Genomic DNA, 93,210 nt, shown 5'->3' with positions numbered 1-93,210 from the left:
CGCTCCTGGCTGGTGGAAACGCAGTTCACCGACCAGAAATCGAGGAACTCCACAGGCTGGCATGGGAAAGGAGCCCCCAAGGCGCATACGAAACGTTCGGCATACCCAACCGATACGGAACCGGCATCGACTGGAACGAATTCCACACCAGCACCAGATACCCAAACGCCACCGAATAAAACCACCACCAGACACACAATTTGGCCTATAACCCCCGCATTAGACACACATTTTGTCCGTTAACCCTCAAACCACAAACCCCGACTGTGAACGATGTCGCGAAACAGGAGTGAATGATGTCCTGAAACACCACCACAGGAAAACAAAAATGCCCCACGACTTAGTGAATTATGTCGTGGGACATCACAAAGTCGGGCCGGCGGGATTTGAACCCGCGACCCCTTGACCCCCAGTCAAGTGCGCTACCAAACTGCGCTACGGCCCGAACAGTGCAGAAGCACCAAGGGAATAACCTACCATAAGATTTAATTTCCGGCTAGTCGACATGCCGAGCAACTTGGATTCATGACACATATGCAATCCAAAGACATGGGCATCCATCAACTTTGCTTTTCTAGATGCGCATATTCCTCAGCGATAACACAATGAGTGGGGCATATATGGTAACCCATATATGCCCCACTCACCTATATTAAATCGGCCGGAGGGCTTACCAACCCGTGCACACGAAATGCACAACCAGCTCTACTTCCGCCTCTTCTTCTCGCGAATCTTCACCGAGATCTGAATAGGCGTACCTTCGAATCCGAACTCCTCGCGCAAGGAACGCTCGATGAATCGGCGGTAACCATGCTCCAGGAATCCTGTCGCAAATATCGCGAAACGTGGAGGGCGAGTCGATGCCTGCGTAGCAAACAGAATCCTCGGCTGCTTTCCACCGCGCAACGGATGCGGATGCGCTGCCTGAATCTTGCCAAGGAATGCATTGAGCTTACCGGTTGGAATGCGCTTATCCCACGATTCCAAAGCACCTCTCATGGCACGAGACAAACGGTTCGTGTGCCATCCAGTCTTTGCGGAGAGGTTCACACGCTGTGCCCAGGTCACCCGCTCGAATTCAGTGGCCCACAAGCGTTCCATGCGTTGACGGCCGAATTCGTCCATCAAATCCCACTTGTTGAACACCAAAACGATTGCTCGTCCGGCGTCCACAGCCTGGCTCATAACCTTCAAATCCTGATCGGCGATCGGCTGAGAAGCATCGAAGAGTACCAAAGCCAATTCCGAACGCTCAATGGCGGCCTGAGTGCGCAATGAGGAATAGTATTCCGCACCCGAAAGCTTGTGTGCTCTGCGCTTGATACCAGCGGTATCGATGAACAGCCAGTCCTCGCCGTCAACGCGCACGACCTCATCCACAGGATCACGGGTGGTTCCAGCCAGATCATTCACAACAGAACGCTCTTCATGAGCCAACTGATTCAGCAAAGAAGACTTGCCCACATTCGGTCGACCGACCAATGCCACACGACGCAGATGCGAAGGTGTCAAGAATCCAGAAGTCTTCTCTGCTTTGCGCAGGGACTCCATGGCGACATCGAGCAGATCGCCCACTCCCCTGCCGTGCATTGCGGAAACACCGTGGGGCTCACCCAAACCAAGCTTCCAGAACTCAGCGGAAAGGTATTCACTGGCGTGGTCATCGGCCTTGTTCACGGCAACCGTCACCGGCTTGCCAGAAGCCCTCAGCATGGAAACAATGCGCTCATCGGAAGCGGTCAACCCGACCTGACCGTCAACCACCAGAATCACCGCATCAGCCAAAGACACCGCAACCTGTGCCTGCGAAGCGATAGCGGACTCAATGCCCTCAACATCAGCTTCCCAACCACCGGTATCAACCAGCTTGAAATCAGTGCCGGCCCATTCAGCGTCATAACTCACTCGGTCTCGAGTCACTCCAGGAGTATCTTCCACAACCGCAGCGCGACGTCCGAGGATACGGTTCACCAGCGTGGACTTGCCGACATTCGGTCGCCCGACCACAGCCAAAACGCCGACTGCACGAGCCGCGGTCTCATATGACTGTTCACCGCCATCGGATGCCAGCAAAGCCTGATCCTCATCATCCAGCTCATAGCCTTCAAGATTGGCCAGATACTGACGATATTCCTGCTCTTCCAAGGCATTTTCAACGAGCTCGATAAGTGTATCCAAGGATTCCTCGAATGTCATATCCGAGTTATCAACGGTTACCACACCATCGGCAGCGGTCTGGAAGTTCGTGACTTTGGAATCGGCGGCATCGCGTGCGGAAACGCTGTCCGCTCCCACTCCCTTGTGTCTTTGACCGCTGCGACGAGCCTGACGAACCTCTTCACGGGCGGTCAGCAGAATGCGCACCTGCGCATCAGGCGCAACAACCGTGGTGATATCGCGTCCCTCAGCCACAATGCCGGCGCCTTCTGAGAAGGAGTCTTCAGCAGCCTCACGGGCAATATATGCTCGTTGTGCCGCAATGAGCAAGTGGCGGACAGGAATGATATTGGACACTTTGGAGACGTGACTGGAAACCTCGGCACTGCGAATCTCCTCACTGATATCCCGACCATCGATAACCACACGAGGGTTGTCCGGATCCACGCCGATTTCAATATGATCCTCAGTGAAGAGAGCGCCGACGGCTTCGGTAACCGCCTGCTCATCAACCTGTTCAGCATCCAAATCAATGCCCTGGTTCATAACCCACCAGGCGCTTGCACGATACATCGCGCCGGTATCGAGGTATGCCAAACCGAAATACTTGGCCAAAGCCTTGGAGCTTGACGATTTGCCGACTCCAGCAGGCCCATCGATTGCTACTTGAATCACAGTCCCACCGCCTTGGACAGGGAACGAACCTCGGTTTGCGAAAGGATACGGTAGGAACCGGCCTTCAAATCACCCAGCTTGATAGGTCCGATTTGGGTGCGGACCAGTCGACGAACCGGGAAGCCGATAGCCCCGAAAATGCGGCGCACAATGCGGTTCTTGCCCGAATGCAGCACCACCTTGACCAAGGTGACATCTCGGTGGGAATCGATTATTGCGCAATGGTCCAGCTTGATCCAGCCATCGTCCAATTGCACGCCTTGCGTAACCAGTCGGCGGCAGATGGTGCCGCTGATCTTGCCGTCAAGCGTTGCGATATAGGTCTTTTCGACCTCGTACTTTGGATGCATGACATGCTGGCTCAATTCACCATCATTGGTCATCAGAATAAGACCCTCGGAATCGTAATCCAAGCGTCCCATATGGAAAATACGTTCATATTTGTCACCGACGATGTCACGCAAAGTGAAACGGCCCTTGGGGTCGTCCATGGTGCTGAGCACCTTCTTGGGCTTGTTCAAAGCCAGGGTCACATGATTCGGGTTCAAGCGGACTCGTGAACCATCCACGCGAATCTGCTGACGTGAAGGATCGACACGGGTACCCAACTCGGTTACCAATGCGCCGTCAACTTCCACGCGGCCGTCAGTGATTATTTCCTCGCACTTACGGCGAGATCCGAATCCAGCCTGGGCAAGAAGCTTCTGCAGGCGAATTCCTTCGTTATTGGTGTCATGCGCTTTGGCAGCGCGAGAATAAGCGTTTGGCATCGTTCTCCCAACGTGGCCGTGCAACGGTAACTTCCGTTGTCAAATTGCTATATCTGAAATCAGATGCGCCATTCCTAGCATGATGCTGATCTGAAGCACATCTCATTAGGAAATTGTAACAGGTGGCTCAGATTCTGCTGGTAGTATGGCAGTCGTTTGGCAGGTGCTCCTGACGACAACAACACAAAAAAAGGAAAATTATGAGTGAATCACAGTCCCGCCAAGGGGCGATAGCGTCTCAGCAACCATTGGCGGTACGCGTTGGAGCCGAATTCGCAGGAAGCTTCTTCGTCTGCTTTGCAATCTATATGATGTATTCGATCTCAGCGATCTTGTTCGGCGTGAATATGCCATTCTATGTTCTGGCCACGGCCTTGGCATATGCCGCCGTTACGGCCATGTTCAGCAAGATCTCGGGCGGCCAGATCAACCCTGCGGTCACCATCGCTTCCATGCTGACCAATGCCACCGCAGTGCTCGACGGCATTCTCTACATCATCGCTCAGGTATTGGGCGCAACCGCAGCAGCAGCGGTTCTGCGCTTTATCCTGCCTACCAATGACACAGTCACCTTGAAGACCTGGTTCTCCACCGCGGTCAACGGTTTTGATTCTGCCTCGCCGACCTATTCCATCCTGTCCAGCGCCAATATCAACTTCGGCGTCACCATGGCGATTGTCGCCGAATTGATTGCAGGCTTGATCATTGTCGGCACGGCACTGCGCACTTCCGGCGCTCATTGCCACGGTGCGGGTTCACATGCACGCGCATGGTCAATCGGCGCAGCTTACGGCGTTGCCACCACCATCACCTATCCAATTACTGGCGCAGCGCTGAATCCAGCCCGTTCTACCGGTATCGCCTTGCTTGGCATGAACGCGGACCTCACCCAGAATCCTGTGGAGCAACTGTGGGTGTTCTGGATTTGCCCGGTTCTGGCCGCAGCCATTGTGTCATTGGTCGTCATCGTCGCACGCATGATTGCTTCCAATGCAACTCGTCCAACCAATGCGGTTGCAGTTGACGCATCGCAATCCGTTGAAGCGGCAGATGAAACTGCAAGCGAAGAAACCGAAATAGCAGATTCGGAAGATGCCGGTACTGATAACGGAAACGAAACGACAAACCAGGCTGAGTCCCCTGTTGCCGAAGACAATGACGGCGCTCAGGCTGATGATGCGGATGCTACGAAATAATCCGTGAATACATTTGGTTTATCCGATACGCATTTGGCGGTGTGCTCACCAGTAGCACACCGCCAAATTGTTTGTAATTCACAGATATCACCAAGCTTCATGTAAAGAAGCATTTCGATATTGGAACCTGTGAAGCTTTATCTAGAGCAACGATTCGATGCTGAATCCTGTAAAGCCTTAACTACAGCAGCAATCGAATACTGAAATACGTAATCAAAAGTCCGATACCCAGGCATATGCAGATAAAAGCATCGAATGCCGCAGAACGCACCTTCCAAGGACTGCGTTCACGAAGGATAACCCTCATCACACCTAGCGCAATGGCCGTCACAGAAATGATAATCGTGGCGGCCATTCCCTGCCTCAAAAATGCCAGCAACGCGCTTGCAACCACAATTGCGGCGACAGCCCATTCAACAACCGGCTTACCTTCATGCGCCTCAGACACCAACGGCTTATCGTTCTCGTTCACCAGCTCCATATGCCTTTCTGCATTCCCCAAAACGATGCGATGCCGCCAGTCTTCCCAGACCTATCACTGAGCTCCGGTAATGACCTAGACTTCCGGCATCGCCCGTAGTACGGTGCTTGTATCGTACTCGCCGCGAATGACGAAGTAGGAACCCCTGATCGTTCCTGCCAACTTCGAACGCTGACGTGCGAATTTGAATTTCCCTTCCAATGATGCCGGAACATCCATTCCGTCACTCAGTTTGAAACCAACCGCACGCTTGCCATCGGATTCCAAGGAGTACAACACATTTATGGATAACCCGCTCTTGTAGAAGACATAGGCACACACCACGCCTTCCACTTCAAAGGCGCTGACTTCCAAGGGCTCATCGGTGATCTCCAAATCACGTTCTTGGAGGATCGCATTGACCCACTGCACGATCTGAGGCGCTTCCTGTGCCGGAACGGTGACAACTGTGTGCTTGAACTTATTAAAGAAGTACCGAGACTCATTGGCCCGCAGACCTGCCAAAGCCTGCGCAACCGGAGAGCTTTCCAATCCTTCAGCGCTCACGGTCTTGAAATCCACGACCCGTATGGCCATCTCGACTCCCTTAATACCAGCTATATTCCTCTGAACAGTCTAGTGCCTGAGTGTCTGCTGAATATGCTGCGGCACAGTGAGATATCACACACGACATACGCGATTCTCGACTATGCAAAACCCATCGGATATGCATGCACTACGAACTCGTGGGCTTTCTCCGAGGATGGTTGTTGTCATAAAGGATATAGAGCAAGAAAAAGTTGAGAAATATCAAAGCCCCTGACTTGCAATGTACTGAACCGCACTCCGTTTGCCGGTCTGAACAAATTCAGATCCGCTAATCGGGGTTGCGGTTCAGTACCAAGTCAGGGGCTTTGAGGGAGGAATGATCAGAGGAGGCATAAAAGGCATAAGAGGCAGCACGGCAAGCATAGCCAGAACAATAGGCTTAGCCAGAACATCCAGAACAACAGGTTTAGCCAGAACAATAGTCTGCATAACAGAACATCCAGATATTCATATGCATTGCATGTCTGCTGAATAAGGGGCTCGGTCTGTTCATGACTGCATCTCTTACTCAGCAGACTCCTCAGTCCTTGAGTCCTCAGTGCTCAATCCTGAGTCCTGAGTGCAGACTTCTCAGTCCTCCTCAGTCCTCCGCGCTCAGTCCTCGGCGGTCAGTGGAAGAAGTGGCGAGTACCAGTGACATACATGGTGACATCCGCCTTGCGTGCCGCATCAAATACCTCTTCGTCACGGATGGAACCACCTGGCTGAACGATAGCGGAAACACCTGCATCGATCAGGATCTGGGCGCCGTCGGCGAACGGGAAGAATGCGTCAGATGCCGCGACTGCACCCTTGGTTCGGTTTGCACCATCAGCCAAAGTGTTCGCACGTTCGACCGAAAGGTTGCACGAATCCACACGGTTGACCTGGCCCATGCCAATGCCAACGGTCGCCTGATCGTGAGCCAGCAGAATGGCATTGGACTTTACGCAGCGAATTGCACGCCATGCGAATTCCAAGTCACGCAGAGTGGCATCATCCGCGGCCTTGCCGGAAACCAGTGTCCAATTCTTTGGATCATCCCCGGCAGCATCGATCTTGTCTTCGGACTGCACCAAAAGGCCGCCATCGATTTCACGGAATTGTGCGGTTGTCTGCGGCTGCTTGGCCACTTTGAGAATACGCAGATTCTTCTTCTTGGTTTGCAGCAATTCCAAAGCTTCAGGCTCATAATCGGGAGCCACGATGACTTCGGTGAAGATCGGACGAACACTCTGCGCCATTTCCAAGGTCACCATAGTATTTGCAGCGATCACACCGCCGTAAGCGCTCATCGGATCGCATGCATGTGCCTTGGCATGTGCCTCGGCCGCGGTGGCACCGATTGCCAGGCCGCATGGATTATTGTGCTTCACCACTGCGACTGCGATTTGAGGGGCGAAATCCCAAACTGCACGCCAAGCGGCATCGGCATCAACGTAATTGTTATAGCTCATTGGCTTGCCACCCAGCTGCTGAGCATGGGCGAAACCGTCACGATTCAGTGGATCGAGATACAAAGCCGCTTTCTGATGAGGATTCTCGCCATATCGCAGCACATGCGCACGGTCCCAGGTACGGGTGAACGCTGCAGGGAATAGCGGAGACTCGGTCCTGCCCTCTTCTGCGGTGTCGGTTGATTCAGCGCCATTGGGCTTGCTGTCGATGCTGTCAGGGCGCGGCCAGTGCTTGGCAGTCCATTCACTGATCGTGGCATCATATGCGGCGGTATGCGCATAGGCCTTTGCTGCCAGCCAACGACGCTCTTCCAAGGTGAATCCCTCACCGTCGGCAACGCGTTGCGCAACCAGTGCGTAATCCTTTGGATCGGTCACGATCGCAACCGTCGCGCTGTTCTTTGCAGCACCACGAACCATTGAAGGACCACCGATATCGATCTTTTCAATGACATCCGCTTCCCCTGCGCCAGAACGGACGGTGTCGGCGAAGGGATACAAATTGACGACGACCAAGTCAAATGGCTTGATTCCCAGTTCTTTCAATTGGGCAGCATGCTCGTCATTGGTCATATCGGCAAGGATGCCGGCATGAATATGCGGATCCAAGGTCTTGACTCGTCCATCCAGGCTTTCCGGGAAACCGGTGACTTCACTGACCTCGGTAACATTGACACCGAGCTCTGCCAACTTCTTGGCCGTCGATCCGGTGGATACGACCTCGGTTCCCGCATTAATGAAGGCCTGAGCAAGTACCTCAATACCCTCCTTGTGGAAGACAGATACCAGTGCGCGTCGAAGTGGACGCTGTGTATTCGTCATTCTGCTGAATCCTCCTTGGAATGCGGCGCCGAATTCACGACGCGCGGTGTTATTCGAGCATCTTCGGAATCGATGCCGGAACGTTGATCGGGGTTGGTGGATCGGATCGAGGCACTACTCCTCGATGTTCTTGGAACTGCCTTAACCGGAGTATTGTTTCGCTCATGCGCCTTGCCCTGGCGAATTCTCGCCACCGCCCAGCGTACAGCGAATACGAGTGCCACCGCAATGACGGAAATAAGCCATGCGGCCAGCAATCCTCCTATTGTGGGGCGTCCCAAAACTTGAGTTGATGCCACGACGTCCACACCGACGTGTGCCAATCTTCCTGTGCCCAAAGCGCCGTTGGACAAGGAGAAAATCAGAGAAGAAAGAACCGCAACAATGCCTCCGGCAAGGCAGAACGCGCCTACAGGATAGGCGAAATCCGAGATGAGTTCGGTCAACAGCTGCACATATGCAGGTTGTTGCGCAACAGATTCATCAGTTCGGCTGCTGTCGTCGGTTCGATCGGCATGGGCCGCAAATCCGGTCTGAACTCCGGTGACACTGCGCGCGGACTCATCGCTTCGGCTGGTTTTCTCGGATGGCAATGCTGTGTCATCTTCCGAAAAGTGTTTCCGCTGCTTGGACAAGCGACTCTTGGTTTTCGTTGACGCTACTCGCCCGCGGGATTCACGGGATTGATGAACCGCGTCGGCGGTCTGACCCGCGGACCTGCGCACTGCAAATCCACGCTTGAACCAAAGTGCCGCCAGTCCCGCAAGGATGCAGATAACCAACGGGGCAACTAGCAATGCCATGCGCATGACATCGTTATTCACTGCCTGCGGGAACAATCCAAAGATGGGTATTGGAGGCATGGACGAGCCTTGGCCTGTCCATAATGTGAAGGATGCCAGCTCTCCTATTGCGAAGCCGCCACCAAAAACCCAGGAAACCGCCCAGATGATGATGTTGGGCAGCCACACCAGCGTACTGATCGTTGTGAGAATGCGCGATCCCGTACCCATATTCAGCAGGCCGAAGAGATTGCCCATGGCTCTGTAATTGAGTATCGTCCAAACGATGAGGGCAATCACTCCGGCCAGCAGATACAAGGCTTCGATGCTCATACCAAGCACAATACCAATGCGCAGCGTTCGCCGAAGCTGTTCCGAAATGCGACTTCTCACCAAAGCAACGATCTTGCCCACTAGTTCGGAGGAAGGCAGTGCCGCGCAGGCAAAGCCAATGGTGTACACCACGGCTGTCTTGAGGAGCACAAGCCATGTGCTGTCGTTGAGCACAACTGGCACTCCTTGAATAAAGGCCCAATTCAACAGTGACCACGTAACCAAACCAGAGACATATGCAACCACACTGGTTGACATGCGTTTCGCAAGCGAGGCGATCAACGCAATCAACAGCATCGTGAGCATCAATGGGGTTATGGTCAGGGAGAAGGAATCCGTATGAAAACCACTACCCTGACTGAGCAAAACCACTGCTTGTGTCAATAGCAAAGCCGATTGTGACATGCTATCGACACCGACTTCCATAGTGATCACCAGCAGGGTGAGCGCCAGGAAAAATCCCAATGCGACTGCATACACCAACATAACCACCGCTGCAGTGGCTATGCCTTTGAAGAGGTGCGTGATCCTATTGTTCATAGCTGTGGCAGAGTGTCCAGCACCTTACGCATCAAAGCTGCAGCCTGTCCTGGTGTGCGTCCCACTGGGATTCCGGCTGCTTCCAATGCTTCCTTCTTGTCTTGTGCTGTGCCTTTTCCTGCAGAAACTATGGCACCGGCATGTCCCATTTGCTTGCCTTCAGGAGCGGTGAAACCAGCGATATAAGCCACAACCGGCTTGGTCATATGCTCATGAGCCATTGCGCAGCCTCTTGCTCGGCATTGCCCGCCGATTTCGCCGATCATCACGACTGCCTTGGTGCTCTCGTCCTGTTCAAAAGCCTCCAATGCCTCGGTAAGCGTCGTGCCCACAATCGGATCGCCACCTGCGCCAAGGCACGCCGTGAAGCCGATATCGGCAAGTTCCCCCATCAATTGGTAGGTAAGGGTTCCCGATTTGGAGACCAGTCCCAATGGACCGCGCGAGACGATACCGTCCGGAATGATGCCAAGATTGACGCCCTTGGCATCGGAGTTCGCAGACAACGTCATCAGGCCTGGGCAGTTCGGTCCGACTATGCGCACTCCTTCGCGCATTGCCAACTCAACCACATAAGCGGTGTCTGCAACAGGAATGCCTTCGGTGATGACGACGATCAAGCCGATTCCCGCTTCGATTGCCTCCACAATGGCACCTTTGGCGAAACGAGGAGGGACGAAGACCACGCTGGCCTTGGCTCCGGTGTGTTCCTTGGCTTCAGTGCAATCGGCGTACACAGGAATCTGCTTGCCGTCGAAATCGACTGTTGTGCCGGATTTTCGTGGATTGACCCCGCCGACGATATTCGTTCCGGCAGCCAACATGCGTGCGGTATGGGTCATGCCTTGGTGACCGGTCATGCCTTGAACGATTACTGGTGCACCGTCTTCAATAAACAGTGTCATCGACGTGCCTCCTTCGCGGTTGCAGCGAGACGTACCGCTTCCTGTGCTGCTTCTTCCATGGTGTCGCATACATGCAGCTCGAACGCCGTGAATCATTGAGAATGCGCAGACCCTCCTGCGACGCATTGCCATCGAAACGAACAATGATGGGCTTGGACTCCCCAAGTTCGTCAAGAGCCGCCAAGATGCCATTGGCCACCTGCTCGCATGAAGTGATGCCGCCATAGACATTGACGAATACTGATTCGACTTGCGGATCCGACATAACGATACTCAGGCTGTGACGCATAACATCCACCGATGCACCACCGCCGATATCAAGGAAGTTCGCAGGCGCGATATCATTGCCCTGATCCTTTCCGGCATCGGACACGGCATCAAGCGAGCTCATCACCAATCCAGCACCATTGCCAATGACACCGACTTCACCGGTCAGATGTACATAGTGCAATCCATGCTGGCGTGCCTGAGCCTCGAACGGGTCGCTATGGACAGGATCAGCGAAACGTTGCCAACCATCATGTCTGAAGGCGGCATTGTCATCCAAAGAGATCTTCGCATCCAACGCACACAGGGATTTGGATGATTCGTCATCCGGATCGCCAATCTTCGCCAACGGATTGATTTCAACCAAAGTCGCGTCATTGTCTTTGAAGCATTGCCACATATTGAGCAATATCTGTGCAGCTTGATCCACATCAGCGTGATAAAAACCGATATTTCGCGCCATGGTCGTGGCCGCCTCAAGATCAAAATCCTCCAGAGCGCCGATATGGAGTCTCTTCACGGATTCAGGATGTTCTTTGGCGATCACTTCGACCTCAGTGCCGCCATTGGCCGTTGCCAATACGTCAAAATCCCTTGATGATCGATCCACCGATATCGAAACATAATATTCGTGGATGATATTCTTTGCTTCGGCAACCAGTAATCCACTCACTTTGTGGCCATGAATGGTCATGGGGAAAATTTCTTCAGAAGTCAAAATCGCATCATCACGATCCTTGACCACCTTGACGCCACCTGCCTGACCGCGGTGGCCGATTTTCACCTGCGCCTTCAGTACACAGGGGAAACCCAGTTGCTCAGCCGCCTGATCGACCTCATGCGAATTCTGAGCGAAAATCGCCTTGGGTGTCGGAATGCCATGCTCTTCAAGCAGCTCTCTGGCCTGGTACTCATATAAATCCATAACACCCTCCCTTTCGGGTTATTCAATTCTTTCCATCATCACGCCGGCATAATCATCAATGCACTGCAAGGATATTGGCTCAGGTTTTCTACACCTTCCAGACCTGACAGTTCCATGACAAAGCTAAATCCTGCCACTGTCCCTTGGCAGCGTTCAATAAGGTCTGCTGCTGCCTTTGCAGTTCCGCCGGTTGCAATGAGATCGTCGACAATAAGCACGCGATCTCCGGACTTGATGGCTGTTGTTTCCACTTCGACAGCAGCCTTGCCGTATTCCAGAGTATATTCCTCGGAAACGGTCTCAGGTGGCAGTTTGCCCGCTTTGCGGACTGCCAAGAAACCTTTTCCTAGACGAGCGGCTAGGGCTGGACCGATAAGAAAACCACGAGCTTCCAACCCCGCCACAACATCAAATTCATCGGCTGCCACAGGAAGAGCGGCAATCAATGCATCGATCAGCAACTTCAATCCACGCGCATCAGCCAGCACTGGCATAAAATCCCTGAACAAAATACCGGCTTTGGGGAAATCAGGTATGGACCGAACCAAGGAAATCAAGTAATCTGCATCTTCACTATCGATGTGCTTCAATGCCTTCACACTGATATCCGATGTTGCCATTTATCTACCTTGTCTCAATCAAGTACTGCCGTCGAATGAAGTGTTTATGCCTATGCGTTCAGAACTGCTCTGAAGGGGACTTTGCCTCTTCTTCGACAGTTCCCTCTTCGGCATCTTCAGAAGAAGCCTCGATTGCCACCTGATCCGCAACATTGTCCTCATCGATCGATTCCTGAGGGGAATCGTTGTCATCGGTCAATGGGTTGCCATCCTCGTCCACTTCGTCATCGCTGACATATGCCGGACGGGTGTACGCCTTGTTGACTGCACGGAAAGCAAATCGAAGCAGCGAACCCTCCGAGTCGATAACGATCTCTTCGTACTGAGTATCGACGGAAACGACCTTGCCGATGATGCCACCAATGGTGATGACCTCGGTGCCCGGTTCCAATGACTCGCGGAAATCACGCAAATCGCTCTCCTGCTTACGGGCATTGCGAGACTGCCAGATCATCAAGCCCACCATGGCGACCATGACAACAATAAGAATGACTTCCACAAGAACTCCTAACGATTGCAGGCACAGATTTGTGCCACAGTGATCCAGAGCAAAATACTAGAATAGCTTGCTGACATCATCCTGAGGTTCAATGCCCAGATGCTGCCAAGCTTTCATGGTGGCCACACGTCCTTTCGGCGTACGGACCAGGAATCCTTCACGCACGAGATATGGCTCGCTCACCGTCTCCACCGTTTCGGATTCTTCGCCAACCATGGCTGACAGATTATTCAACCCGACAGGACCACCGTTGAAATTATTGACTATTGCCTTGAGCACGGCAATATCAAGTCGATCCAAGCCCTCTGAATCAATCTGATACAACGACAGTGCATCACTGACCGCCTGCGGATCCACCGATTCGAGATCGTGCACAATCGCCCAGTCGCGCACGCGACGCAATAATCTATTGGCGATTCGTGGTGTTCCACGCGAACGAAGAGAAAGTTGCTGTGCCGAGCCATCTTCCAGCTTGACGCCGAGAACAGCCGCCGACCGTTCGATCAGCTTCTCAAGCTCTTCATGCGGATAATAGTCAAGATGTGCCGTGAAGCCGAACCTCGCACGCAAAGGAGACGGAAGCATTCCCTCCCTCGTGGTCGCACCGATGACCGTGAAACGCGGCAAAGTCAAAGGGATCGAGGACGCACCCGGCCCCTTGCCCACCATGACGTCCACACGGAAATCCTCCATGGCGATGTACAGCAGTTCCTCCGCCGCTCGGGGCAAACGATGAATCTCATCGATGAAAAGTACTTCTCCGGCATCGAGCGAACTCAGGATCGAAGCAAGGTCGCCCGCATGCTGAATCGCAGGCCCTGAGGTAACTCGAATTGAAACGCCTAGTTCGTTGGCCACGATCATGGCCAATGTGGTCTTACCCAGTCCAGGAGGGCCCGCCAGCAAAATATGATCCGGAGGCACTTCCCTTTTGCGGGCGGCGTCCAAAAACAGCTGCAGTTGAGCCTTCAACTGAGGCTGGCCGATGAAGCCTTCCAGAGCCTGCGGTCGGAGTTCCTCATCGCTGAGGCTTTCACCGCCCAAGGGCTGGGAAGACACCATCCTCAATGATTCTTCATTGGCACCGGTATTGGCATTATTCATGCCGAACGCTCCAGGTTCCATAGGAGAATGTTCACCTTCCTCGATCAAGTGAAGTCAATGCCAATTTCAGCGCCTTGGGAATATCCGAATCGGCAAGAGGCAGTTCGATACCCGCTGATTCGCAAACCGACAACACGGCATGTTCGGCATCGTGTTCACGCCATCCCAACGATACCAAACCTTCCACAACTTGCTTTAGACCCTGATCAACGATGCGATTCTCGGTGGAGCCGCCTTCAACCTGCGAAAAGTCAATACTACCCTTGAGCTCAAGAATGATTTTTTGTGCACCTTTTTTGCCGATTCCCTGCGCCCGGGTCAATGCAGTCGTGTCACCGTCAGACACTGCCCGTGCAAGTTGTTCAGGACTGAGTGCCGACAACAACGACAATGCCGCCTTGGGTCCGACCCCACTGACCTTTTGCAATCGTGCAAACATGCGTTTGGAAGGGAGTGTAAGGAAACCGTACAGCGTCATGGCATCCTGTGAAACACTCAACGAAGTGTGCACACGCACTTCTTGGCCCGCATGCATTGCGGAAAGATCGGAAGAAGGCATGCGCACTTCAAAGCCCACGCCGGACACTTCGATCAAAGCCATCGCGGTGTCAACCGCCTCGACATGGCCGTTCAGCGTTCCTATCATAGCCATCCTAACTATTCGAACATCTGTTCGATATGTTACATGCCTCTGTTGACACCGTGCCGGCGATTGGCTTTCTGCGAGGCTTCAGCCCACTGCCTCTGAGCAGGAGTCAGATGCTGTTCGCGCTCACCGCCTTGCAATGCGCCTGCAGGCCTGAGCGCATGACATATCGCCTGTGCCAAAGCATCAGCCGCATCAGCTGGAGTCGGCATGGTATTGAGATTGAGCAATCGCATAACCATACGCTCGACCTGTATCTTCTGCGCCTGTCCGTTACCTGTGATGGCCAATTTCGCCTCGGTAGGCGTATGCAGCGCCACTGGAATACCGCGCTGAGCTGCGGCGAGCATTGCCATTCCGGCCGCCTGTGCCGTACCAAGCACGGTATTGCGGTTCTCCTGTGCAAACACACGTTCGATAGAAACCGTATCCGGTACGAATCTGTCGAGTTTTTCGCATATTCCGTCATAAATGCGCAACAAGCGCAGGTCTTGCGAGGTATGCGGATCAGATCGAATCACATCAACGTGAATAAACGAAAGCCGGCGGGATACGCCGGCTTCCACCACTCCGATCCCGCACCGTGTCAGTCCGGGGTCGACGCCGAGAATAAGCATTGGCTACTCGGCATCCAACTGTTCCATGACTTCATCCGAAGCCGTCCAGTTGCTGTAGATATTCTGCACATCGTCCAGATCGTCGAGGTTGTCGATCAAACGGGACACCTTCTGTGCATCTTCGAGGCTGAGTTCGACCTCATTCTTCGGAATCATGACCAAATCGGCAGAATCATAGTCGATATTGGCTTCCTGAAGAGCCTTGCGAACGGTGATCATATCGCTTGGATCGGTGATGACGGAGAACACCTCACCATCGTCGGTCACGTCTTCTGCACCTGCTTCGGCTGCCAATTCGAACAGCTTGTCGAAATCCACACCTTCTGAAGGAACGACGATCTGACCCTTGCGCTCGAAGTTGAAGCTCACGGATCCGGTGGTTGCCAAGGAGCCGTTTCCCTTGGTCAAGGTGGAACGCACCTCAGCGGCGGCGCGGTTACGGTTATCGGTCAAGCATTCGATGATGAGACCGATTCCAGCGGGAGCGTAGCCCTCATAGACGATTTCTTCATAGTTCGCGGCGCCAGCCTCTTCTCCGGAGCCACGCTTGACAGCACGCTTGATGTTATCGGCCGGCATAGAAGCCTTCTTTGCCTTGACGATTGCATCGTACAGCGTCGGATTGCCATCCGGATCGCCGCCACCGGTACGCGCTGCAATTTCAATGTTCTTGATCAGCTTGGCAAACAGCTTGCCACGCTTGGCGTCAATGGCGGCCTTCTTATGCTTGGTGGTCGCCCACTTGGAATGCCCTGACATAATGCTCCTAGCACGTATACGAATTAATAAACGTGATGATTTTAATGCGCTTTGGCGACAAGACATTGTATATGTATTGGATGTTCGCCATAAGCGCTGTGGCTTGTCCGACTACTGCAGCTGACTGCGCACCACCATGATGCGCTGAATGACGGTAATCGTTCCCAGAGCGCATAGCAGGATCAAGGCCGCCGATAGCCACAGATCCTGACCGGACCAGTCGGCTATTGCCATGCCCAAGAGGATGATCAGCAATCTGTCCGCGCGCGCGGCAATCCCCTCTTTTGCCTCACAGCCCAGTGATTCCGCCCTCGCTCTGGCATACGAAGTGACAACGGAGGTCATAATGCCATAGAGTGCGGCAAACATGCCGATATAGGTGACCACTACGCCGGAGGTCCCCCACATATTGCCTGCGGCGTCGTGTCCCAGATCACCATGCATCACGAAATATATTTCCAAGCCAGCCAGCAGTGCCCAGTCCGCAATCCTGTCAAGCGTGGAATCAAGGAACGCCCCGAATCGAGTGCCCCCTGTTGTCAGAGCGGCGATGGAACCGTCCAAGGAATCAAAGAGCACCAGGAAGGTGAGGATCAGTGCGCCTGGAAACAGCCTGCCCGTTATGCCGGTAAGCAGTGCCACTACTATGGTGCCAATCGAACCGATAACCGTTACCGCATCGGCGGTCAATCCGATGGAAATCAATGCCTTCGCAATCGGTTCAATAAGACGCTTCAATGGTGCACGCAGATGTTCCAGCATGCCAGTCCTTTCGATGTATAGCACAGCATTGCCGATATCGAGTGTAGACCCAAACTTGGCGATTCAGGACATCCCAATGGCTTCATGGACGCTCAGACCTCTTCCGACCGTGCATGGCCCCCTGGAAATGTTGCATAAGGAAAGACAAGAAAAGGCGGCTGCCCGAATTTACCGGATAGTAAATTCAGACAACCGCCCGATGTCTTGCCGCCACGCATTGATCGCAATCAATAGCGCGTCCGTGCGTACTTCGACTACTTGGTAGCCTCAGTGAATTCATCGGCGGAATTCACCTGAACGCGCTTGTTGATAACCTCCAAGATCCATGCCTTGGCTTGATCAACAGGAACGCCGTTCAGTTGGCTACCGTCGCGGAAGCGGAAGCTCACTGCATTATTGTTGACATCCTCTTCGCCAGCGATAAGGGTGAATGGCACCTTGGACTTGGAAGCGTTGCGAATCTTCTTGCCGAAGCGATCATCTGAACGATCGATTTCGCAGCGCACCATATGGTCGCGCAGATCCTCCACGAAGGATTCCAGATGCGGGGCAAATTCATCCGCAACCGGAATCGCGGTCAGCTGTACAGGTGCAAGCCAAGCCGGGAACGCACCTGCATAATGCTCCAGCAAAATCGCGAAGAATCGTTCGATTGAACCGAAGAGCGCACGGTGAATCATCACAGGACGCTTGTGAGTGCCATCAGCTGCAATGTATTCCAACTGGAAACGCTCAGGAAGGTTGAAATCAAGCTGAATCGTGGAAACCTGCCAGGTGCGTCCAATGGCATCGCGTGCCTGCACGGAAATCTTAGGACCGTAGAACGCAGCTCCGCCCGGATCCGCAACCAGTTCAAGGCCGGAGTCCTTGGCAACCTCTGCCAGGGTGTTGGTCGCTTCCTCCCAGACTTCATCCGATCCGACGAACTTGTGTTCATCCTTGGTGGAAAGCTCAAGATAGAAGTCGTTGAGACCGAAGTCCTTGAGCAGTCCGAGCACGAAGTTGAGCAAGCTCTTGAGCTCATCCTTCATCTGCTCGCGCGTGCAATAGATATGGGAATCGTCCTGGGTCAAGCCACGCACACGGGTAAGGCCGTGCACCACACCGGACTTCTCATAGCGATACACAGTGCCGAACTCGAACAAACGCAAGGGCAGCTCACGATAGGAACGCTGACGGGACTTGAAAATCAGGTTATGCATCGGGCAGTTCATTGGCTTCAGGTAGTAATCGAAGCCCTGCTTGGTCACATTGCCATTCTCGTCACGCTCTTCATCCATGCGCATTGGCGGATACATGCCATCCTTGTACCACTGCAAATGGCCTGAAATCTCATACAGATTGCCCTTGGTGATATGAGGGGTCTGCACAAAGCTGTAGTGATGCTTGCGATGCGCTTCGCGGGAATAATCCTCCATCGCATTGATGATTGCGGCACCCTTTGGATGGAAGACAGCAAGTCCTGGTCCGATTTCCTCGGGGAAGGAGAAGAGATCCATTTCCTGACCCAGCTTGCGATGATCGCGCTTTGCAGCCTCTTCCATGCGCTGCACATATGCCTTGAGATCATCCTTGGTAGCGAAAGCAACGCCATAAATGCGCTGCAGCATGGGATTCGCCTCAGAACCGCGCCAGTACGCAGCGGCAGTTCGCTCCAACTTAAAGGCCTTGATGAATCTGGTGTTCGGCAGATGAGGTCCGCGGCACAGATCCTTCCACACCACATTGCCGTCACGATCCACATTGTCGTACATGCTCAATTCGCCCGTGGACACTTCTGTGGCCGCATCGGCATCGATCTCAGCTTCCTTCACGCCGATGAGCTCGAGCTTATAAGGCTGCTCGGCTTCCTCTGCACGCGCCTCGTCCTCGGTCACCACACGGCGGCGGAAGGACTGGGAGGACTTGATGATGCGCTGCATGCGCTTTTCAATATCCTTCAGATCCTCTGGAGTAAATGGCTCGGCGACGTCGAAGTCGTAGTAGAAGCCGTTATCAATAACCGGGCCGATGCCCAACTTGGCATCAGGACGGATTTCCTGAACCGCCTGAGCCATGACATGGGTTGCTGAATGGCGCATGATTGCAACGCCGTCTTCGCTATCCAATGCGATCGGTTCCACCGTGTCACCGTCGTGCAACGGTGTGTACAGATCACGGGGTTCACCGTTCAGTCGCACTGCGATGATGTTCTTGTCTTGTGCGAAGAGCTGCACGCCGGTTTGGCTGGCTTCCACCTCCTTCCGCTGTCCGTCGAGGATTATGGAGATGAGCTGTTCAGCCATGAGGTGTCCTTTGCTATCGGGGCCCGCGGTACCAATGTGCAGGCCTGGACGTTACGGATTATCGGTTTTCGGGGCAAGCCAAAACAGTTCGACTTGTTCTTTCCAACCAATGCATACCTTATGCGTGGATGGTGACAACACTCACATCCCGGGGCTTCCCTTTCGCCGATACGGATCTACCATGAAAATAGCTCGAACGCATCGATCCAAGGACAGGCTTATGACAGCACATGAACTTCGTATCAAACGCATATATGAAGAACCCGCAGACGATGACGGGACACGCATACTGGTGGACCGAGTATGGCCCCGTGGTGTTTCCAAGGAGCGAGCCGCCTTGGACCGATGGGCGAAGACGGAAATAACGCCGACACCTGAATTGCGCAAATGGTTCGGTCATAAACCTGAGCGTTTCGACGAGTTCCGTTCACGCTATGTGGAGGAACTCGATGCCAGACCCGAGGCTCAACAATTCGTTGAGGACGTGCGGGCGTTGTTGGCAACCCACAATGTGACCCTGTTATATGCGGCTAAGGATCCCCAATGCAACCATGCAATCATCTTGCTTGAGTGGATCAATGAGCGATTGAACCGCGATTGACACGCTCGCTTTGGCATGCTTTCTGGTTGCGGGTGTTGTGATATCTAGCAAACTCACAGGCAATCCACAAGAAACGGCTGTACGGATAGAATGGACGAAGGATATTGCTAAGGAATCCAATAATCCTCCGAAAGAAAGACGACCGAAATGATTGCACCAACAAATGACCCAATCGCCCTCGAGGATATGCCACCCATCTCCGCATGGATGACCGATATGGATGGCGTGCTTGTGAAGGAAAACCGAGCACTTCCAGGCTCCCAGGAGTTTTTGAGCGCACTGCGCGTACACGGTTGCCCATTCCTGGTTCTTACCAATAACTCAATCTTCACGAACCGTGATCTTTCTGCACGTCTTGCACGTTCGGGACTCGATGTTCCTGAGGATCATATCTGGACGAGTGCCAACGCGACGGCCGCTTTCCTGAAGCAACAATCACCACGCTCATCTGCGTATGTGATCGGTGAGGCCGGCCTGACCACTGCATTGCATGGAGCCGGATACATTATGACTGATGTCGATCCTGAATATGTGGTTTTGGGAGAAGTGCGGTCCTATGATTTTGCGGCGTTGACCCATGCCATTCGTTTGATCGAGAAGGGTGCGAAGTTCATCGCCACCAATCCCGATGTTTCCGGTCCTTCGGATCAGGGAACCTTGCCCGCCACAGGAGCCATCGCAGCGATGATTACCGCGGCAACCGGCAAGAAGCCATATTTCGTGGGCAAGCCGAATCCTGTGATGATCCGCGCAGGTTTGAATAAGATCGGGGTCCACTCAGAGAATGCGGCCATGATTGGTGACCGCATGGATACCGACGTACAAGCCGGTGTTGAAGCTGGTCTGCGCACATATTTGGTGCTTTCCGGTTCCACTTCGCGTGAACAAATCGCCAATTACCCATTCCGTCCATTCGACGTATTCGATGGTGTCGGCGATGCTGTCTCTCTCGTGCATGGTGCGCAGGAATACAATCAGAATAAGTAGGTCTAGGCCGAAAGTTCAACAATAATCAGTATTGGCTGAATCAGTTTAGAACAAACCGATCGAGGCCCCGGTGGATTGCCGCAATAACACGGATATTCACCGGGGTTTCATGTTCTTGCTGCGATTATCCTCGGCTGACTTAGCCAATGGCGAACGGGCAAAAACTCGGTAATCAGCTGTGACAACATCGCAAGCATGACACAAGCAACACAACAGAGAATGACTACCCTAGCAGCCGAGTCTGCTGAAGCTTCTGCTCACTCCTCCGCACTCTCCAATCCCGCGCACCCCCAAGGCGACCATGTCGATGAAGTATTTGATGTTGTTGTTATCGGCGGAGGTCCTGCCGGCGAAAATGCCGCACAATATGCCGTTCAAGGCACCGATATGACCGCAGCCATTATCGAAGGCGAAAAAATGGGCGGCGAATGCTCGTATTACGCATGCATGCCATCAAAGGCTTTGCTCCGACCCCTTGAGGTCGCAAATACTGCACGCCATTTGCCTGGGCTGACAGGGGCGGAAATTGATCGAGACGCTCTCCTCGCACGCAGGGATGATTGGGTTTCTCACTACGATGATGCAGGCCAAGTGAAATGGGCCGAAAGTGTCGATCTCGCGGTAATCCGCGGCTGGGCACAAATTATCGGCGAACGTCTTCTCGCTGTCGATGGCCCCGACGGCAGGAAAATCATCGAAGCACGCAAAGCTGTTATCATCGCCACCGGCTCACGGCCATCCATACCGGCAGTATTGCAGAACGTTGAACCTTGGGATTCACGCGATGTCACAGCCGTGACCGAGGTACCGGAACGTCTTGTGATTGTCGGCGGGGGCGTTGTGGCTTGCGAGGCGGCCACCTGGATGACCGCCTTGGGAAGCGATGTGACCATGTTGGTTCGCGGTGCTGAGCTACTCAAAGGACAGGAACCTTTCGCATCTGAAATAGTTTTGGATGCCCTGACAAAGCTTGGCGTACGCGTACTCACCAATACTCAGGCGAAATCAGCAACCCGCAAAGATGTTGAAACAACACCGGAACTTGGTAAGTTGCATGGCGGCACTGTGCATATCGAACTTGATGGCGATTCGATTGACGCCGATGAAATATTAGTCGCCACAGGACGCAAGCCTCTGCTGGAAAAGCTGAATCTTGAATCCATCGGTTTGACACCTGAAGACATCCTTCACGAGAACATGCCGGAATGGCTCTATGCCGTTGGAGATGCCAACGGAAAGGCACTCTTGACGCATATGGGCAAATATCAGGCACGCGTCATCGGCGAACGTATTGCCGATATCGCCGCAGGTCGGACGCCTGATGAAACCCCTGAGTTTGTTCCGGTTCCGCATGTTATCTTCACAGACCCACAGGTCGCATCCACGGGCTTTACAGAAGCTGCGGCTCGCAAATCCGGCATCGATGTGGTGACAACGGAGGTTCCATACACTGCTGCCGCAGGCGCCTCATTATTGCGCGATGGAGTACAGGGACGCGCCAAATTGGTCATCAACCGTGCCACAAACGCCATAGTGGGAGCCACATTCGTCGGCCCTGAGGCAGGTGAACTGATCCATTCGGCCACAATCGCCATAATTGGCGAAGTGCCGATCGAGCGTTTGCGCCATGCAGTGCCCTCATACCCCACCGCCAGTGAGATCTGGCTGAGGCTCATCGAAGCATTGCCACAGGAGGTCCTTCGCCCTCATCGTGCCTGATGCCGAAGAATCAAGTGAGGACACATGAATCGCCCCGTTGAGAAACGATATGAGATCGGTCACTCAACGGGGCGATTCATAGGAACGCGCTCAGCATTGATGTAATATCGAGAGGATCCGATTCGACTTGAAGCAGTCGGAATAACCTGCATTATGAGAATATGGCTACGACTATTCCCAGTAATTGGCATGAACATCACCGCGAAGACGGCGAACTACTCGGCTGGATATGCGAAGAACATGATGCATTCGCCCCCGTTGATCTTCTGGGCAGGATTGGACAGTTCGGTGATTGGCTCGCTGCTGAGCAAGCATTGGATTTACTGGGAATTGGGTGTTTGTCAGACTTGTATGCCTTGGAAACTTAATCCGGTGAATGGGTACGCGTCCGTATAGTAGAGGTGAGTTCGGCTTGCATCAAGGTCAAGGAAGATGATTTTGGCGATGCCACCGTGTCAACACCTGTCCACGAGCTGCCCTTCCCCGCTGGTTCACGACTTGTGCCATTTGATGAGGCCCCTGGGCAAGTGCTCAGCTCGAGCAGTGTGCTGGATGGATGAGATGTTTCGGCTCATGCAGGCGTTGTCGTAATGCGAAGAGCCTTTATTGCTAACACAAGAAGTATGAACCGTCCTCACTCTTTTTCCACTCACACCCCGCCACAATGTGAAGAGCCCCGTAACGCGACTGGTTCGCGCCAGAAATCATGGTCAGATAACAAAAGAGGTTCCCATCACCTGATGGAAACCCTCGGAATGTGGGTGATATAGGAATCGAACCTATGACCCCTTCCGTGTGAAGGAAGTGCGCTAGCCGCTGCGCCAATCACCCATATTCAGTTGTTGTGCGGAGAACTCCGCGAGTGGGCGATACAAGATTCGAACTTGTGACCCCTTCCGTGTCAGGGAAGTGCGCTACCTCTGCGCCAACCGCCCGGGTCTTCATAATGGAAACGAAACAAATCATCTCCATCACGAGGTGGGTACGAGAGTCGAACTCGTCTATACGGCTTTGCAGGCCGCTGCCTAACCGCTTGGCTAACCCACCGTAAGGTCGTCAACTCCTCGGACCTTAGAGCGGACAACGGGACTCGAACCCGCGCTCTCAACCTTGGCAAGGTCGCGCTTTACCAACTAAGCTATGTCCGCGTGTTTTCAGCTGCGTAACCGCTGCCGAAGCACGAGTAACTACTATAACGACATCCGCGCAATTTGCAAAATCAGCGTGTCGTACTGCAATACCTCGATTCCTGCTTGCATATCCCTAACTTGCCAACATTACTGTGCACAAACAGCCGATGCCGTGACACTGACGGTTGACAACACATAGCGTAAATATCGCAACAAGGCATCTGATATCGCAGCTGGCTCAACGATTCACCAAAAGGCATAAGTCCTGCTGAATTCTCCAACTCCCAGCTACATTGGAGATATGGAAACAGCAGGAAACGCACGGCGCACCTTCTTGATAGCCGCCTTTGAGGGATGGAATGACGCCTGTCAGGCTTCGACAGGAGTCATTCGTCATTTGATGTCGCACTACGAATCCCGCGAAGTGCGCCATATTCGATGTGACGGCTTCTATGACTATCAAAGCACCAGGCCCATGGTGTGCCACGTCACAGGTCGCCGCCGCATTCTGTGGCCTCAAACCACATTTTTTGCCATTGACATCAATCCTGAAACCCGCATTTATGCGCAAATCGCTCCCGAACCCAATTACCGTTGGATAGATTATTGCCGCACAAGCCTCCGCATAGCGGAGGAATTCGAAGTCACCGATATCGTCACACTGGGCTCCATGTTCGCGGAATGCCCTCATACCCGTCCGCTGCCGTTGGACGTATCTGATTCACATAAACAATGCGAGATGGACCGTGAATTTGACGGCCCCGTTGGTATTCCCACCGTTTTGGATGCCATCGCTCAAGAAGAAAACTTCTCCACTGCATCCATTTGGTCTTCGATCCCGCAATATTTAGGCGGTGATGATTGCGCACAGGCCACTCTGCAAATGCTTGACAGGCTCGCATTCATCCTCGGCACAGAACTTGACAAAGGCAACCTTCCTGTCAAGGCGGCTCAATGGAAGCATCAGGCCGAAGATATCACTGACAGCAGTGAAGACTTGGGCGAATATGTTCGCCATCTAGAGCATGAATACGATTTGAAAGCCCAGGCAAAGGCTATCGCCGGCGAAGGCGCCCCGAGAGCCGAGCAGCTCGTCAAAGAGGCGGAAGAATTCCTCAAGGATATGGGCAACTGCATGTAGAACGCATAGCAGGCCTGTTCGGGACGTTCATTCACGACTAGTGATGGACGTCCCGAATTGTTTTGAAACCACAACACATTGTGCATCACAAGATGTATTATTTCGTGCCTCCCCGCAGCCGCCCGTAACATCAATATCCATGTCCCAACCATTGAGTAACTTACCTCCGGAACATATTGGATTATCCGGCATACAGAGCGTGGTAGCTCTGCTAACACCGAGATCACGACCTCACCATGTCCAAACCTGTTAGAGCGGCATTGGCGAGATGTATGTACTCGGTGTCCGGATGGGAGAAATAGGAGGAATGCGATGAGCGAATCCGAAAATAAGACGGCAGAATCACAAAACACGCAACCCAAAAGCAAACTTAAGCTGATCATTGCTGTATGCGTGGTCGTAATCGTCATCGCAGTCGCTGCAGCATGGGGCTGGAACGCTTATCAGGCCAATGCGCTGAACACCGCTGAGGCGAACTGCGCCGAAGCATCCGAAACGACACGTGTCGCCCAAAACCAGTACAACGCATTGGTAAACGGCGACGCAGCAGACGCCAGCGAAATCACTGCCGATGAGGTCAAGGATGCCAGCACGGTTGAAAATCTCGCCAATCTCCTCAATGAGGAACCACCCACCTCGGGCACTTGCGCAGTCGATGGCGTTGATGCACTGAACGAGCAGGTCGGAGTGTACGAAACCTCCACCAAGTGGTACGGTGACCAGCTCAAGGCCTTGGAGCAGGCAGTTCAGGCAGTGAATGATTCAAAGATCTCTAAGTAATGGATCAACGACACATTCACCATCCATCTTCTGAGATTCAGTGATTTCAACGATTTTAAGGATGTGGCAGATATCGACACACCGCATTTGCGAGAGTCGGTATCTGCCACTACTCTTATCCAAGGTTCGTGAAGCTCATCACAGGTTGAACAGCATCACGTTCGCGGACATAGCTTAGTTGGTAAAGCGCGACCTTGCCAAGGTTGAGAGCGCGGGTTCGAGTCCCGTTGTCCGCTCCCTTCCCTCGTTTATCTTTCTCTCATGAATAGTCCTGGCTCACACATTCCCATTCCGGAAAGTCTGCTCGTTCAACCCTGAGTTCATTTCGTACAGGGAATCGAAATCGAAGTTTCGACTGTGCAAATATCACTTATGTGCGGCAATAGCAAATTGCAGAGGGATATGATTTTGCCCCTCCTTCAAGCGATATCGCCCACTGCCAACCTCTTCCATGAGATCCGGCCACGGACACCACGCGGAATACGTCGACTCTTCAAGATCATCAATGGTCAAACCAGCCTGAATAAGCGCTGAAACTATTTCTCCCAAGGAATGATTCCACTGGTGGTTACGCGTATGCTTGATTTTCGGCGAATCAGCGTAGGAGACATAGCTCTCCTCGTCATCCCAGGTCAAAGGCGATTCGGTCTGGAAATACGGATATGCCACCTTGAGCCCATTCGAGACGTCGTCATCTATGGTCATCATCATCGGGTGGTCATCACGAATGAAGAATGTGCTACCGCGTTTCATAAGCGAAGCGACCACTTTCGCCCATCCTGCGATATCAGGCAACCAACACAGCACTCCGAGCGACGTGTAAACGAGGTCAAATTCACCATCCACAGCTTGCCTGGCTTCATATACATTCGCATGGATGAATTCGATATCTTCCTGTGCTCGAGTCGCAATATAACGGGCATATTCCAAAGATTTCTCAGACAGATCCAATCCCACGACCCTATGCGCACCGCGCCTTGCAAAGCCAATCGTATCCACTCCCACGTGGCATTGAAGGTGCAAGACGTCTTTACCTCGTAAATCACCGAATCGTTCGATATCCTGAGCCAATTGCATACTGATGGCCTGAGGATCGGCGAGAAGCTCATTGACACCGCCATAATCCCCTGACATATGCGCTTGTGCACGGTCATCCCAATTGGCCTCGTTATCCTTGAAATATTGATCAGAAGACGCTGTTGTCATATCTGTTTCCCTATCGTCCCGTTTTGCAACGAACTGTGGTCAATACTAATGATGTCGAGTCTCAAATCACAATCGCATTGTTGAGAGGCGGTATTGCCACAAGTCAAAAAACGCCTCACACTTTATGACTACTGTGACGTATCACCGAGTAGCCCTAAAGTGCTTGGCGGTTCCTGTCTTTTCTTGCAAGTCACAATCCGAAGACTGTGACTCAATCCAAGGACTTGATACTTTCTGTAGGCTATGCCTCAGTCAGTGATTCTGGCCCGAATATTCCGATGACGGATTCAGGCCCGAGTACTCCGACGACGCAACATCACGCCACTGGCTGCCGCAAGTACCGCGAAGGCAAGTACCAGTCCTACCTCCGCACCGGTATTGGCCAATTGCTTATGACGCTTTTTGACAACCAATACCTTGTCATTAGCATCATTCGTGGTGTCGCCATTTTGATTCAAATCCTGGCCATCACCACTGCCATCACCATGACCGTTATTCGATCCTTGGCTGCCATCGGATCCGCCTTGCTGGTTGCCATCACCGGTTCCGGATCCCGGATCGGTTTCCGTTTGCTGCTCCACCACAGTGATATGAGCAACGACGTCATAGGTAACCAACGATTCGTCCGCCGCACAGGTGTTTGTCGCAGAATCAGCAGTGACACTCAGTGACTTGCTAGAAACTGTGACGACTCCCTTCACGTCGAAGGCGCCTGGCTTGGACAACAGTTGAGAGTCAAAATCATCCCATGACACGAGCTCATCGGTGACGGTATCGTCACTCCAACGTACCTTCAAGGTCTGGGAAGATTCAGCTTCTCCCCATATTGATCCTGAAATTCAGATCAGCATCATCGGCCTCAACACCCTTTGGCGTGACTTCAGTTTCGCCTTCGCCAGGTGTTGGACCCGTGGGATCGGTCGAGTCTGTGGGATCGGTTGGATCGGTTGGATCCGTGGGTTCGGTGTCACTGGCCTTGACCGTCACCACAGACAACGCAGCAACACTCACACCCGCTGTTCGAGCTGTTCCCGAGACCACACCCGTAGGATCAACAGAACCCTCCACTGCAATCGTCGCCTCACCTTCAGGCAAATCAGCAGGGATGGTTGCCATAACACGAACAAGAGAATTCATGATACGACCAGTCGTCGCATTCTCGTCGGTGTAATGGAATGAACGGGCAAGGTCGTATTCCAAGGGTGGAACATGTTCTTTCCCTGCGGAATCGGTGAGCTTTGCCGTCAATTTGATCTTGTTCAGTTCTTCTTGGGTCAATCCCTGGGCCGCCAGCAGTACAACTTCCTGAACGCTTGCAGACGAATCAAGCTCCTCCACAACCGTTGGGGCATATTCGCTTTTCCAACCACTCACTTCAGAAGCAAGATGGAAGGTGGCATCACGCATCATCAAATCGAGACCGCGCTACGGCAGACGTGAAGCGAAGTCAGCATAATTGCGCTGGCTCTGCGGAGTCCAACCGACTTCTGCGAGCGCATACAAACGCGGCAATGTCACGAATTGCATATCGTGTTCGGTGCGCAGGTGTTCGCTCCAGATGGCGCCTTCAACACCCAACATGCCCGATTCGGACACGCCCATTGCCGAGGTCGGATCCCAGTTGTAGAAGGTCTGCGTCGTGCATCCGCTGGGGAATGCCCAGTTCGGACCGCCAAGGTTCAGCACCTGGCTTCTGCGGGAAAACGCATTGCTGACCTTTGAAGCAATGATCTTGCCTCCACGCTCGTTCACCAGTTTTTACACGCCATCGAGATTGCCGTACCAGAACTGTCCAACGGTGCCTTCCGGCAAAGTCGACCACGCAGTGCTTGCAGCCTCGTTCCATACAATGGGGGTGAAATTCGCATCGGTGACGATCTTTGACACCTTTTGCATGTATTCCTGATAATCCGCACCGGTTACCGTTTCTGAATGCGCTTCGCTGCCGATATGCAGGTAGCTCTTCCCAACAGCGGGCAGTGCAGAATTTTGCGTACCGGTAATCACATCAACCGCCAGCTGATTCAATACCGTCCCCAAGAACTCATAGGTCACTTCGGAATTAGTGGCGAATGTGGTCTCGCTAATAGAGCGCGTCGGTCATTTCAGGAGCCGTGGTCTCCCTTTCCAATGGTTTTGGATTGGAGTTGCCGGTATTCACTGCGGTATGACACGCAAAGCGCTCAGAGAGTGTCCTGGACCATCGATTTCAAAGACCACTGCGATACCACGCGATGCCGCATAGCTCACCAAATCAACGAATTGTTGTCTGGTATAGAAACCGGTACGTCCATCAAGATGAGCCCACTTTGTGCGATCAGCCGACCATGAGGTATTGCCCGAGAAGCTGGTGAGTAGCGAATAGTCGATTCCGGAAGGGTTGTCTTCCGGAGTATCAATGGCGATGCGCCATCCTTCATCCTCCGAGAGATGCATATGCAGCACATTGAGCTTGGCAGAAGACATGATGTCAATGAGGTTCTTGACCTCGTCAACCTCATAGAAGGAACGTGCGGAATCGAGCAACAATCCACGCCATTCATACCGTAGCTTGTCCTGTATGGTCACTGCAGGAAGCGCAATCTACCCTGTAATCTGCTCAGGAGATTGCGCCCACGGTCCTGCAAGCTGAAGCAATGTCTGCACGCCCAGAGCACGCCCTGGCCGTTGCCTCCCACTATGGACACTGAGTCATTGCTCACAGTGAGTGCATATTCCTCACCGGCCAACGATGAGTCAGCAGATAAACCAGCCTTCCTCGCCTTCTTTCAGCGCCATACCGTATGAACGCGATAAGGCGGAAGGCAGTAATTCGGCTGTAGCGGTTTGACCACCAGAGGCAAGGCAGGTGTCTTGCCTCAACGTCAAGGCATCCACACCTTCGTTTTCGATCACAGATGCCGGCTTGGGAATAACCGTGGTTTCCACAGCAACGGGGATTTTCTCCGGCAGCACGCCATTGATGACTACTTCCCAAATGGAAAGCGACCACTGCTGAGATTTTGCGAATGTCTCGTTTTCATATATCGTCCCTGTGTCCCATCGGGAGGCTGGTGACTTACCGTGGACGCGCGTTCACCGGATAATCCGGTCAACACATTGGTCCACGATTGGCCGTCATTGGACACTTCGATGTTGTAATCGGCACCAAAGGTATTGCCCCATGCGATGTCAACCGACTTCAGGCTTGCACTGGCGCGAAGATCGTAGACAATCCGCACGTTATCCGCCCTGTTGGCGCTCCAACGCGAGGCGCCTATTGCGTTGTGCACGCTTGGCTGGCTTCCGTTCTCCGGCATGCCATTGCCGTCCGCAGTCAATTCCGGTCCCATTCGGTCGTCCACTTCGGTTCCCGAAGCAGTCACCACCGAATTCAATGCCAGATTTGATACCTGCGAAGAGTCCTCGTTGGTTTCAGATGCATTTTCCGCTTGCGCAGAAGCCACTATTCCTGAAATTGTCCCGAGACTCACCAGAAATGCAACAGCACATGCTGTCACTCTTCTCTTCCATATATTCTTCATCCTCATTGATGCCTTCACTCTAGATAGATATGATGCGTCACCAACCATTGAGGACGCCATAGTCCTCAAGATACGACAACACAGATTTACGATATCTAATTATGTTAGCTTTGTAAACAAATGGTGATGTTATGCAGTTCTTATATGCATTCGCCCGTTCACAGCTTTTATGTCCTAGTGAAATCTACGTATAAACGTTGCAATATAGCCACTCATTCATGACATGAATGGGTTTACATGGTCGAGTTTAAGACCTCATCCATTGCAGCGACATTATCGGCATCACTGAGCAAACACCGCCATAAATCGAAATAACCTGCAACAGTTAAGGCACTTATCAATTAGTGTTGCCTGCATTCATTGCGAATTTCTTGCCAGTATGAAAAACCTGCCATACTATAGAAAATCCCGCCAACCTGTGAAGGTGAGCGGGATAACATTGCATCTCAATAATTGCACGCCGATAGCCACGCGATCATGCAGCGTTTATGCCACTGCGGCAGTAGCAGGCAGAACCCCCGTAATAAGCAGCAATGCCACCACAACGGCCAATCCGATGCGATATACGGCAAATGCCTTGTATGAGAAAGTGGAAACGAATTTCAGGAAGCCGATGATCACGACATAACCCACAACGAAGCTCACCACCGTGGCCGCAATGGTTGCGCCCCAGCCTGGGAACATGGCATCTGCATTCACATCCTTCAACGCTTTGATCGCTTCCAGGATTCCTGCACCGAAAACAGCGGGGATCGCCATAAGGAAGCTCACGCGCACAGCGGACTCACGTGTATATCCCATGGCACGGCCAAAGGTGATCGTGCCTCCAGAGCGTGAAACACCTGGAATCAACGCCAGCATCTGTCCTACGCCAAACAATGCGGCATCCTTGACGTCCATCTCCTGGATCGTTTTGACCTGGCGAGAACGTGCGTCGACATACCACAGCAATACGCCGAATACCAGAAGGACGAAAACGGTAATCCACAGATTGCGCAGAGATGTTTCAATGGCATTTTGGAACAACAATCCGGCAATCACAATGGGCAGAGTGCCGACGATAATGTACCAGCCCAGAGCGGCATCCCTGTCCTTCGACCCCATGCGTTCCTGCCATGTCTTGCCATCCTTGCCGCCCAGGCAGCCGAACCAGTGAGTAAGAATGCGAATGATATCCTTGCGAAAATAGAGCAATACCGCAAGTTCGGTTCCCAACTGGATTATGGCAGTGAATGCCGCGCCTGGGTCAGAGCCAAGCATCAGATCGCCGATAATGCGTATATGTGCACTTGATGACACTGGGAGATATTCCGTAAGTGCCTGAACAAGGCCTAGCACTATTGCCTGGAAGAAATTCATAACCCCTCTTTATGGTTATTGTCCGAATATGACGTGTTAACAATATCGGATGCATAGATCATGCACATCCTGACAAAGCACATTGTCGCACAGCACACACACAATGAACTCAGGCCCATCCGTACAAGGAGGAAATATGGCTTCGTACCGCAAAAGCAGAGTGCATGCACCACAAGGTTTCTTTGCCTGTGAGGGTTTGGGACTTCGTTGGCTTGGCGAGGCTCATTCCCAGGGCGGTCCGCGGGTAGTCAAAGTGTTTGATTGGAGCGACGACTGGCTTGATATCGAACGCGTCAGCGCTGCCTCTCCGACTCCGAAAGCGGCATTTGAATTCGGGGCAGCTTTGGCTCATATGCACGATGCCGGCGCTCCATCGTTCGGCGCCGCTCCTGAAGGCTATGACGGAACCTGCTATTTCGGCCCTCTTCAGGATCCGGTTCCCATGGATACCGGCAACTGGTCCGACTGCATCACCTATCTGGCAGAAGGCCGGCTCCTTCCCATGGTAGACCTGGGCATTCGTCGCGGAACCCTGAATGCCGCCGATCTGGATCTAACCAATCGTGTGATTGACGCTCTGCCTCAATTATTGGGCAAAGCCAAGGATGACAAGCCTGCTCGCATTCACGGTGATTTGTGGAGCGGCAATGTGATGTGGACAGCGGATAGCGGCCAGGTGGAAGCGATTCTTATCGACCCGGCGGCGCACGGTGGACATCGCGAAGAGGATCTGGCAATGCTCCACCTCTTCGGCATGTCATATTTGACGCAGATTATCGAGGGATATCAAACCGTCCATCCATTGAAGGCAGGCTTTGAACAGCGAACCACGATATGGCAGCTGTATCCCATTGCGGGGCATTGCGTATTCTTCGGTGGCGGATATGTGAGCGAATACCGTTCAATGTGCCGTTCCCTGCTGGGATAGCCACGTTTGCGACATCGGCCCGCCGCGCTTGCGTCAATGCAGCGTATTCATTGCATCTGCTCGGTCATCGTGCCGCATATTAAGCCCTGAATTGCCGCACCGCAAGCACACACAGACACACTCAGACGCTTACGGTCGCTGTCGGATACTCATATCCACAGTAGGCACACGAATATCACGAAGGTTTCGGGTATCTCGCAATTCCCATATACGTTGCATTCAACTGAGATGCGGATGATCCTGAAAACTCAGCCGATTCATGTCGCCGGCAAAGGACCATAACAGTGTCGGCTGCCACACCGATGAAGGTCTGGCAGCCGACACTGATTGCAGATAATTAATCAATCCATTCGCGCAAACAGTGGCAAATGGCACGCACCCGGCTTAGCTCAAAGCATCCTTCAATTTGGAGAAGAAGCCTTTCTTCGCCCCGGTTGTCGGCTTGGAGCTCTGCGACACATGCTGCGCTTTGGCATCATGGCTTGCTGAGAATTGTTCCATCAAAGAACGTTCTTCATCGCTGAGCTTGGTTGGAATATGAATTCCCACATGGGCGATCAAATCACCGCGTTCGCCATTGGAACCGCGGAGCAATGTGACACCGAGCCCTTTCATGGGAATGGTATCCTCGGGCTGAGTTCCTGCGGGAATGCTCACCGTTTGTTTGCCATCAAAAGTGTCGATATCCAAATCGTGCCCGAGCACGGCCCAGCTCATAGGCACCTGGATCCAGCAATGCAGATTATTGCCTTCGCGCGTGAACTGCTTGTCCGGCTTTACGCGCACGTCAATATACAGGTCTCCAGCGGCACCGCCGCCTTCACCCACCTCACCTTGACTGGCCAAGCGCAAACGAGTGCCGTCATTGATTCCAGCCGGAATCGTGACACCGACCTCACGCTTCGTACGCACACGGCCATGCCCCATGCATGAAGGGCAAGGGTTGTTGATAATCGTGCCGTGACCTTCGCAGCGCTCGCATGGCGCGGAAGTCATCATCTGCCCCAACATGGTGCGCACGACCTTCTGCCTGAACCCTTGACCTTGGCAGTCAGGGCAGGTTACGGGTTTCTCTCCATTGGCGGAGCCGGATCCGGAACACTGCTGACACAATCCGAAAGTCGCAATATTCACGTTGGCGGTTCCACCGAATACTGCCGTTTTGAGATCGATGCTCGCGCTGGCCAGAGAATCACGACCAGGCTGGGTTCGAGGGGTCGGTCCTTGACCGCCGCCACCGAAAGCTCCACCAAAGAACTGTCCGAAGATATCGCCCATATCTCCCATATCGAATCCACCGGCGCCGAATCCGCCTGCTGAACGCGGATCGTTGGGATCTACACCGGAATCATACATTCGTCGTTTTTCTGCGTCCGACAGAACCTCGTATGCAGTATTGACTTCCTTGAACTTATCTTCATACTCGGCACCCGCAATATCTGGATGGTATTTGCGGCTCATCTTGCGGTAAGCCTTCTTGATTTCATCCTCGCTGGCCGATCGGTCAACGCCGAGCACTTCGTAATAATCTGCCACTGTGGTGTTTCCTTTATATTGTTGTTCGCGAGTTATTGTGCCATAAGGCTGGGTCAGCCGACCTTGTGTTGCATTATGAATTCACCGTTGCCACACAGCCGCGCAGAAACGACATTCGTCCTTGTTGAGCACCGTTATGCCTCGGATCCGCCGTCTTCATACGACATGAATGCCGTCAGATACCGAGCCACGGCCCGAACGGCAGCCATAGTAGCCGCATAATCCATATGCGTAGGCCCTATGGATCCCACAAAAGCCACCGGATGGCTGGCAGGAGTTTGCTTGCCGCCACTCTTCGGGCTCGTGTCTGCATCATCTGATGCATGGAATATCTGCGCGTCTCTGCTGCCAACCATGCCCTGTCCATCCTTCACAGGCGATTTATCAGAGCCGTCGAGATGTGCGGTCTTACTGTGCAAAGAAGCAGAATCATATTGATCCGCTGCGGCATTTTTTGAATGATGCATCTTTCGAGAGTCATCATCGATATCGTTTGCGATACGATCAACGCCCTCATTGGATGCATTGCCATATCCGCTGGTCACCACCGCCGCATTCAACAGGCCGGGCGTATGCGTTTCCGAGCCAATCGCAACTCCAACGCCTCTTGCATCCGTTCCTTCGCTTAAGGAGCTCATAAGACGCATGATCACCACTTGCTCCTCAAGCGCATCGAACAGCGGTGCCAAATCGGTGACAGGACGCTGATGCGCCAAGCGAGAGGTTCCTGCCATATACAGGTCACTGCTGCGTTCATCATCGGCCATACGCTCGAAAGCCCGTGCCACACCTTCAAATAACGGTTCTGTGACGGCATCGCCATGAATTCCCTGCATGCCACGCAACCGTCTGGCAGCCGTCATCAAGGACAAGCCATAGCAACGGGAGTTGATGACCGCGCCACACCGAGTCACCAGATCTTCATCCAAACCAGGACCGACCTCAATCATATGTTGGGCAACGCTTCCCGTATCAGTGATCACCACCACCAAAACCGTCACAGAGGAAACCGGGACGATCTCGATATGACGAATTGTGGAACGAGACAGCGCCGGGGAAGCGACGACGGCAACCTGTCCTGTAATGCTTGCCAATAGCCGTGCAGATCGCTGCAAAGTGTCTTGCAGACTTACCGCACCTTCAAGGAAACTCTTGATACCACGTCTTTGCGCAGGCGTAAGTGGGATCACGGTTGCCAAGCGATCCACAAAATAGCGGTAGCCCTTCTCTGTCGGAATGCGGCCAGCTGAAGTATGTGGCTGTTCGAGATACCCTTCGTCTTCCAATGCCGCCATGTCATTGCGAATGGTTGCAGAGCTCACGCCCAGACTGTGATCCTTGGCCAAAGCAGCGGATCCTACGGGTTCCTGCGACCGGATGTAGTCCTCCACCACCGCTCGCAAAACCAGCATTCGTCTCGACTGAGTCATGCCGACCTCCTTTGACTCTGTGGACCTTGGATGTGCTCATCGCAATCAGTGCTGCGATTGCATATTCCAGTTATGTATGGAATCTGTTCCTTAGCGTATGGGCATTCAGCACAATCGTCTGACCGATAGCATGTATGACCTACCCATTAACAACTGTGACTCCACGGCTCGCAAAATATGTTACACACCGGTTTAGCACTCCATGACGTTGAGTGCTAATCGCTTTCGTTCTCAGAATATATTGCCGTAACTGTGCCTGTCTATACGGCGGATATTCATGCAATTACTCCCCTGTGCGCGGAAGACTTGATCGCATACCGCAAGGATTTCATCCCTGTGAGCGCTAACATCACAGAAAGTCACAGAACACGCCAAATCCGAAAGCCTTAGTCGGTTGACCCAGTTACTATGTAAGAGCAATGTGAGGGCATAGACCGCCGAAGCAGATGCCGAAGGCGGTTGCCCGAATTATTGGAAGGAAAATACACCAATGACCGAATTCAAGGAAACCGAACTGGACGCACGCGCCATTACCATGGCCAAGGTCCTTTCGGCTGATGCGGTTGAAAAGGCGGGCAGCGGACACCCCGGATCCCCCGTCTCCTCTGGCACCGATCGCCTACACCCTCTATCAGCACTTCATCAAGCACGATCCGAACGATCCCAACTGGGAAGGTCGCGATCGTTTTATTCTTTCCGGCGGTCATGCCTCCCTTACCCAGTATGTCCAGCTGTATCTGTCCGGCTATGGCCTGACCATGGACGATCTGAAGAACTTCCGCGGTGGCGCTGAGACCCGCACTCCGGGCCATCCTGAGTTCGGCCTGACCCCTGGCATTGAAATGACCACCGGTCCTCTGGGACAGGGCTTTGCCTCCGCAATCGGTTTCGCTTATGGTGAGCGCTTCCAGCGTGGCCTGCTCGACCCTGAGGCTCCTAAGGGCGATTCCCCATTCGACCACAAGATCTGGGTCATCTGCGGCGAAGGCGATATCGAAGAAGGTATCTCCGGCGAAGCAGCATCCTTGGCAGCAAACCAGGAACTTGGCAACCTGACCGTAATCTTCGACGCAAACCGCATCCAAATCGAAGGCGACACCAATCTGGTGCTTGCTGAGGATGTGCTTAAGCGCTTCCAGGCATACGGCTGGTACACCGATGAGTTCAGCTTCATCCAGCCTGACGGCTCCTACAAGGAAGACGTTGACGGATTCGCAGCCGTCGTAGAGAAGGCACAGAAGGAAGCTCCGAACCAGCCAAAGCTGATCAAGGTCGATACCCTGATCGCATGGCCGACCCCAGGCAAGACCAACGATCCTTCCGCTCACGGTTCCAAGCTCGGCGCAGAAGCCGTTGCTGGCCTGAAGAAGGTCCTGGGCTACGATCCTGAAGAGAACTTCCACGTTGACGAAGAGGCTCTTGCACATGCACGCAAGGTCGCCGAGCGCGGTCTGGAAGCTCATAAGGAATGGGACGAAAAGTTCGACGCTTGGCGCAAGGCCAACCCGGACAAGGCTGCTCTGTACGATCGCATCAAGACCGGCGATTTGCCTGAAGGCTTCGACGAGGCCATCGACAAGGCAGTAGAAGGCTTCGAGGTCGGCAAGGGCATCGCAACCCGCGGCGCTTCCGGCACCATCCTCAATGCAATCGCAGCCGTTATGCCTGAGCTCTGGGGTGGTTCCGCTGATTTGGGCGGTTCCAACAAGACCGATCTCAAGGGTGCTGCAACCTTCGCTCCAAAGGGCAACGAAACCGCACAGTGGCCTGTATGCGACGAATACGGTCGTCAGCTGCACTTCGGCGTGCGCGAGTTCTCCATGGGCGCCATCACCAACGGCATCCTGCTGGGCTCCCACACTCGCCCATTCGGCGGCACCTTCTTCATGTTCTCCGATTACGAGCGTCCGGCTGTGCGTCTGGCTGCTCTTATGGAGATCCCGAACCTGTATATCTGGTCCCACGACTCCGTCGCCGTCGGCGAGGATGGTCCGACCCACCAGCCGATTGAGCACCTGGCAGCATTCCGCGCAATGCCTCAGCTCGAAGTGGTTCGCCCGGCTGATGCCTTCGAAACCGCAGAAGCCTACCGTGCATTCTTCGAGAAGTCGAACTCTCTGCCGACCGCAATGGTGCTCACCCGTCAGGGCGTGCCTGCTTTGGCAGAAACCGCACAGAAGGCTCGCGAGGGCGTGAAGAAGGGCGCATATGTGCTCGTCGAAACCGAAGGAACCCCTGATGTCATCCTCATGGCTTCAGGTTCCGAGGTCCAGTGGGCAGTTGCTGCAGCAAAGACCCTTGCCGATGAAGGCGTGAAGGCTCGCGTCGTTTCCGTTCCTTCGCTGGAATGGTTCGAGGAGCAGGACGCGGAATACAAGGAAGCCGTGCTTCCTGCCGCTGTCAAGGCTCGTGTCTCCGTCGAAGCCGGTGTGGCAATGCCTTGGTACAAGTACCTCGGTAGCTACGGCAAGCCTGTTTCCATCGAGCAGTTCGGTCTGCAGGGTGACGGCGCACAGAATATGATCGACCTCGGCATCACCGCCGAGCATGTGGTGGAAGCCGCCAAGGCATCCATCGCTGAAGTCGAAGCCGCCAAGTGATGATTCGTGGGCCGCACACCTCATGTGCGGCCCACATGCACAATTAAAGATTTGTTCCATAGCGGAATATAAGGAGAAATAACAAATGACTGAAGCAACTCAGCGCACGTCCGATTCCGGCGTTTCCATCTGGCTGGACGATCTGTCCCGCACCCGCATCGAGTCGGGCAACCTGCAGGAGCTCATCGCTGACAAGAACGTCGTCGGCGTCACCACCAACCCCTCCATCTTCCAGAAGGCATTGAGCCAGGTCGGCCCATATGATGCCCAGCTCAAGGAACTCGGCAAGGTGGATGTGGAAACCGCTATTCGCGAGCTGACCACCACCGATGTGCGCAACGCCACCGATATCTTCCGTGAAGTTGCAGAGAAGACCGATTTCGTTGACGGCCGCGTCTCCATCGAGGTGGATCCTCGTCTGGCCCACGAGACCGAAGCAACCGCAGTCCAGGCAGTGGAACTGTGGGAGAAGGTTGACCGTCCGAACGCGATGATCAAGATTCCTGCAACCCTCGAAGGTCTGCCAGCAATCACCGCAACCCTGGCCAAGGGCATTTCCGTGAACGTCACCCTGATCTTCTCGCTCGAGCGCTACGAGCAGGTCATCGATGCCTTCATCGAGGGCATCGCACAGGCTGCCGCCAACGGTCATGACCTCAAGCACATCGGTTCCGTGGCTTCCTTCTTCGTCTCCCGCGTGGATTCCGCTGTGGACAAGCTGCTCGAAGAGAACGGTTCCGAAGAAGCCAAGGCCCTCGAAGGCAAGGCTGCTGTGGCCAACGCTCGTCTGGCCTATGAGCTCTTCGAGAAGAAGTTCGCCGAGGATCCTCGTTGGGCCGATCTCGAGGCCAAGGGCGCCAAGAAGCAGCGTCCTCTGTGGGCTTCCACCGGCACCAAGAACGCCGCATACTCCGATTGCAAGTATGTCGACGAACTGGTCGCTCCATTCGTGGTGAACACCATGCCTGAGAAGACTCTGAACGCTCTTGCTGATCACGGCAATGGCGCTCCAAGCATCAAGGGCACTTATGAAGATGCACACGCTGTGATGGACAAGCTGGCTGAGCTCGGCATCGACTTCAAGGCTGTCACCGACAAGCTTGAGGCTGACGGCGTTGCAGCATTCATCAAGTCCTGGGATACCGTTCTGGCTGATGTTCAGGCTGGTATCGACCGCGTGAATGCCTGATTCACTTACAGGAATGATTCTTCGATAATCAATCCCAACCGTCACACTTCGGCGTGACGTGAAAATGGGTCCGCTCCTTATGGAGTCGGGCCCATTTTCATATCTGTGCATCTGAATCCGTGCATCTGAATCCGTGCATCTGAATCCGTGCATCTGAAATCTAGTATCCGTATTCAGTATCTAAATCCCGGAGCCTTATCTTGCAGCGATAGCCTGTGGCTAAACCCTCTCCTCATGTCCTCTGGCTATATGTCCTCTGGCCATATTCCCATCACCATATTCTGCAACCATTTCCATCGCTTTATACTTCAGCCATGTTTCTGCAACCTCATTCCGGAGTCTCACTCCTGAGCCATATCCGCAGCGCATTCCTATCAACATATGCTTACTCGTGATTCAACGCAGAAAAAACATATGCCTCCACACACAAGTGCAGAAGGCATATATGACCGTGACTTCGCAAACCGGAACTACTTCTTGGTAATGCTCCTATGAATGCGGGAAAGCACTGCCGTGGTCAACTGAGCGGCACGGGTATCACCCTGATCATGAGTCATAATGGCGACGGATACCGTCACACCTTTGTCTTTGACAATGAGGAAATAGTTCACACTGTTTTGAATGCCTGAACCTCGATGGGCTGCAACCGTCATGCCTTCTGGGATGGTAACCCCGCTTGATGCCACATCGACACTCATCAATGACACTGCTGAGGTCTTGGCAACGGCATTCAGCATAGCCACAGCATCCTGTGCACTGGTGTAATTCTCTTTGCCTTCATTCGACGCAGCAACATCACCGTAATTTCTTTGCAATTCGGTGGAAGCATAGCCATGGGATGACAACCATGCATTCACGCCTTGAGTTCCACCAAGATCAGCAATCAGCTGGTTGGCGGCATCATTGTTCATGCTGCTCATCATGTCACTGGCTGTCGCATTTGAGGTCTCACCATTATTCGTAGCCGCCAAATACACCGGCAGATACAACCCTGCTGCAACGAGCCTCTGGTTTGACTGCTTGGAATCATAGGTCGTTGCTTCGGCTCCGACTGTTGAAATCGAGACTGCGACATCGGTGGTCGAGTATGCATCGATTATGGAATCGAAATCAGCACTGGAAAAACTCACGGCAGCATCCGCGCTGGAACTATCCGGCGATGCCGAGGTAGTGCTCGAACTATCACTGCTTGCAGATGAAGAAGGGCTGGCAGCGGATGCAGATGTGTTGGAAGCCGTCGAAGCCGCTCGCTCTGAGGCAAGTTGATGCCCCAGAATCACAGTGGTCACGATGGCAATGACCGCAATCACCGAAATAATGGCTACGATAATTCCCATACGGCGAGTAGAAGAACTGCTTGTGGCGCTTCCAGAAGAATTGGCATTCGATGTTGCTGCCATAGGCACCGTGGGATCTGCAAGCACCGGACTTTGGGCAGCACTCCCAGTGGCGCATTCTTGTTCTCCTTCATCATATTGCGCCATGAAGGTGTCAAAATCATTGCCGACAACAGGCTGACTCTGTATGGGCTGCTCTTGTCCGATGCCCTGATCGTGGACACTCTGAAAACCACTGCCCTGCGCTGCCATGCCTTGTTCATAGTTCTGCCCAAGGTTGCTGGACACAAAGCCTTGTGTTCCTTGGGTCGGAGATTGCGTATCAGAGCCGGTGCCTTCGCCTCCAGGAAATGCAGAGGGCTGCCTAGCCGCATTCGATGAGGCTCCAACACCGGAATACGACAGTTGATCGCCTATTGCAGGAATTGCAGTTTGGGATTGCGTCTTCTGAGGCATGGCTGGCATCGTCAGTTCAGGAACTGTCGGAACCTGGTTGGCCTGCCCGGATACGACATCCTGCACATCGGGGCTCGATTTGATTTGCTCCCCCGGCTGTGCACCCGGCTGAACGGATCCTACCGGCGTCCCGCAGTTTTGGCAAAACCTGTCATCCGCCGAAAGCGGAGACCCGCAATGCATACAAAATGACATCAGAACTCGCTCCCTCTCATCTCTTCGCAATCCTGTGGCCTTAGGCCATATTCTATAGCAGATGTTCCTCTATCCAATGGGCAACGCCATCCAGATTATTTGAAGGACAGACCTCATCGGCAATATGCAGCACATCGGTATGCGCATTCGCAACCGCAACTCCTATTCCTGAACGCTGAAGCATGGCGATGTCAATCGTATCGTCGCCGAAACTCACGGTTTTGCGAGGAGAAATGCCAAAGCGCTTGCATATGGTCATCAAGGATTGTTCCTTATTTGCCATAGGATTCATGAGCATCCACATCACGCCTTCGGAAATATTGACCGCAAGATCCTCAGGAACCAATTGTTCAAGCAATGCAGACTGCCCTGCCTTGGGGAAGATAATGATCTTATCGGCAACACCCTCAGGGACATCGTGAAAATCGGTTATGGTGAACGATTGCGTAGTCCAATACTCCCTGACATCGAAATTGGTATACCGCATATCATCCATCACAATGCCGATGCGCAGATCAGGGATTTCGCTGAGTAGTTGAAGGCATACCTCACACGCCCTGCGCGAGGGAAAACCGACCTTGACCACATGCTGCTGAGAAGCATTCACCGGATTCGTCAAGCTGTCGAAATCGGACTGCAATGGCTGAAAATCAATCAAAGCGCCATTGAGATACGAGCATGCATCCGTCGGTAGTTTCTGAACGAAGGAAAGGCCTGTGCTCACCGGACGAGCCGTGGACACCGCACAGCGTATGCCGGAATCATGGAGTCGTTGCAAAACCCAGATGCTGTAATCGCTGACAAAACGTTCCTCAAAGGTTGGTGCATCATGCATCAACGTGCCGTCAAGGTCCACAACCACTAATTCAGGACGTTCAAGAGTTGAGAGGTGTGTCATATCCGCCTTAAGTCTTCTCCATATACAAGAATCCGGGTTCTCGCGCTTACGAAAAACCCGGATTCAGTACGTCTTGTGCAATCAGGCAACGCCGAACTTGGTCATCAGATCAAGAGCGATGATGATTCCCACCCACAACAGTGCAATGATCACCGTCCAGCGGTTCAAATTCTTCTCAGCAACGCCTGAGGAACCCGCGTTCTGGGTCAGACCACCGCCGAACATATCTGACAAACCGCCACCCTTGCCACGGTGCATAAGGATAAGCAGTGTCAGCAAAGCGCTGAAGATGACCAGGATGATCTGCAATACGAGCTTGACAACCGACATACGGGTTAACCTCCAAAGACAAGTTACTGTGATTAACAATAGCGCAAGGCCTTGAACAACAACAGCGTGTCAAGACCCACGAAGTTACCGTGATCCGGATTTTGCCGCAAGGCGGGCAATCGTGGCTAGCTCATCGACATCAAGCGAAGCGCCGCCGACCAGGAAACCGTCCACATCAGGTTCGCTGATGAGCTGGGAAGCGTTCTTGGAAGTCACCGATCCGCCATACAAAATACGCACGGAATCGGCCACGGACGCATTGAAGCTCTTGCGCAAATCGTCACGTATTGCCTTGGCGGCATCCTGTGCGGTTTCCGGAGTCGCCACCATGCCTGTGCCGATGGCCCAAACCGGCTCATACGCAACGATAAGTCGTGCTGCTTCAGCCTCAGAAAGATCACGGGTCACGTCATGCACCTGACCCACAGCAAAATCAAGTTCGATGCCCTGCCTGCGTTCCTCGAAGCTCTCCCCCACGCATAATATCGGTTGCATATCGGCTGCCAGGACTGCACGGACCTGGTCCACGATATTGGCGTCATCTTCGGGATGATATTTTCTGCGCTCAGAATGGCCGACAATCACGTATGAGCAACCCAAACTTGCCAGCATATCCGCCGAAACGTCGCCCGTGAATGCGCCTTGCGCGGTGACGGAAACCGCCTGTGCACCATAGGTGATATTGAGACGATCCGCTTCCACAAGCACTTGCACGCTTCGCAGTGATGTGAACGAAGGCATCAACGCCACTTCGCAACGCTTGTAATCAAAGCGGACATCACGCAACGACCAAGCCAGTTTCTGCACGAAATACGTGGCCTCCAGATGATCGAAATTCATCTTCCAGTTACCTGCCACGAGTGGAATTCGATGCGGCATATCGCTCCTTACTATGCGCACTTTGATTACAGACGACAAAGCATAGCGGGCATGCCGCTATGAGCATGCCCGCACATCACGGATACGTGAGTGTCGATTAGTCGAGCACCTTCAGTCCCGGGAGTTCCTTGCCCTCAAGCAATTCGAGAGAAGCGCCGCCACCAGTGGAGATGTGCGAGAAGCCCTTCTCTTCGAAACCGAGGTTGCGCACAGCAGAAGCGGAATCGCCGCCGCCGACAATGGTGAAAGCGCCTGCTGCGGTGGCATCAACCAGACCCTGAGCAACAGCACGGGTACCGTCAGCGAAAGCAGCCACTTCGAATACGCCCATAGGACCATTCCAAACGACAGTCTTCGAATCAACGATCTTGTCGTGGAAGAGCTTCTGGGAATCCGGGCCGATATCAAGACCCATCTTGTCCGCAGGAATGGCGTCGGCCGGCACTACCTCAGGAGCGACCGGGGTATCGCCTGCAGGGAATCCTGCATTGACGACGATATCGGTGGGGAGCACAAGCTCTACATTGTTCTTCTCAGCGGTTTCGATGTATCCCTTGACCTTGTCCAGCTGATCCTCTTCCAGCAAGGAAGTACCAACTTCGTAACCCTTGGCCTTGAGGAAGGTGAACACCATGCCGCCGCCGATGACCAGGCGATCAGCCTTGCTCAGCAGGTTCTCGATAACACCGAGCTTGTCAGAAACCTTGGAACCGCCAAGCACCACGGTAAGCGGGCGAACAGGATCGACAGTCGCCTTGGAAAGTGCGGTGACTTCCTTCTCAACCAACAAACCTGCTGCAGCCGGCAGATCAGCTGCCACATCGTAATTCGAGCCTTGTGCACGGTGGACCACGCCGAAACCGTCGGAAACGAACACATCGCCCAATGCCGCGATCTTCTTGGCATAGGCGGAACGCTCCGCAGCATCCTTGCTGGTCTCTTCAGGATTGAAACGCACATTCTGCAGAAGAACCACATCGCCATCCTGCATTGCGGCGACCTTGGCCTGCGCATCCTCACCATAGGTGTCCTCAGCCAATGGCACATCCACACCGAGCAGCTCGCCCAGACGCTTGGCCACAGGAGCCAAGGAGAGTTCAGGAACAACTTGTCCCTTAGGACGACCCAGATGGGCCATCAGAATGACCTTAGCGCCCTCTTCACGCAGCGTATTAATCGTCGGCAACGCAGCCCTGATACGACCATCATCAGTAATGGTGGTACCGTCCAGCGGAACGTTGAAATCAGCGCGAACGAGAACGCGCTTACCCTTGAGATCACCGAGATCCTTGAGTGTCTTCATGAATATCCTTTCTGACCGCGTACACACCGCAGCGTGCACTTGCGGGAAGATCGTGACGTGAACATACGCCAATTGCGATGATACAAGCAACAACGAACAAAAAGCCCTGTCCGAAAGCAAATCCGGACAGGGCTCCGCGGCCTAATATCGCCAAAAACTACTGACGCCGTGCACGTTCTGTTTTATCCGCCAACTGCAGCAAACGCCGGATGCGACCGGCAATGGCATCCTTGGTAATAGGTGGTTCTGCAAGACGTCCCAGCTCTTCAAGGCTTGCATCACCATGATCGAGGCGAAGCTGACCAGCTGCACGAAGATTTTCCGGTACCGAATCGCCAAGAATCTCAAATGCATGGCGGACCTTTTCACTCGCTTCCGCGGCAGCTTTTGCGGAACGACGCATATTGGCATCGTCAAAATTGGCCAAACGATTGGCTTTGCCCCTCGAATCCCCATCTACGCGCTTGCCAGTCCACTCACGCGCCGAGCGAGGAGCCCCGATAAGGTTCAGCATGCGCTCGATGGCATCCGGATCACGCAAAGTCACGCGCTCAGAACTCCGCACCTGCCTTGCACGCGCCCCAATGCCCAGTCGTCGTGCGGCACCCTGCAAAGCCATTGCAGCTTCCTGAGTCGGACAGATAATCTCCATATAGCTGGCCTTGCCCGGAGCCGAAAGCGAACCACGCGCCATAAACGCACCACGCCAAGCCGCCTTGATCTGCGCGATATTGCCACTGACAATTTCAGCGGGCAAACCCTTCACCAAGCGCATGCGGCTGTCGAGCAGACCTGCCTGAAGCGCCAAGGCAGTCGCTCCACGCTCCACGACCACATCGTATCGATGCACCACTCCTGCCGGTGTCTCCACCGAAACCGGAACCAAGGAAGCTTCTCGCTGATAATGCTGTTGGATCATTTCCTGCAGCCATTGGGCTGCATCAAGGGAATCAAACGATGCCCTGATAATGGCTCGACCGTTTACCGGGCGCAAGCCGCCACCAAAACGCATCATGGCTGTCGCCTGAGCCATTTTGGCGGGAGCTAATTCGCTTTCGATTGCGGCAAGTTCGCTTTTGACATCGTCGAGAAGCGCCAAGAGCCAACCTCCTACTTCCTGTTCTTCGCACTACCTATATGCGTTCACGCTCGTCATATTGCGCAACGCCACGGCTTTCTGTGATACCTAAGGTCTTGGACAAGATTATGCCAAACATCAAGTGCATGGTTGGCGCTGACCGTTATACGATACCGCATAATCTCGCCCTTTTCAAAGTTCTGCTTGAAGCATGCAAACGGACGGAGCTGAGCCTGACCTCGACTATCGGCCTTCGCGCTGCTTCCTGCGAAGTTCCCTTGCAGATACGCTAACGGACAGTCCACGGTCACGAAGCCGCTTTGCCAATTCTTCGCTCATCGCCACCGAACGATGCTGCCCTCCTGTGCATCCGATTGCGATGGTGACATAATGCTTATCTTCTTTGGCATATCCTTCGATAGCGCAGCTCAAAGCTTGTTCGTACGCATCCAGGAATTCGACTGCCCCATCGCTGGAGAGCACATAATCGCTCACCGGTTTGTCCAAACCGGTGAGTTCACGCAGACTCGGCACCCAATACGGATTTGGCAGGAAACGAACATCGGCAACGAAATCGGCATCGATTGGCATGCCGTATTTGAAACCGAAACTGAATATATGCACGCTCACTGTGGACGGTCCTGATCCCAGCATCGCCTCATACAATTTGGTAGAGAGTTGATGGATGCTTAATGCCGAAGTATCGATGACCGTATCGGCTCGTTCTTTGAGATGCGCAAGCAATTCTCGTTCAGCCAGGATTCCGTCAATCAGCCTGCCTCCCTTTTGGAGAGGATGAGGCCTGCGCACGGATTCATACCGTTTGACAAGTACATCATTGCTGGCGTCCAGGAACAGAATCCGCGTTTTGACGCCAAGGTCATCCAAATGGCTCAGCACAGCTGCCAGATCATCGAAATAACTGCGGGAACGCACGTCGATAACCGCCGCCAGCTTGTGCAATTTCGAGCCTGAGGTCATCATATCAACCAGAGGAATAAGGAGTTTCGGGGGGAGATTATCAACCACATACCATCCCATATCCTCGATGCAATCCGCTGCATGGGACCGTCCTGCACCGCTCATACCGGTTATCAGCAGAACATCTATTTCATCATCAGGGTTCTGCCCGTTCACATCGGCATCTTGCAATTGCTGTTTCAATTCGTCCAAGTGCAAGTGCTTGCCGTCCTCGTCCATCATGGTCATAAAGCCTCCTCGAGCGCACTTCTCATGGCTTGTTCTACATGAAATTCCAAAGCTTCTTCACATCCTGTGATCAGATGGACCTGCTTGATTGCCTGATACAACAGCATCTCCTCTCCGCCGATGCCCAAGCCACCGCAGCCTTCCCATGCTGTGAGCAACCGAGAAGGACGTGGATCATATGCCACGTCAAGCAATGATCCGGCACATTTCACCCCTGAAGATGCCAATGCATCGGCAATCGGATCCGCCGCATGAGCGGGCAAGGTGCTTATCACCATTGCACTCGACGTCAACACTTCACACGCTTGGGCAAGTGGAACCACTTCGCATTGCATACCGTGGCGCGCAGCGATTTCAGAGATAAATGGATTCTTGTCTGGATGCCTCGCCAATACGGTGATACCGCTGATTCCATGTTGTGCCATTGCCGTACACGCTGCCATGGCAGAACTTGCCGTATTGCCATTGCCGATAATTGCCGCCCTTTCTCTGTGCTCGGAGGATATCGCCATGCTGACTGAGGGAAGCGTTTCATATTGGTGCCACGCATGCTCAAATGCTTTGACGATGCCCTCGACATCAGTGTTGTACAGATTGATTTTCGGCTCATTCTCGGCATTCCAGTCGAATACGGCCGTGTTGGCAACGCGAAGCTCCTGCGACCACGCATCCCGAAGTTGTCCAAAGGGCAGAATCGTCTGCTTGAGCGGCATGGTAAGGCTTAACCCACGCCAATTGGGATCGAGCTCTCGAAGAAAAGACGGTAGCTGTTCCTGGGATACCTCACGACGGTCATACACCCAATCCTGCAATCCGAGTGCTTGATACGCCGCCATATGCAATACAGGAGATAATGAGTGAGCAATCGGTTGTCCCAGCACTGCACACCGCTGAACCGTTTCCTGCAACGCCATCACCTCTCTCAGGGACGAATCGACGAAACTCACACCATTCTATGCCATTGCATGACACCGGACAGCATCCCACAACTCATGCGTCCGGACTGCTGTTCGGGGACTCATTCGTCGGTTGGTCTTGCGAATGCAAGGCCTGATAAATGGACTCCGCCTTGGCATGACCGACACCCTTCACTGACTCGAGTTGTTCGATACTGGCCTCACGCATCGCCCGTACGGAACCGAAAGCATTGAGCAAACGCTTCTGGTAGGCTTCGCCGATACCTGGGATATCATCCAAGGCCGAGCGCAAAGCTCCTTTTCGTCTGGTCTGACGGTGATAGGTTATGGCGAAGCGGTGGGACTCGTCGCGAACGCGCTGTAATAAATACATGCCTTCGGATTGGCGTTTGAGAATAATCGGATACTCGTCATCCGGCACCCAGACCTCCTCAAGTCGCTTTGCCAAACCGCATACGGCCACATCATTGACTCCGGAATCCGCAAGAGCTCGTGCCGCTGCCATGACTTGAGGCTGTCCGCCGTCAACCACCACCAGATTGGGTTTATAGGCAAAATGACGACGATTCGTATGCTGTTGCACGATCCCTTCTTGGGGCATCTGCTGTGCAGGGTGCTGTGAAGTTGGTTCGATCTGCTTCGTTTGTTCAGCGCTTCCATCAGGTTCAGGCTTGTCTGCAATTGATGATGGAGATGTTGTTGCTTGCTGAGCTTGCTGATTGTGCTGAGCTTGCTGGGCACGGCGTTCGTTATCCATGCTTTCGCCACTATCTCCTGCGATATTGCCGTGCCTGAAACGACGAGTCAGGGTCTCGTACAAAGCGCTGAGATCATCGACCGCGCCCTTGCCGTCCTTGCCGCGGATGGCAAAACGCCGGTATTCGGATTTTTTGGCGATACCGTCTTCGAATACCACCATTGAAGCGACCTGGAACGCCCCTGCGACAGTATTCGAGATATCGTAGCATTCAATGCGCAGAGGGGCCTGAGACAGCCCCAAAGCCTTGGCCACATCATTCATGGCCTGGGTTCTTGCGCCAATATCTGAGATACGGCTCATCTTGCTGCGTTGCAATGCCTGTCGAGCATTCTCATTGGCTCGATCCATAAGTGCTTTCTTCTCGCCACGACTTGCCACACGAATGGTTACCGCACTCCCCCGCATACCACTGAGCAACGTCTCCAACTCAGACTTTCGCGCAGGTTCGATGGGGACGATAACCTCCCTGGGAACAGGCGAGATAGGCGAAAGCAGATCCGAACGTCCTGTCTGCTCTTGGCGTTCACGCCGGTTCCTTGTGGCCTGTGCGCGGGAGATACTGTCGGTTGCCGTAAGGCTTTGCGTGACGCCTAATGCATCACGTCGCTCTTCAATTGCAATCGCTTGACGATTCTGCCCGTCTTCGACATCCTCTTCGTGCGCATATGAGGTATCTTCAGTTTGCTCTGGCCTGTCAGAAGCCTGACGCTCGCCCATCATGTCGGAATACACCTGAACGATGAGGTCGGCCATCAGCTCACTGTCTTCGATATCCTCAACGCGCTCCACGCTCCAGTTGCGCTCACCACGAATGGATCCCGAGCGAACGAAGAACGCGTGAACAGATGCTTCGAGTTCGTCTGAATCGATGCCGAAAACATCGGCATCGACATCCTGATCGAAAACAACCGCATTCTGCTCAATCACGGTTTGCAGCATCTGTATGTCATCGCGCAGCTTTGCGGCCTTTTCGAACTCCAGATCGGCGCTGGCGGCCTTCATATCCCGAGTCAACTGGGCGATGTATGACCTGCCGACGCGTCCGGTGAGCACACCGACGAGACGTTCGCATTGCGCCCTATGTTCCTTGACACTGATTCGTCCGACGCACGGTGCCGAGCATTTTCCAATCGAGGCAAGCAGACAAGGTCTTCCGGTGAGTTGGGCTTTGCGAAATACTCCGTTGCTACATGTACGTACAGGAAAAGTCTTCAGCAAGCCATCTAGGCTATGCCGCAGATTCCAGACTTTCGCGTATGGTCCAAAATACCGGCTGTCCCTGCGCTTACGGCTTCTCGTCACCCATACGCGCGGCACTGACTCGCCTACTGATACAGCAAGATAAGGGTAGGTCTTATCATCGCGGAATACCACATTGAATCGCGGATCGAATTCCTTGATCCACGTATATTCCAAAGTGAGTGCTTCGAGTTCGGTACCCACCACAGTCCATTCAAGGCTGCGTGCCGTCAGCACCATCGTCTGCGTTCTGGGATGCAACTGGTTGAGCGGCTGGAAATAATTGGTCAATCGGTTCCGCAGGCTTTTGGCTTTGCCGACGTAGATGACTCGACCATCCCCGTCACGCCATTTGTATACACCTGGCTGCGCCGGAATATCTGAAGTTTTTGGACGGAAGAGGTCACGAGTGTCTCCGAGCAGGGGTGCGCCGTTCGCATTAACCGATGACTGATCACTCTCGGCCAATGACCCGGAAGCGCCGGTGGATTCGTCTTGCAACAATCGCGCAGTGCGTCGCCACACTTCCGGACTATGCCGTTCGAAGACTGCCATGGTGCCGCACCTTCCTTGTTCCGATCGGTTTTCACCGCATTGCCATAAGCGTATGCGATGCATAGTTCAGTTAATGAATGGCCACGCCATCGCCCGCATTTTCCAGTCAACCCTCAAGTCAACTTTCCAGTCAACCACGCATCGCCAGCCCATTTCTGCCGGTATTGGTCTCAACCAGTCTCGGATTATGCTCCAAGCATTGGCTTGAGGAACCGCCCTGTCCAGCTTTCCTCACATTGGGCCACTTGCTCAGGGGTGCCTTGCGCGACGATGGTTCCACCGCCGCTGCCGCCTTCCGGCCCCAGATCAATCAGCCAGTCCGCTGACTTGACCACATCGAGATTATGCTCGATGACGATTACGGAATTGCCCTTATCGACCAATCCCTGCAAGACCACCAGCAATTTGCGCACATCCTCAAAGTGCAAACCAGTCGTCGGCTCATCAAGGATATACACGGTTTTGCCTGTCGACCTGCGCTGCAATTCGGTGGCGAGCTTGACTCGCTGGGACTCACCTCCTGAGAGGGTCGGTGCCGGCTGACCCAAACGGATGTATCCCAAACCCACCTGCACCAAGGTGTCGAGATAACGAGCGATAGAAGGATATGCCTTGAAGAACACCGCAGCCTCTTCAATGGGCATATTCAACACATCCGCCACGGATTTGCCGTTGTACAGCACTTCCAGGGTTTCGCGATTGTATCGCTTGCCATGGCAGACCTCGCACTCGACATACACATCAGGCAGAAAGTTCATTTCGATTTTCAAAGTGCCGTCACCGTGGCAGGCTTCGCATCGGCCGCCCTTGACGTTGAAGGAGAACCGACCTGGACCATAGCCGCGCACCTGAGCCTCTGGGGTTTTGGCAAACAGGGCACGAATCTTATCCCACACACCCGTGTATGTGGCGGGATTGGATCGTGGTGTTCGTCCGATTGGATTTTGATCGACGTGGATCACTTTGTCGCACTGATCCACACCTTCCACGCGCGTGTGCTTGCCGGGAACGATGCGAGCTCCATTGAGCTTGTCCGCAAGCACCGGATACAGGATGGAATTCACCAAGGTGGACTTTCCTGATCCAGACACGCCGGTGACGCATGTCATCACTCCCAAGGGGAAGGACACATCCAGGGATTTCAGATTGTTCTCCCGAGCCCCCACCACTTTGAGCTGCTTCGTCTTGCGCACTTTTCTGCGCTTGCTCGGCACCGCTATGGAACGCCGACCGGCAATGTAATCTCCGGTAATCGAGCGTTTGGCATCCACAATATGTGCGGCAGGTCCGCTGTAGACCACTTCCCCGCCATGCTCGCCTGCGCCCGGTCCGATATCGACCAGCCAATCGGCGCGTTCTATGGTGTCTTCATCATGTTCAACAACTACCAAAGTATTGCCCAAATCACGCAGATGATGCAGGGTTTCAATGAGCCGTTCATTGTCTCGCTGATGCAGTCCGATGGATGGCTCATCTAGTACGTACATCACGCCGACAAGTCCTGAACCGATTTGCGTGGCAAGCCTGATGCGCTGCGCCTCGCCGCCGGACAGGGTCTTGGCCGCCCGAGACAGCGTCAGATAATTCAAGCCCACATCGTTCAGGAAGCCCAAACGAGCGCGAATTTCCTTAAGCACTTCTCCTGCAATCTGTGCCGCAGCACCTTCAAGATGCAATGCATTGACCCAACGCAGACTGCTTTCGACAGGCATATCGCATACGTCGGCAATCGATTGATCGGAAACAGTGACTGCCAGCACTTCAGGACGAAGCCTGCGCCCGTGGCATGCCTGGCATGGCACTTCGCGCATATATGACTCGTAGTACTGCTTCATCTGGTCGGAATCGGTTTCCTCATGGCGTCGCTTAAGCGTGCGCACCACGCCTTCAAAACCGGTGGAATATTCCCGCTGACGCCCCCAACGGTTGCGGTATGATACCTTGACCTTGAAATCATGACCGTACATGATCGCATGGCGAATATCTTCGGAGAGCTTCTTCCAAGGAGTGTCGAGGTCGAATCCCAGGTCCTCGCCAAGGCCTTCGAGCACATGGCGATAGTATTCCCCCGAACTCTTGCTCATTCCCCAAGGCTCGATGGCGCCCTCATTCAGGGTTTTGCTTGGATCCGGGATAACCAGCTCAGGATCGATTTCCAAACTGTACCCGATACCCGTGCATACGGGGCATGCACCATAAGGCGCGTTGAAGGAGAAGGTTCGCGGTTCGATCTCATCCAATTCCAGCTGATGACCATTCGGGCATGCGCGATGTTCTGAGAAAGGTCGACGGCGCTGGTCATCATCTTCCGGCAAATCCACGAAATCGGCGATCATGACGCCTTTGGCAAGACGCAGTGCCGTTTCAACCGAATCGGTCAAACGTTGCCGAATGCCATCCTTGATCACCAAGCGATCCACTACCACTTCTATGGTGTGCTTCTTTTGCTTGGTCAATGTGATGTCGTCAGAGAGTTGGCGCATTTCCCCGTCGATAAGCGCTCGAGCATATCCATCAGAGCGCAGCAACTCAAGCAAATCAGTGAATTCGCCTTTTCTTCCGCGCACCACGGGAGCCAAAATCTGAAAACGGGTTCTCTCGGGTTGCTGCAGCAATGCATCAACCATTTGCTGAGGAGTTTGGGCGCTCACCAACTCGCCGCACTCAGGACAGTGCGGTATGCCGGTTCGGGCGAAGAGCAAACGCAGATAATCATAGATCTCCGTAATGGTACCCACAGTGGAACGCGGATTGCGGTTGGTGGTTTTCTGGTCAATGGAAACCGCCGGGCTCAACCCCTCTATGAAATCCACATCCGGCTTGTCCATTTGCCCCAAGAATTGACGCGCATATGCACTCAGGGACTCCACATACCGCCGTTGACCTTCGGCGAATAAGGTGTCAAAAGCCAGAGAGGACTTCCCCGATCCGGACAGGCCAGTGAACACCACCATGCGATTGCGAGGGATGGAAAGATCGGCATTGCGAAGATTATGCTCCCTCGCCCCCTGAATCGTGATCTTCAAATCACTTGGGATATGACTGATATCAGCCACGAGTGAACCATTATGATCGACGATCGGAGCCTTGGCCAACTCCTGCTGCAAAAAAGACTCACTGTCAAGGACATGTTCAGCCATAGCCCGTTGCGCTGTCTGGGTGGATGCCACCGCTACCTCCGTCATCGTTCTTACTGCCTCAAGAATACCGTATGCACAACACATTTTCGAACACTTGTTCGACTACTGCAAACCTACACTTTGGCTTCGACTGAGCAATTCTAATCTTCAAGCTGAGCACAGGAACCGTTGAATTCGCTCAGGGCATGAGACACTTACAACACTGCGGGAGGTCTCCATTCAGGGAATGTGTCGATTTCACACCATCGTTCATATTGATTTCGGCATATCTTCGCTATGATATTCCCCGGATTGTTTTGATGTTGCGATTACGGATAGGAACAGCAGGTAGCGAATATGGCGATTGACGCACAGGGACTGGAGATTCAAATCGGTGCACGCACACTGTTGCATGCCACTGACTTCCATGTCGGCAAGGGCGACAAAATCGGTCTGGTAGGGCGCAATGGCGCAGGCAAGACCACACTCACCCGCGTCATCACTTCGGATATGCTGCCTGCGGCAGGAAAAGTGCGCATCAGCGGCAAACTGGGGTATTTGCCGCAGGACACCCATGCCGACGACCCCGAGCAGACCGCCTTGGATCGCATGATGAGCGCCCGTGACATCGCCGCTATAATATCGCGTATGCGCAAGGCCGAGCGCGATATGACCAATCCCGATCCGGATATTATGACCAAGGCCATGAACCGGTACGACAAAGCCATGCAGGATTTCGACAAGGCTGGCGGCTATGCCGCGCAATCAGAAGCCATAGCCATGGCCGACAGCCTGGGACTTCCTCAGGAAGTGATGCAACAGCCTTTGGGCACGTTATCCGGCGGACAGCGTCGACGTATCGAGCTGGCTCGCATTCTGTTTTCCGATGCCGATACGCTGATACTCGATGAGCCCACCAACCATTTGGATGCCGATTCAATCGAATGGCTGCGCGGATATCTCAAGCGTTTCGAGGGAGGATTCCTCGTCATATCCCACTCAACCGAATTGCTGGATGAGGTCGTGAACAAGGTCTGGCATCTGGATGCGCAGCTTGGCCAGATTGACATGTATTCCCTTGGCTGGAAGGCCTATCTGCACCAGCGCGTGGTTGACGAGGAACGCCGTCGTCGCGAGCGCGAAGTCGCAGAGAAAAAAGCCGAACGCCTTATGAAACAAGGCATACGTTTGCATGCGAAGGCCACCAAGGCCGTCGCCGCACAGAATATGATGCGCCGTGCCGAACGGTTGCTTTCAGAAACCAGCGAAGCGCAGAAAAAAGAGAAAGTGGCGGATATCCGCTTCCCGGAACCTGCGCCATGCGGACGCACCCCGATTATGGCCAAGGATATTTCCAAGGCATTCGGCTCGAATATCGTTTTTGCCGGAATCAACCTTGCCATTGATAAGGGCTCCCGTGTGGTGATTCTTGGCTACAACGGCGCCGGCAAAACCACGACCCTGCGCATATTGGCCGGTGAGGAACAGCCCGACACAGGTGTTGTGGATTATGGCCATGGATGCAAGATAGGTTACTTTGCCCAGGAACATGACACCCTTGAAATGGATGCCACTGTGCTGGAGAATCTGCAACATGTGGCTCCTGAATTGGATGATACGCACGCACGCTCTATTCTCGGTAGCTTCCTGTTTTCCGGCGATGACGCCATGAAACCAGCGCATGTGCTCTCAGGCGGAGAAAAGACTCGCCTTGCGTTGGCGGCTTTGGTGACCTCGCGTGCAAATGTGCTGCTTCTCGATGAGCCCACCAATAATCTTGACCCCGCCTCTCGCGAAGAGATCCTCAAAGCCATTGCCAAGTATGAAGGCGCGATTGTGCTGGTCACCCATGACGAGGGTGCCGTACAGGCCCTGAAGCCGGAACGAGTCCTGTTGATGCCCGATGGTGATGAGGATTTGTGGAATGACACCTATCTGGAATTGGTCGCCGAGGAATAGGAACATTCGCGACGCATAGGCCGGTCATGACCACGGCAACCGTGATGGTTCCATGGTAGTCATGACCGCGGCAGCCGTCATGGTCATGGCTACCATGGAATCATCACGGCCTCACAGGGTTTGGAGGGTTCCATGGACTTGAATAACAAGGACACCCACGCTTATGCATTACTCCACAATGCGTATGTGGTAAATCACATCCGCGAGTTCGAAGAACCGCTGCTGCGAGCCGGCGTACCGCTTATGACACAGGCCGCCGCGGCGATAGCTCATGTAGCCTGCGGCGTCTTGGCATCGCGGCCCGAAAACCGGCCCCGGAATCAACGCATTGTGGTGCTATGCGGATCAGGCAATAACGGCGGCGACGGTTTGTATGCAGGAGCAATACTGGCCGACAAAGGATTCGACGTATGTGCCATTGCAGTCGGAGCAACATTGCATGATGGTGGATTGGCCGCTCTGTTGCAGGCAGGCGGAAAGCTCTTCCATCTATGTGACTTCTTTGATACGCCTGACTCATGCGACGGATCCATAGAGGGACATATTGTCAAAAGCACTCCGGCAGAAGCAGTGGAATTGGTGAGCCGGGCGGATGTGGTGCTCGATGCCATAACGGGGATAGGCGCTCAAGGACCGTTGCGCGGCGTCGCCAAAGAACTGGTGAATGCAATCAATCATTCCGAGGCATGGCAGTCTTGCACACAAAGCACTGACCGAGCCCATATGCAATGCGATTGCACAGAATCACCAAGGCCTTCGGTTATCGCAGTGGACGCTCCCTCCGGCATTGGCGTGGACGATGGCTCAATGCCGGGTGACATGCTCGCAGCCGATGTCACCATAACCTTCGGCGCGTTGAAGCCGTGCTTGATTTTGCCTCCAGCCTGTTTCAGTTGCGGCCGCATAATAGTAGTGGATTTTGATTTCCCGCTACATACCGCATCACCGGTTGCGAGAGCCATGGATGCCGATATCGCACGCAAGACAATCCGCTTGCCGCAACATACTGATTCAAAATATTCTCGTGGTGTTGTCGGACTGATCACCGGTTCCGCGCAATATCCCGGTGCCGCAGTGCTTTCCGCAGAGGCAGCGGCACGATCTAATGTGGGGATGGTTCGCTATCTGGGACCGGATCGCGCATCGAATATGGTGCTTGCCCAACTTCCCGAGGCGGTGCTTTCACCAGGTCGAGTGCAGTCTTGGATCGTAGGTTCAGGGGTGCCGGATACTGATGACGCATATGATACGCAACGCGAGCATATTGCCTCCTTGTTGAAGCGGTACACGGACGATGCGGCAGGGACCGACCTGCATGATGTCGACACAGTTGAGATCGGTGCGGCAGGTAACAACGATCCGGAACGCAATGATATTCCTTCATCTCACCATGGTTCCGCAACTGACATTCCGCTCTGCGTGGATGCAGGGGCACTGTCGCTGCTCCCCCAACGCGTCTCAGGAAGAGTGATCATAACTCCTCATTCAGGGGAATTGTCACGATTGCTCAAACGCTACGGAGAAACCGTCACGGCTCAGGAAATCAACGCCGAACCATACCGATGGGCTCGGCGCATCCAGCAGTTCACAGGCTCCACGGTATTGCTCAAAGGAGCATGCACGATTGTTGTGGGCCCTGATACTAACGGCGACATCCGAACGCTCACCGTGGACAGCGCCACTTCTTGGCTCGCAACGGCAGGCGCGGGCGATGTCCTTGCTGGTGTTATGGGAGCTCTGCTTGCACAAACCGAAGCAATGACGGACTCAAACAGCTCAACGCCCATTTCCACAGTTGACATTGCTGCGAGCGCAGCATTCATCCACGGCAATGCGGCACGGGCGGCTGCCGGCATGAGGCCATGGTCACTGACCGAGCACATACGCAGATATGACAAGAACGTCAATTTCCAAGTGACTCAGCCATCGACAATAGGACAACCGATAGTGGCCTCAGAACTTATCGGTTCACTACCCCAAGTTGTTGAGGCACTGTTTTCAGATTCGGTTTCATGACATGCTCGGTGCCGAGATTCGGATAGACTGGCCGTTGTACACAGACCGTCAAACCAAAGGTGGCGCAATGACCGGAATGCAAACCCCTCAGCCAATTCATGATGTAATCTTTGACTTTTGCGGAGTCTTGCTGGATTGGCAATGCAGAGCATGTCTGCAAGGCCATTTCGATCAGGCCATTGTCGACCGGATTTGCGCTGACGATGATCCTTGTGGTTTCTATCATTATGAGGATCGCATGGATGCCGGTGAGGATTTCGCCGATCTCATTGTGGAATATCAGGCTGAGTACGGTGAGGAACTCGCCTCGATTTTCCGGTATTACATCAAGCATTATGGCGATGCTCTGCCCCGTATGCTTCCTGGAATGGAGGCGTTGCTCAACGATATTCGCGAAGCCGGACTCGGCGTGTGGGGCCTGACCAACTGGTCACATGAGACATTTCATATCGCCTTTGAAAAGTTCCCCCAGCTTGAACGACTGTTGAATGGCACGGTGGTTTCGGGCGTGGAGAAGATGCATAAACCGAATGCGGATATCTATGAACTCGCTTTGCGCAGATTCGATATCTCCGCGCAAACCTCGGTCTTTTTCGACGATACCGCCAAAAATATCGATGGTGCACATGCTGTTGGATTGCATGCTTTCCGATTCACTGATGCCGAGCAAGCGCGCAAGGATCTGCAAGGACTCGGTGTCGCTCTGCCAACAAGGGACTAGATAGGTGTATTGCGCTGGGAGACAAGCTCAGTGAAACCAAATTCCCTCGATAGAGACGCTGATATACACTGCCAGTATGACTTTGCTGCAGCTGAAATACATCGTCAAAATAGTCGAATGCGGTTCGATGAACGAGGCTTCCCACGAGCTCTATGTTTCGCAGCCGGCCTTGAGCTCATCCGTCAAGGAATTGGAAAACGAACTGGGCATCGAGATTTTCACGCGATCGTCCCAAGGCATCGCTCTGACTGTTGATGGCGCAGAATTCCTGACATATGCCAGGCAGGTGCTCGATCAGGCCTCACTGCTTGAAGAGCGTTACAAGAACGCGAAACCGCGCAAGCAGCTTTGCAGCGTATCCACTCAGCATTACATGTTCGCAGTGGAAGCATTCGTGGAGATGATCAACTCCAGCCAATCCGACGAGTTTGAATTCACACTGCGCGAGACTCGCACCAAGGACATTATCAATCAAGTGGCCAATATGCTGTCGGAAATCGGCATCATCTATCTTTCTGATTTCAATAAGCATGTTATCGGCAAGCTGTTGCGTGAAAGGCATCTGGAGTTCCATCCGTTATTCCGCGCCCCGCTGCATGTGTTCATTTCAAGAGACAACCCTCTTGCCAGCAAGCAACGTGTCACCATGGAGGATCTCAAGCCATTCCCGTTCCTGCAATACGAGCAGGGCGATGAAGGAAGTTTCTTCTTCGCCGAGGAAGCGGTGTGGCCTGAATACTCTCCCAAGCAAATCAATGTCACTGATCGTGCAACCATGCTCAACTTCATCATTGGCTTGAATGCGTACACTGTGTGCACTGGTATTGATAACGGTGATTTGAACAATGAGAAAATCCTCACCGTTCCGCTCGATAGCGACGAAACCATGCTGGTCGGCTGGGTTACCAATGAGCGAGCCAAGCTTTCCAAGGCCGCACAGAGCTACATCGAAAAGCTCAAAGAGGTTGTGGACCGCCACGGGTACAAACTCATTGACTAGATTCGAACAATTCTCGCTCATCCGATGCTGACAGCAATTTGAGATAAGCGCAGTCATCATTGCATCAGTTATTGCCGCAATGATGGCTGCGCAAATTTCAGTACTCAGTACCGCACTTCTTGCTGAAATAACGACAGTAATGATGACCTCAGTGAAGTCTGCAATCAGCGCTGAGAACCATGTCTTGCCACTAAAACAAAGCGTCTGGCGGAGCAGAAACCCCGCCAGACGCTTTCCTCAGCACTTCAACTCTTGAAGAATTGCACCGTTACTTCATTGTTTATTGGAGACGGCACAATTCGGCGTGACGTCCGCAACGAGCTGGCCTCCAGATACGGCAACGCTGTCACCTGACACATAGTAATCCTTGCCGGACTGGTTGTCCCACGTGGATCCGTAGCCGAAGGCCATACGTACTTGCTCACCTCCTGTATCAGGAACCGTGATCTTGTACCAACCAGAACACGTGGCAGTCATGCTTGTCGGCTCGGACCATTTGCCTGCTGCAAGATAGTTGATCTTGACATACTTCCATGATGGATCCGGCTTGTAATACACCGTCATAGGCCGTTCAGGCGCGGAAACCATGACCTTGACGCTGGCGCTCTTGCCTCCTGCGAATGCAGTCACCGTTGCCGTACCGGCCTGCGAACCTGCGGTAAGCATTCCCGTGCCGGTGACCATTGCCACAGAAGAATCGGAACTGCTCCATGTGACGCGCCGTTCTGTGGCGTTGTCGGGCTTCACCGTTGCGGAAAGCTGCACGCTTGCGCCGGACTTCAGAATAAGCTTTCCATCGCTCAGTCCGTCACCACTGATCACCACACCGGTTACGGCTACAGGGCAGTTCAAAGCAGCCAGGGAATTCGCATTGCCTGCACCGTCCCACTGCACGGTACCGCCATCATACGGCATACCAGGCTGATTAACGCCAGGATATTGCCGGCCGCCACCATCGTTGAACAAGACCTTGGCGCCCGCAGACAAATCATCGGGAACCACGTACTTGTACCAACCGGATTGGGCGCATCCATCATTCGCATCTACCGCTTCCATCTCCACGCCAGGCCAGGACGCATTGGGATGGGCCGAAGAGCCGTCTCCTGTGTACACATAGGCGAACATCTTGTTCCAGCCCGAAGGCTTGATGGCATATATGGTGTTGGTTGCGACCGGATCCACCTGAGGGCCACCAGTGACGGTGACGGTTATCGAATCCGATACGCCGCCCGCCTTTGCAGTGATGGTAGCCACGCCGGCTGCGACAGGGGTGACCACACCATCGGCGTCGACCGTTGCAATCTGTGTATCCGAAGAGCTCCACGACACCGATGCTCCGGCAGAATCGGTGGTGACCGTCAACTGCTTGGTCTGCACACCATCCGTGATATCAGTGGTGTAATCGGTCTGGTCGATCGAGACTGATCTCACTGCGGATGGCACCGAGGTTCCTCCGATATTGGCCATGGTCACAGTGAACATATCATCATCTGATTTCTCAAAGGAGTTATTCAACTGAGAACCCGTATCCGGCAGATCCGCATTGTCATTCATCGCCAGATCGTATGGCAAGGAATCCATGGCGGACAAGCCGAAGGTCGCAGCCAGTTGAACACCGAGACCATATTCGTCAATATGGTCTGCTGTGGTACCGAGTTCCTCCAATGGAATGGCGATCTCGTAATGGTCATCCATACCGGCTGAATTATGGCCTAAATCGTTGAAATTCACCCATTGGGCTGCATTCTGGTTTTCGACTTTCATATCCCCGACATAGCGTCCGTTGTTCTCACCCCAGCCACCGTTGATGCCAACGACCTGCGAGCTGAGGATGCCATTGCCATATCCAAATTTGATATTGGATTTCTTTGTATTGGTCTCCGCATTGGCTGCCGGACCATATTCCGCATTGGCGTCGAGGCCGTTCTCATCGCCACTATACATCCAAGGACCGTTTGAACCGTTCGTGGAAATCGTGACCACCTTGTTGATCTGCTGGTCACCGCCCCATGTGATATTGGACGCCCACAATGATCCACCTGTGCTCAGTCCGGCATTATTGCCAATACGAGTGCTTTCGTCCTTGGTATCGATGGCGATATGGAATGGCAGATTCTGCGTTTGCCACAGATGCCCCTGGCTCAGCGGGTAATCGTCAACCGTATCGACCACATCCGAAACATTGGTCATTTCCCACATCAGATACAGATTGTCGTCATCGTAGGTGCCATACAAGGTGTACAGATCAATGGGAACTTCATACATGGAATTGGGGCGATAGACGCGAGGATCATCATTGGCGGCGCCCTGTGCGATCACCATGGAGCTATCCCAGTCCGCGATGCTCGCATCCTTGCCGCTATTGAAGTTGATGGTTTTCCTCACCTTCATCTCTTCTGTATTGGTGCGGTATTGCGATGCGAGGTTCTGCTTAGGCACCTCCACTTTGTTCATGGTTATGGTGTTGCTCAGCTTCTGCCCTTGCTTGACCTTTGTGCCGTCTTTGCTCGCAGTGCCGGTCACCGTCACCGAAACGCTCTGTCCGGCAGCAATATTGGCACCGACCCATATGACGTCTCCATCCTTGAAGCTTCCTGACGCTCCTTCGGATGTGGTGTATTGCAGGGTATCAGCATCCTGTGCATGCAGAGTGACCTTGACCTTGTCCGAAGAAAATGATTGCGCATCCGACTGTGCAGACACATTGGGATCGGATTCACCCTTGACGTAGAAAACACTGATCGCGTTGCCTTTGGCATACCCGGAAACGATTATGCCGTCTTTGACGACAAGCTGACCGCCATTCACCTCATCGGGATAGGTGCCATCATCAAGATTGACGCTGAGACCGGCGAGATTTTGATCCGTTCCCATATTGGCGATCGTGACGCCGTCATTCTGCACGCCATCCTTGGCATATCGCTCGATCATGAGGCAGGTCTTGTCCTTGCAATTTTGCAAATACTCGCTCTTGCCATCCATGGCATTTCGGAAGTGGTTCACCGCCGCTACTGCAGGATTGTTCCATTCCCCGTCGCCGGTATCGCCGAGCTGGCTTGTTTCCGCGAATTGCGGCTGCGAACCGCCGGATCCCTTGGGTCGATTGAAGAATAGCGGAGCGCCGGCTTTTCGGGAACCGACAATAGCCCAGCCAAAGCGAATTTGCTCGGCTGTCAGCCAAGTGGATTCCTTGTCACCATTGGCATAGTTGTCATGGGATTCCACCCAGGTGACCAATTGGTCCTCATTGACGCCTCCGGTATCGATGTAGTTCACCATCTTGGTGTCGAGATTGCGCGAAGCTATCGCCGCGCGAATGGTTTTCCCGTAATTCGACGCCGTATTGCCGCCGCCGTCGGAGGAATTGTTCTGGAACATATTGCCATAGGCCCGGTAATCAAGACCGGAATCCCCCTGCAGGACTTCGCCGTATTGGAATTGAGACCCGTTGTTCAATATCGTATTCCAATAATTTGAACTTGAATTATTGAAATTCTCATTCGCCAATTCCACATGTTTGGCGGCATCATAACGGAATCCGTCAACGCCATCCGCAACGGCTGTTTTCAGGAATTCCTGCATACGATCGGCAACATACTGGTTTTGCGTATTGAGATCCCATAAGCCCAGAAGATGGCATTGTGTCACCTTGTATCGGCTGCCATAGTCTTTGATTTCCCCATTGGGACCGTCGCAACCGGTGCGTTTATGGAAATACTCCGTATTCTGCCAATTGGAGTCTATGGCCGACCAATCAGAAGTGAAATGGTTGGCCACCACATCAACGATCACACGAACTCCGTATTTGTGAGCGGTTGCCGTCATCGTTTTCAGATCGTCTTCGCTGCCAACCACGAAATTGCCGATTGCGGTATTCGCAGGCTGGTAGACGTAATACCAATTTTCAGTGAATCGTTTGCCATTCGCCGGAACATATTTGATTTTGCTCATCGGCTCTGTCTGGATGGAAGTGTAACCGGCTTTGGCGATCGCCTCCATATTCTCCGTGATGGTATTGAATGACCACATCCAGGCGTGGAGGATGGCGCCGTCCTTCATATGCTCGGCCAAACCGTAAGTCTGTCTGGCTGATTCAAAGGCGGAGTTGCCCACCGTATCCTGATAGCTGTCCCTATTGGCGGCAAAGGCAGCAGAGGCAATGCCCATTCCTCCAAATAGTGTGGCAGCCGCCACTGCACCGGCCGCCGCCTTTTTCCATATGTTCACAGCACGGGTTTTCCGTGCATATCGTCTGCGCTCCACTCTGGTCAGCTTCCCAGACTGTTCGCAGTATTTCGTTGTGAATGTTGATGTGAATACATTCGCAAGGTATGCGAATATACGAGTGCTTCGTCGCACCTTATCCTCCCTGCTTCTTCGCAGAATAATATGAGAACGTTTGCTATTGCAAACGTAACACTAAAAATACCACAGTTTCAGGGTTTATAGCGACTTCATATATGAAAATGTGGACTGAAAATACGGTAATTTATTGCAATATTTGCAAACGCTCTCATTGCCAAAGTGATGACAATGCATCGTATATGGCACATAGATATGGGGTTATGCGTGACTGCAAACGTTTCATAAATCATGTCATATTGAAGCTGCGGAACAGCATGAAGATATGACCACCACAACGAGGTCTCCATCGAGTTCGCATATTGCAGTCGATGTGCAAAATGCAAGAATGCCGAGAGATGACAACGGCGAGAGACTCAAAAACAAGGAACTTAAAAGCAAGAGACTCGAAAGCGAGAGACAACACAAGCAAGAAACCGCAAAGATGCGAAACAATAAAGGCGCAAAATAATACAACGCGAAACCATAACAATGCGGAACAATGAAGGAGCAAGGCAATGAAAACGCCATGTGTCACAACGTTCTTTGCAAGAAAGCATTGCGACGCATGGCGCCTCAGATAGTTCAGTCGAGGATCAGGCTCCGTATTGGCTCATATATTCCTCAGCCCTAGCAATGATCTCATCATTGAGCAGGGGCTTTCCTTCGCCATCTTCCAAATTGGCGGCAGCTGCAAAAATCTCGCGCACATTGGCAATGGCGAGTACCGGGAAACCGAATTCCTTCTCCACCGATTGCACTGCGGACATGTCGCTGTCCTTGGTTTTTTCCATGCGATCCACGGAAAGCACCAAGCCGACCACTTGGACATCCACGGCCTCTTTGAGTTTCGGCAACACCTCTCTGACTGCTGTGCCGGCAGTCATGACATCATCGACCAACAGCACTTTCATGCCATCGCGCAATTGTGTGCCAACGAACATGCCGCCATCACCATGGTCTTTTTTCTCCTTGCGATCGAAGGTGTATCCGACGCTGAGATCATGCCGCGAATACAAGGCCATAGCAGTGGAGACAGCCAGCGGAATCCCCTTATACGCGGGACCGAATACGGTGTCGATATCTTTCGGCAGCTTTCCGGAAGCCATGGCCTCGGTTATCTTTTCAGCATAGAAATCGCCAAGCGTTGCGATTTTTGCCCCGTTATCAAATGCGCCTGCATTGATGAAATACGGTGACTGCCGACCTGACTTCAAGGTAAAATCGCCGAATTTCAGGACCTGTGAATCCAAAAGGAACGAAGTGAATCGTTCATCCAGAGATTGATGTTCCATGAGTACAACCTTCCTTATCAATTACTGCGGCTATGCTGCGAATATGCCTGCGTTGGAGCGATGCAACAACTTGCTGCGAAGTCGCATGTCTTGGCGTGAATCGCGCAGTGTAACGAATGCTTTGCAATGCACATGGTTGAGCCAATCCGTTATGCCGCACAACATGATACGGCGCATCCGCATGGGCTCTGCAACGCAGCAAGACATCGAAACTCACTACTTAACGCCAAGTCTGGCCTTGTGCCAGCTTTGCCGCCAATTGCGGCCTTGAATCCAACAGATCATCCAATTCCCGGGCTATACGCAAGGGTGCCGTCGGATCGTACAACGCCGCAGCACCGACCTCGACCGCATTGGCCCCTGCATACAAATATTCAAGAGCCTTTTCACCGGAATCTATGCCGCCGATTCCAATAATGGGAATATCCGGCAATGCCTGCCGCACTCTCCACACGAATCCCAATGCAATGGGGAAAATGGCCGGACCTGAGACGCCTCCGGTTCGGTTGGCGATTATCGGTTCTCCTGTGCGAATATCGATGCGCATGCCCACCAAAGTATTGATCAGGCTTAATGCGTCGGCGCCAGCGTCCACTGCCGCCTTGGCAATCGACACGATATCCGTCACATTCGGCGACAACTTGACTACCATAGGCTTATCGGTTATCGGACGCAATCTGGAAATGAGTCGGTGCAGGGTTTTGGGATCAGAGCCAACGCTCATGCCGCCGTGACTCACATTCGGGCAGCTGACATTGATTTCCAGCATGTCAGCGGGAGAATCGGCAAGTTTCTCCACCACTTCGGCATAGTCGTCATCGCTGTGGCCTGCCACATTGGTCACCACTGTGGCACCCAATTCCTTGAGCTTGGGCAATTCATCGACCAAGTAATGATCGACGCCAGGATTCTGCAAACCCACAGCATTCACCATGCCAGCCGGAGATTCCGCCGTGCGTGGCGTCGGATTTCCTTCCCACGGAACAGGCGAAACACCTTTTGTTGAGATCGCGCCCATCTGGCTCACATCATAAAACCAACGGCAAGCCGCCAATTGGAAAGTTCCCGAAGCCGTTCCCACCGGATTCTTCCAAGGCACACCCGCCACCTTGGTGCCATGCTTCCACTCATGCGGTTCATACACATTCATGCTCATTATGCCCAACCCAACTCCTCAGCGGTGAACACTGGCCCATCCGCACACACTTTTTTCCGGCCTTCCAAGGTGTCCACAACACACACCACGCATGTGCCGTAACCGCAACCCATACGTTCTTCCAAACTGAGCTGGCAGCCGATGCCACGACGCTGCGCCCAAGAGGCGACTGCCTTCATCATCGGCGTCGGACCGCATGACAGAATCACGGTGGTCAAACCATCAACATTGATCGAATCCTCGATCTGATTCAACAGGTCGACCACATTGCCTTCCGCATTCGTGATGCTTTCCACACGGTTGGCGTATTTGCCAACCAAATCGTCCGCGAAACGCGTGCTGCGGTATCCGAACACGGCACTGACTTTACAATCAGGACGCTGTGCAAGCTGCTGCGCCGTGAAAATCAAAGGAGGCGCACCGAGGCCGCCACCGACCAACACATAATGGGCATCGTCTTGCAATCTAAAGGGTTTTCCCAAAGGCCCCAGAACGTCAACCGTATCCCCTGCCCGCAAATGGGAGAATTCATCGGTTCCCTTGCCAACCACAGCGAAGATGAGGCTCACTTCTTCACCATTGACTTCGCTGATGCCGAGTGGTCTGGGCATGAGCTTGAGCGGGTCCGATGAGAACAGGTTGACGAATTGCGCGGCCTTGGCGTGCGCCGCGATGTACGGGTCACGGAAGGTCAGTCGATACACTCCCTCGTCAAGTCGTTGGTTGTCGGTGATTTCGACCGAACGACGTCCGGGGAAATACCCTGCAGCCGTGGCCTGTTCCACGGCTCGCGCCGTTGGAATAAATGATGAAGGTGACATGGTGCTCCTCACATGGAATCTGATTGTTCCAGCATACTGTGATGTCAGTAAACGAAAGTGCGCAGATCGTCGCGCATATTCATGGCTGCCTGCCTTGCGGATTGTGCCACGACTTCCAACGCTTGCCCGGCATCGAGTTCGGTGCTGTATGACTCGGATTTTCTCCAAGCTCCGATAATGCCGCGGGAGGAATTGACGATTGCCCCGCTGCCGTTCTTATCGAACATGCCAGCCACATCGGCACCGCTCCCTCCTTGAGCGCCATATCCAGGCACCAGGAAGAAGGTATGCGGCATACGCTTGCGCAATTGCCTGCCCTGCTCAGGATGGGTGGCCCCAACAACGGCTCCTACGCGGGAATACCCATGGGAGCCTATTGTGTCCGCTCCCCATTCTTCAACCAAATCCGCCACTCTCTCATACAGCTTGCTGCCATCGGTCAGTTCAAGCTCTTGAATTTGCGCGCTCGATGGATTTGAAGTGCGCACCAGAGCGAAAATATCCTTATCGGCTTCTTTCGCCGCTTCGACAAAGGGTTCAATCCCATCTGAGCCCAAATATGGGTTGACGGTGATGGCATCCTCATGCCAAGGATCCGTATGCGCTTCGCCTTCGCCGATACCTCGCAAATGGCCGGCATAGGCCGCGGCCGTGGAACCGATATCACCTCGTTTGATATCGCCCAAAACATACAATCCCTGTGACCTGGCATATTCGCAGGTCATGGCATATACATCCACTCCGGCAGGACCAAGAGCCTCATACATGGCGATTTGTGGCTTGACCACTGCTACCACGTCGCTGATGGCATCGATTATCGTGCGATTGAACTCAAAATATGCCACCGCTCGTTGCGCTGCCGGGATCTCACTGGGATCCTCGACTTCTTCGGCGACCTCCTGTGCAAACGAATCAATGACCTGCTGCGGCACCAAGGCATCCGTGGGGTCCAATCCAACAACACTCGGATTCTGCGCCGCTTCAACGGCTGCGATGAGTCGATCCATAATTATCCTTTCTCAAGTCCTGTCACCAATACCGTGATGCAACTCAGACGGCGGCATCCAATCGTGAGAACACCAGCGAAGAACCAATAATCGTGGCCAACGGCAAGCCCGTGACCTCCCAGCCTGCAAATGGCGTATTGCGTGCCGCGGAATGGAACCGTTCGGGATCAACGGTCCACCTGCGAGTGGTATCAAGTATTACGAGATTCACCTGGTCGGGATGTTCCACTGCGGCCAGGTCAAGCACTCGCTTGGTGGCGCATGACGAAGAGGTATTGAGCAATGCCGCCACATCCGTAGGGCGATGCCCCACCAATCGCGATGGTGCGACCGACATCAATTCGATAAGCCTTTGCTCATCGATATATCCGCCTTCAACCAGAACCTTATGGCATACACCATATGCGCATTCCAAACCGATAATGCCATTCGGCGCGTCCACGAATCCACGTGCCTTTTCCTCGTCGGTATGAGGAGCATGATCCGTGGCGAGCATATCCACCGTGCCATCTGCCACGGCTGCAATTGTGGCTTGCCTGTCCGCCGCCGAACGCAGAGGCGGATTCATTTTCGCCATGGTGCCGTAGCGCAGCAGATCTTCATCGCATAACGCCAGATAATGCGGGGCAGTCTCACACGTGACAGGCAATCCCTCAGCTTTCGCGGACCGTATGGCATCAAAAGCCAGCGCTGTGCTGACATGCTGGAAATGAATATGCACTCCTGTGCGCCGTGCAGCATCGATATCGCGCTCGACTATTGCGAGCTCGGTATCCGCGGGAATCCCGGGCACACCCAGTTGACGCGCAATGGGACCGTCATTGACCGCACCTGTATCATGATGTTCACAATGCTCGATAAGGCACAGTCCCGTTGCTTGCGCATTACGAAGCGTTTCTTCCAGGGTGTCGGGAGTTACCGCAGAACCGTCATCGCTTATGGCTACTACGGGGTGTTCCCGTTGCCATGAAGTCTTGGATTCATCATCGTGCCCTGGAATCTCATGCTGCCAGCGAGCCGGATCGCTGGCTTCCTTCCCCTCTCGCCCCTTCGATGCGCACACGCTGAGCGCATATTGCACAGGGAGTTGCACACCATGAATATCCTCATAACGCTGCAGATATTCCAGAGAAGTCCGGCATCCGGAAGACAGCACTTCCTGTGCGCCGGGCTCTCCGTCGACAGCATCCTCTCCGTCTATGGCGAGCAGCGTATTGGGCATGATCAGCACATTGGTATATCCGCCGGATGCCGCTGCCTTCGCTCCGGAGACCATCGATTCCTTATAGGTCTGTCCCGGGTCGCGAAAATGCACATGCGGATCAGCAAAGCCTGGTGCGATCGTCATAGAAGAAGCGTCAATATCGCCTGATATTTGCGCCCCGTTTTCGCGAAGCAGACGCGCCTCATCGACCTGCGGGATCACTACATCGATACGCTCTTCGGTATCCCAAACACGAATGTCATGGAGCGTGAGCATGCTGATTCCTTTCTTCTGTGCAATTCTTCTGTACACTGGACTGCCGCACTCAAGGCCGCAAATACGACAATATGTCCGCTATTTACAGCTTTGCTTCTTCGTCGCAATAATCACAACGATATTCCTGTCGTGGTGAATGCGAGAGATGGAACATTTGTTTCAACCCAGGTTCAGTGGTGGTGACGCATCGCGGATTGACACAAGTGATGACATTGATCACATGCTCGGGCATGCGCGGATTGACCTTGTCGGTTATGGAACCCCCGCGAACGATATCAACCGTGGCCTGAGGAGCGACGAAACCCAGAACGTCAAGGTCGATATCCTTGTCATCCTCGATTTTGATGATGTCCTTAGTGCCGAATCGCTTGCTGCTGGCATTCATGATCAAAGCCAAACGAGTCGAAGCCGGGTCGATATGCAAGTATTCAAGCACCTTCAAAGCGGTGCCTGCCGGCACATGATCAATGATTATGCCGTTATTGATGCTGGTAACTTCCATCAGACATCCAACTCCTTGGGTTCAAGCGGTTCATATCCGGGCAGCTCGTCGCCCACGACCGAACTCTCCAATGCCATGCGCATGAGCATGCCGTTCTTGACTTGCTCGAAATATGCGGCGCGGGGATCGTCGTCGACTTCTACGGCGATTTCGTTGACACGAGGCAGAGGGTGCAAAACTGCCATATTCGGCTTTGCCAACTTCATTTTCTCGGTATCAAGAATGTAGGTGTCACGCAGACGCAGATAGTCATCCTCGTTGAAGAATCGTTCCTTCTGCACTCTGGTCATATACAGCACATCCAAATCACCGATGACTGAACTCAAATCACGCACTTCGGTGTAGGAGCAGGTCGCAGTGGATTCAATGCGATCAATGACATATCGTGGTGTTTTCAGCTCATCCGGGCTGATCAACACGAAATGAACGTTGCCAAATCGGCACAGTGTTTCGATCAATGAGTGCACGGTTCTTCCGAACGTCAAATCACCGCACAATCCGACGGTGAGGTCGGTTATGCGTCCGAATCTCGACTGCAATGTCGCCAGATCGGCCAGTGTCTGCGTGGGATGCATATGACCGCCATCTCCGGCGTTGATCACCGGAACCGAAGATGCACGGGATGCGACCAATGCGGCTCCCTCTTTGGGATGGCGGATTGCCACGACGTCCACGTAATTCGAGACTGTTTTCAAGGTGTCGGCTATGGATTCGCCTTTGGTAACGGATGCCAACTGCGCTCCGGCAAAGCCGATGACCTTTCCTCCCAAACGCAGCATGGCGGTTTCGAAGCTCAAACGTGTTCGCGTGCTGGGCTCATAAAATAAGGTGGCCAACACCCTGCCTTCACAAGTGTGTGCCACCTCTTTACGATGCGCGTCGATATATTGTGCCTTATGCAATAATTCACGAATTTGCGCAGTGGATACGTCATCCAATGTGACGACATGACGCCCGACCATACCGTCACCACTCGGGTTCGCACCGCCCGAATTTGCACCGGCAATCATCTGTTCTGACAACGGCTCACCTTTCTGTTGTGCAAGGTGGCCACCTCATGTGACCTAGCCAACCATACGCCATTTTGAGGACACAGAATCATACCGGAGTGTCCATATGCGGCACGGTTATGACACCGGCAATTTGCCTATTGTTTCAAAGAAATTCAGGCTCATAGACCGTAGAACAGCCGTTCTGTGACTTCGCGGCATTGTCTCATGACGGCCAGCATATCATTCTCGAAATGCTGCCCCTGATGCGCGTCATATCCCATATAAATGGCGATTCCACCAAGGGAATACAGATCATCGGGCAATATGTCAGCGCGCGACGCCCTTCCGGACCACAGATAATTGCCGTTCCTGGCTGCAGTGCACAATTTCCACGCCTTACGAAGTATGAAGGAATCCTGTTTGCTGACAAGTCCCAGATCAGTTAGGGCTTGCAAAGCGACCATGGTCGACTGCGTTCGCAAAGTTTCATGCTTGCCGGCATGCTGCATTTGCATGAGCTGGACGCTCCACTCGACATCGGATAATCCACCTTTGCCCAATTTAAGGTGTCGTTCCCGCCTCACGCCGCGGGGCAACCGTTCGGATTCCATTCTCGCCTTGAGTTTGCGGATCTCTCCGATTTGCGTCTCATCTAGCGCTTCGGCCGGATAGCGCAAGGGATTGGCGATTTCAGTCAGGAACTGTTGGGACAATGCCTCGTCGCCGGCACAGTGTCGGGCGCGCAACAAAGCCTGATGTTCCCAAGTACTCGACCATGACGCATAATATTCAGCGCATGATGCCAAGGAGCGGACCAAAGGACCATTCTTGCCTTCAGGCCTCAGATCAAGATCAAGATCGATGCGCGCCTCCAGACTGACAGGACCTTGCAGAATCGAGCGCACATCATCAACCACTTGCTTCGCGAATGCATTGGCCTGATCGTCTGCCACCCCGTTTCTCGCCTGATAGATAATCATTGCATCGGCGTCCGAACTGAAATTCATCTCCCTGCCGCCGTATCGTCCCATGCCGATTATGGCAATCGTGGCAGGAGCGGCATCCACTTTCCATTCCTCACAGCGATTGCGCATCGCCCAGGCAACGGAGGCATCGATTATGGCATCGTTGACATCACTCATACCGTCCAAAGCATCATCGTCTTGGATGACATCGTTCATCCAGCCCAGACCTATGCGCTCGATTTCATGTCGTCTCAGCGCTCGCATGGAAGTCGCGAAATCCTTGGCCGAGGCTCTGCTGCGTTCCAATGTCGCCTTGCATTGCACATCCAGGCTTGCACGACTGCGCGGACGCAAAGCGTCGTCATCGCCAAGCCATGTCACCGATTCAACCGATTTGTTGAGGGCTTCCCCGAGGAATCGAGAATTTGATAGCACATGGCACAACCGTCCTGCTGCCGAAGGCGAATCACGAAGAAAACCGAGATATTCGCTTTCGTCACGGAAGCGCTCTTCCAATGTCCTCCAACGCAACAGACCCATATCCGGATTCTGCCCTTGACCCAACCATTGCAAAACGGCGGGAAGAATAATGCGATTGATGCGTGCAGCTCTTGAAACGCCTTCGGTCAACGCTTCGACATGCTGCATGGCGGCCTGTGCATCCGCAAAGCCAATGGATTCGAAGCGTTCACGTGCGGCCTGCTGCGAAAGGGTGAATGGATCAGCACCTGCCTGCGCACTGATCGGCAGCATGGGACGGTAATAGATATCCGTATGCAGATGGCGAATTTCCCGACGCGTTTCATCGAATCGTTCAACCAGTTCATCAGAACGCATGCCCACCTGTCTGGCCAATCGACGAAGTTCCGCATAGCCCTGCACATCTTCCGGGCTCAAATCGCGCTTACGGTCCAACCCTCCCTGATTATTTCCTCCCAGATCAGGGAACAGATGAGTGCGTTTCATCACCCACATTTGCTGTCGATGTTCAAGCACACGTTCGAAACGATAATCCCATGACAGATGCTCCGCCTGTTTGCGAGAGACGTAACCGCCCTTGGAAAGCGCCTGCAAACCTCCAAGAGTCGAAGGTATTCGCAAGGTTTCATCCGATCGGCCATGCACTAATTGCAGCATTTGCACAGTGAATTCGACATCCCTCAGCCCGCCTTTGCCTAGTTTCATCTCGCGGTTTTTCAATGCTTCCGGTATCAGGGATTCGACTCGTTTGCGCATTTGCTGGCAGTCGTATACAAAGTTCTTTCTTGCCGATGCTGACCACACCATAGGACGGACCATGTCCGAAAAGGCCTGTCCGAGGGCTTCGTCTCCCGCGCATGGCCTGGCTTTGAGCAAAGCCTGAAATTCCCAATTCTCCGCCCACTGTTCGTAATATCCCCTGTAGGACTCCAGTGTGCGCACCAACGGACCGTCCTTGCCCTCCGGCCGCAATGCATTATCAATCTGCCATAGCGCAGGCTCGGATCCCCCTGGAATCACCGATTGGCACAGTCGCTGAACCAATGCACCGATTTTGGTGCCGACACGAGTCAATGCCATGCCTCGCAATTCCTCGTGATCATCCTGAACTTCGGCTTGCTTTACGGGTTCGACCACATACATCACGTCGACGTCGGAGATGTAATTGATTTCACGGGCGCCGAGTTTGCCCATGCCGATAATGGTGAACCGGCACTTATCACCGTTCGGGACATGCTCTTGGGCAATGCGCAATGCCGCAGTCAATGCCGCATCCACCAAATCCGAAAGAGCCCGGCTTACTTGTGGCTGGATTTCCATGGCATCATCCGCGCAAAGGTCCTCAACCATAATGGAAACCAATTGTCGCCGATATGCCGCTCGTAAAGCGTCACTTTGCCGGGCCAGCCGCACCACGGGCGATGGCACTTCGCCAATGCCTTGCACTGCATTCCAGATCATATCGCGGCGCTGGTCGGAATCCATAGCCGTTCCATGATATTGATCGCCACAAGCAGCCTGCACGAGATCAGGGCGCGTGCGCATCAACGTGCCGAAATACTCGCTGTTGCCCACTACCTTGATCAGTTTGCACAATGCATCTTCATGTTGAAAACAGCCAAGATCGTTGTCTGCAGCATTGCGGCAATGTTCATGGATATCCACCAGCGAGCGCAAAGCCGTATCAGGATCGCCGGTGCCTTTCAATGCATTCAACAACACCGTGACGAGTTCATCGGGCAAATGTTCCGTCGCCCGTGCGATTAATTCACGTGCCGTATCGAGGTTGTGCAGCCCTGCCTGAATCAGATCGCGTGTGGAAATGGTGCGAGAAGCGGAAATATCCATGACCTCAATGTACATGCGTCCGGGCATAAATGGCGAAGCATCGCGCGCAGGAACCAAAACCGGCACGACACTGCACTGCATGCACATCCCATATTATGCGAATTTAACGGCTTTTGGCTTCGCTATTGCTGTCAGAGGCACCATTGTGGGGAGCGAGAGTCGTATCCATAGACTCTGAGGCGCTCAAAGACCGACGTCGCGCAGTCGGTGAATCAGTTTGGTTTGAAGCATCCCCACTTTGTTCTGGAGCATTCCAATCATGCACTGCGTTATATGCGGTATAACCAATAACCACCGCCAAACACAGGCTGAATATGATATTGGCCCATGACCATATGCTGCCGTCATCATATGCTTCGACCAAACTTTGTGTCAGCCAAATGGCGCATGCCAACGAGGTCAATGCATATAAACGTGCCCTGTGACGTGGTGTAAATGTCATGTTCCATCCTTGAATCAATCAGTATTATCGCTTGAAAGCCTTCTGCTATGGCAATCGCATATGAAGTTGACGTGCACATTGCCGCTGAGTCATGCTTATGACCCATGATTGCATATTGAAGAGCGGAATCGGACCGATACCGGCCTGACTCCGCTCAATTGTTCTTACCCCAAGGTCTTAGCATCCCAAGGGATTGCTATCAACCCTTCTTGCGCTTGGACATGATGTCGATGGCCACTGCGACCAGCAATACCAAGCCCTTGATGGTCTTCACGATTGCGGTGTCCACACCCATGATGGACAGACCCTGGTTGATCACGCCCATCACGAATGCACCGACGACAGCACCTGGAATGGTTCCGATACCGCCGGTCACTGCGGTTCCGCCGATGAAGCAGGCTGCGATTGCGTCCATCTCGAATTCCATGCCGGCCTGGGCGGTTGCGGATGCAAGTCGCGAAAGCATGCAGACTGCGGCGACCGCGGACAAGAAGCCCATATGGATGTAGAGCGTGAAGTCTACTCGCTTGGTATTGATACCGGAGAGCACGGCGGCCTTGCGGTTGCCGCCGACAGCGTAGACATGGCGTCCGAAAACCGTCTTGGTAAGAATGAAGTTGTATATAACAACCAGTACGCCGACGATGACCAACATAATCGGCGTTCCGCCTTGGGTATCGTTTCCGGAAGATGCCAGCAAGTAGGTGACGAAGGCGATGACGACTGCAGCCACCACGATCTTGACCAAGGTCAGGGTCATTGGCTCAGGTACCAGTCCGACCTTTTCCACGCGGCGGCGCTTGGCCAGCTGTCCCCATGCGAAGGCCGCTATGCACAGCAGGCCGAGCACTATGGTCAGACCATCGAATGGTCCCCACCAGCCCAGGATATTCGGCAGATAGTTGCGTGCGATGCCGCGGAAGGCATCCGAGGTAATCGGCACGGATTCGCCTACGATAACTGTTGCAAGTCCGCGGAATATCAACATGCCTGCCAATGTAGTGATGAATCCTGGAATGCCGACATATGCCACCCAGAATCCCTGCCAGACACCGACTACGAGGCCTACCAGCAGCGAGAGGAGAATGGCGAGCATCCAATTGACGCCCTGCCGTTCCATAAGCAGTGCACACACGCCGCCTATGAACGCCACCAAGGAGCCGACCGACAGATCGATATGAGTGGCGATGATCACCATCACCATACCAATGGCAAGGATGATCACATATGCATTCTGCTGAATCAGCGAAACGAAGCTGTTCGGCTTGAGCAGAACGCCTTTGGTCAGAATCTGGAAGACAACGACGATAACGAGCAGTGCGCCTACGATGCCGTACTGCCGAGCGTTGTTGGCGATGGTGGCGAGAAGACCACCGGTCTCTTCCTTGCGACTAGCGCGGGGATTTGCAGTTGCAGAGCTCATTATGCTGCCACTTCCTTTTCCTTCGTCATACCCTTCATCAGGTATTCCTGGGTGAATCCATTCTTGTCAACATCATCGGTGACTACGCCCTGGCTGACCGTGTAGATACGGTCGCAGATGCCAATGAGCTCAGGGAGCTCCGAGGAGATGACGATTACCGCCTTGCCGGCATCGGCCATTTGGTTGATGATTTCGTAAATTTCGTATTTTGCACCGACATCGATGCCTCGAGTCGGCTCGTCGAGGATAAGCACATCCGGATCGGAGAGCACCCACTTGGCCAATACGACCTTCTGTTGGTTGCCGCCAGACAGTGTCGAGACCTGAACGTCGATGTCATGGCATTTGATATTGAATTCCTTGCGATAGAATTCAACCTGCTTGCGTTCGATATTGTCGTCCATAACTCCTGATTTGCTCATCTTTTCCAAAGATGCCATCGAGGCGTTCTCGCGAATATTCTGCAACAGGTTCAGACCGTAGACCTTGCGATCCTCGGTGGCATATGCCAGACCGGCGTCAATGGCAGCCTGCACGGAATGCAGCTCTGTCTTCTTGCCCTTGATATACACTTCACCGCTGATATTCGAGCCGTAGGATCGTCCGAATATGCTCATGGCCATCTCTGTTCGGCCTGCGCCCATCAATCCCGCCAATCCCACAATCTCACCGGAGCGGACATAGATATTGGCATGGTCGACGATGACGCGATTGGAATCCAGAGGATGATGAACCGTCCAATCCTTGACGCGCAGATACTCTTCGCCCGGTTCATTGGACTCGTGTTCAGGATATAGATTGGTCAGTTCACGGCCCACCATCTTGCGGATGAGCTCGTCCTGATCCAAAGGCGTTTCCTTGGTCACATACATCTGGCCCACTGTGGAACCGTCACGGATTATGGTGACGTTGTCTGCAATGGCTGCGACCTCATTGAGCTTGTGAGTGATGATGATGCTGGTCACGCCATGCTCGTCACGAAGTTGGCGAACAAGGTCAAGCAGGTGAGCGGAATCCTCGTCATTGAGTGCCGCAGTGGGCTCATCGAGGATGAGCAACTTGACGTCCTTGCTCAGCGCCTTGGCGATTTCCACCAACTGCTGCTTGCCGACGCCGATATCCATGATCTTGGTATCGGGATCCTCTGGCAAACCGACGCGATCGAGCAGCTTCTTTGCTTCGGCTCGGGTCTTGTCCCAGTTGATCACGCCGCCTTTGGCCTGTTCATTGCCGATGAAGATATTTTCCGCGATGGAGAGGAAGGGGCTTAATGCCAGTTCCTGGTGGATGATTACAATGCCGTCGGCTTCGGAATCATTGATATTATGATATTCGCTTTTTTTGCCATCGAAGGTGATCGTTCCCGAATAGCTCCCATAAGGATAGACCCCTGAAAGCACATTCATCAAAGTTGACTTGCCTGCACCGTTTTCGCCACAGATGGCGTGTATTTCCCCACGATCCACAGCGAGGTTCACATTGGTCAGAGCCTTGACCGGACCGAACGTCTTCGTGATGTTTTCCATTGTCAAAATGGTGTCTTGATCAGACATGCCATCACTCCTCGTATTCAGTGTGCTGGTTGGTGGGTGCGCACGGTGGCATTGCACCGCACACACCCGTTATATTGCCTGCGTCAGCGCGGACATTACTTGGTTAGCTCGTCGAACCGCTCTTGGGTGATGTATCCTGCGGAAACGAGGTCGCTGAGGTTATCCTTGGTGATGTTCTGAGGATCCAGCAGCTTCGAAGGAACGTCAATCTTGTTGTTATTGAACTCTCCGTTGATGCCGGTGACTTCCTCACCCTTGGCGATCTCGATGATCATGTCATAGACAGCGTCTGCAAGATCGTTCACGTTCTTGAACACGGTTTCGCCCTGCATATCCTTGGAGATATTGGCCACGGCGATTTCCATGGCGTCCTGACCTGTGATGAAGGGCCAGGTGTCGGAGCCGGGAACCATGTCGGGGCGCTTGGACTGGATGGCGTTGATGATGCCCTGGCTGATGCCGTCGTATGGGCTGAGCACTGCGTCAAGCTTTTCACCATTCGCATAGGTGGAGTCCAAGATGGATTCCATATCCTTCTGGGCCTGTTCCGCCTTCCAGGACTGCACCGAAATCTTCTGCCAATCGTCAACCGTGAAGTCCTTGGTCACACCGCCGCCGTGGTTGGAAGGGGAAACCAGCACGCCGGATTCGAAATAGGGCTGGAGCAGATCCCATGCACCCTTGAAGAAGTACTTGGCGTTGTTGTCATCCGGGGAACCGGTGAACAGCTCGATGTTGAACGGACCGGTTGCTCCGTCCTTCAGTCCGAGCTTGTCGATCAGATAATTCGCCTCGAGCACACCGACCTGTTCGAGCTGGAATGTTGCGTAGTAGTCGACAGCTTCGGTATTCATGATCAGGCGATCATATGCGATAACCTTTGCACCTGCGTCGTGGGCCTTCTCCACTGCGGGTCCGACTGCGGTGCCGTCCTTCGATGCCACGACCACGATCTTGGCATCGTTGTTAACCATATTTTCAATATCAGAGTTCTGCTGGGCAGGCTTGTCGTCTGCGAAGGACAGGATGACCTTGTATCCTGCGCTTTCCAGCTTCTTCTTCAAGTTGTTTCCATCCTTGTTCCAACGCTCTTCCGACTTCGTTGGCATGGAAATGCCGATGGTGGCGCCATCTTCCAACTTTGAGGAGGAATCCGAGGAAGCTGAGCCGCTACGTGAACCGCCGCAGGCTGCAAGACCCATGCACATGGCGAGTCCGGCTACGAGGGCAATGGCTTTCTTGGTGAACTTCATATCTTCTCCTTCGACATTGAGAGGAAAATACAGGCTTCTTTGCCTGTGGAACTACGGAAATTCCGAGGTTCTTGTGTTAAGCATACACTGTTGCGTTAACTTGTCAAACTCAAAACCTTTGTTTTTGGGTTTTTGTGTTTTATCCGTAAATTCAATGCCAAAAACCGCTATATTACGCTGTTTATAGACCCGCTGCACATCTTCACATTCCTTCTTCGGCGTGTCATATACGATGCAATTCACGCGTTGTGCGGCAAACGAACCAGATCAAGCATGTGAATTATGCGGATTGAAGTCACTCGCATGGAACAATGGTTGCGACGCACTATCTCTATTACGTACTTTCGCTTATACACACTTTCAATTTGTCAAACACGTACCTTCAACTCGTCATATCTTTCACAAACGGATACCTTCACTGACAAGCGGGTGTCGCCGATGGCAAGCGTGTGTTGCCAATGACAATTGGAGCACATGCAACACCCGCCGCTTTCCCTTTGTTTTCTTATCAGCACGGCCATGATCAGCTGCCGGGCTGCTGAAATGCAACTCATGGCTACACCCCCGTCACCCGCCATACTCCGATCCGATCTCATCAAGGACTGCGGCAATGAGATAACGAGACTTTTGAACCGTAACCTTCAGAACATGTTCTCAATACTGGGTCCACTGACACCAAGTCCGGCACATCACACTGCAGCGGCATGCGCTCCGAGGCGCTGCCACACCCCACAGTGCCACGACTCGCCGGCACAAATGCGATCTGTCGGGTTATGCTTATGGGCATGGCAAGATTATTCGGTTCCCAAACCTCATTACGCGAGGCAAACCGTTCCAATCTGCTTGAATGCATTCATAAATTCGGTGCAATGACGCAAATCGAATTGGCAGAAGCCACGGGATTGTCGACGGCAACCGTGTCCAATCTCGTCCACCAACTCGTTGATGAAGGCCAACTGGAAACGCAGAATACCGTGCGCAATGGCAGAAGAGCAACCCTTGTGGCTCTCGTTCGATCCCAAGGCTTGGGCATCGGCCTGTCCATAGAGCGACATGATCTGCGTCTGACGATTATCGACCATTCACGAATCGTTCTCGCAGAACATGTGCTGCCTCTCGCGTTGAACCACAAAACGGACACCACCTTACGACGTGCGATGGTGCTTATCAACGAAACCCTCAGCTCAATCGGCGCCGACGCTTCGGAAATCACCGGTATCGGAGTTGCTGTCAGCGCACCCGTGGATTCTCGTACCCATACCATCGCTGTTCCCGGAATTCTGCCGGGTTGGGATGGATTCGATATCATTTCTCCCCTGAGCAATGCATTCAACGTTCCGGTTATCGTGGAGAACGAAGCCAATACTTCGGCGATCTGCGAAGCACGTATGGGTTCAGGCATAGGCCATAGCGACTTCGTGTACGTGCGCACCACTGATGGCGTAGGCGCGGGAATCATGACCCATGGAGAACTATGGCGAGGTGTCACCGGTCTGGCAGGTGAAATAGGCCATATTCAGGTTGACCCCTTGGGCAGTATCTGCAGTTGCGGAAACCGAGGTTGCCTCAATACCGCAGTTGATGAATTCAGACTGGTCTCGTTGCTCAGCGTCACCCACGGAAAAATGACCATGGATGACCTGGTCAACGAGGCGAATGCCGGCGATCCGGGTTGCAGACGTGTTATTGCGGACGCGGCGGTGCGTATCGGCACTGTCGCTGCGAGTCTATGCATTTCCGTCGATCCGGAAATCGTCGTCGTAGGCGGCAAACTCGCCATGGCCGGAACAACCTTCACAGAACCGTTCGCTGAATCGCTCCAACGGATGCTTTTCCCCAGCGCACTCACCCCCATAGAGGTGGTCGAGGCGCAATATCCAGAATCCTGTTCGTCTATCGGCGCGGCGATCCTAGCGATCGATCATGCCGAACATAGCCGGCTCACCGCCACTGAACCAAGTCGATGATGTCATTGCGTATGAAAGAACGAGCATGAAGAATTTGAACACACCATTGCTTGAGCTCCGAGGGATTTCCGTGCGTTTCGGATTTGTCGACGCGCTGAAATCCATTGACCTTGATCTCTTCTCCCAGGAGGTTGTCGCCATTGTGGGCGACAACGGCGCAGGCAAATCGACATTGGTCAAGGTTATTGCCGGACTGCAGCAACCCAATGAGGGTAGCATCATCATGCAGGGCGAAGAGGTGCGTATTACGAGCGTTCGCGATGCGAGCAGCAGGGGCATAGCCTCTGTATTCCAGAATCAGGAATTCTGTGACAATCTCAATGTTGCAGCCAATCTTTTCCTAGGACAGGAACTCGAACACAACGCCGGCATTCGCGATGACGAATCCATGATTTCCAAAGCGCGGGAAGTGCTGGCGACCTTGACTGAGTCAATTCGCGTGGGTCAGCCGATCAATGCATTGTCAGTGGGTCAGCGGCAAACGGTCGCATTGGCAAGAACCCTGCTGAATGATCCGCGACTTATTTTGCTGGATGAACCGACCGCATCCCTGTCGGTTATGCAAGTCGCGGAAGTGCTTTCTTATATCAAGCGCTTGCGTTCAGAAGGCCGATGCGTGCTCATGGTCTGCCATGATCTTCCCGATGTGTTCGCAGTGGCGGATCGCATCGTCGTATTGCGGCAGGGACACATCATCGGAGTCCACCGTACCGAAGACACGAGCTATGAACACATCATCGCCCAAATCGCAGGCGTTTCCCACGACGAGGAGATGGCTGACAATGAGGGCGCACAACGATATGGTAGCCTCGTAGGGCAAAGCAAACTCATCAATCGCACGATGCGAAACCGTGCTGAGCATACCGATGAGCAAGATGCGTAAGGAAGCGACATGAATGCCATCAGCATTGTCATTATCATTGCAGTCTCTCTTGCAGGACTGATAATAGGCTTGATCTTGGGCACAATGCCCATGCGCAATGACGCACTCAATGAACGGCAGCGCAAAATCCAGCAGCTGCTCGGAATACTTGGCATCGGCTTGGTATTGGTGCTGATGATTGCTCGACAAGATGCGGCTTCATGGGCCGTAATAATCGCTTTGGCGCTCGGTGTGGCTATTGCCGTCATCCCGCCCGTGCGCTCGTTCCTTCGCACACGGTTCCCCGTATTCGATGAGGAACGCAAACCCGGTGTTCGTCGGCCAGAAAAACAACGTACCAGAAGACGATAGGAATCAGACAGACTCAGTAACGGCGTCAGAAGCAGCATGAGGCATAAGAAACAGTTCCAGACGCACAATTGCCCCTAGCACACACTGTCCAAGCCGTATATCGGGTTTGCCCCCCATCCGCAGTAGGTTGCGACCATATCCGCAAGGACTTACATCTCTTTCCACAATACAAGGGCTGAGACAATTCCATTGGATTGTCTCAGCCCTTCGTATTCATCGTTCTTGGTATTTTTCGGGAATCATTGCCGTTGTGTTGCGGCACAGTATTGAGCAGACTCTCAATGCTGCATTCCTGACATCGGATCCGCACCACAGCACATAGAAGATCTCACCACAGGCGGTATCTCAACGATTCGCGAATAATGAAGATACATTATTCCATATTTTCCTCGTGGTTGCAGGGTGGTTCATCGTATACACATGCACGCCATCCGCTCCCTGCGATACCAGATCGGCTATTTGCTGCGAAGCGTAAAGAATACCTGCCTGTTTTATGGCCTCGCGGTCATCTCCCCAGCGATCCAGTATGGCAGTGATGCCAGCAGGCACCCGAGCACCGCACATCGACACCATACGTCTCACCTGAGCCGCATTGGTGACCGGCATAATCCCCGCCTCAATGGGCACATTGATACCTGCCGCCCGGGCTTTATCCACAAAACGCAGGAAATCCTCGTTATCGAAGAAAAGCTGAGAAATCAGATGCGATGCGCCAGCATCAACTTTCGTTTTCAAATGAGCGATATCCTCATCCAGATTTGCAGCGTCGGGATGACATTCGGGATAGCAGGCGCCGAATACGTCCATATCCGGGCAGGTTTTTCGAATATACGCGACAAGGTCACTGGCATGGCAGAACACTCCTGCCGGATCTCTGCCCTCTACCCTATCTCCACGCAGCGCGAGCACGGCCTTCACACCAGCCTGCTGAAACATGTCCAATGCCTCGTCGGCCTGTTGCTCATCCAGATACTGTGCAGTCAGATGCGCCACGACCGGTATGTCATATTCGGAACGCACCGTATGCGAAATCCTTGCCGTAGCAGTGCGGTCCGCCGATCTTCCCGTTCCATAGGTCACGGAAATAAAGTCGGGACGCACTCCTTCCAAGCCATCGAGAGTATCGTATATGGTTCCCACAGGACCGTTGCGCTTCGGCGGGAACACTTCGAGTGAAAACTGCGGTACACCCATGGTCGCTCAGTTCCCCAAACGTTCCCGTACCGCCTGGGCTGCGCGGACCAAATGCGACAGACTCGGCCAGGTTTCGGCATTGCCCCGTGTCTTCAGACCGCAATCCGGATTGATCCACACCTTGGAAACATCCATTTTGGCCAGAATCTGATCAACACGATCCTCGATCTCCTGCTGCGACGGAATACGCGGCGAATGAATGTCATACACGCCTGGACCTGCCTCGGTTTCAAACCGGGCGTCATGAATGGCGTCCAGAACCACCAAATCACCACGAGAGGCCTCGAAGGAAATGACATCGGCATCCATGGCGTCGATATCGCGAATAATATCGTTGAATTCCGAATAACACATATGCGTGTGGATCTGCGTTGTGGGCTTGACCGCGGAATGCACCAGACGGAATGCCGGAATAGCCCAATCAAGGTAGCGGCTATGCCAATCGCTGCGGCGAAGCGGCAACTTTTCACGCAATGCGGCCTCATCGATCTGGATGATATTGATGCCGGCTGCCTCCAAATCCAGCACCTCATCACGAATGGCAAGCGCGAGCTGCTTTGTCTGGTATTCGTGGGAGACATCCTCACGAGGCCACGACCAATTCAAAATGGTTACCGGACCCGTCAGCATGCCCTTGACATGACGCTCAGTGCGGCTTTGCGCATAGGCGCTCCACTCGACGGTTATCGGGTTGGCACGGGACACGTCACCCCAGACAATGGGAGGCTTGACGCAACGGGTGCCATAGGACTGCACCCAGGCGTTCTTGGTGAAGAGGAATCCATTGAGCCGCTGTCCGAAATATTCGACCATATCGTTGCGCTCGAATTCGCCATGCACCAGCACATCAAGGCCTATCTGCTCCTGTTGGCGGATGACTTCGTCAATATGCGACTTGATGAACTGCTCGTACTCCTCGCGGGAGATTTCACCTTTGCGCAACTTCGCCCTCTGCGCGCGAATTTCCTTGGTTTGAGGGAAGGATCCAATGGTCGTAGTGGGCAGAAGTGGCAATCCGAGTGCTTCGCGTTGCGCCTTCTGACGTTCTTCGCGAAGAGGCTGGCGCACGAAGTCGCTCTCGTTCAATGCATCCAGACGAGCCTGGACCTCCGCGTCCGGATTGACACGGCTGCCATCGAATAGTTCCTGATTCTCGGCCAAAACCTGCGATTCGCGCTTGGCCTGCTCATCAGCCTCAGCCAGCTGAGCGATGTCTTTGACCTCACCTAATTTCTCGACGGCGAAAGCGAAATGCTTGAGCACATTCTGCCCCAGTGCCTCTTCACCGGCCGTGCTGAATGGCACATGCAGCAGTGAGCATGCAGTGGCAACCGCGACCTTATCGGTTTTCTTCTGCAAAGCCTCTACCAGACCAAGGCTTTGCGCATAATTGTTGCGCCAGATATTGCGTCCATTCACCACGCCGGCAAACAGAGTGGTATTTTCCGTGACGCCATACCGATCTACGGCTGCCAGATTGTCATCTCGTCCCTCGATCAGATCAAGTCCAATGCCGTCAAAACCGAGCAGATTCACTGTCTCATAACAGTCGGCGATATGTCCGAAATAGGTATTGAGCAAGATCTTGAGCTTGCCGCCACGAGCCGGAAGGATTTTGGCATAGAGCGATTTGAAGAGCGCAATATCGCCATCTTCCTTGTCCAAAACCAGATACGGCTCATCAAACTGCACCCATTGCGCGCCAAGCTCGACGAATCGCTTCACGATCTCAGCGTATGCATTGGCGATAGCGTTGACCAGACCTTTGTCAATATCCAGTTCTTCAGCCTTGGATCCACGAGCCAATTTGAGGAAGGTATAAGGTCCGACCAATACCGGCTTGGTGATGATTCCCTGCTGCTTGGCCTCTTCGAACTCATCAAATGGCTTGGATCCACTGAGCTTGATTTCCGTGGATTCATCGATTTCCGGGACGATGTAGTGGTAATTGGTCGTGAACCACTTCTTCATCGGCAGGGCGGTCACATCACCCTTCTCCCCTTGATATCCTCGACCTATGGCGAACAGCGTATCCTCTGGATTGTCCAGAGCCAGTCGACGGTAACGCTGAGGGATGACATTGAGCAGGATTGCAGTATCCAATACCTGGTCATACAAGCTGAAATCGTTGCTGGAAATGAGATCAATGCCCGCATCCGCCTGGAGCTTCCAGTGCTCTGCACGCAATTGTGCTGACACCTTGCGCACCTCTTCGAGCGATGCAGTTCCCTTCCAATACGCCTCGATGACTCGCTTCAATTCACGATTGCGACCGACACGCGGAAATCCGGATACAGATGTGAGCACGGACATGTGACCTCCCAAGGATGACGTAAATGATGCGCCCAGCGTACCAAAGGAAGTCAGCGATAAGGGCATTAAGTCAATTGGGGTGTCGTTATAAACCGTGCTTATATGAGGAAAATCGACTGGTCAGCGGCATGCCTCATGTCAGCAAGCGGCTTGGAAACACAGCGAATGTGCACTATGCAATCTCTCAGTCAAAATCCTTGGGATTGATCACTGCAAGCACTTCCCCATCATGGGTGGTCCACCGGTTGAAGGGCGTTTCGGATCCGAAAATCACCACCGACGCCGTGGAAAGCCCAAGATTCAACAAATCCAGTTTCGTCGGTTCAGATTCTTCACTGGGCAAACCATTGACATGCCATAGAAACCGTGGCTCATGGCCCACGATCATAAGAATGCGATCTGAAGACTTGGTCTGCGTGATCTCGTCCATCAACGCACCGATACCGCCCTCATACAGACTCTGACGGTAATTCACCTTAGGCTTGTCACCGAATTGCTTCAGCATGCGTTCCAAGGTCTGCTGGGCACGGGTGGCTCCGGAGCAGGAAATCGCATCCGGAACCAGATCCATTTCGATAATTCCTTTGGCGACTTTTTTCGCTTGTTTGCGGCCTTTTTCAGTGAGTTCTCGCTCGCGGTCACCGCCAGAACTCATCACCTCGGCTTTGGCATGACGCATAACCATCAGCACATATGGGTAATGCGCCGCTTTTTTTGCCACCTTTGCGATATTGACTCCCATGCTCTCCAGCTCCTGTCGCAGCTCGATTCCGTACGCGAACACGACGCACGAACTACTTTGGCAACGTTGCGCGATTCAGCGAGCGCATGCGCAGCACACACACGCCTGTATTGACGAATCTACACCAATGCATCTACGCGCCCCTATGCAAGGATGCCACTTGATGGTCCAGATCGCGAAGCACCTTGCGCAGTTTTCGGTCGGAGATATCACGCAGTTCAAGCTCTTCCAGCTGCGCTTCCCGTTGTTCGGCCGTCAAGTCGTCGATATCGGTAACGGCGTTTTTGGCGGGACGTTCACGTTTGCGCAGGGCATCGAAGCCTTCGGCCATGGCCCTGCTGATCACCAGAAATCCCGTATGTCCTATCATCTGGTGATCGGGGCGAACCGCCAGCCCTTGCGCTTTCCAGCTTCGCTCCAGACTCTCGTAAATGTCGGGTTCGGTCCAATGCTGCGATTGTCTGAGCGATTCAGCCATACGGCTCATTTGCGTCGTGGTGGTCACATATGCCACCACAACGCCGCCTGGCGCCATGACCCGCCAGGCTTGTTCAAGTCTGTTCCACGGATCGAGCATATCCAGCATCACCCGATCGAAGGAATGGGCCTCGAGGGTTGCAGCCACTGAATCAAAATCACCTTCCAGAACATCCCACCACTGGGGTTCCTCGTTGAAATACAAAGCGGCATTCGCACGAGCCACATGCGCAAATTCAGAACGCATTTCGATCGTGGTCACATGGCCCTGCTCCCCCACTGCATCAAGAAGATTGATGCTCATTGCGCCAGATCCTGCGCCCGATTCCAGAACATGCATGCCTTTGCGAATATCTCCGAGCTGGATGACTTGTGCGATATCCTTCGGATACATGATCTGTGCCCCGCGTGGCATGGAAAGGACATAATCCGCCAACCGCGGTCGCATAACCGCATATTGCCAACCACCTATGGCACGCGAAGCCTTCCAAGGCTTATTGGCATCTCGTTCTGGATGCACCTCGTTGATCTGCGCTTCCCTGCTCGCCGTGCGCGTAGTGACCACAACGCCTTCGGTGCCGCCGATAATATCGTCATGCATTATCAGCCCGTGCTCGGTTTGTGTGCTGCCGCCTGTGCTCAGCTGATCGGTTATGCGTTTGCCCTTGCGATCGGTAAATTGCACTTTCTCGCCGGCCTGCAGCAAACCACGTTTTGGCATAACAATCCTTTCAGCACATCGGCACGCACGGTCCGTTTCGGACCTCATGGACTCCCGCGTATCCGGCACCATTGTGGCAAAAGGTCACGCCAAGCATAAGACTATCGTGCGAATGCAGACCATCGCTTTCCTGTGCGAACCACCTGGATCGGCATATCAAACATAGAACTGAGGCGGGCGTCGTTGAGCCCTTCTTCTATGGGACCGCTGTACACGATGGTTCCCGGTTCCGGATTATCAGGGGCATCCGGGGCAAAGCCCTCCGCCGCACTGGCCTGAGAATCTTCGGTGCGCATCCTGCCCATCATGGCGATATGATCGAAACCTTCGGGAATTTCTTCAAGCCTATGGGTGACCAGAATCACCGCACGATTGGATCGTTCTGTCCCCAGCCTGCCCAAAGTGCGCATAACGCGCTCCCTGCCACCCAGATCCAGCCCGGTTGTGGGCTCGTCGAGAATAAGCAGTTCGGGATCATTCATCAACGCCCGCGCTATCAGCACACGTGTGCGCTCGCCAGTGCTGAGCTGCCACATGGCTTTTCCGGCCAAATACGCGATTTGGAATTCCTCCATAAGCTGCAGCGCACGTTCGCGCTCCTGCCGTTCAAACAGTTCCTTCCAACGGCCGGCAGTACCTGTCAATCCCGTAAGAACCACATCCAAGGGGTCTTCCATAGGAGGAAGCTCATCAGCGAGATCCGAACTGGCCAATCCGATATGCGGTCGCAAACTCGAAACATCAACCGTACCGAGTCGTTTCCCGAGGATTTCCACCGTTCCGGCACTCGGAAACAACCGTGCCGACATCATTGAAACCAGAGTGGATTTGCCGATGCCATTAGGACCGAATAACACCCATCGTTGCCCTCGTTCTATTCGCATATTCACATCGCGGACAATAGGACGACGTCTTCTGCGCAATTCGATAGAGGATAGCGCCAGAACTTGCTCGTTATTCGCATTCATATGAGCTCCCATCGTCGCGATGCCTTATCCGCTGATCTTCGTTGGCTTCAATATTAGGCTTCAGCCATCCGGATATTGTTGCAGCGTCCACATAGTCAAAAACAACATATATTGAGTTTTCTGGTGTGGCGGATGGATTTTTCCGGCAATATAGCCTCAACAACGAAGTTCGGCTACTCAAGGGGCGTAGCTGGGAGCGGGGGCCATCATGATGAATCTCAAATCCGCTGGAGGAATAGTGTATGCCGGAGCCTACGATTCTCTGGTTCTACACGGCCCTCATCGTTTGGGATCTCATGTGAGTTTCGGCAAGCTTTCCACCGATAGCCTGCTGCGGACCAAGGATTGCCATGGTGAAGTACTTGCGTGTTCTTCCGGGCGTGTCATTTGCACCGGTAATTTGCATGTGCGCCTTCTGAGCGGCTATGGGAGCATTATGGTCCATGGGGACATCGAGTGTGAAAGCCTTGATTTTACAGGTGACATCGCGGTCAAAGGCAATATCCGCACCCACTCGCTCAAGGTTTCCGGCATGGTGAGCAAGCCGCGATGCATCGATGCCACAAGCATTGATATCACAGGGCATATCGTCGCTTGCTCGGTGCATACGGAACAGCTGACGCTTTCCACCTTGCAAAGCACATTATTGCACCGGCACGGCATGCCACATTATGCCAAGCGTAGCGTTATCGACACAGTGGTCGCCGCCCAAGTCAATGTGCATCAGCTGCGTTGTCGAAGCATGGATGCCGATTCCATTACATTGTCCGACGAGTGTCTGATCGAATATGTGCGATACCGCGATCGCCTCACCAGCGATATCTCATCTGCGGTCATCATGCGCAATCATGGCACCTCTCCGCCGCATCAGGCCAGATAGGCATACATCAGATATTCCGCATTGCCATGCATACCCGCTATGGGCGAATCGATAACCGCACGTATCTGCATACCACATTCCTGTGCGCATTGAAGCACATCGTCAACCGCCTGTTGGCGAAGGTTGGCATCATCCACGACGCCGTTTTTTCCGAGATGCCCTTTGCCGACTTCGAACTGCGGTTTGATAAGCATGATGATATGCGAGGGATAGTTTGCTATGCGCGCTACCACCGGCAACACCAAACGCAGGGATATGAAGGATACGTCCGAAACGATCAGCTCGGGTCGATATGGCAGGTCATGCGACTGAACATCGCGAATATTGACCCCGCTCATTTCAGTAACACGAGAGTCTTGTGAGATGCGTGAATCAAGTTGCCCATGACCGACATCCAAGGCCAGCACATGGCTTGCTCCATGCCTGAGGAGCACATCGCTGAAGCCTCCTGTAGAAGCTCCGATATCTAGGGCACGCAAACCGTGTATATTCGGCAAGCCATGCTGCGTGAAGGATTGCAACGCTCCCAGCAGTTTATAAGCGCCGCGGGAAACGTAGTCTTCCCCTTTGTCCACGACGATATGCGCGAGAGGACTCACCTTTGTGGACGGTTTGGTGATGACCTTGCCATCCACTGAGATATTGCCTTCGGATATCAACCGCTGGGCTTTGGTACGTGTGTCTACGAACTGGCGCTGAACCACAAGCACATCAAGACGAACGGTTTCTGCCGTATTGCATTGGCGCCCTATTCCGTCTTTCTGGATTGGATCCCCATGAGCACCATTGAAAACATACGGATTCGTTTGCATGCTCTTCACGCCCTATCGCTCCGAATCCTCATCGAGTGATGCACGCAGGGAGTCCAAGGTTTCGCGATACAACGCGATTCTGCCATCCTCGCTTTCCTGAGTGATTTGAGACAAGCGTTGAGCGATATCCGCATCAAGCGCTTGCCAAGCCGCATCCCCATGTTCTTGCTCTGCGGCTTGGCTGTTGCGGTCAATATCTTTCTCGGTAGGTGAGAACATATCGTCCATGTTCATAGCGTAGCGAACTCAGGCAAACGCATTGCCGGCAAGGTATCCGCCTCGCCGCGATCCTGCATGGCCCATGTCAATGAGCATGCGGCCCGCAAGGCGTTGATATCCTGCTCATCAGTGACCACAATCGCATCTTCGTCAATCCAAGCCTGCGCATCTGCACATGACCAGCGATTGCGTTCAAGCTGCTTAGGCTGCGGCTGAGCCTGGTTGAGACCACGCAAATCGGCAACAATATAGCTTGGACGCAGATGCTCCGGGGCCCTCATCAATTCCGCAGGATTGGTAACACCAGTCAACACTGCCAAGGAATCATATCCACCACGGTTGCCGGCTTCGATATCCGTGTCCAAACGGTCGCCTATGGCAAGGCATAATTCCTTGGCCACCGCCTCTGCACCGTCATGTGCCGCCAACAAGCGGGCTTCGTCATACATCGCCGATTCTGGTTTTCCCGCCGATGCGACTGGTTCCACCCCGGTCGCGTTGATCACGGCCTGAATCATGGAGCCGCAACCCGGTGCTATGCCCAATTCGCGTGGAATGGTCAGATCCCTGTTGGTCACGAAATAGGTGGCGCCACGTTCCACGGCGAAGGCGACCTGCGCCATCTGATTCCACGACATGTCCGGATACCAGCCTTGGATAACCGCTTGCGGTTCAGCCGCTGCATCATCAACCACAACCAACCCCCTACGAGACTCCACTTCATGGCGAAGATGCTCAGCGCCTAACACCAGAACCCTTCGAGCCTGAGGTACGCTTCGCGCCACCATACGTGCAGCCACTATGGATGAGGTGATAACCTGCCAGTCCTCGACGTCCAGACCGAATCCTTGCAATTGCCCCGCCACCACATTGGGAAAGCGTGATGAATTATTGGTGGTGTATTCGATGGTCATGCCGATCCTTTCCGCTTCGCGGATACTTTCGACGGCATGATCAATAGGGTTCTTTCCTCGATACACCACCCCATCCAGATCTAACAAGGCCAACTGGTACGCCGAGCTTAAAGGCTCGGCAGACCCTTGCAGTCCTGGCATATGCAACTACTCCTATTCGTTTTCGGTTTCGTCTTGATCGGAGCCTTCATCAGACTGCTCCGATTCGTCCTCGGTCGCCTCGGAATCATCGGCGGTCACAACCGGGTCTTCTTCAGCATCGGCACCCGCTTCGGTTTCACGGGCAGGCAGCGTTTCCTCATCATCGGAGGATTCGCTCTCATCGGGCACGTCTTCGCCCTGAACCTGTGCGCGGATAGCCTCAGGAACCTCGGCATCTTCTGCAGAGTCGTCGGTTTCATCCGACTCATCGGAATCCTCGATGTCGTCAGATTCCTCCATTCCGAAGTCATCCGGAGCATACTGTGCATCGTCCTCGGTGATGCCGGCCTCTTCAAGAAGATCCTCGCTCAGATTGGCGAGATCATAATCGATAACCACATTTTCATCGGTTTCGTCTTCATCGGCATCGGCGTACTGCAGTTCAAGCTTGTCGAGAAGCTGATCAAGCTCGACCGCTTCCTCACCACGGCCCGCCTCTTCGAGGAAATACTGCTCCGCCTGTATGGCACGCATGCGGTAAGCACCCGCAAGGCCCTTGGAACGTGCCACAGTATGCACCAGATCAATGGCCTTGTCCCACAGCTTCATATCAGCCAAAGCACCCGCGTATACCAGGAACATTTCCACCTTGGCTTCGCCGCGCAGCTGCTTGGCGTCATCCGAAGATCCGATTTCAATGGCCTTCTTCGGATTGCCCAGACCACGCTCGCAGTCGGCGATGAATGGAAGATAGTCCAGATATCCGTTCATGCGATATGCGGTACGCAGTTCACGCAGAGCAAGTTTGTAATCACCTTGACGATATGCGATGAACGCTAGGGTTTCACGGGCGAAATCTATACGAGATGCCTGCTTGGCAACCCATTTGGCGTGTGCCAATGCTCCCTGTGGATCCTGCTCTTCCAAGGAATACGCCGCAAGAATATGCAAACCTATATTCTCTGCATGCTCTTTGGAGAGACCACGCAGGCGCTCGCGCTCCTCAGTGGAAAGCATCGACCATTCCATGCCCTTCGGCATCTTTGGCTCGCCTTCGCGACGGTGAGTGTACGGGTTCTGCGAAGGGAATGAAATCGTTCCATCGGAGTTGCGTCGTGCCTGATCCTTGAAATCACGACGCTCGCCGTCTCTTCTAAAATCGCGGCGATCGTCATCACGACGTCCCCCACGATGCTCTCCGTCACGGCGGAAATCACGATGGTCGTCGCGACGATCAAACTTCTTGTCATCGCGACGGTAGTTACCGCCTTGACGCCTGTCATTGAAACGGCGATCCCCGTTGCGGCGACGATCCCCACCGAAACGACCATTGCCGCCTTCTCGACGCTCACCATCACGTCCGCGGAATCCACGACGGTCTCCGCCATCCTTGAAACCACGGGACTCACCATCACGACGGAAGTCACGACGCTGGTCGTTATTGCGGAAGTCACGACCCTCTCCACCACGCGAATCGTCACGACCGCGATCGGAGCGGAAACCGCCACGACGATTATCACCGTCCCGCCAATTGCGGCGGTCACCATCTTTGCGGAAGCCTCGTCCGTTTCCACGGAAATCGCGACGGTCGCCACCACGCTTGAAATCCGACCTGCGCTCACCATCTTTGCGGAAGCCCGAGCGTTCACCATCACGCTGGAATTCGCGGCGGTCACCATTGTCATGACGACCGGAGTCACGGTAATCGTGGCGCTGACCGCCGGAACGATAGCGCGGGTTCCCGTCACGACCACCGTGGAAGCCGGAACGCTCACCACGTCCCTGTCCGTATCCGCGGTC

At 53.5% G+C, this 93,210-nt stretch carries 76 protein-coding genes, 6 tRNA genes and 3 pseudogenes (1 of these 85 cut by a window edge); 20 read left to right on the top strand and 65 right to left on the bottom strand.

The window, feature by feature from the left end:
• The 4 genes from BITS_RS09710 to BITS_RS04875 all read right to left on the bottom strand — a co-directional run.
• The coding region (locus BITS_RS09710; protein WP_044259517.1) for a hypothetical protein at positions 1–188 on the bottom strand (188 nt) is incomplete at its 3' end.
• Between the two features lie 183 nt (positions 189–371).
• Positions 372–445, bottom strand: a tRNA-Pro gene (locus BITS_RS04885).
• A 260-nt stretch (positions 446–705) separates the two neighbouring features.
• Positions 706–2,832 (bottom strand): bifunctional cytidylate kinase/GTPase Der, encoded by a 2,127-nt coding sequence (der, locus tag BITS_RS04880; protein WP_026641861.1) that lies wholly within the window; start codon positions 2,830–2,832, stop codon positions 706–708.
• Entirely contained in the window at positions 2,829–3,602 is a 774-nt protein-coding gene (locus BITS_RS04875) for a pseudouridine synthase (protein WP_026641862.1), read from the bottom strand. Before BITS_RS04875 ends, der begins: the two co-directional genes overlap by 4 nt.
• 200 nt (positions 3,603–3,802) lie before the next feature.
• Between BITS_RS04875 and BITS_RS04870 the strand changes: the two genes are divergently transcribed.
• A complete protein-coding gene (locus BITS_RS04870) occupies positions 3,803–4,798 on the top strand; it encodes an MIP/aquaporin family protein (protein WP_026641863.1) in 996 nt (331 codons plus the stop codon).
• A gap of 181 nt (positions 4,799–4,979) precedes the next feature.
• Here BITS_RS04870 and BITS_RS04865 read toward each other — a convergent pair whose 3' ends face one another.
• The 14 genes and pseudogenes from BITS_RS04865 to thrS form a co-directional block, all read right to left on the bottom strand.
• Positions 4,980–5,279 carry a DUF3017 domain-containing protein gene (locus BITS_RS04865; protein ID WP_229774815.1) on the bottom strand — a complete coding sequence of 100 codons (300 nt, stop codon included), beginning with the start codon at positions 5,277–5,279 and terminating at the stop codon, positions 4,980–4,982.
• Between the two features lie 75 nt (positions 5,280–5,354).
• A complete protein-coding gene (locus BITS_RS04860) occupies positions 5,355–5,855 on the bottom strand; it encodes a hypothetical protein (protein WP_044259515.1) in 501 nt (166 codons plus the stop codon).
• A gap of 620 nt (positions 5,856–6,475) precedes the next feature.
• Positions 6,476–8,125, bottom strand: a complete 1,650-nt coding sequence (gene purH / locus BITS_RS04855; protein ID WP_026641865.1) for a bifunctional phosphoribosylaminoimidazolecarboxamide formyltransferase/IMP cyclohydrolase — start codon at positions 8,123–8,125, stop codon at positions 6,476–6,478.
• Positions 8,122–9,780 (bottom strand): cell division protein PerM, encoded by a 1,659-nt coding sequence (locus BITS_RS08715; RefSeq protein ID WP_051264325.1) that lies wholly within the window; start codon positions 9,778–9,780, stop codon positions 8,122–8,124. The genes purH and BITS_RS08715 overlap by 4 nt, the downstream gene beginning before the upstream one ends.
• Entirely contained in the window at positions 9,777–10,685 is a 909-nt protein-coding gene (sucD, locus tag BITS_RS04845; RefSeq protein ID WP_044259513.1) for a succinate--CoA ligase subunit alpha, read from the bottom strand. The genes BITS_RS08715 and sucD overlap by 4 nt, the downstream gene beginning before the upstream one ends.
• Positions 10,682–11,877: pseudogene (sucC, locus tag BITS_RS04840) on the bottom strand (ADP-forming succinate--CoA ligase subunit beta). The gene sucD and the pseudogene sucC overlap by 4 nt, the downstream one beginning before the upstream one ends.
• 38 nt (positions 11,878–11,915) lie before the next feature.
• Positions 11,916–12,497: an adenine phosphoribosyltransferase gene (locus BITS_RS04835; protein WP_026641868.1), complete on the bottom strand. Its 582-nt coding sequence runs from the start codon at positions 12,495–12,497 to the stop codon at positions 11,916–11,918.
• Between the two features lie 58 nt (positions 12,498–12,555).
• The gene (locus BITS_RS04830; RefSeq protein ID WP_034533746.1) at positions 12,556–12,972 is read right to left on the bottom strand and encodes a preprotein translocase subunit YajC; all 417 of its coding nucleotides are present in this window, start codon (positions 12,970–12,972) and stop codon (positions 12,556–12,558) included.
• A gap of 81 nt (positions 12,973–13,053) precedes the next feature.
• A complete protein-coding gene (gene ruvB, locus BITS_RS04825) occupies positions 13,054–14,121 on the bottom strand; it encodes a Holliday junction branch migration DNA helicase RuvB (protein WP_034533716.1) in 1,068 nt (355 codons plus the stop codon).
• A 10-nt stretch (positions 14,122–14,131) separates the two neighbouring features.
• Positions 14,132–14,746 carry a Holliday junction branch migration protein RuvA gene (gene ruvA, locus BITS_RS04820; RefSeq protein WP_026641871.1) on the bottom strand — a complete coding sequence of 205 codons (615 nt, stop codon included), beginning with the start codon at positions 14,744–14,746 and terminating at the stop codon, positions 14,132–14,134.
• A gap of 35 nt (positions 14,747–14,781) precedes the next feature.
• Positions 14,782–15,363: a crossover junction endodeoxyribonuclease RuvC gene (gene ruvC, locus BITS_RS04815; RefSeq protein WP_026641872.1), complete on the bottom strand. Its 582-nt coding sequence runs from the start codon at positions 15,361–15,363 to the stop codon at positions 14,782–14,784.
• 3 nt (positions 15,364–15,366) lie between these two features.
• Positions 15,367–16,122 carry a YebC/PmpR family DNA-binding transcriptional regulator gene (locus BITS_RS04810; RefSeq protein ID WP_026641873.1) on the bottom strand — a complete coding sequence of 252 codons (756 nt, stop codon included), beginning with the start codon at positions 16,120–16,122 and terminating at the stop codon, positions 15,367–15,369.
• A gap of 111 nt (positions 16,123–16,233) precedes the next feature.
• Positions 16,234–16,884 (bottom strand): phosphatidylinositol phosphate synthase, encoded by a 651-nt coding sequence (gene pgsA, locus BITS_RS04805; protein ID WP_026641874.1) that lies wholly within the window; start codon positions 16,882–16,884, stop codon positions 16,234–16,236.
• A gap of 254 nt (positions 16,885–17,138) precedes the next feature.
• Positions 17,139–19,169, bottom strand: coding sequence for a threonine--tRNA ligase (gene thrS / locus BITS_RS04800; protein ID WP_026641875.1), 2,031 nt, complete (start codon positions 19,167–19,169; stop codon positions 17,139–17,141).
• Positions 19,170–19,389: 220 nt separating this feature from the next.
• Between thrS and BITS_RS04795 the strand changes: the two genes are divergently transcribed.
• The 5 genes from BITS_RS04795 to BITS_RS09095 all read left to right on the top strand — a co-directional run bounded on the left by BITS_RS04795 (position 19,390) and on the right by BITS_RS09095 (position 23,036).
• Positions 19,390–19,770 carry a DUF488 domain-containing protein gene (locus tag BITS_RS04795; protein WP_026641876.1) on the top strand — a complete coding sequence of 127 codons (381 nt, stop codon included), beginning with the start codon at positions 19,390–19,392 and terminating at the stop codon, positions 19,768–19,770.
• A 147-nt stretch (positions 19,771–19,917) separates the two neighbouring features.
• Positions 19,918–20,757: an HAD-IIA family hydrolase gene (locus BITS_RS04790; protein ID WP_026641877.1), complete on the top strand. Its 840-nt coding sequence runs from the start codon at positions 19,918–19,920 to the stop codon at positions 20,755–20,757.
• A 219-nt stretch (positions 20,758–20,976) separates the two neighbouring features.
• The gene (locus tag BITS_RS04785; RefSeq protein ID WP_026641878.1) at positions 20,977–22,476 is read left to right on the top strand and encodes a dihydrolipoyl dehydrogenase family protein; all 1,500 of its coding nucleotides are present in this window, start codon (positions 20,977–20,979) and stop codon (positions 22,474–22,476) included.
• A gap of 161 nt (positions 22,477–22,637) precedes the next feature.
• The gene (locus tag BITS_RS08710) at positions 22,638–22,844 is read left to right on the top strand and encodes a hypothetical protein (RefSeq protein ID WP_051264326.1); all 207 of its coding nucleotides are present in this window, start codon (positions 22,638–22,640) and stop codon (positions 22,842–22,844) included.
• A gap of 33 nt (positions 22,845–22,877) precedes the next feature.
• Positions 22,878–23,036, top strand: a complete 159-nt coding sequence (locus BITS_RS09095) for a hypothetical protein (RefSeq protein WP_154568117.1) — start codon at positions 22,878–22,880, stop codon at positions 23,034–23,036.
• 198 nt (positions 23,037–23,234) lie between these two features.
• On the opposite strand, the gene BITS_RS04775 is transcribed toward BITS_RS09095, so the two are convergent.
• The 4 genes from BITS_RS04775 to BITS_RS04760 form a co-directional block, all read right to left on the bottom strand.
• A tRNA-Val gene (locus BITS_RS04775) sits at positions 23,235–23,307 on the bottom strand.
• Positions 23,308–23,339: 32 nt separating this feature from the next.
• A tRNA-Val gene (locus BITS_RS04770) sits at positions 23,340–23,411 on the bottom strand.
• Positions 23,412–23,452: 41 nt separating this feature from the next.
• Positions 23,453–23,523 (bottom strand) — tRNA-Cys (locus BITS_RS04765).
• A gap of 28 nt (positions 23,524–23,551) precedes the next feature.
• Positions 23,552–23,624: transfer RNA gene (locus BITS_RS04760), tRNA-Gly, on the bottom strand.
• 283 nt (positions 23,625–23,907) lie between these two features.
• Between BITS_RS04760 and BITS_RS04755 the strand changes: the two genes are divergently transcribed.
• The 3 genes from BITS_RS04755 (at position 23,908) to BITS_RS04745 (ending at position 25,763) form a co-directional block, all read left to right on the top strand.
• A complete protein-coding gene (locus BITS_RS04755; protein ID WP_034533717.1) occupies positions 23,908–24,747 on the top strand; it encodes a PAC2 family protein in 840 nt (279 codons plus the stop codon).
• A gap of 312 nt (positions 24,748–25,059) precedes the next feature.
• On the top strand, positions 25,060–25,527 hold the full coding sequence (locus BITS_RS04750; RefSeq protein ID WP_051264327.1) for a hypothetical protein: 468 nt from the start codon (positions 25,060–25,062) through the stop codon (positions 25,525–25,527).
• Positions 25,528–25,690: 163 nt separating this feature from the next.
• Positions 25,691–25,763 (top strand) — tRNA-Gly (locus BITS_RS04745).
• 130 nt (positions 25,764–25,893) lie between these two features.
• Here the strand turns inward: BITS_RS04745 and BITS_RS04740 are convergent.
• From BITS_RS04740 to BITS_RS04700, 9 genes are all read right to left on the bottom strand, one after another.
• Positions 25,894–26,733, bottom strand: a complete 840-nt coding sequence (locus BITS_RS04740) for a class I SAM-dependent methyltransferase (RefSeq protein ID WP_026641880.1) — start codon at positions 26,731–26,733, stop codon at positions 25,894–25,896.
• Positions 26,734–27,020: 287 nt separating this feature from the next.
• The gene (locus BITS_RS04735) at positions 27,021–27,530 is read right to left on the bottom strand and encodes a hypothetical protein (RefSeq protein ID WP_026641881.1); all 510 of its coding nucleotides are present in this window, start codon (positions 27,528–27,530) and stop codon (positions 27,021–27,023) included.
• 13 nt (positions 27,531–27,543) lie between these two features.
• Entirely contained in the window at positions 27,544–28,143 is a 600-nt protein-coding gene (locus tag BITS_RS04730; RefSeq protein ID WP_152571192.1) for a hypothetical protein, read from the bottom strand.
• Between the two features lie 15 nt (positions 28,144–28,158).
• Positions 28,159–28,485 carry a family 20 glycosylhydrolase gene (locus BITS_RS04725; RefSeq protein WP_044259510.1) on the bottom strand — a complete coding sequence of 109 codons (327 nt, stop codon included), beginning with the start codon at positions 28,483–28,485 and terminating at the stop codon, positions 28,159–28,161.
• Positions 28,486–28,491: 6 nt separating this feature from the next.
• Positions 28,492–28,788: a hypothetical protein gene (locus BITS_RS04720; protein WP_152571193.1), complete on the bottom strand. Its 297-nt coding sequence runs from the start codon at positions 28,786–28,788 to the stop codon at positions 28,492–28,494.
• Between the two features lie 102 nt (positions 28,789–28,890).
• Complete coding sequence (locus BITS_RS04715) at positions 28,891–29,301, bottom strand: family 20 glycosylhydrolase (protein WP_026641884.1); 411 nt, start codon at positions 29,299–29,301, stop codon at positions 28,891–28,893.
• A gap of 168 nt (positions 29,302–29,469) precedes the next feature.
• Complete coding sequence (locus BITS_RS04710) at positions 29,470–29,688, bottom strand: hypothetical protein (protein ID WP_152571194.1); 219 nt, start codon at positions 29,686–29,688, stop codon at positions 29,470–29,472.
• Between the two features lie 11 nt (positions 29,689–29,699).
• Positions 29,700–30,179, bottom strand: a complete 480-nt coding sequence (locus BITS_RS04705) for a discoidin domain-containing protein (RefSeq protein ID WP_160249603.1) — start codon at positions 30,177–30,179, stop codon at positions 29,700–29,702.
• Between the two features lie 564 nt (positions 30,180–30,743).
• A complete protein-coding gene (locus BITS_RS04700) occupies positions 30,744–31,616 on the bottom strand; it encodes an undecaprenyl-diphosphate phosphatase (RefSeq protein WP_026641887.1) in 873 nt (290 codons plus the stop codon).
• 103 nt (positions 31,617–31,719) lie between these two features.
• On the opposite strand from BITS_RS04700, the gene BITS_RS04695 reads away from it, so the two are divergent.
• The gene (locus BITS_RS04695; RefSeq protein WP_338010653.1) at positions 31,720–32,544 is read left to right on the top strand and encodes a fructosamine kinase family protein; all 825 of its coding nucleotides are present in this window, start codon (positions 31,720–31,722) and stop codon (positions 32,542–32,544) included.
• A 384-nt stretch (positions 32,545–32,928) separates the two neighbouring features.
• Here the strand turns inward: BITS_RS04695 and dnaJ are convergent, their stop codons facing one another.
• Together dnaJ and hrcA are read right to left on the bottom strand one after the other, a co-directional pair.
• A complete protein-coding gene (gene dnaJ, locus BITS_RS04690) occupies positions 32,929–34,080 on the bottom strand; it encodes a molecular chaperone DnaJ (RefSeq protein ID WP_026641889.1) in 1,152 nt (383 codons plus the stop codon).
• 518 nt (positions 34,081–34,598) lie between these two features.
• A pseudogene (gene hrcA / locus BITS_RS04685) lies at positions 34,599–35,510 on the bottom strand (heat-inducible transcriptional repressor HrcA); the annotation flags it as partial.
• A 490-nt stretch (positions 35,511–36,000) separates the two neighbouring features.
• Here hrcA and tkt point away from each other — a divergent pair.
• A pseudogene (gene tkt, locus BITS_RS04680) lies at positions 36,001–38,110 on the top strand (transketolase).
• 85 nt (positions 38,111–38,195) lie between these two features.
• Positions 38,196–39,299, top strand: a complete 1,104-nt coding sequence (gene tal / locus BITS_RS04675) for a transaldolase (protein ID WP_026641892.1) — start codon at positions 38,196–38,198, stop codon at positions 39,297–39,299.
• A gap of 470 nt (positions 39,300–39,769) precedes the next feature.
• Here the strand turns inward: tal and BITS_RS08705 are convergent, their stop codons facing one another.
• The 10 genes from BITS_RS08705 to uvrA all read right to left on the bottom strand — a co-directional run bounded on the left by BITS_RS08705 (position 39,770) and on the right by uvrA (position 53,595).
• Positions 39,770–41,287, bottom strand: a complete 1,518-nt coding sequence (locus BITS_RS08705; protein ID WP_081693505.1) for a serine hydrolase — start codon at positions 41,285–41,287, stop codon at positions 39,770–39,772.
• Between the two features lie 52 nt (positions 41,288–41,339).
• Positions 41,340–42,185: an HAD family hydrolase gene (locus BITS_RS04665; protein WP_026641894.1), complete on the bottom strand. Its 846-nt coding sequence runs from the start codon at positions 42,183–42,185 to the stop codon at positions 41,340–41,342.
• 81 nt (positions 42,186–42,266) lie between these two features.
• Entirely contained in the window at positions 42,267–42,515 is a 249-nt protein-coding gene (secG, locus tag BITS_RS04660) for a preprotein translocase subunit SecG (RefSeq protein WP_026641895.1), read from the bottom strand.
• An 84-nt stretch (positions 42,516–42,599) separates the two neighbouring features.
• Positions 42,600–43,394: a triose-phosphate isomerase gene (gene tpiA, locus BITS_RS04655; RefSeq protein WP_026641896.1), complete on the bottom strand. Its 795-nt coding sequence runs from the start codon at positions 43,392–43,394 to the stop codon at positions 42,600–42,602.
• A 97-nt stretch (positions 43,395–43,491) separates the two neighbouring features.
• Positions 43,492–44,697, bottom strand: coding sequence for a phosphoglycerate kinase (locus BITS_RS04650; protein ID WP_026641897.1), 1,206 nt, complete (start codon positions 44,695–44,697; stop codon positions 43,492–43,494).
• Positions 44,698–44,854: 157 nt separating this feature from the next.
• Positions 44,855–45,796 carry a DNA-binding protein WhiA gene (whiA, locus tag BITS_RS04645; RefSeq protein ID WP_026641898.1) on the bottom strand — a complete coding sequence of 314 codons (942 nt, stop codon included), beginning with the start codon at positions 45,794–45,796 and terminating at the stop codon, positions 44,855–44,857.
• Between the two features lie 222 nt (positions 45,797–46,018).
• Positions 46,019–46,984, bottom strand: coding sequence for an RNase adapter RapZ (rapZ, locus tag BITS_RS04640; protein ID WP_407712202.1), 966 nt, complete (start codon positions 46,982–46,984; stop codon positions 46,019–46,021).
• Positions 46,981–47,898 (bottom strand): shikimate dehydrogenase family protein, encoded by a 918-nt coding sequence (locus BITS_RS04635; RefSeq protein WP_034533718.1) that lies wholly within the window; start codon positions 47,896–47,898, stop codon positions 46,981–46,983. The genes rapZ and BITS_RS04635 overlap by 4 nt, the downstream gene beginning before the upstream one ends.
• Positions 47,899–47,974: 76 nt before the next feature.
• On the bottom strand, positions 47,975–50,455 hold the full coding sequence (gene uvrC, locus BITS_RS04630) for an excinuclease ABC subunit UvrC (protein ID WP_026641901.1): 2,481 nt from the start codon (positions 50,453–50,455) through the stop codon (positions 47,975–47,977).
• 185 nt (positions 50,456–50,640) lie between these two features.
• Entirely contained in the window at positions 50,641–53,595 is a 2,955-nt protein-coding gene (gene uvrA, locus BITS_RS04625; RefSeq protein ID WP_152571196.1) for an excinuclease ABC subunit UvrA, read from the bottom strand.
• Between the two features lie 336 nt (positions 53,596–53,931).
• Here uvrA and BITS_RS04620 point away from each other — a divergent pair, with 336 nt between their 5' ends.
• The 4 genes from BITS_RS04620 (at position 53,932) to BITS_RS04605 (ending at position 59,270) form a co-directional block, all read left to right on the top strand.
• Positions 53,932–55,533 (top strand): ABC-F family ATP-binding cassette domain-containing protein, encoded by a 1,602-nt coding sequence (locus tag BITS_RS04620; RefSeq protein ID WP_026641903.1) that lies wholly within the window; start codon positions 53,932–53,934, stop codon positions 55,531–55,533.
• Between the two features lie 132 nt (positions 55,534–55,665).
• A complete protein-coding gene (locus BITS_RS04615) occupies positions 55,666–57,549 on the top strand; it encodes a bifunctional ADP-dependent NAD(P)H-hydrate dehydratase/NAD(P)H-hydrate epimerase (RefSeq protein WP_026641904.1) in 1,884 nt (627 codons plus the stop codon).
• 76 nt (positions 57,550–57,625) lie between these two features.
• A complete protein-coding gene (locus BITS_RS04610; protein ID WP_026641905.1) occupies positions 57,626–58,270 on the top strand; it encodes an HAD family hydrolase in 645 nt (214 codons plus the stop codon).
• Positions 58,271–58,346: 76 nt separating this feature from the next.
• The gene (locus BITS_RS04605) at positions 58,347–59,270 is read left to right on the top strand and encodes a LysR family transcriptional regulator (protein WP_026641906.1); all 924 of its coding nucleotides are present in this window, start codon (positions 58,347–58,349) and stop codon (positions 59,268–59,270) included.
• A gap of 273 nt (positions 59,271–59,543) precedes the next feature.
• Here BITS_RS04605 and BITS_RS04600 read toward each other — a convergent pair whose 3' ends face one another.
• The 13 genes from BITS_RS04600 to BITS_RS04540 form a co-directional block, all read right to left on the bottom strand.
• A complete protein-coding gene (locus BITS_RS04600; RefSeq protein WP_238556550.1) occupies positions 59,544–63,497 on the bottom strand; it encodes an Ig-like domain-containing protein in 3,954 nt (1,317 codons plus the stop codon).
• 710 nt (positions 63,498–64,207) lie between these two features.
• On the bottom strand, positions 64,208–64,906 hold the full coding sequence (gene pyrE / locus BITS_RS04595; protein ID WP_026641908.1) for an orotate phosphoribosyltransferase: 699 nt from the start codon (positions 64,904–64,906) through the stop codon (positions 64,208–64,210).
• Between the two features lie 220 nt (positions 64,907–65,126).
• On the bottom strand, positions 65,127–66,062 hold the full coding sequence (locus BITS_RS04590) for a dihydroorotate dehydrogenase (protein WP_026641909.1): 936 nt from the start codon (positions 66,060–66,062) through the stop codon (positions 65,127–65,129).
• On the bottom strand, positions 66,062–66,883 hold the full coding sequence (locus BITS_RS04585; protein WP_026641910.1) for a dihydroorotate dehydrogenase electron transfer subunit: 822 nt from the start codon (positions 66,881–66,883) through the stop codon (positions 66,062–66,064). The genes BITS_RS04590 and BITS_RS04585 overlap by 1 nt, the downstream gene beginning before the upstream one ends.
• Before the next feature lie 44 nt (positions 66,884–66,927).
• Positions 66,928–67,890 (bottom strand): orotidine-5'-phosphate decarboxylase, encoded by a 963-nt coding sequence (gene pyrF / locus BITS_RS04580; protein ID WP_026641911.1) that lies wholly within the window; start codon positions 67,888–67,890, stop codon positions 66,928–66,930.
• 43 nt (positions 67,891–67,933) lie between these two features.
• Positions 67,934–69,370 (bottom strand): dihydroorotase, encoded by a 1,437-nt coding sequence (locus tag BITS_RS04575; RefSeq protein ID WP_026641912.1) that lies wholly within the window; start codon positions 69,368–69,370, stop codon positions 67,934–67,936.
• 82 nt (positions 69,371–69,452) lie between these two features.
• Positions 69,453–69,872 carry an aspartate carbamoyltransferase regulatory subunit gene (locus BITS_RS04570; RefSeq protein WP_026641913.1) on the bottom strand — a complete coding sequence of 140 codons (420 nt, stop codon included), beginning with the start codon at positions 69,870–69,872 and terminating at the stop codon, positions 69,453–69,455.
• Entirely contained in the window at positions 69,872–70,834 is a 963-nt protein-coding gene (pyrB, locus tag BITS_RS04565; RefSeq protein WP_026641914.1) for an aspartate carbamoyltransferase, read from the bottom strand. Before pyrB ends, BITS_RS04570 begins: the two co-directional genes overlap by 1 nt.
• Positions 70,835–71,043: 209 nt before the next feature.
• Positions 71,044–74,157 carry a bifunctional [glutamine synthetase] adenylyltransferase/[glutamine synthetase]-adenylyl-L-tyrosine phosphorylase gene (locus BITS_RS04560; RefSeq protein WP_026641915.1) on the bottom strand — a complete coding sequence of 1,038 codons (3,114 nt, stop codon included), beginning with the start codon at positions 74,155–74,157 and terminating at the stop codon, positions 71,044–71,046.
• A gap of 103 nt (positions 74,158–74,260) precedes the next feature.
• The gene (locus BITS_RS09705) at positions 74,261–74,599 is read right to left on the bottom strand and encodes a carbon starvation protein (RefSeq protein ID WP_407712203.1); all 339 of its coding nucleotides are present in this window, start codon (positions 74,597–74,599) and stop codon (positions 74,261–74,263) included.
• 199 nt (positions 74,600–74,798) lie between these two features.
• Positions 74,799–76,022 carry a multiple monosaccharide ABC transporter permease gene (gene mmsB, locus BITS_RS04550; RefSeq protein ID WP_026641916.1) on the bottom strand — a complete coding sequence of 408 codons (1,224 nt, stop codon included), beginning with the start codon at positions 76,020–76,022 and terminating at the stop codon, positions 74,799–74,801.
• Positions 76,022–77,575 carry a sugar ABC transporter ATP-binding protein gene (locus tag BITS_RS04545; protein ID WP_026641917.1) on the bottom strand — a complete coding sequence of 518 codons (1,554 nt, stop codon included), beginning with the start codon at positions 77,573–77,575 and terminating at the stop codon, positions 76,022–76,024. The genes mmsB and BITS_RS04545 overlap by 1 nt, the downstream gene beginning before the upstream one ends.
• 95 nt (positions 77,576–77,670) lie before the next feature.
• Positions 77,671–78,828, bottom strand: a complete 1,158-nt coding sequence (locus tag BITS_RS04540; protein WP_026641918.1) for a substrate-binding domain-containing protein — start codon at positions 78,826–78,828, stop codon at positions 77,671–77,673.
• Positions 78,829–79,613: 785 nt separating this feature from the next.
• Between BITS_RS04540 and BITS_RS04535 the strand changes: the two genes are divergently transcribed.
• Genes BITS_RS04535 through BITS_RS04525 form a run of 3 tightly spaced genes read left to right on the top strand, consistent with a single transcriptional unit; the run spans position 79,614 to position 82,029 of the window.
• A complete protein-coding gene (locus tag BITS_RS04535; protein ID WP_026641919.1) occupies positions 79,614–80,795 on the top strand; it encodes an ROK family transcriptional regulator in 1,182 nt (393 codons plus the stop codon).
• 25 nt (positions 80,796–80,820) lie between these two features.
• Positions 80,821–81,678: an ATP-binding cassette domain-containing protein gene (locus BITS_RS04530; protein ID WP_026641920.1), complete on the top strand. Its 858-nt coding sequence runs from the start codon at positions 80,821–80,823 to the stop codon at positions 81,676–81,678.
• Positions 81,679–81,687: 9 nt separating this feature from the next.
• Complete coding sequence (locus tag BITS_RS04525) at positions 81,688–82,029, top strand: hypothetical protein (RefSeq protein ID WP_026641921.1); 342 nt, start codon at positions 81,688–81,690, stop codon at positions 82,027–82,029.
• 345 nt (positions 82,030–82,374) lie between these two features.
• On the opposite strand, the gene metF is transcribed toward BITS_RS04525, so the two are convergent.
• The 5 genes from metF to BITS_RS04500 all read right to left on the bottom strand — a co-directional run bounded on the left by metF (position 82,375) and on the right by BITS_RS04500 (position 88,456).
• The gene (gene metF / locus BITS_RS04520; protein ID WP_026641922.1) at positions 82,375–83,223 is read right to left on the bottom strand and encodes a methylenetetrahydrofolate reductase [NAD(P)H]; all 849 of its coding nucleotides are present in this window, start codon (positions 83,221–83,223) and stop codon (positions 82,375–82,377) included.
• 6 nt (positions 83,224–83,229) lie between these two features.
• Positions 83,230–85,536 (bottom strand): 5-methyltetrahydropteroyltriglutamate--homocysteine S-methyltransferase, encoded by a 2,307-nt coding sequence (gene metE, locus BITS_RS04515; RefSeq protein ID WP_026641923.1) that lies wholly within the window; start codon positions 85,534–85,536, stop codon positions 83,230–83,232.
• A 184-nt stretch (positions 85,537–85,720) separates the two neighbouring features.
• Entirely contained in the window at positions 85,721–86,278 is a 558-nt protein-coding gene (locus BITS_RS04510; protein ID WP_044259504.1) for a SixA phosphatase family protein, read from the bottom strand.
• A gap of 133 nt (positions 86,279–86,411) precedes the next feature.
• Positions 86,412–87,476 carry a methyltransferase domain-containing protein gene (locus BITS_RS04505; protein WP_026641925.1) on the bottom strand — a complete coding sequence of 355 codons (1,065 nt, stop codon included), beginning with the start codon at positions 87,474–87,476 and terminating at the stop codon, positions 86,412–86,414.
• A gap of 101 nt (positions 87,477–87,577) precedes the next feature.
• Positions 87,578–88,456: an ABC transporter ATP-binding protein gene (locus BITS_RS04500; RefSeq protein ID WP_026641926.1), complete on the bottom strand. Its 879-nt coding sequence runs from the start codon at positions 88,454–88,456 to the stop codon at positions 87,578–87,580.
• A gap of 196 nt (positions 88,457–88,652) precedes the next feature.
• Here BITS_RS04500 and BITS_RS04495 point away from each other — a divergent pair, with 196 nt between their 5' ends.
• On the top strand, positions 88,653–89,324 hold the full coding sequence (locus tag BITS_RS04495; RefSeq protein WP_044259502.1) for a hypothetical protein: 672 nt from the start codon (positions 88,653–88,655) through the stop codon (positions 89,322–89,324).
• Here the strand turns inward: BITS_RS04495 and BITS_RS04490 are convergent.
• The 4 genes in view from BITS_RS04490 to BITS_RS04475 are tightly spaced (at most 12 nt apart) and all read right to left on the bottom strand, a layout consistent with a single transcriptional unit that may run on beyond the window.
• A complete protein-coding gene (locus BITS_RS04490; protein ID WP_081890981.1) occupies positions 89,312–90,136 on the bottom strand; it encodes a TlyA family RNA methyltransferase in 825 nt (274 codons plus the stop codon). The genes BITS_RS04495 and BITS_RS04490 overlap by 13 nt on opposite strands.
• A gap of 12 nt (positions 90,137–90,148) precedes the next feature.
• The gene (locus BITS_RS04485) at positions 90,149–90,364 is read right to left on the bottom strand and encodes a hypothetical protein (protein ID WP_044259500.1); all 216 of its coding nucleotides are present in this window, start codon (positions 90,362–90,364) and stop codon (positions 90,149–90,151) included.
• Positions 90,365–90,366: 2 nt separating this feature from the next.
• Positions 90,367–91,410, bottom strand: a complete 1,044-nt coding sequence (locus BITS_RS04480) for an HAD-IIA family hydrolase (protein ID WP_044259498.1) — start codon at positions 91,408–91,410, stop codon at positions 90,367–90,369.
• Between the two features lie 12 nt (positions 91,411–91,422).
• Positions 91,423–93,210 carry the 3' portion of a hypothetical protein gene (locus BITS_RS04475; RefSeq protein WP_051264328.1) on the bottom strand. The gene runs 237 nt beyond the window's last position, so 1,788 of the gene's 2,025 nt are visible here — the last part of the coding sequence; its start codon lies beyond the right edge, outside the window; it ends in the stop codon at positions 91,423–91,425.

It is taken from the genome of Bifidobacterium tsurumiense (genome assembly GCF_000741765.1).
GTDB lineage: Bacteria > Actinomycetota > Actinomycetes > Actinomycetales > Bifidobacteriaceae > Bifidobacterium > Bifidobacterium tsurumiense.
Note: the sequence above shows the minus strand (reverse complement) of the source record. Positions and strands in the feature narration are given on the sequence as shown.

Excerpts from the sequence above, each read along its gene's own strand:
- BITS_RS04835 (WP_026641868.1), bottom strand. The coding sequence starts at position 12,497 with ATGGCAACATCGGATATCAGTGTGAAGGCATTGAAGCACATCGATAGT.
- BITS_RS04490 (WP_081890981.1), bottom strand. The coding sequence starts at position 90,136 with ATGCAAACGAATCCGTATGTTTTCAATGGTGCTCATGGGGATCCAATC.
- sucD (WP_044259513.1), bottom strand. The coding sequence starts at position 10,685 with ATGACACTGTTTATTGAAGACGGTGCACCAGTAATCGTTCAAGGCATG.
- BITS_RS04650 (WP_026641897.1), bottom strand. The coding sequence starts at position 44,697 with ATGAAGACACTCAAGGATCTCGGTGATCTCAAGGGTAAGCGCGTTCTC.
- BITS_RS04610 (WP_026641905.1), top strand. The coding sequence starts at position 57,626 with ATGCAAACCCCTCAGCCAATTCATGATGTAATCTTTGACTTTTGCGGA.
- BITS_RS04635 (WP_034533718.1), bottom strand. The coding sequence starts at position 47,898 with ATGGCGTTGCAGGAAACGGTTCAGCGGTGTGCAGTGCTGGGACAACCG.
- BITS_RS04535 (WP_026641919.1), top strand. The coding sequence starts at position 79,614 with ATGGCAAGATTATTCGGTTCCCAAACCTCATTACGCGAGGCAAACCGT.
- BITS_RS04695 (WP_338010653.1), top strand. The coding sequence starts at position 31,720 with ATGAACTCAGGCCCATCCGTACAAGGAGGAAATATGGCTTCGTACCGC.
- BITS_RS04510 (WP_044259504.1), bottom strand. The coding sequence starts at position 86,278 with ATGGGAGTCAATATCGCAAAGGTGGCAAAAAAAGCGGCGCATTACCCA.
- BITS_RS04560 (WP_026641915.1), bottom strand. The coding sequence starts at position 74,157 with ATGGATATTTCCGCTTCTCGCACCATTTCCACACGCGATCTGATTCAG.
- BITS_RS04790 (WP_026641877.1), top strand. The coding sequence starts at position 19,918 with ATGATTGCACCAACAAATGACCCAATCGCCCTCGAGGATATGCCACCC.
- rapZ (WP_407712202.1), bottom strand. The coding sequence starts at position 46,984 with ATGACCATGATGGACGAGGACGGCAAGCACTTGCACTTGGACGAATTG.
- pyrB (WP_026641914.1), bottom strand. The coding sequence starts at position 70,834 with ATGGTCGGGCGTCATGTCGTCACATTGGATGACGTATCCACTGCGCAA.
- BITS_RS04700 (WP_026641887.1), bottom strand. The coding sequence starts at position 31,616 with ATGAATTTCTTCCAGGCAATAGTGCTAGGCCTTGTTCAGGCACTTACG.
- BITS_RS08705 (WP_081693505.1), bottom strand. The coding sequence starts at position 41,287 with ATGTCATTTTGTATGCATTGCGGGTCTCCGCTTTCGGCGGATGACAGG.
- ruvA (WP_026641871.1), bottom strand. The coding sequence starts at position 14,746 with ATGATAGGAACGCTGAACGGCCATGTCGAGGCGGTTGACACCGCGATG.
- BITS_RS04525 (WP_026641921.1), top strand. The coding sequence starts at position 81,688 with ATGAATGCCATCAGCATTGTCATTATCATTGCAGTCTCTCTTGCAGGA.
- BITS_RS04615 (WP_026641904.1), top strand. The coding sequence starts at position 55,666 with ATGGACTTGAATAACAAGGACACCCACGCTTATGCATTACTCCACAAT.
- BITS_RS04750 (WP_051264327.1), top strand. The coding sequence starts at position 25,060 with ATGAGCGAATCCGAAAATAAGACGGCAGAATCACAAAACACGCAACCC.
- BITS_RS04755 (WP_034533717.1), top strand. The coding sequence starts at position 23,908 with ATGGAAACAGCAGGAAACGCACGGCGCACCTTCTTGATAGCCGCCTTT.
- metE (WP_026641923.1), bottom strand. The coding sequence starts at position 85,536 with ATGTCCGTGCTCACATCTGTATCCGGATTTCCGCGTGTCGGTCGCAAT.
- purH (WP_026641865.1), bottom strand. The coding sequence starts at position 8,125 with ATGACGAATACACAGCGTCCACTTCGACGCGCACTGGTATCTGTCTTC.
- tpiA (WP_026641896.1), bottom strand. The coding sequence starts at position 43,394 with ATGCCGCATCGAATTCCACTCGTGGCAGGTAACTGGAAGATGAATTTC.
- BITS_RS04865 (WP_229774815.1), bottom strand. The coding sequence starts at position 5,279 with ATGGAGCTGGTGAACGAGAACGATAAGCCGTTGGTGTCTGAGGCGCAT.
- BITS_RS08710 (WP_051264326.1), top strand. The coding sequence starts at position 22,638 with ATGGCTACGACTATTCCCAGTAATTGGCATGAACATCACCGCGAAGAC.
- BITS_RS09705 (WP_407712203.1), bottom strand. The coding sequence starts at position 74,599 with ATGACATTTACACCACGTCACAGGGCACGTTTATATGCATTGACCTCG.
- BITS_RS04575 (WP_026641912.1), bottom strand. The coding sequence starts at position 69,370 with ATGCTCACGCTCCATGACATTCGTGTTTGGGATACCGAAGAGCGTATC.
- BITS_RS04870 (WP_026641863.1), top strand. The coding sequence starts at position 3,803 with ATGAGTGAATCACAGTCCCGCCAAGGGGCGATAGCGTCTCAGCAACCA.
- uvrC (WP_026641901.1), bottom strand. The coding sequence starts at position 50,455 with ATGGCAGTCTTCGAACGGCATAGTCCGGAAGTGTGGCGACGCACTGCG.
- BITS_RS04545 (WP_026641917.1), bottom strand. The coding sequence starts at position 77,575 with ATGTCTGATCAAGACACCATTTTGACAATGGAAAACATCACGAAGACG.
- secG (WP_026641895.1), bottom strand. The coding sequence starts at position 42,515 with ATGTCGGTTGTCAAGCTCGTATTGCAGATCATCCTGGTCATCTTCAGC.
- BITS_RS08715 (WP_051264325.1), bottom strand. The coding sequence starts at position 9,780 with ATGAACAATAGGATCACGCACCTCTTCAAAGGCATAGCCACTGCAGCG.
- pgsA (WP_026641874.1), bottom strand. The coding sequence starts at position 16,884 with ATGCTGGAACATCTGCGTGCACCATTGAAGCGTCTTATTGAACCGATT.
- pyrF (WP_026641911.1), bottom strand. The coding sequence starts at position 67,890 with ATGGATCGACTCATCGCAGCCGTTGAAGCGGCGCAGAATCCGAGTGTT.
- metF (WP_026641922.1), bottom strand. The coding sequence starts at position 83,223 with ATGGGTGTACCGCAGTTTTCACTCGAAGTGTTCCCGCCGAAGCGCAAC.
- BITS_RS04530 (WP_026641920.1), top strand. The coding sequence starts at position 80,821 with ATGAAGAATTTGAACACACCATTGCTTGAGCTCCGAGGGATTTCCGTG.
- mmsB (WP_026641916.1), bottom strand. The coding sequence starts at position 76,022 with ATGAGCTCTGCAACTGCAAATCCCCGCGCTAGTCGCAAGGAAGAGACC.
- BITS_RS04785 (WP_026641878.1), top strand. The coding sequence starts at position 20,977 with ATGACTACCCTAGCAGCCGAGTCTGCTGAAGCTTCTGCTCACTCCTCC.
- BITS_RS04485 (WP_044259500.1), bottom strand. The coding sequence starts at position 90,364 with ATGGACGATATGTTCTCACCTACCGAGAAAGATATTGACCGCAACAGC.
- tal (WP_026641892.1), top strand. The coding sequence starts at position 38,196 with ATGACTGAAGCAACTCAGCGCACGTCCGATTCCGGCGTTTCCATCTGG.
- BITS_RS04590 (WP_026641909.1), bottom strand. The coding sequence starts at position 66,062 with ATGAGCATGAATGTGTATGAACCGCATGAGTGGAAGCATGGCACCAAG.
- BITS_RS04795 (WP_026641876.1), top strand. The coding sequence starts at position 19,390 with ATGACAGCACATGAACTTCGTATCAAACGCATATATGAAGAACCCGCA.
- BITS_RS04740 (WP_026641880.1), bottom strand. The coding sequence starts at position 26,733 with ATGACAACAGCGTCTTCTGATCAATATTTCAAGGATAACGAGGCCAAT.
- BITS_RS04810 (WP_026641873.1), bottom strand. The coding sequence starts at position 16,122 with ATGTCAGGGCATTCCAAGTGGGCGACCACCAAGCATAAGAAGGCCGCC.
- pyrE (WP_026641908.1), bottom strand. The coding sequence starts at position 64,906 with ATGGAACATCAATCTCTGGATGAACGATTCACTTCGTTCCTTTTGGAT.
- BITS_RS04500 (WP_026641926.1), bottom strand. The coding sequence starts at position 88,456 with ATGGGAGCTCATATGAATGCGAATAACGAGCAAGTTCTGGCGCTATCC.
- BITS_RS04665 (WP_026641894.1), bottom strand. The coding sequence starts at position 42,185 with ATGACACACCTCTCAACTCTTGAACGTCCTGAATTAGTGGTTGTGGAC.
- BITS_RS04860 (WP_044259515.1), bottom strand. The coding sequence starts at position 5,855 with ATGGCCATACGGGTCGTGGATTTCAAGACCGTGAGCGCTGAAGGATTG.
- ruvC (WP_026641872.1), bottom strand. The coding sequence starts at position 15,363 with ATGCTTATTCTCGGCGTCGACCCCGGACTGACACGGTGCGGGATCGGA.
- BITS_RS04875 (WP_026641862.1), bottom strand. The coding sequence starts at position 3,602 with ATGCCAAACGCTTATTCTCGCGCTGCCAAAGCGCATGACACCAATAAC.
- uvrA (WP_152571196.1), bottom strand. The coding sequence starts at position 53,595 with ATGGCTGAACATGTCCTTGACAGTGAGTCTTTTTTGCAGCAGGAGTTG.
- BITS_RS04505 (WP_026641925.1), bottom strand. The coding sequence starts at position 87,476 with ATGCCAAAACGTGGTTTGCTGCAGGCCGGCGAGAAAGTGCAATTTACC.
- BITS_RS04540 (WP_026641918.1), bottom strand. The coding sequence starts at position 78,828 with ATGAAGTTCACCAAGAAAGCCATTGCCCTCGTAGCCGGACTCGCCATG.
- thrS (WP_026641875.1), bottom strand. The coding sequence starts at position 19,169 with ATGGCTGAACAGCTCATCTCCATAATCCTCGACGGACAGCGGAAGGAG.
- BITS_RS04495 (WP_044259502.1), top strand. The coding sequence starts at position 88,653 with ATGATGAATCTCAAATCCGCTGGAGGAATAGTGTATGCCGGAGCCTAC.
- ruvB (WP_034533716.1), bottom strand. The coding sequence starts at position 14,121 with ATGGAACCTGGAGCGTTCGGCATGAATAATGCCAATACCGGTGCCAAT.
- BITS_RS04585 (WP_026641910.1), bottom strand. The coding sequence starts at position 66,883 with ATGTCACCTTCATCATTTATTCCAACGGCGCGAGCCGTGGAACAGGCC.
- BITS_RS04570 (WP_026641913.1), bottom strand. The coding sequence starts at position 69,872 with ATGGAAGTTACCAGCATCAATAACGGCATAATCATTGATCATGTGCCG.
- BITS_RS04480 (WP_044259498.1), bottom strand. The coding sequence starts at position 91,410 with ATGCCAGGACTGCAAGGGTCTGCCGAGCCTTTAAGCTCGGCGTACCAG.
- BITS_RS04605 (WP_026641906.1), top strand. The coding sequence starts at position 58,347 with ATGACTTTGCTGCAGCTGAAATACATCGTCAAAATAGTCGAATGCGGT.
- BITS_RS04830 (WP_034533746.1), bottom strand. The coding sequence starts at position 12,972 with ATGGTCGCCATGGTGGGCTTGATGATCTGGCAGTCTCGCAATGCCCGT.
- BITS_RS04620 (WP_026641903.1), top strand. The coding sequence starts at position 53,932 with ATGGCGATTGACGCACAGGGACTGGAGATTCAAATCGGTGCACGCACA.
- BITS_RS04730 (WP_152571192.1), bottom strand. The coding sequence starts at position 28,143 with ATGATGCGTGATGCCACCTTCCATCTTGCTTCTGAAGTGAGTGGTTGG.